Here is a 113,344-nt window from a genome sequence, read left to right as displayed (position 1 = left end):
CGGGACAGCACGCCCGCGAACGCGGCCAGCAGGACCATGAACGGCGTGGCCCGCTCCTCCTTGGCGAGCGCGCGCACATCCCGCAGCAACGCGTCCGGCACGGCGAGCGGCAGTTCCGCGCAGCGCCAGCTCTGGACGCCGTCCCGCGCTGGACGCGAGGGCGTCTGCAGCGGGGACGCCCCGCGCAACTGTTCGCGCCAGTGGGCGAGGTGCCCGGCGGTCTCCGAGCCGGTCTGCTGCCGCTGCCAGGCGGCCCAGTCGCCGTACTGCACGGGAAGCCCGGGAAGGTCCGGCGGCGTGCCGTCCCGCACGGCGACGTAGCAGGCGGCCAGCTCGGGGATGAGAATCCCCAGCGACCACCCGTCGCACACGATGTGATGCACGCCGACCCCGAGCACCCACTCGTCGTCCGCGAGCCGTACGGCCACCGCCCGTAGCAGCGCTCCCTTCATCAGGTCGAAGGGAGCGTCGAGCGTCTCCTGGACGATCGACCGGGCCGCCGCATCCCGATCACCGCACTCGGGCCGGTCCCGCGCGTCGTGCACGGACACGGACACGGGCATGCCCGTCCCAGGATGGATCGCCTGGAGCAGGCTGCCGTTCGGGTCGAACTCGAAGGTGGTACGCAGGACCTCGTGCCTGGCCACCACCATCCGCAGCGCGGCTTCGAGCAGCGTCGGGTCCAGCGTGCCGCGCAGCCGCAGGGCGCCGCACATGTTGTAGGCCGACCCCGCGCCCGCCTGGTCGGCCCACCAGAGGCGTTCCTGCCCGAACGAGGCCGGCAGCACATAAACGTCCTCGTCACCACCGCTCCCGGGCTCCGGCATCGTGGACCTCCCATCCGGACGAACTCCGGCTCGGAGGCGGACCACCGCCGCTGCCGGGCGACACGACCTCCATTCACCCTCACATCCCGCCGATCGGGCGAGAAGTCGGGGAGATGCCCGACAGCCGCGCCGGACCTGCCGCGCTCGCACAACCTGTCCGTCGCTCACCCGACTGGTGGTCACGTCCGGCGGCGAGCAACCTGCACTGTCAGGAGGCGCGGAAAAGGACGGGCTCGGGGAGGCCGCGTGGCGAATCTGCTCGGCGAGCGGCGGTTCCGGCGCCTGTTCACCGCCGCGACCACCTCAGGGCTGGGCGACGGGCTGCGGATCACCGCGTTCGCGGTCTTCGCCGCGACCCTCACCCGGGACCCGTTCCAGGTGACGTTGGTCGCGGTCGCCGCGCACCTGCCCTGGGTGCTGGTCGGCCCCTTCATCGGCGCCCTGGTCGACCATCTCGACCACACGAGGGCCCTGAGAGCCTGTTACCTCGTCCAAGCCGTCGTGATGACGGCGTTCGTGGCCCTCATCCTGACCCATCGGGCCTCGATCCCGGTGCTCATCGTGGTCGCGTTCGTCATGACCTCCGTCGAGACGATGGCGTACAACCTCATCCAGGCCGCCACTCCAGAGCTGAGCGGGTCCGCGGACCTCAACGCGGCCAACAGCTGGCTCCAGGGCGGGCAGTTCATCGCCACAGAGTTCCTCGGCGCCCCGCTCGGGGCCGCGCTCTTCGTCGTGGGCTGGCAACTGCCTTTCCTGATCGACGCCATGACCTTCGGCGTGGCCGCGATCTTGCTGCTCGGGCTCAAAGGGAAAGGTCCGCCCACACCCCGCGTCGACTTCCGCAGCCTGTTCCGGGAGACGGCCGACGGATGCGCCTGGCTGTTCCGCCACCGCCTGCTGCGCACCGTCTGCCTGCTCGTGGGCATAGCGAACCTGACGACGGTCGGCGCCATCTCGATCTCCGTGCTTTACGCCCTGGAGATCCTCCACATCAGCCGCACCGGCTACGGCCTGCTCATGCTGATCATCGCAGTCGGCGGTCTGCTGGGCCTGATCGCCGTCCGGAAGATCGCGGCTCTGCTGGGCAACGAGCGCACGCTCGGGGCGGCACTCGCCGTGCTTCCCCTCGCCTTCCTCGCGGGCAGCCTGACGTCGGAACCCATCGTCGCCGCGCTGGCGTTCGCGCTGGTCGGAGCCGGCATCTCCGCCGGCAGGGTGGTGACGACGACGATGCGGCAGATCATGGTGCCCCAGCACATGTTCGGCAAGGTCACTGGCGCGTTCGCGCTCTTCATCAGCGGCACGGCGCCGATAGGCGCGCTGCTTGCCGGCGTCATCGCCGACCGGTACGGGTTGCGCGCCCCCTTCTTCGCCGGCACCTTCGTGCTCGCGCTGACAGCGCTGGCCGCGTTCCGGGAGCTGTTCAGGGCGGCGAAGGACCAGTAAGGATCGCACTGCCCAGTGGCTACGTAGGCCGAACTCGTCACGGAGGTCCGCTCGTACTCGCTCGTGGAGGACTGGCCGACCGGTATCCGCAGCGCCGGGTGATGGTCGCGGCGGACCTCGCACGGGCGGCGCTCGTCCTCGTCATGGCGCTCCCCGGCATGTCGCTGCCGGGAATCGCCGGCCGTGGTGACGCTTAACGCCCCTTTCACGCCGCACTGTCGGCGACCCTGGTGGATGTCCTCCCCGAGGCCCGTTGTCCGCTCGGGCTGGGCATCACCAATACGACGCAGCAGGCCGTGCAACTGCTGGGGTTTGGCGGAGGCGGTCTCATCGTGGCCGCTCTCGGGCCGAACATCTCTGGTGCTGAACGCGGCCAGCTTCGTGATCCGGTCGTCCGTACATTTACGCCCGCGCTCGCAGTTCCGTAGACCGCTCAGATCGGGCAAGGCGCTGCGTCCGCCGGCCGGCTCATGGCCGTCGATCCTGCCTGTTCGGCGATCGGAACCCTCCTGATCATGCGCTTGGTCCCGCCTCGGCCTGCGGCGTCGTCCTCATTAGGCAGGGCGGAACGAAACCGTCCGCTGGGCAGTCCCGCGGCTATCTCCGCCCGGTCGACAACCTCGCCGTCCAAGCCCCTGCTGGCCGCCTACGCCGACAACAAGACCATCGTCAACGAGGTCAGCATCCGAATCGCTGTCGAAGAGGTGCCGGCAGACTGGCGAGGGACCCCGAGACCGAACGGCGTCTCCTGCGCGAGGCGCTCGGCCTGTGGCGCGGCCCCGTGTGCGTCGGCATCGCGTCCGAGACGCTCCAGCAGCTCGATGTCCCGCCCCTCGCCGAGCTGCGCCTGAACGCCCTCGAACTCCGCATCGCCATCGACGCAGACCTCGGCGAGGATGCCACGCTGATCGCGGAGCTGCGGGCGCTGACCGCCGAACATCCCTTCAGGGAGCGGCTCTGGGCCCAGCTCATGACCGCCCTCTTCCGCGTCGGTCGGCAGGCCGAGGACCTCGAGACCTACCGGACCGTCTCCTGGATGATGCGGGACGAGCGCGGCCAGGCGCATGAGCCGGCTGTGCCGGACTGCGGGGAACGCAAACCGGCCGTATCAGACGGCGGAGCGGGCGCTGGTGATCGCCACGATCGACGGCATGGCGGGCGTCGGCAAGACCGCCCTGGCCGTGCACGCCGTCCACGTGCTGGCCCCGCGCTTCCGCGACGGGCAGGTGTTCGTGGACCTCCACGGGCACAGCCAGGACACCGCCCCGCTCGACCCCGCCGATGCCCTCGATCGCCTGCTGCCAGCCTTGGGCCCGACCGGCGAACGGATCCCCGCGCACCTCGACGACCGCGCCGGCCTGTACCGCAGCCTGCTGGCCGGCCAGCGCGTGCTGATCGTCCTGGACGACGCGGCGAGCGAGGCCCAGATACGGCCTCTGCTTCCCGGAGGCGCAAGATGCCACGTGCTGATCACCAGCCGGCGCCGCCTGACAGGCTTGGACACCACCCAGACGCTGTCGCTGGACGTCCTGCCCGCGACCGACGCGATCACCTTGTTCATCCGCACCGTCGGGGAGAGACGCCTGACGAGCGCGTCGCGTGATCGAAACGACGATGGGAACGGACGACCTGCGTGACTTCCGCGGCGACACCGTGCACGCCTCGACCGTCCGGCTGATGGACGAACTGGTGCTCGGGGACGCCTTCTGCGCCATCCCCCAGAGCAAGCTCGGCACCCTCGGCATGCCCGCCCCCCGACGGGGGCCGAGTCGAGCTGAGCGACTTCGAAAGCCTGCCCGCCCCTACAACCACGTGGCGATGATCCCGCAGCGAGAGTTCCTGGACTTCCTCGCCAACACTTCCAGACACGAGCCGACCTTCACGATCCGCATGAGCACCGAGGTCACCGGTCTGATCAAGGAGAGCGGGCAGGTCGTCGGCGTGCGTACGCGCGAGCAGGACGGCGTCGCGCAAGAGATCAGAGCCGACCTCACCGTGGCCGGCGACGGCCGCTACTCGATCGTATGCCGCCAGTCCGGGCCGGGAACCCAGAGTGGTCTGGCTTCCAGAGCCAGACCACTTCAAGGCTCCCCCCGCAACGTGCCGATGACCGCGCCGTCCACCTCGCCTTCGGCAAGGAGCCCGGCCTTCATCCTCTCACTGAGCAGGCAGCAGGACGGTGATCTGCGAGGATCCCTCGATGACTCCGCCCCGTTCGTGCGCGTCTTCGAGAGCATCCGACGTGTAGTGCTTGGCTACTTCCGCCGCATTCGCGCATTCGATAAGCACGACGGCTTCATTTCGGATTGTCGGCATTCCGGGTGATCAGCACAGTACGCATGCCGCCGACGCGGGGGTCCTCCAGGCAGATGAGTGTAGGCACCGACCTGTTTCGGGACCTGGTCCTGAGAGTGCTCACCCAGCATCGTCTTTCACCTTCATCCTCGTGGCCTTCGATCGAGGGGTGGGCGATCACGACACTATGACACCCGCTGGAGCCGAGGACAGCGTGGCGGCCCAGAGCCCTGCCTCCGAAAAGGGCCGCCGTCAAGCCACGGGCACGCGGCTCCGCGCGAGAGCCGGGACGCTCTCCTGCCATGCCGTGGAGAAATAGCCGTTCTCGCATAAGGCGGGACGGGACGCGGCGGCTCTGCGACAGTCGCGGCGTGGAGACCGCCGAGGAGATGGACGCCGGCACCCTGATGCGGCTACGGCGCGACGAGGTGTTGCGGTGGAGCTACGCGGCCGCGCTGCGCCACGTCCCGCAGTTGGCGACGCCCTCGGCGCTGGTGCTCCTGCCGATCGGCGTGGTCGCGCTGCTGTGCGTGATCCCGCCGGCCGGTGACTCTCTGGTGGTGGTCGACGGGCGGCCGGAGCTGGTCGGCCCCGCGTCCGCGCCGCTGCTGGTCTGGGGCGCCGCGGTGCTGGTGGCCTGGACAGCCGGGCAGGTCGTGGTGTTCCCCGCCACGGTGCTCCTCGCCGCGGGCGCCCTCACCGGCCGGCCGGTGTCCGTCGCCGCCGCGATGCGGGCCGCGGCACGGCGGCTGCCCGCCACGCTCGTCCTCGTCGGAGTGGCCGTGGTCATGCTGGCGGCGATCCTGGCCGCGGGCTTCGGCATACTCACGGTGAAGGCGGAGGCGTTCCCGTCGATCGTCGTGATGGCCGCCCTGGCGCTGCTCGCGGTGCCCGCCGTGCTGGCCGTGCCGGTCGTCGTACTGGAGGGCCGGTCCGCCGTACGGGGAGTCGGCCGAGCCTACCGGTTGGCAGCGCGGCGCTTCTCGAAGAGCGTGCTGACGGCGGTGCTCGGCGCATGGGCCATTCCCGGGCTGGCCTCGTGGGTCGCGGACGCGGCGATCACCTCGATTCCCGGCCCCGCCATGCCGATCCTGCTGGGGCTGGCCGGCTCCGTGCTCGCTCTGGTCGTCACGCCTTTGCAGGCGACGGTGATCACTGGCGTGTTCCTGCATCTCACGGCGTTACGCTGCAACGAAGAGACCGGCCCGGAGATCACGCGTGTGCTGCGGAGCCTGCCCGCCGCCCCCGAACGCCCGCGTCGGCTGGTGCCGATGCTGGTCGCGTCCCTCGTTCCTGCCCTCCTGTACGGCGCCACCGTGCTGGTCAACCCGCTCGGCTGGCCGGAGGTCCGCAAGACGGTCGTGACGTGGTCGTGGAGACCCGGTCTCGTGGACGACGGCCGTGTCCGTCCGCACATGGGTGCCCTGCGCTCCGAGATCCTCTGGGGCCTGCACGCCTGGCCCGGATCGCACGTGACGGTGCTGATCCACGACCTGGACGCGCCGGCACTGCTCACGTGCGCCGATCCCGCATGTGAGAGTCCCACGTACGAGTACGCCGAGCCGAAAGCCCACACCTTCCTGGCCCCCGCCACGGCGGGCGCCTGGCTGAGCGACGGGCGCTTGGCCATGACGCTGTGGCGGCGGATCGGCGCGCAGGAGCCGCCGTCGCTACAGCTCGAACTGCTGATCTGCGACGCTCGGGGATGCGCGCCCGCTTCAGACGGCACTGCCCTGGCGCGGCCGACCGGCCCTTTCCTCGACGGCGCGCTCATGGCGCTGGCCCCGCGCCCCGGCGGCGGCCTGGTCCTGGCCACGGCGGAAGAGGAGCCCGAGGACGAGGACTCGGACCGGCACCTGATCCGCCTCGTCTTCTGCCCGGACCTGACGTGCGCGCGCCCCTCCGCGAAGGAGATCGCGCGCATCGGCACGCATGGCGGCCGCGGCCGGCTGAACGACTTCACCGTCGACGTACGACCGGACGGCCGGCCGATCGTCGCGCTGCTCGACGGCGCGACCGGCGCCCTCGACCTGCTGTCGTGTGAGGATCCCTCCTGCGACCGGCTGCGTTCGGCCCAGCCCGTGGCCCCGGGCCCAGAACGGAACATGGGCCAGTTCGACCGGCGGCCGGGTCTGACCATGGTGGTACGCCCGGACGGCCGGCCGTTGATCGCCTACCAGGACGGGGACGGCACCGTCAGGCTGCTCGACTGCCTCACCTGGGACTGCACGCGGACCGAAGAGACCGCTCTGAGCGGGGCGGTCGAGCAGCTGGCCACGCCGGCGCTGGTGCTGGACCGGTCGGGCCGGGCACTGGTGGCCTTCCACGACCGGGTCCACGACCGGATCATGCTCGCGACGTGCGAGGGCGTCCGGTGCGTGAGCGCGCCGGTGAGCAGGACGCGGGAGGACACGTGGACCCGGCTGGCGATCACGCTCGACTCGCGGGGACGACCGGTGATCGCCTGGGGAGACGGCAAGGGTGACCTCCATGAGGGCGACTGGCAGTTGATGCTCGCCACGGTGACCGCCCCTGCCGCTGCGCCCTCCCCCGGGCCGCGCCCGCCCCAGCCGAACGCGACCGACCAGCCAGGCTGAGGTGATCGCCGTGCACCGCAGAAGATCCGCCCTCACCGCCGTTCTGCTGCTCGTACTGAGCGCCGCCTGCGCCTCCGCGCCACCGCCGCCGCGGGACACGCGACCGCTGGGGGACATGACCGCGAAGCCGCTGGCCTGCGACGGCCTGATCTCCGCCCGCGTCCTGCGCATCATCGTCGGGACACTCCCCATCCTGACGACCACCACCGGGCGGCCCGACAAGCGCCTGCCCAGAGGCCGCTACTACTCCTCGTGCAACGTCAAGGTGGACGATGCCCGCGAATGGGCTCTGGACGTCGGCCTGAGCGATCCGTTCCGGGGCACCCCTGAGGAACTGGCCGACACCATGGCCTTCGACAGGGGCCGTCCCCTGCCGGAAGGGCTCGGCCCCGGATACAGCGCCACCGTGCCCGAGGGGAAGAAGCCGGCCTTCGCCTACGTGTACGGCTGGACACCCGGCCACGAACGGCTCCTGTCGATCCGGATCCTCCTGGGCGCGCCACGCGACTCCGAGGCCGACGCCATCGAGCTGTTCCGCTACCTCAAACCGATCATGCTGAACCAGGAGAAGCCCAGATGACCGGGCCCGCCCGCGTGACGTTCGCCCTGCTGCTGACGGCGTGCCTGGCCGTTCTGCCAGGTTCGTCCCCTCCGCGTCCTCCTCAGCGCCCCGTCGAGCCGCTGAACGTCCTCGGCGACGGGCCGAAGGTGTGCGACGTGATCTCGCGCCGGGCCGTCGAGCGGGTCCTGGGCCTGCGGTTCTTCGTCGTCCGCCGGGCAGCCCGGAGCATCTACGACGACGACGTGACGTTCGCCTGCGCCGTTCGCTCCCGGCCGGACAGCCCAGTCGTTCTGCGGATCGAGGTTCAGGACCCGCCCGGGCTCTCCCTGCGTGCCTTGCGGGAAATGCAGGCCGGGTACGACCCCCTGCCCGAGGACGCGCTGCCGGGCTTCAGCGAGGACGACGGATTTCTCAGCGCGAGCGCCTGGACGTGGACGCCGAACGGCGACCGGCTCCTCACCGTGTACCTGGCGGACGGCGATCCGGCAAGAGACTCCGCGGCCGACGCGGCGCAGTTCGCGCAGCAGCTCAAGCCTGTGCTCCTGCTGCGGTCACTGCGCGGCTCGCGGTGACCGGGCCTGGTGGGGCCATGGCACCGCGGCGCGTCGGGAGGCGCGCAGCATCTGGCCGGTGAAGGCGGTCTGCCGCATAGGCCCGCTATCAGCCGGTGGCCAGCCAGAGGTCAGGGCCGAAGACCTCGTAGTGGATGTCGCGGGCCGCCACACCGGCCTTCAGCAGCTGACCGCGGACGCGGCGCATGAACGGCACCGGGCCGCACAGGTAGGCGATCGCATCCACGGGGATCTCGACGCCTTCCAGGTCCATCAGGCCGTCGCGGTCCGGAGTGGCTGCGCCGCTCTCGTACCAGAAGACCCGCTCGGCGGCGAGCCCGAGCATGTCCTCCCGCAACGCGTGCTCGGCCGGCGAGCGGTCGGCGTGCAGCAGCAGGACGCGGCGGCGTGCGCCGGTGGCGGCCAGGTGATCGAGCATCGCCACGATCGGCGTGCAGCCGATGCCCGCCGACACGAGCACCAGCGGCGCGTCCCCGTCCTCCAGCGTCACGTCGCCGAACGGCGCCGACAGGGTCAGCTCATCGCCAGCCCGTACGGTGGCGTGCAGCAGCGTGGACACCTCCCCGGCGGGATCACCGTCGACGCGCTTGACCGTGATCCGGCGCGACCTGTCCCCTGCGCTGGACAGCGTGTACTGGCGCAGCTGATGGACCCCGTCCGGCATGCGCACCCGGACGCTGACGTACTGGCCGGGACGGGCCGGTGGCGCCGGGCCGTCGTCCGCCGGGTGAAGCAGGAAGGACACCGCGTCCGGCGTCTCCTCTTTCCGGTCGGCCACCCGCCACTGCCGCCATGTGGCGCCGTTGCGCGCGCCGGCCTCGGCGTAGATGCGCGCTTCCTGGGCGATCAACGCCCCGGCCATCAGCCAGTACACCTCGTCCCAGGCCGCGGCGACCTCCGGGGTGACGGCGTCGCCCAGCACGTGGGCGATCGCCCCGAACAGGTACTTGTGCACGATCACGTACTGGTCGTCGGTGACGCCGACGGCGGTGTGCTTGTGGACGATGCGGGCGAGCAGCTCGTCGGGGCGCTCGTCCGGATGGTCGAGGAGCCTCGTGGCGAACGCGGCGATGGAGCCGGCCAGTGCCCGGCGCTGCTCACCGTTGGCCTGGTTGCCGCGGTTGAACAGACCGTCGAGCAACTCGGGCCGCTCGGCGAACATCGTCTCGTAGAAACGCGCGGTGATGGCGTCGAGCGAGGCGCCGACGACCGGCAGCGTGGCACGGACGATCGCGGCTGAATCCGCGGACAACATGGAGGACCCCCTGGACAGGCGATGGACATGAAGCCCACGGATTAGGCGGGCCGTGAATCAGGCTAGGAGCCCGAGCGCGTCCGTTCAGCAGGCCGAACGTCAGTAACTGCAGGGCCGAAAGTCCCTTATCGGACGTGTCCCCTATCGGCGCGGCATGGCCGCTCCGCTGAACGGCGAGGCATGAGGCAGGGTCCGGCGCAGGGGACGGACGGCCATGCCATGGGGAACCTTCGGCCCTGATCCCCCGCCGCCGGCTCGGCGAAGGTGAGGACAGGACAAAGGGGTGTGCCCGCCTGCCTCGTCTTCGAACGGTGATCGCCTTCGCGAAGGACCGCACCATGTGCAACTACTGCGGCTGCCGGGAGTTCCCGCTGATCGGCCGACTGTCCCACGAGCACTGGGACATCGCCGAGCGTTCGGGAGCGCTGCGCCGGGCCATCGGCGAGGAGCGGCACGACCGCGCCATGGTCCTTCTCGACGAACTGCTCGCCCGGTTGATCCCGCACACCGCGATCGAGGAGAGCGGGCTCTTCGCCGAGCTCCGCGCCGACGGCATCACGCCCGACCGGTCGGCGTCACCGTTGTGGGGTTCAGGTTGCTGGGAGAGCGGTGGCCAGCAGGACGACGCCGAGCGAGCCCACCAGTGAGGTCACCGCCATGGCCCGCGCCAGCCGGGAACGGCCCGATCCCGTGGCCCAGCCGTGCGCCCCTGCCGCGGCCATGACCGCGCAGAACAGCAGCAGCTTGGCGGCCAGGATCCGGCCGTAGCCGGGCTCGGCGAGCGAGGCCCACGTGACTCCCTTGTGCCAGGCGATGGCCACCCCGGTGACCAGCTGCACCGGGAGGAACACCGCGACGGTGAGGGTGCCGAAGCGGCGGCCCACGGCGGTCAGCACCTGGCCGCGCCGCTGGTCGTCCAGCAGGCGCCGGGCCGGCGGCAGCACCACCAGCGACACCGTGAGCTGTCCGCCGACCCACAACGCCGCCCCGATGACGTGCAGAAACCGCACCACCGACCACCACGTCATGGCGCGCTCACCTGGAACTGACCGTGCGCGCCCGCCTCGGCCCGGCGCATCGTATGGTCCACGACCGGATACGTGCCCGCCTCCGGGAAGACGAGCTCGGCGAACCCGCCCTGCGCCGGAGCCAGGTCGAGCACCTGCGCCCCGCCCGGGTCGTCGGCCCGCAGCAGGTATGCGCCTTCCTTGTAGACCGTGTCGAACGGCGCCCCGACCACGTGCAGCGCCGTACCCGAACTCGGGCCGGCGGCCACCGCCCAGATGCGGACCCGCTCCCCCGGTTCGGCCCGCAGCGGGGCGTGGTCGTAGCCGGCGGCGGTGCCGTTGAACATCCAGCCGTCCGGCTCGCCCTCCCGGATCTTGGCGACCTGGGCGTCGCCGCCGGGCTCGCCGAGGTACAGCTCACCCTGCACCAAGAGGTATTCGCGATCCGCCTTCGGCAGCTTCGGCGGGTCGATGATGACCGCGCCGTACATGCCGTTGGCGATGTGCTGGGTCATCGGCATGGTCGAGCAGTGATACAGCCAGGCTCCGGCGGACTCCGCGCGGAAGCGGTAGGTCAGCCGCTCGCCCGGCTGGATCGTGCGCATCGGCCCGTCGGGCGCGGTCGCCCCGGCGTGGAAGTCGATGCCGTGGCCCATGGTGCCGGCGTTGACGAACGTGACGACGAACACGTCGCCGACCTTGCCGCGCAGCACCGGCCCGGGCAGGGTCCCGTTGAACGTCCACACGCGCTGCCGCGTCCCCGGAGCGACCTCCTGGACGACGGTGTCGTCCGCGCGGATCTCGATGTGGTGTTCCGTGCCGCCGGGCGCGGGTTTCAGGGTCGCCTCGTACGGCTTCCACCCCGGTGACATGGGGGCGGCCAGATCAAGCCGGGTGGATTCGGCGGCGTTCGTGCCGTGGCCGTTGTGGCCGCTGCTCGGCCGGGGCTGGGACGCCGCCGCGATGCCGGTCGGGACGATGCGCATGGTCATGCCCGCCGCGCGGTGCCCGGCCACGGTGCACCAGCCGTCCACCGGCTCACCGAGCGGCCGCAGGTTCAGCGTGGCGCTCTGGCCGGAGGCCAGCATCGGGGTGCGCTCGCCGGTCGCCAGGCGCAGGTCGTGGCGCTGGGCGTCGGTGTTGGTGACGCGCAACGTCAGCACGGTGCCCACGGGCGCCTCGATCACCGAGGGGCGGATGCTCATCCCGGACAGCGTCACCTCGATCGTCCGGGAACCGGTCGCGGTCACCGCGGACGGGCCCGGGTCGCCGGTCGTGGCGACGACGACGGCGGCGGCGGTGAGCAGGCAGCCGACGGCCACCCCGGCGACGGCCGGCAGCGATCGTCGCCACGACGTGCGGCCATCAGCCGAGCCGTCCGCCGAGCCGTCCGCTGAGCCATTCGCTGAGCCGTCCGCGTCACCCTTCATCGTCGTAGCAGCCGTCGGCACGGCGCCGGCCGGGCGAGCGCGCGTCAGGGCGGTGACGGCCAGGGCGACGAAGGCGAGGCCTGAGCCCAGGACCAGCGCCCAGCCGAGCAACGTCATCGGCCGCGGCACCGGCAGGGCCAGGAGTGGCACCCCGAGGTTGAGCGCCGCCAGCCGCACCGGCCACCTGCGCTCCAGCAGCGCCGCGTTCCGTTTGAACCGGGCCGGGCCACCGCCCAGCACCGCGGGCAGCAGATGCAGCAGCGAGCCCAGCAGCACCTGGGCGACGAACCCGACGAGCACCAACGGCAGCAGCGGCTCCAGCGCCGCGGCGACCTCGGCAGCCGGGCGGGTGGCGACGACCACCAGGTCGGCGATCAGCGCTACCTCGAACCAGACGATCGCCGCCCCCAGCATCCACGAGGCCCCGGTGTGCGGGCGTTTGCGCCGCAGCGCGTCGGCCAGCGGCGCGAGCACCGCCAGCCCTCCCGCCGCGTACGCCGCCAGCCCGGCCAGGGCCACCCACCGCCAGTCCGCCAGCAGCCCTGCGACGGCCACCGCCAGCCCGGGCGCGGCCAGCCGGAGCCCCACCCGGGACGCCCGCCGGGTCGCGTCCGACATGCGGGTGCGCAGGACCGTCGGCCAGAGCGTGAACAGGGTGCCGAGCACCGTCAGGCCGACCCAGCCGAACACGTTCACCTCGGCGTGCGCGGCGTGCAACCGCTCGTGCACCGCCCCGTGCCAGACGTGCGCGGCCAGCAGCCCGCCCAGGACGCCACCGGCGGCGAGTGCGCCGGCGGCGGACACGTACCAGCCGATGACGTGCCCGAACCGGCCGGGTAGCGCCTGCCGCACCAGCCGGACCAGGACGGCGGCGTGCCACAGCACCACCCCTGCCACCAGCGCCGCCCCGGCGGCGGCCACCTGCCACGGTCCCGCGGAGACCCCGGCCAGCACCGCCACCGTCGCCGCGTTGAGCACGCCGAGCCTGGCCAGGCTGCCGCGCTGCGGCGGGGTGCGGACGCGCAGGAGGGCCACCGTGAAGTGCTCACTCCAGATCAGGATGGCTGTGCTGACCGCGCCCAGCAGGAACACGTGGATCAGCAGCCAGCGCGGCGCCGGCAGCACGTCCCCCGCGAGAGCCACCACGACGGTCAGGGCGAGCCAGCCGACGACGATCGCGTTCGCCCGCAGGTGCCACGAAGCGCGGGGACGCCGCGGCGGCGCCGGCGGTGCGTCCAGCGGCGGCTTGCCCCTTTCTATACGGATGTCGACCGGGCCCATTCCGGGCGCCTCCCTCTCGTGACCGGAGCGCGTCAACCCGATCGCGGCGGTCGGTGCGTTCGTCATGCCATCCTCACGTGATCGGGCGTTCGTGGGCGGCCGCGGCACGGCCTCCGGTCGCTCGGTCATATCCGGGCTCCCAGCAGGATGTGGGCCACCACGTCGGCGGCCGAGTGGTCGTCCGGCAGGCCGGCGAGGAAGCCGGTGTCCTGGCCGAGCGTGAGCAGCGGCGGCTCGTCGTAGCCGCCGGCGCGATGCTGCCCGAGCCCGATCGCGGCGAGCAGGCCGTTGCACAGGCAGCGGCGCTCGGCCGCCTCCTCGGCCGGGCGTCCCTTGCGCACGTAGGTGTCCACCGGCTCGGCCGGGCAGCGGTAGCCGATCGCGCCGTCCGGTTTCGTGTACGGGGTGCGCAGGTAGCCCAGGTCGCACAGCCGCGGGCGTGCCTGGTACACCTCCTGCTCCGACAGCGTCCCGGCCACGGCGGCGACCTTGAACGGGAACCCGGTGGGCGAGGCGCGCGGGTCGTTGCGCACCTGGAGGGCGCCGCTCGCAGCCTGCTCGCGCAGGCGCCGGCGCAGGCCGGGTTCGAGCCCGGACTCCCGGCACAGCGCGAACGCCGATCCCACCTGGATCCCCTCCGCGCCCGCCGCCCAGGCGCGCTCCAGCCCGCCGGGTGTGCCGTACCCGCCCGCCAGCCAGAACGGCAGCCCCAGCGCGGCCACCTTGCCCAGGTCGGTCTCGTCGCGGGGCCCGTACACCGGCTCGCCCGCCGCGTCGAGCGTCATCCGGCCTCGGGGCGGCGCGCTGTGCCCGCCCGCCACCGGCGTCTCGATCACGAACCCGTCCGGCCGGGTCACCGGGGAACGAGCCAGGTAGGCGGCCAGCACGTGAGCCGACACGATCGCCAGCAAACTGGGCCGGGCCGGCGGCGTCAGCCGGTGTCCGAGCAGCCCGGCCGGGTCGATCCCGATCGTGTGCCCGTCGCCGCCCGCCACGGCGACCGAGATCCGGGCGGGACGGTGCTCGGACAGATCGTCGAGCAGGCGCGGGATCTCCACCGGGATGCCGGCGCCGACCAGCACGTAGTCGGCGCCGGCCAGCATCGCGCCGTACACGGCCGCCGGGGCGGCGAGCTGGATCTTCTCCAGATAGTTCACCCCGACAGGGCCGTCGTGGCCCTCCTTGGCCAGGAAGACCTCGGCGAAGTTGGCCACCACGGCCAATTCGTCACGAGCCCGGTTCGGCCGCAGTCCCAGCCGGGGCACCGGCCGGAAGGGCACGTCCTCGCCGGTCCCGCCGGGCACGAAGTAGCGGCCGAGCACGCGCTCGGCGACCTCCGGAACCGGAAAGCGGGCCAGTGCGCGGCGCACGTGGCCGCCGGGGTCGCCGCGCTGCAGCCGCCGGGCGAGGGTGACGTCCAGCGCCGTGCCCGACACCACGCCGAGCTGTCCGGTTCGGGCGACCGCTCGGGCCAGCCGCCAGCCCGACACGCCGACGCCCATACCGCCTTGGATCAGGACGGGGCGTATCGGCTCAGCCACGACGTGCCTCCCATGGGCGCAGGTCGACCACATCGGGCACGCCGTCGCGGCGCGTCCGCGAGCCGGTCCAGCGGGCCGGTTCGGCACGGTAGGTCTCCTCGGCGGCCGGCGTGTCCTCGGCCATGGCGACCATGTCGAGCACGCGCCGCGCCGTACGTCCTCTCACCGGCACCAGCGTGGCACCCTCCTCGTGGGCAGCGTGCACGAGGTCGGCGAAGACGTACCCGGGCAACCGGCGGTCATCGAAGGGGAAGCGGTTGGTAGGCCGGTGCGGGATCATGTCGTACAGCAGCCGCTCGTCCTGATCGGGCGGGCTGCCCGACACGGCTGGGTGTTGGGCACCGACGGCGGCGCTGACGAGCCTGCGCACGCCGGCGTGCGTGGCGAAAGGCTTCTCCGCGTAGGCGGGCGAGCCCTCAATGGACGGGCGGGTGCGGGGGATTCCGGGCTCAGGGGTCGCGCCGATTCCCGTCATGGGGCCGTTCCCGACACAGAGCTGACAGCGTGCATGGACCCAAAATGTCGCGTTTTACCGTGTTCACGGCAGGGACCAAAGTCCCTTGCGGCGCGTCCGATGGCCCCTTCCCACCATTTCGGCCGCCAGAACCCTGTGCCGCGCCCTCCCGGCTCAGGAGAAGCTCATCTCCGCCAGGCCCTTCTCCAGGGTCACGTCGGGTGAGTAGCCCAGCTCTGTCCGCGCGGCGGTGATGTCGTAGGAACGGTCCCGGCCGGTGAAGCTCACGAGCCAGTTCGTCAGCGGGGGCGCCGACTTGCGCCGCAGCAGGCGTGCCGTGCGGTCCATCATCGCCGCCATGGGCGCCGCCATCGCCAGCGGAACGCTGCGGCTCCTGGACAGGTCCACGCCGCGGGTCGCCAGCAAGGGAGTGAGGAAGTCCCGGATGGGGATCGGCGTACCGTCCGTCACGTAGTAGACCCCGCCGTGGCGGCCCCGTGTGAGCGCGAGGATGGTGGCGCCGGCCAGGTTCTCGACGTGGACGAAGTCGACGATGTGCCGGCCGTGATCGATCCAGGCGAACCGTCCGGCCTCGGCGACCTCGGCCATTTCGTCGATCGTCGCCATTCCGCGACCCCAGATGAACGGCGGGCGGAGCACCACCAGCTCGGTGCTTCCGCCACGGGCTTCCCGGAGCGCGCGCTCGGTGGCCAGCTTGACCCGGCTGTAGGCGATGTTCGGCCGGCCTTCGGGTGTCGACTCGTCGACGACGGGAAGACGCTGACTCCCTGTGGAGACGGACGCGGCACTGATGAGCACGAAGCGTCGCACCCCGGCCGCGACGCTCGCGGCGTGCAGGGCGACCGTCGGTACGTGGTTGGCGTGTTCGAAGAGCGAGTCGGGCCCCCAGAACTCCATGTGAGCCGCGACGTGCACGACCGCGTCGGCCTCTCGCAGTTGGGCGAGCCAGCTCGGCGCCGTGGAGTCCGTCCGGCGGAGGTCGTGGAGATCGCCGGTGACGGGCTCGGCTCCCGCCGCACGTACGCGCTGGATGCTCGAGCCCGATCTGGCGAGTGCCAGGACCTCATGCCCTTCGGCGATGAGGCGATGGACGAGAACGCCGCCGACGAAACCGCTGCCGCCGGTGATGAAGATCTTCATGCTCCCACTCCTCGTGGTTGATGGCGCACCCCGCGCCAATACATCGACATCGAATAATTTGATGTCGATACATTGGCGTCAATGTAACCTCTCGTACGATGGGTACGTCAAGCAGGAGGTGGGCGATGCCGAAGAGCGTGACCGCCGCGCAGGTCGCCGACGAGTTCAGTCGTACGGCGAAGATTCTCGTACGCCACTTCAACGAGCGGCTGGGCGAGCACGGGGTGTCGACGCCCAGGTCACGCCTGGTCGTGGAGGTGGCACGTTCACAGCCTGTCCGTCTCACCGAACTCGCCCTCGCTGTCGGCATCGCCCAGGGGACCGCCTCCACCCTGGTCGACGCGCTCGTCCGCGACGGACTGCTCGAACGCCAGACCAGCGCGGGCGACCGCCGGTCCGTGCTCCTGCGCGTGACAGCGCAAGGGGCCGCACTGGCGCAGGACTGGACGGCCGGCTATGAACGCGCGGCGGAAGAACTGTTCGAGCCGCTCACCGCCGAGCAGATGTCGACACTGGTCGACATCCTGCGGACTCTCAGCGCCGACGAGACGCCGGCCACCGGCGGCTGACGAGCGAAGCCCCGCCGAGGGCGAGACGACGGGACCGATGACGCGGATGTGCTGTCTCGCGGCGGCCCGGATCGGTCATCTGTTCCCGCGGTTGCCCTCCCAGGCCGTCTGCAACCGGCAGCCGCGAGAGCTGGGCCCGCAGATGCCGGCGGCGGCCTTGTGGATGGGCCGCCAGGTCCCGGCCTGCCCTGTTCTTGCCGGGACTCCGAGCGGCTGCCATCGTGAAGCGAGGCGCACAACTGGGACCACGGGACCACGTCGGCGGCGACGCGCTCGCGCCCGCCCGGAACTCCGGGTCAAGACGCCGCCGCGTGACTGCTGCCACGACCGAACCTCTCCCGGTTCGGTCTCCAGGCCATGAGGAGAAGGCCATGACCCGGTAATGCATCGGAGAGCCGATCCGCCCTCCGGCAGCGCCGGCGCGACGATTCCGAGCGCTGGAACCCAGCCTCACGGCCGGGCCGCGTCCGCGCGAGTGATGCGGGTGACGGCGGCGGCGATGCCGTCCTCCGCTCGGATCGGTGTGGCGAGCGCGCGGGCGGCCGGTGCCAGCGCGACCGCGTTCTCGATCGCGGCGGCCAGCCGGCCAGGCGTGAGCCGGCCGGTGATGGGTGGCGGCGCGACGCCGAGGTGGTTCAGGCGTTCGGCCCAGAACGGCTGGTCGCCCAGGAAAGGACGCACCACCTGGGGGATGCCGGCGCGCAGCGCGGCGGCCACCGTGCCGATGCCGCCGTGGTGTACGGCGACGGAGACGCGCGGGAGCAGCCAGGCGTGCGGAGCCTCCTCGACCACCAGGACGTCGTCCGGCTGTGAACCCGGTCGCAGGGCGCCCCAGCCGGTGGCGAGGATCGCGCGGTGCCCGCTGAGCCGGACGCCTTCCAGCACTGCGGAGGTCAGCGCCTCCGGGTCACCGCTGAAGGAACTGCCGAACCCGGCGTAGATCGGCGGGTCCCCGGCGTCGAGGAAGCGGGCCAGTCGCTCAGGCGGTTGCCAGTCGTCGGCGGGCATCGCCCAGAAGCCGGTGGGATGCGCCTGAGCGGGCCAGTCGGCGGGTGCCGGGAGCAGGTGCGGACTCCAGGCGTGCAGCACGCCGCCCCCCTCGACCAGGTCGGCAACCGGCGGGAACCTCCGAGGCAGGCCGAGGGCCTCGGCCCGCCAGTCCCGCACCGTGCCGCGGTAGGGCGCCTCGACGGCGGAGGAGACGCGCCAGCTCGCCCGGTTGAGCGCCCGCGGCACCCGTACCGGCAGGATGGGGGAAGGGAAGGCGGCGGTGGGCAGGTAGAGCGGCAGCAGCAGACCGGCCAGCGCTGGGACACCGAGCTTCTCGGCGACGTGGGGGCCGCCGAGCGACTTGGGGTGATAGACGACCACGTCGGCCTCGTGCGCGGTGAGCGCGGCCTGGTCGTCGAGCAGGCGACGCAGCATCGGCCTGACCGTGCGGGCGGCGGTGATGGCTGCCCGTACGCCCTGCCCCTGGACCTTGTCCTGCAGCGCGAGCATCTCGTCGTTCAGCGGCGCGAAGTCCACCCCGCGGGCGGCGGCGAGCGGCTCGAAGCGCCGGGGCGCCGCCAGGAGCGGCCGGTGCCCGGCGGCCAGCAGCCCGCAGGCCAGGGCGAGGTACGGCTGGACGTCGCCGCGACTGCCCACAGTGATCAGTAACGGTCTCATCGCTGCTCCTTGAGCTCGTCCCACTCGTCCAGCAGACGAGGGAAGCGGTCCATCATGAACGCGTACATGTCGCGCATGAGCTCCAGCCGCCGCCGGCGCTCCGGGTCGTCGCCCACCGCGCGCAGCCCCTGCTCGGCCAGAGCCAGGAAGCCCTCGAACTCGGCCATCTTCGCGCGGAAGGCACGGGCGAAGACGTCCTCGGCCAGCCGGTAGCGGTCGCGCCGCTCGCCGCGCACCCGGAACCGCTCGATGAGGCCCGCCTGTTCGAGTTGCCGCAGCGCGACGCTCATGCTGCTCTTGGCCACGGCCAGCGCCTCGGTCAGCGCGGGCGCGTCGGCGCCGGAGGTGTCGGCGGTCAGCAACCAGCCCATGACGCGGCCCGACGTGCGGCTCAGCCCGAGCCGCTCGTAGAAGAGCCCGGCGTTCTCTACAAACTCGTCAACGCTCACCAGCCGAGCATATCGATTTGTTCGGATAGTTCCGAACAAATCGTGCAATCATTGGGTCCAGTACTCCGGCCGAACTGTCCTCTGGTCACCCTCATGGAGTGACGAGCACCACCGTGATGGCAGCCCCTGCTAGGGTGGGGGCGGAGCGCCGGGAAGTCTGGTCGGCAAGATCGTGTGAGTCAACCGACTGGAAAGGCCGTTCCATGACGACCCCCATGTGGCACCTGTGATGGGTGTGCTGCTGACCGCGTTCGCGGGTGTGCTGCTGCTGGCGGTGCTGCTGTCCAGTCTGGCCCACCGCACCATCCTGTCCACCGCCGCGTTGTTCCTGGTGGCCGGGTTCGTGCTGGGTGACGGCGTGCTCGGTGTCATCTCGCTACGGCCCGGTGACGACCTGGTGGCGACGCTGGCCGAGCTGGCGTTGTTCACCGTGCTGTTCACCGACGGCATGCGGGTCGGCTGGGCCGAGTTGCGCAGCGCCTGGCGGCTGCCCGGCCGGGCGCTCGGCTGGGGCCTGCCGCTGACCTTGGTCATCACCGCCGCCGGGGCGCACTACCTGCTCGGGCTGGGCTGGATCGAGTCGCTGCTGATCGGCGCCATCCTCGCGCCCACCGATCCGGTCTTCGCCGCCGCCCTGGTCGGCAACGAGAAGGTGCCGCCCCGGCTGCGGCAACTGCTCAACGTCGAATCCGGCGTCAACGACGGCCTGGCGCTGCCGTTCGTCATCCTCTTCCTCGCGGTCGCGGCCGGATCCGAGGACCTGCACCTGGGAGAGCTGGGCCTGGAGCTCGGGCTCGGCATCGTCATCGGGGTCGCCGTCCCGTGGGTGGCGATCAAGCTGGAGCGGACCCGCTGGTTCGCCGCCTCCACCGCCTACGAGCCGCTCAACGCCCTGGCCATCGGCCTGCTCGTGCTGGCCGTCGGCAAGGCCACCCACGGCAACCTGTTCCTGGCCGCCTTCTCCGCCGGGATCACCGTGGCCACCTTCGGGCCCCGGCAGCGCGAGTCGTTCGAACACTTCGGCGAGCTGATCGCCGAAGTGTTCAAACTCGCTGCGCTGCTCGTGTTCGGCGCTCTCATCACCCCCGCGCTGCTCGGCTCGGTCGGCTGGCAGGGATGGCTGTTCGCGGTGCTCGCGCTGATCGTGGCCCGCCCCGTCGCGATCTGGCTGTCGTTCCTGCGCTCAGGACTGGGCGTACGCGAGCAGGCGGCGGTGGCCTGGTTCGGGCCCAAGGGATTCGCCTCCGTGGTCTACGGGCTCCTGGTGCTCGGCTCCGGCATCGCCGCCGCCGTGCCGGTGTTCCAGCTCGTCGCCGTCACCATCGTGCTGTCGATCCTGCTGCACTCCTCCACCGACATCGTGGTCGCCCGCTGGTTCGACGACGAGCGGGATCTCCCGACCTGGTACGGCACCGTCACCAGCAAGATCCGCCGGCGGGAACGCCCTCCCCACCAACCCGAGAAGACACCGTGACGGCCACTTCCCAAGCTTGTTCCGAGCGCGCCAGCGTCGTCGCCGAGCTGACGGCGGGGCCGGTGGAGTATCGCCTGGAGGGAGACGGGCCCAGGACGGTGGTGCTGTTCCACGGCGGTCACATGCGGGCGGGGCTGGCGTTGGGCGAGGAGGTCTACGCCGACGCCGGCTGCTCGGTGCTGGCCCCTTCGCGTCCCGGATACGGGCGGACGCCGCTGGCCACCGGCACCACGGCGGCCGGCTTCGCCGACGCCACCGCCCAGCTCTGCGAGGTTCTGGGGATCGACCGCCTCGCCGCGGTCGTGGGAATCTCGGCCGGTGGGCGCACCGCGCTGAGCCTGGCCGCCCGCCACCCGCACCTGGTCGAGCGGGTCATCCTGCAGAGCTCGGTCGGATTTCTGCCCTGGCCCGACCGGCTGACCCGGCTGGGCGGCCGGGCGGTCTTCGATGGGCGGGTGGAGGCCGGCACCTGGGCGATCCTGCGCCTCCTGCTCCGCGTGGCGCCCTCCTTGGGACTGCGTCTGCTTCTCCGCGACCTGTCGGTCCTGCCCGTGGGTCAGGTGCTGAGGAACTTGTCCGCCGCCGAGCGCAGCCTGCTCATCTGCCTGTTCGCCTCGATGCGATCGGGTCGCGGCTTCGTCGCCGACATGCTCCCCGTACCGGACTGCGCCGCGCAGGTCACCCAGCCCACACTGGTCATGGCGACCCGCCACGATCGGTCGGTGCCCTTCACCCATGCCGAGTCCCTGGTCGCGACGATACCGAGCGCCGAACTGGCGGTCAGCCAGGCCGACAGCCATATGATCTGGTTCGGCCCCGGCTATTCGCGCCTCGCCGCGAGAATCCTTGCCTTCCTCGCCTGAGGTTCCGCCGGCGCCGTCATCTGCGAGGGCTCGTCGTATCAAGCGTGTGTGGTCGGCTCCGGCAGGCGCGGTGGCCGCCACCGCCAGGTGGCGTTGCCGTCGGCCGCGATGCCGCGACGCCACACCGGTGCGGGCATGAGCCGGATCATGGCGGCCAGAGCCCGGTGCGCCGCCGCGGACGTGGTGCGGCGACCGTCCGCGCGGGCGCCCCGGGCGGTGGCCTGGGTACGGGGCCGGCGCTCAGTGTCGTAGCGGGCCAACGCGGCGTCGATGCCGGCCTCGGCGTGCAGGGCGGCGGCCAGCACGACCGCGTCCTCGATGGACTGTCCGGCGCCCTGACCGCGGTCGGGGCTCATCGCGTGGGCGGCGTCGCCCAGCAGCGCCACCCGGCCGCGGACATACGTGGGCAGCGGGTCCAGGTCGCGGATGTCGATGTGGATCACGGCCTCGTCCGGTGTGGCCGCGATCAGGCCGGGGATCGGCTGATGCCAGGCCGCCAGGCGGCCGGCCACCTCCGCCTTCTCCCGCGCGTAGCGCAGGTCCGGCCGGTCGGCGGTCGTGACGAAGGCCCAGTAGGTGCGGCCGCGGCTGATCGGGTGGATGAGGAAGTAGCCGCCTGAGCCCATGGTGACGCTGCCCGACAGTCCGTCGGGGGGCGTCGTGACGTCCTCCGCCGAGGCTCCCCAGCCGCTGGTGTCCGCGACGCCGAGCCAGGCGGTGCGGCCCAGGAAACGCGGGGCAGACGCGTCCGGCCACACCATGCGGCGTACGGCGCTGCGGATGCCGTCAGCGCCGATCACGAGGTCCGCGCCCGCCTCGCCGCCGTCCCAGGTGACCGTCACACCGCGGTCGTCCTGGCGCAGACCGGTGACCTCCGTGCCGGGATGGACCCAGCCGGCGGGCACCGCCTCCAGCAGCAGCCCGTGCAGGTCGGCGCGGTGGAAGGCGAGCAGCGGCGTCACGTCGCCCCGGCGGGCGCGCTGCAGGTAACGGCCGTCGGGCAGGCGCAGGTTGCCGGCCGAGTAGGAGGGCGCCCCCTTGGCGCGCGCCTGCTCGCCGACGCCGAACTCGTCCAGGGCTCGCATCGCGTTCGGGGACTGCGACATGCCGGCGCCGATCTCACCCGGCGCGGGGGCGCGTTCCAGTACGGTGGCCCGCCAGCCGATCCGCCGCAGCGCCAGAGCGGCGGCCAGGCCGCCGATGCCGCCGCCCACCACGATCGCGTGCCCGTTCATGTCTCCTCCCCGGGAAGTGGCGCGTTCTGGAACACCTTGGCCATCCATTCGAAGGTGGTGTGCGCCTGGCGAATGCGTTCGGCCCGCTCGTCGTCCGGCCCGACCAGATCCAGGCCGTCGCGGGTGATGTCCAGGAACGAGGTGAGACCGGCGATCTGCTTACGCACCACCACCGCCCAGGCGTCCCCGGCCATCCGGTAGTAGACGGTGCGCTCGCCCGGCCGGGTACGCCAGGCGAGGAAACCCATGCTGGACAGCAGCCGCAGGTTGGAGGTCAGCGAGGCGCGGCTGGCGCCGATGGCCTGGCTGATCTGCCCGGCGGACTGCTCCGGTGGATCGCACACCATCAGCCAGCCGAGCACCCGCCCGGCGATCGGTGGCACCCCGTCGCGAGCCAGGTACATGGCCACCCGCTCCACCCATTCCAGCAGCGGATCCTGTTCCGTCATACCGCCAAAACCCTCTCTTACAGTAATTTCAGCATAAGCTAAAATAGATGTATCACATGCAAGGGAGCCGGGAAGTCTGGTCGGCCCCCGGCGTTGGTCGCCACGGAGAAGTGGAGGATTCACCGATGACCTCTCATGCCCTTGCGGCGCTGCTCCGCGGGGCTGCTCGAACACCTCTCCCCGCTGACCGGATTCGGCTGGGTCGTCGTCGGCGTGCATCTGCCGCGTCGCCGTGCCTGGTCGCGGCGCACCCGATGGCACGCCACTTACTGGGCGATCTCGCTAAGGTGACGGAGAACCAGTGCCGGGTCGGCCGGGTGCAGGTAGTCGTCGTCAGTGGGTTGCAGGTCCTGACCAGTGGCCCGGCTCCGGATCATGACCCTGGTCACGTGCGGAGCCGGCGGATCAGCTGCTTGCGGTGCCGCCGGAAGCGTTCAGGCCGGAGAAGGCGTCACTGATCGTCGCCGCACGCTCCAGGCCGTTGACATCTGCGTCGAGAAGGCGGTGGCCGCCGGCGATGACCAGCCGCCCGCCTGCTTCGCGCGCTCGGTAGGTGGCGGTACGCAGAACGCCGAGCCCAGCCTCGTCCATCAGGGTGACCCCGTCGATGTCCATGATCACCTTTGGCGAGACGTGTGTGGCCAGCGTGCTGACGACGTACATCTGGAGCATGTCGACGGATGGGCCGGCAAGAAGGCCTTTGAGCTCGATCAGGAGGACATCGCCGCGGATGCGAACCCTGACGGAGAAGTCGTCCGAAGGGGAATCCGCGGGCTGGAGTGGGGCATCAGGCGGGCTTTCGGTCTGGCCGGAGTGCTCGTTGTCAGTCAACGATCTCACGCTCCTTCGGTGGCGAGCCGGACGGTAGTGCCAACGCCGGTATCGGCCGGTACCCGAGCGCCGGAGCCGAGGGAGCGCAGCCTCACAGGTAGCGCAGCCACAGGTACGGCACGCACAACGCAATCGTCACCACGGTCACGACCAGGCCATAGCGGGTGAACTGCCAGAAGCTGATCGGGGTGCCGTTGCGGGCGGCGATGCCCAACACGACCACGTTGGCCGCCGCGCCCACCGCTGTGGCGTTGCCGCCGAGGTCGGCGCCGAAGGCCAGAGCCCACCAGAGCACCTGGGCGTGCTCATTGCCGCCGTTGGCCTGGACGAGCTCGGCGACGATAGGGCTCATGGTGGCCACGTACGGGATGTTGTCCACGATCGCCGACAACCCGCCCGATGCCCACAGCAACAGCATCGTGGCGAAGCCCAGCTGCCCCTGGGTGGCTTCGGCCGCCGCCTTGGCGATCTGCGGGATCACCCCCGTCTCCACCAGCGACCCGACCATGACGAACAGCCCGGCGAAGAACACCAGCGTCGGCCACTCGACTTCGCGGATCGCCTCCTCAGCGGTGACCCGGGTCGCGGCCACCAGCACCCCGGCACCCAGCACGGCGACCACCGACGGCTCGTAGTGCAGCACCGGGTGCAGCACGAACGCCGCCATGACCAGCGCCAGCACGGCCAGCGACTGCCACAGCAACCGGCGGTCGGCGATGGCCTCCCGCTCGTTCAGCGCCATGATCTCCGCTGCCCGTTCCGGGTCGTAGACGAAGAACTTGCGGAACAGGAAACGGCACATACCGATATATACGATCATCAGCACGACGACCATCGGCGCCATGTGCACGAGGAAGTCGTTGAAGCTCAGCCCGCCCCGGCTGGCGATGATGATGTTCGGCGGGTCGCCGACCAGGGTGGCGGCCCCGCCGATGTTCGAGGCCATCGCCTCGGCGATGAGGAACGGCGCCGCCGGCAGCGCCAGCCGCTCGCACACCAGGAACGTCACCGGCGCGATCAGCAGCACCGTGGTGACGTTGTCCAGCAGCGCCGACGCCAAGGCGGTGATCACGACCAGCAAGACCATCAGCCGATACGGCCGCCCCCTGGCGCGCTTGGCCGCCCAGATCGCCAGATATTCGAAAACGCCGGTCTGCTTGAGCACACCGACGATGACCATCATGCCGAGCAGCAGGAAGATGACGTTCCAGTCGATGCCGGTCTCTTCGGAGAAGAACGCGGCCTCGGCGTCGGTGGCGTGGATCAGCAGCATGATCCCGGCCCCGCCGAGCGCTGCCGCGACGCGGTGGATCTTCTCGCTGGCGATCAGCGCGTAGGCGCCGAGAAAGACCGCCACCGCCGCCCAGGCAGTGACCGTCACGCGGACACCGCCCGGTCCAGCAGCGTCTGCAGGGTCACGGCGCCACGTAGCTGCCCGTCGTCCACCACGGCCACCAACGGGCTGCGCGTTCGGGCCATCAACGCAGCCATCTCGAGCAACGTGGCATCGGGATCGGTGATGGGAAGCTCACGAGGCCGTGGCGGCAACGCGTCGCGCACCGTACGGTCGGCCAACGACCGCAGGAACCGGTCGGCGTGTTCCTCGTCCACCACCCGGGCAAGCGCAGGATCTTCCTGACAGTAGTCCGGCACCGCCAGGCGCAGCACCTGTGTGCCGGGCAGGACACTCAAGGGCAGCCCTTGTTCATCGACCACGATCAGCCCGGGCAGCCGCTGCTGGGCCAGCAGCCGTGCCGCCGCCGCGATGGATGTGTCCAGGGTAACGGTCGGAAAATCGGTGATCAGATCGCGCGCACGCATCAGGAAGCCTCGCTCGGGTACGACGACAGCAACTCGCCGACCAGACTTCCCGGCACACCTTCCGACAACGTATCAACAAAGATCCGAACCGGGCTGCCCGCCCTCGCCCCTGGCGGCCCGCGATGGCGCTTCGCGCTGTTTGGCGCTTGACCATGTGACGGCCCGTCCGACGGCCGACATAGTGGTGCGGGTGACGGAGATCAGCGATGCTGAACGAGGCTCGGTCGTCATCAGGCGAGCCCGACTCATCATGATTCTCCAAGCCGCGGTACTCCTCGTGAATTTGCCCTACGTGGTCCTTTACATCCCCTCGGTCGCGAACCCTGTGGCCTGGCTGTATCTCCTGCCGGCCCCCAGTTTGATCTTGTCCGGCATCCCTTGCCCCTGGCCTGCGGCTCCCCTCTCGATGGCTGAATCCACCCGGGACGTCGATGCCGCTGCTGCGGTTTTGCCCGCTACAGCCAGCCCGCGTCGCGGGAGATGCGGATCGCGTCGATGCGGTTGCGCCCGCCGACCTTGCCGATGGCGTTGGACAGGTAGTTGCGCACGGTGGTCTGCGATAGCGAGAGCTGGGTGGCGATCTGGGCGACGCGGATGCCGCTCGCCGCCGCGCGCAGTACCTCCGTCTCACGAGCGGTCAGCGGACTGCTGCCCGTCTCGAGCGCGGCGGCGACCAGCTCGGGGTCGATCACCCGCTCCCCTGCCGCTATGCGCCTGATGCCGTCGGTGAGGGTCTGCGCCGGGGCGTCCTTCACGATGAAGCCCTTCACGTGCACCTTCAGCGCGCGCAGCAGGTTGCCCGGCTGGCTGAGCCCGGTGAGAACGAGCGTGCGGCAGTCGGGAAGCCGTGCGGACAGTTGCTCCGCCGCCGACAGCCCGTCCAGCCCCGGCATGTCGATGTCCAGCACCGCGACGTCCGGCCGCACGCGCAGGGCGGTGGCCAGGACCTCGTCGCCGCGTTCGATCTCGGCGACGACCTCCATGTCGTCCTCCAGCGACAGCAGGGCGACCAGCGCTGAGCGGATCATGTGCATGTCTTCGGCGATCAGTACGCGGATCATGCGACCTCCTCGGGGACTTCGACCGACAGCAGGAACCGACCGTCGTGCGCGGTGGTGAGCCAGGTGCCGGAGGCGGCGCGGGCCCGCTCGGCCAGCCCGGAGAGCCCGGTGCCGGGCGAGGGCGTCGAGGGCGACTGGGCGCCGTCGTTGACGATGTCCAGCCGTACCGCGCCCCGGTCGCGGGTCAGGGTGATCGTGCAGGTGCGGGCGTCGCTGTGCCGTAGCAGGTTGGTGGTGCCCTCGCGGATCGCCCAGGCCAGCGCGTCCTGGGCGGGACCGGACAGCGGCGGCAGGTCGGCCACATCCAGGCGGATGTCGACGCCGGCGGCGCCGAGCAGGGCGGCGGCGCCGTCGATCTCGGTGCGCAGCGACACCGGGTGCTCGTCGCGGGTGATCGCGCGTATGTCCCTGAGCGCTTCCCTGGCGACCTCGGTCAGGCTCTCGATCTCGGTGCGGGTGGCGGCGGTGTCCTTCGCGAGCAGGCGCAGGGCCAGGTCGCCCTTGAGGGAAATGGCCGACAGGCTCTGGCCGAGCAGGTCGTGCAGGTCGCGGGAGACACGGATGCGTTCCTCGCCGACGGCCGTGGCGGCCAGGTCGGTGCGGGTGGCCTCCAGCTCGGTCAGCAACCGGACCAGGCGGGCGCCGCCGACCAGCGTGCTGGCGTACAGGATGAGGCCGAACAGGGCGTACACGCCCAGGATGAGGGCCCGAGGGGTGGTGTAGGCACTGTCGCCCAGCATGGAGGTCACCTCCTTCACCGGGTTGAGCAGGAGCTGTAACGTGGCTGCGACCAGCATCAGCCGGCCGCGCAGCAGCATCACGATGGAGGCGAGGGAGAAGGCGGTGACGGCCTGCCAGTTCGAACCGACCCACCACAGCGGGACGTCGGCCAGCACGACGAGCGCGGCCAGGGTCCAGGGCCAGCCCGCGGGGCGTTCGCCCCTGGCGGCGGCCAGGCCGTGTCGCAGGCTCAGGAAGAGCACCAGGGCCACGGCGACGGTGGCCGCGACAGGGTTCCCCGCCGGGCCGTCCATGCCGAGGGTCGTGTAGATGGGCACCTGTACGGCGATCAGCACCTGCAGGGCGATCAGCGGCCAGAGGGGATGCCGCACCACCCACCGCGGCACGATCAGCGGGATCATGGGCGTCCCTCGGTCTGCACGTCGATGGTTTCCGCGACGCCGTCGGCGCGCACCTCAAGGCGTACGCCGTCCGTCGAGACCGCGGCCGTGATCGTGCAGGCGCTCACTCCTTCGGAGCCGAGCAGGCGGGTGACCGCCGCGCGCAGCGCCGCCCGGGGCTCCGGCGCGATCGTGTCGGGTATGCCCGTGCGGGGCAGCCGCAGCCGGGTCTCGATCCCGGCCGCGGACAGCAGCGTGGCGGCCGTGTCGAGCTCGGCCCGCAGGGACGGCCTGCGGTACCCGCGCACCCGCTGCCTGGCCTCGGCGAGCGTGCGCCGCGAATCGTCGGCCAGCCCGGACAGCTCCGCCACCAGCTCGGCCCGCCTGCCGGGCGGGCTCTGCAGCAGGTCGGCAGCGCGGGCGCCGCGCGCCGCGAGGGACTCCAGAGCGGCGCCGAGCGTCCTGCGCAGGTCGTCGTCGATGCGGCGCCGTTCCTGCGCGACCGCCCGCTGGGCGAGCACCTGCCTGGCCGACTGCAGGCGGACGAGCGCGGCCGACAGCCAGACGAGCAGCAGTACGGCGCCGCTACCGGTCAGCACCGACAGGGTGAGCCACGGCGCGGCGTTCCACGGCAGGCCGAGCAGCAGGGACGCGGGCGCGGCCGCGATCACCAGCGACAGATAGAGCACGAATGACCACGGGCCGGGAAGGACCAGGACCGCCGACGCGGCCAGGCCCGCGTAGGCGCGCGGCCATGTGTTCCCCGCGAGCGGGGTGGCGGCGATGATGACGACGGCCATCGCCGCGAGCGTCCACCCGCCTGCCGGCAGGCGTACGCCGCGGGCCGCGTACCAGACGTGACGCAGGTGCAGGGGCAGGTACACCACGGTCACCGCGAGGCTCCACAGTCCAGTGCGGACGTCGTTGTCCGGGTAGCTGAAGGCCAGCGCCACCTGCAGCAGGGGCAGCAGGCCCGCGCACGCGACCGCGCCGACCGGCGTGAGCCGGACGGCGCGGTCGGATCGCCACAGTGCCACCAGCCGGATCCCCCGTCCACGTTCCCTGGCCGACCAGGGTAGGTGACCCGGCCGCGTGGCGACCACCAGCGGGGACCGTGCCGGAGAGAGAAGCTCACGGCCGGTCAGCGCGACCGTCGGGAGGCATGATGGCGTGGCCACTTCTACGAGTCGGCGTCGATCACGCGCCCGAGGTTGTCGAGCTCGTTGGCGCGGCCCGCGGCCAGCCGCTGGGTCCACTCCTCGTCGTGCATCGCGTCCGCGGTCATCGTGACGCGGACGCCTTCCTCGACGGCTTCGAGCTCGACCACGGTGAGGAAGTCGTAGGGGTCCACGCCGGGGATGAAGTCGGCGAGCGAGGTGTAAGAGAGCCTGCCCGGCTCCGCCACCTCGACGAACCTCTTGCGGGACCGGGTACTCAGCGGCATCCCGTGACTCTCCATGAACGCGATCTGCTCCGGCGCGGTGGCGGTCATCGTGTAGATGAGCTCGCCACCCGGCCGCAGCTCGAGCTTGTCGACCTCGACGGTGAACCCGTCCGGCGACCACCACCGGGCGATCCCCTCGCCGGTGGTCCACAACTGCCAGACGCGCTCGGGGGTGGCCGGGTACGTACGCGTGATCCGCACGCTCTCTTGGGCCGGTGTCATGATGTGCTCCCTAACAAGCGGGGGTGATGAGCCCCAACCCTCCCTTCACACGCCCGCCGCGAACAGATGCGGATGTCACACAGCCTTCCGTGAATTTCGCCCGGACCAGCGAGAACACCAGGTGATGTGGGCCGAGAGGGCGGCCAGGCAGTCCGGGGCGTCGAAGATCGCTCCCGCGGAGGCGGCCCCGGGTGGTTCTGGTCCTGCCGGTGAGGATCCCGCGCGACGGCCTCGACGACGAGCGGCGCGGTGACGGCGTAGATGTCCTGGCCGGCGGCCACGGCACGCCGTTGCGAGGATCCGGAGCAGACGACGACGCGATGGTTATCTAGGGTTGGAGGACTCTTTTAGCAGCTCAGAGGATGATGATCTCTTCTTTCACGTATGGCAGATAGAACAGGTACGGGCAGGCGCATGCCGGAGATCCTTCCGTGGTCGGCCGCGTCTCCCCTGCCAGGGCGCCGCTACGCCCGACAGACCTCAACACCCTTCTCACCGCACTGTACGTCAGGATCGACGACTGGCTCGGACATCAGCCACCGCGGGGACGCAAGCCGCAGCTGACCGACGCCGAACTGCTGACCCTGGCCGTCGCCCAGGTGCTGCTCGGTATCCACTCCGAGGCCCGCTGGCTGCGCTACGTCCCCGAGCAGCTGCCCGGCGCCTTCCCCTACCTGCCCGGCCAGTCCGGCTACAACAAGCGCCCGCACAAGGCCTGCCGCTGCTCAAGCGGGCCATCCGGGTGCTGGCCCGCGACACCGACCTGTGGACCGACCCGGTCTGGGCGGCCCGACTCCACCCCGATCGAGTGCGGCCGGGTGACTTCGCCGGCGGCCTGGCCATCACGACGGCCGTCCTGCCCGGCATCTGGATCATGGTCGCCATCGCCGCGGCGGCATTCGGGTTGTTGCGGTCATTCGGGTTCCACACACACTGTGCCGGCTGCGCCGTCGATGGTGATCAACTGCCCGGTCCTGATCTCGTGTGTGGCGTCGCGGACGCAGATGACGGCGGGGATCCCGTACTCGCGGGCCACCGTAGGGCCGTGCGCCACCGGGGAACCGGTTTCGGTCACCAGGCCGGCCGCGGTCATGAACAGCGGGGTCCAGCCAGGATCGGTGGTGGGTGCGACCAGGATCTCCCCCGGTTCGATGCGCGCGCCGGCCGGGTCACGGATCACCCGCGCCCTGCCGGTCGCCTGCCCGGCGGCTCCGGACATACCGGTCAGCACGCCGTCCGGGGCCGGCTCGGCGGGCGCGAGCGCCTCCAGGTCGGTCCCGTCGGACAGAAGCGCGCCGGGTACGGTGCGCCGGCGCAGTTCCCGTACATACTCGGCGCGCCGCATCGCGGCGACTTCCCGGTGGTCCGTGTCGCGAGCGGCGGCTCGCGCCTCCTCCAGCGTCAGGAACATGATGTCGTCGGCGCGCTCCAGCCGGCCGCGGTCGGCCAGGTCCGCGCCGGCCAGGAGGAGTTGGCGCCGGCACGCCTGGATCACGGGCAGCCAGGCGAATTTCGCGATCTCCCGCAGGCCGGTGAGCTGTCGCGAGCGGCGCATGAAGAACGCCGCCAGCCGGCCGCGGATGGGGCGCCTGCGCCGCGCCCGCCGCGACAGCGTCTCGATCATCCGCTCCGCGCGGGCCGCGGCCGCCTTGAACCGGACGTCGGGCGCCTGCGCGGGGTCTTCGACGCGCAGATAGTTGGCGATGGTGGCGAACAGCGGCGCGGGGTCGTCGGCCCAGCGGGGCACGCCGACGTCGATCTCGGCCGCCGCGCGCATGCCGTACGCGGCCAGAAAGCCCGCCATCCCGATGTCGGGAAGCTCGCCGGCGAAGTACATGGCGGCGAGATCCTCCGGTGGGGTGCCGAGGAACAGGTCGCGGTGCTCGCGTGCCCGCACCGCCAGGCCCCACAGCTTGAGGTCCATCTGGGTGGTCACGTTGTACGGCATGCCGCCGAGGACCGTGTCGAGTTCCTCGTCCGTGGCGACGCCTTTGAGCAGCGCGGCCGGGAGCGTCCCGGCGATCATGCCTGCCGTCAGCGGCCACACGATCCCGTGCATGTCGATGCTCATGACCGCCTTGTGGGAGTCCTCGACGACCCAGCGCAGCCGTTCGGCGGCCGTCGCGGACTCGCCGGGCGGGACGATCATCCGCTTGATCTCCGCGACGCCGCGGTGGGCGCGGGCTCGCGCGAGAGCCGGGTTGGACAGACTCGACACCACTCCGGCCAGCCCGGCGGGCACCATCCGCGCCATGCCCTTGACCACGCTGCCGAGATGCAAGGGCAGGCCGGGCCGCGGCGCGAACCGCGGGTCGTCGAGCATGCGCAGCACAGCGCCCTGCACCCTCGGTCCGTAGACCTCCAGGGAGGTCCCGATGCGTTCGCGCATGGCCTTGCTGCGCAGGAAGTCGGTCACGTCGAAGTAGAGCCGGCCACCGATCGGCACCATTCGGGGCAGCGGGTCACGCCGGTCGACCTTGGCTCCCGCGGCCTGGAACCACACGCTTCCGCCGGTCTTGAGCAGCGACACGCCCATCGGGGTGCACGGGCGGAGCATGCCTTGAATGTGGCCGAACTCCAGGTAGAGCCGCGTGTCTCCGGTGTCGGGCGGCAGCGGGAAGAGCGTGGTGATCGGCCGCGACTGCAGCAGCCACAGCGTGCCTTCGGCGTCGATCGCCCACTCGATGTCCTGCGGCGAGCCGAGATGCTCCTGCAGCCGCTGCCCGGCCGCACGCAACCGGCCGAGTTGCTCCGCGTTCAAGCACCCGCCGTCATCCGGTACGGCCGGTATCCGCTGATCGAGCACGTAGTGGTCGGGCACGACGGTGCCCTCGACGATGGCGGTGCCCAGGCCAGGAGCCGCGTCGACGACCATCTCGGAGCGGCAGCCGGTGATCGGGTTGGCGGTGAACAGCACCCCGGCCGTGACCGGGTCGATCATCCGCTGCACCACCACGGCCATGGCCGTCTCGCCGATGCCCGCGGCGGCGCGGTAGGCGACGGCGCGCTCGGTGAACAGGGAGTCCCAGCAGCGGCGTACCGCGTCGATCAGGTCGCTGGGGCCTTCGACGTTGAGAAAGGTGTCCTGCTGACCGGCGAAGCTGGCCTCCGGCAGGTCCTCGGCGGTGGCGCTGGAGCGCACCGCCACCCGGCCCCCGCCGAGCCGCTCGTACGCCTCGACCAGCTCCTCCTCGGGCAGTTGCCCCGCCCGGTAGGCGTCGGCGGTCAGGCAGAAGCCGTCCGGGACGCGCTCCCCCGCTCTGATCATCTTCCCGAGCCCGGCGGCCTTACCGCCTACAAGGTCGAGCATGGAGCCATCTATGTCGGACAACCGGATCAGTTCCATCGCGCCTTCTCCCCCACAGCTGACATCGTTCGCGAACCATGCCGACCAGGCTTCCCGGCGCTCCATTGCGGACGCTAGCACCGCCGAGGTTCGCGCACCAGAGCAGCGCCGCCCTCCACGGCCACAGCCCGCGTTCAGGCGGCGATCCGTGACGGACGGCCCAACCGGTCACGGTGTGACCCATGCCACGCGGCGTTCCTGTCAGCAATCGTGGCGCTGTTCCGCTCAACTCACGAGCAAGTGACGCGAGAGGAGCAACACATGAAGCACCACATCGTGATCCTCGGTGCCGGTTACGCCGGGGTCTACGTGGCCGGGAACCTGGCCCGCCGGCTGTCCGCGGCGGACGTGCGGATCACCGTGGTCAACGCCGTGCCGGACTTCGTCGAGCGGATGCGGCTGCACCAGGTGGCGGCCGGCCGGGCGGCCTCGGCGCAGCGGCTGCTCGACGTCTTCGCGGGTACGGGGATCCGGCTGCGCGTGGCCCGGGTGACCGCCGTGGATCCCGAGCGCCAGGTCGTCGCCGTGACCGGCACCGAAGCCGGCGGCGAACTCGGCTACGACACGCTGGTGTACGCGCTCGGCAGCCACGGTGACGTCGGGGGCGTCCCCGGGGCGGCCGAGCACGCCTTCGACATCGCCGCCCTGTCCTCGGCGCTGCGCCTGCGCGAGCGCCTGAACGGCCTGGACAGGCGGGACGAAGGCGGGAACGTGGTGGTCGTCGGCGACGGGCTGACCGGCATCGAGACCGCCACCGAGATCGCCGAATCACGGCCCCGCCTGTCGGTGACGCTCGTCGCCCGCGGTGAGCTGGGCGCCCGGCTCTCCGCCGGAGCCCGCGGCCACCTGCGGCGGGCCTGCGACCGGCTCGGCGTCACCGTCCTGGAGCACACCACTGTCGCGGCCGTCGAAGCGACCCGCGTGCGGTGCGCCGACGGCACCGCCCTGGCGTCCGACGCGACCGTGTGGACGGCCGGGTTCGCGGTCAGCCCCATCGCCGCCGCCGGCGGGCTGGAGATCACGGACACCGGCAGGATCGTCGTCGATCGCACCATGCGGTCGGTCTCCCACCCGGACGTCTACGCCGTCGGCGACAGCGTGCACGCCATCGGCGACAACGGCAGGCCGCTGCCGATGTCCTGCGCGTCGGCCGGCTACACCGGCGGGCAGGCGTTCCACGCGATCGTGGGACGCCTGACCAGTGGCAAGGTCGCGAAGACCAGGCTGGTCTACACCTACAACCACATCAGTCTCGGACGGCGGGACGCCATTCTCCAGCTGGTGGACGGCGAAGGGCAGGCGAAGCCCGCGTACGTGGGCGGCGGGACGTCCGCCCGGGTGAAGGCGGCCCTGTTGCGGATGTCACTGTGGGCCAACGCGCACCCGACCTTCGGCCTGCCCAAGCGCAGGCGCCGGCTGGCCGCCACGCCCGATGTGCCCGCCGGGAAGGTGATGGTTTAGCCGCCTAGGGTGGTCCGCATGGACAGCATCGCCGCCGATCAGGTCGCCACTGATCGTTTCGACGCCGAGCGGTTCGAGGTCAGCAGGAACCGGCTGGCCTCGCTGGCGTACCGGCTGCTGGGTTCGGCCGCCGACGCCGAGGACGCGGTGCAGGACGCGTTCCTGCACTGGCAGGCCGCCGACCGGCGGCGGATCAGGGTGCCGGAAGCCTGGCTGACCAGGATCGTCACCAACCTGTGCCTGGATCGGCTCCGCTCGGCGCGGGCCCGCCGCGAACGCGCCGCCGGCGCCTGGCTGCCCGAGCCGCTTCTCGCCGGCGACCCGATGCTCGGCCCCGCCGACACCTTCGAACAGCGCGAATCGGTCTCCCTGGCCGTCCTGACCCTCATGGAGCGGCTGTCGCCCTTGGAACGGGCCGTCTACGTCCTGCGGGAAGCGTTCTCCTACAGCCACGCCGAGATCGCCGAGCTGCTCGGCATCACCGAATCCGCCAGCCAGCAGCACCTTCACCGGGCCAGGCGCCGCGTCACCGCGGCGCGCCGCCGGGGTGGCGAGGTCGACCCGGAATCCGCCCGCAGGATCGTCGAGGAGTTCCTCGCCGCCGCTTTCTCCGGCCGCACCGAACGGCTGGTGGCGCTGCTCACCGACGACGCGACCGCCGTCTCCGACGGCGCCGGCCTGACCGGGACGCTGCTGCGGTACGACACTCCGGAGCGGATCGCCGCCGTCGCACGGGCCGGGTTCAAACCCACACCCGCCAAGCGGCGGTTGGCCGGCGGTACGTCCGCCGTCCACTACGCGCGCGTCAACGGCGCCCCAGCCCTCGTCTTCGTGGTCGGCGACCGCGTCGTCGGCGCCGCGACGTTCGACATCGCCGGCGGCCGGATCGCGACTGTGCGAGGCATCGCCGCGCCCGCCCGGCTGACCCGCCTCGCCGAGACCTGGCAGCAGCACGAACCAGAAGGATCACCGCTCATCGCCCGATGGTGAACCGGCGCCGACCGCGCCTCTGTAACGCTCAGGTAGCGGGAGACAGCCCTGACCTCACCTGAACCGCAGGTCGAGCAGATCCTCGCGCATTTGAAAACAAATCTACTATCTGTTTTTATGGACAAAACGGAAGGGAGTACGCGGACATGCGTGCCATCATCATCGGAGCGGGAATCGCCGGACTCGCCGCGGCGCTGCGCCTGCATCAGGCGGGCTGGGACACCCTGGTGGTCGAGCGGGCCCCGGCGCGGCGCGGTGGCGGCTACGGGGTGACGTTCGGCGGCATCGGTCACGACGGGGCCGAGCGGATGGGCGTCCTGCCGGAGCTGAGGCGGCGCGCCTTCGTGACGCGCGAGCTGGTCTACCGCAGGCCCAGCGGCGAGCGCCGCTTCGCGCTCAGCGGCGAGACGATCGCGGCCACCATGGGCAGGAAGTCGTTCAACATCCTGCGCGGCGACATCGAGGGGGTGCTGTACGAGGCCGTCGCCGATCACGTGACCATCCGGTTCGGCACCACGATCACGGCCGTCGAGCAGGACGCGGACACGGTGCGAGTCTCGCTCAGCGATGGCGGCACCGAACGTGCCGACCTGCTCATCGGCGCCGACGGGCTGCACTCGGCGACGCGGGCCCTGGTGTTCGGCCCGGAGGAGGACTACCGGCTCGACCTGGGGCACCGGGTGGCGGTCTACATGCTGAAGGAGCGACCCGAGGGTCTGCCCGCCGAGACGACCGGCTCGATCAGCGCGGGCGGCCGTACGTTCGCGATGATGAGCGTCGGCGACGGCCGTACGGCCGCCTTCTTCGGCTACCGCACCGATGGCGGCCCGGCGGGAGCGTCGCTGGAGGAGCTGCGCACCATCTACGGCGACATGGGATGGCTCGTCCCCCAGGCGCTGGAAGGGCTTGAGACGGCCGAATCGGTCTACTTCGACAGCATCAGCCAGATGGTGGTGGATCGGTGGAGCAAGGGCAGGGTCGTGCTGCTCGGTGACGCGGCCTGGTGCGTGACACTGTTCGCCGGCTATGGCTCCTCGCTGGCTGTCGGCGGTGCCGACCGGCTGGGCGCGGCCCTGGCGCGGCACGGCGACGACGTCCTGGCCGCGCTGGCGGAGTGGGAGGCGGAGCTGAGGCCGGAGGCGGAGAAGAAGCAGCGGCTCGGCCGCCGGGTGAAGGGGGTCTACGCCCCGCGCAACCCGCTGCTGCTGGAGCTGACCCAGCTTCCGCTGCGGCTGTCGTCGTGGGGGCCGGTGCGCCGGCTGGTCGAGCGCAAGTTCCAGCTGGCGGGCTGAACGGAGATGGCGATGCACGTACTGGTCATGGGCGGCACCCACCACGTGGGCCGCGCGCTGGTAGAGGTGGCGCTGCGGCGCGGCGACACCGTCACCACACTCAACCGCGGACAGTCGCGCCCGCCGGCGCCGGGCGTCGAAGCGCTGGTCGCCGATCGCACCGACCCCGCTTCGGTACGGCGGGCGCTCGGCGAGCGTTCCTGGGACGCGGTGATCGACACCTGGGCGTGGGCGCCGAGCGCGGTCCGGGACAGCGCCTGGCTGCTGGCCGACCGTGCGCGGCACTACGGTTACGTCTCCAGCCGCGGCGTCCACGCCTGGCCCTGGCCGGCCGGAGCCGACGAGAGCGCACCGCTCGTGGCGGGCGATCCCGGCAGCCAGGACGGCAGCGACTACGCCGCGGCCAAGCGCGGTGCCGAGATGGCCGTGATCGAGGCGTTCGGCGAGCGTGCGCTGCTGTCCAGGGCGGGCATGATCCTCGGCCCGTACGAGGACGTCGGCCGCATCCCGTGGTGGCTGCGACGGCTCGAACGCGGCGGTCCCGTGCTCGCCCCCGGACCGGCCGGCGCGGCCCTGCAGTACATCGACGCCATCGACCTGGCGGCCTGGATGCTGGCGGCGGCAGAACGTGGCATCGGCGGGACGTTCAACGTCGCCGGGCCGGCCGGGCACACCACGATCGGCGACCTGCTCACCACGGCCTCGCAGGTGATCGGCTCCGACGCCGAGCTGGTGTGGGCGCCCGCGGAGCTGCTGGAACGGGAGGGCTTCCCGCTCGGCATGGAGTTCGGGCTGCGCTACCCCGGCAACCCCTGCCCGACGGGCATCCACGACGCCGACGTCTCCGCCGCCCTGGCGGCGGGGCTCATCCTCCGGCCGCTGCGCGAGACCCTGGCCGACACGTGGGCCTGGCTGCGGCGCGAAGGCGATCCGGCCCCTCGCTCTGACACTCCGTCCCCGGCCCAGTGGTTCGACCCGGCTCAGGAGCAGCACGTCCTGGAGCTGGTCCGTCCTCGCCGCACATCGTGAAAACATCTGATCGACATGTTTCCACCCTCGGAAGGTGAACCTCATGCCTCCCGCCTTCTCGGCCGCGGAAAAGGCGCACATCACGCGGCTGCTCCTGGACAACGGCCTGCGCCTGTTCACCACGCAAGGGCTGCGCAAGACCTCCCTGGAGGACCTGGTCGCCGGGACCGGCATCGCCAAAAGCACCTTCTACGTCTTCTTCGACTCCAAGGAGGCGCTCTATCTGGAGCTGATGCTCGCCCAGATGGCCGAGGTCAAGAGCAGGGTCATCGACGGAGCATTGCGCAAGGAGGCCGGCACCCGCGCCGGGCTGCGCGCCTTCCTGCACGCCACGCTGGCCGAGCTCGACGGCAACCCCCTCTACGGCAGACTGATGACCCACCCCGAGGAGATGGAGGCGGTGGCCAGGAAACTTGACCTCGAACGGGTCACCTCCGCCCCGGACAACCCGGTCACCGCCCTGGCGGCCTACCTGACCGAGCACAGCGACGACCTCGCCGGCGACGACCCGGAGGTGATCGTCGGCGTGTTGCAGGCCGTCCTCATGATGCCGCTGTACCGGGACCGGCTGGCCAGCCCCGAGCTGTACCCGAAGATCCTCGACCGGCTCGTCGACCTCGTCGCCACCGGCCTCACCCAGGTGAAGCAGTGACGAGGCCGTCGCCCGCCTCTGACAGAGATGATGGAGGTGAGCGTCTCCCGGCAGGGTTTGACCCAGCCTCCGACTGACCTCGGGTCCTTGAAGGGGATCTGTCGGCCCTGTCAGGAGACGCTCATGCACGCGTCACGGGCGCGCCGCACGGGTGCCCGGCGACACGTACGCCATGCGGACTCTGCGCCCAGGGGTTCCCAAGGCACTCGAAACCGCCTCGTCGTACCCCTCCCGAACCACTGCCGGTGCCACGTGCCCGATCCCCGACGTAGAGCTAACAGCCAAGCTGCTACGCGAGCGGGTGATCGATCCGTGCACGCGCTCGGCACGGGCCGGCTTGTTCCGCTCGTGCGCCGCACTGCGCTACGGTATGGCCCGGAGTGCCGGGAAGTCTGGTCGGCGACGTCTATGGCCGCGCGACCGAACGGAACCTCCGCGATGGATGACGGCGTTGTCAGCATGTCCGGCAAGCCGCAGCGCCGGGCGATCTCATGACGCGGCGCCGCCCGGCTGTGCCGGGGCGTGGCCGGCATCCGACCGTGGTCATCGCGGCCGGGTTCGGCTCGGCGGTGCTGCTCGGGACACTCCTGCTCGGCACCCCGCTGGCCACCGCGGAAGGGGACAGCTCCCACTGGCTCACCGCGTTGTTCACCGCCACCTCCGCCGTCTGCGTGACCGGCCTGGTCGTGGTCGACACCGGGACGCACTGGTCGGTGTTCGGTGAAGTGGTGATCGTCCTGCTCATCCAAGCCGGCGGGCTGGGCATCATGACGCTCGCCACGCTGATCATGGTCATCGTCGCCCACCGCGTCGGCCTGCGGGCCAGGCTGTCCGCCCAGTTAGAGACCAAGTCGGTGGTCGCCGCCGATCTGCGTCACGTGCTGCGCAGGGTCGTGACGTTCAGCCTGATCTGCGAGGCGGCCATCGCCGCCGTTCTCGCCGTACGGTTCATCACCGGGTACGGCGAGCCGCTGGGCCGAGCCGTCTATCTCGGCATCTTCCACGGGGTATCGGCGTTCAACAATGCCGGCTTCGCGCTCTGGCCGGACAACCTGATGCGCTTCGTCACCGACCCGTGGATCTGCCTGACCATCGCCCTGGCGGTCATCGTCGGCGGCCTCGGCTATCCGGTCGTCTTCGAGCTGCTGCGCACCTGGCGACACCCGTGGCGCTGGTCTGTACTGACCCGCATCACAGTCGGACTGAGCGCCCTGCTCCTCGGCGTCGGCACCCTCGCGTTCCTGATGACCGAGTGGCGCAATCCGGGCACGATGGGCCCGCTGGACGACTCGGGCAAGCTGCTGGCCGCCTTCTTCGCCGCCGTCATGCCGCGCTCCGGCGGCTTCAACACCCTCGACATCAGCCAGATGTACCCCTCCTCCTGGCTGGTCACCGACGTGCTGATGTTCATCGGCGGGGGCAGCGCCGGAACCGCGGGCGGCATCAAGGTCACCACATTCGGCTTCCTGCTCTTCATCATCTGGTCCGAACTGCGCGGCGAGCATCAGGTCAACATCGGCCACCGGCGGCTGCCCTCCGCGACTCAACGCCAGGCACTGTCCATCGGCCTGTTAGGCATCATCCTGGTCACCCTCTCCACCTGGCTGTTGCTCATCCTGACTCCACACGGCCTCGACCAGGTGCTGTTCGAGGTCATCTCCGCCTTCGCCACCAACGGCCTGTCCACCGGCATCACCGCTGACACCTCCCTGGCCGGGCACGTGCTGCTCAGTGTGCTGATGTACATCGGCCGCATCGGCCCGCTCACGCTGGGGTCGGCACTCGCGCTGAAACAGCGCACCCGCCGTTACGAACTGCCAGAGGAAAAGGTGATCCTCGGCTGACAGCCGACAAGAGGGCGGCCGATCATCCTGCTGCCCGTGAGCCGGGGGCACAAAGGGAGACCGGTAGACCGACAAACAGGATGTTCTGTACAGAAGTGGAAATCGGGTAGATTAGGGCTCGGTGTGCCGGGAAGCCTGGTCGGCTGTTCTGTCGCCGACCCTTCCCGGAGTCCCCCTTGACCCAAGCACCGCCACGTGGTTTTCGCCTGTTCAGCCCCGGTTCCTGGAGTGAAGCCCGACGTGTCGTCGACATCCTGCGGGCAGAAACCGTCGGGGGCGCGCTGCTGCTCGCGGGCGCGCTGCTCGGCATGTTCTGGGCGAACTCGCCCTGGTCCGAAGCCTACGAAGGGCTACGCGCCGTCAAGATCGGCCCCGCCGCCCTGCACCTGGATCTGAGCCTGGCCGCCTGGGCCGCGGACGGGCTGCTGGCCGTCTTCTTCTTCGTGGCCGGCCTGGAGCTCAAGCGCGAGTTCGTCGCCGGAGACCTGCGCGATCCCCGGCGCGCCGCCATCCCGATCGCGGCCGCGGTCGCCGGAGTGCTCGTGCCCGCCGCCGTCTACCTGCTCATCACGAGCGGCGCCGAAGCGGAGGCCGCCAAGGGGTGGGCGGTGCCCACCGCCACCGACATCGCGTTCGCGCTGGCGGTGCTCGCGGTCATCGGCCGCCACCTGCCGGCCGCGCTGCGCACGTTCCTGCTCACTCTGGCCGTCGTCGACGACGTGCTCGCCATCGTGATCATCGCTCTCTTCTACACCGAGCATCTAGCGCCGCTTCCTCTGCTGGCCGCGTCGGCTCCGCTGGCCGTCTTCGCTTTCCTCGTACAGCGCGGGGTTCGTTCCTGGTGGCTCCTGCTGCCGCTGGCCGTGCTGGCGTGGGGCCTGGTTCACGCGTCCGGCGTGCACGCCACCGTCGCCGGAGTCCTGCTCGCCTTCACCGTTCCCGTCGCGGTGGGCAGGCGACCGGGTCCGGGCCTGGCCGAGCATTTCGAGCACCGGTTCCGGCCTCTGTCAGCGGGCGTGGCCGTGCCGGTGTTCGCGTTCCTGTCGGCGGGCGTGCCGCTCGGCGGGCTCGACGGCCTGGCCGAGGCGCTGACCGACCCCGTGGCCCTCGCCGTCGTGGCCGGGCTCGTCATCGGCAAGCCCGTGGGGGTGATGGCGGCCACCTGGCTGATGGCCCGCTTCACCCGGGCCGACCTCGACGAGAACCTGGCCTGGGTGGACGTGCTCGGGCTGTCGATCCTGGCCGGCATCGGCTTCACCGTCTCCCTGCTGATCGGCGAGCTGGCCTTCGGCATCGGCAGCGAACGCGACGGCCTGACCAAGATCGCGGTGCTGACCGGCTCCCTCGCCGCGGCCCTCCTCGCCGCCGCGATCCTGCGCCTGCGCAACAACGCGTACCGCCGCATCGAGCAGGCTTCCTTGGCGGAAGCGGAAGGATGACCGGGTGCGAAACCTGTCCCTCTGAGGGGCGCCGGTGGTGCCGGTGTGGTTGCGCCGCAGTCGCTGGACACTCCTGCGGTCTGCGCGTTACATTGTTTACGATGCCGTTCCGTAAATAAAATGGAGTGCACCGTGGAACCTGACGTTCTCGTCGCGGGGGCCGGGCCGGTGGGGCTCGCCCTGGCGTGCGCGCTGCTCCAGCACGGCGTCTCAGTACGGGTGGTGGACCGGGCTCAGGCGCCGGCCACCACGTCGCGAGCCAACTTCGTGCACGCACGCGGCTCGGAGGTGCTCGACCGGCTGGATGCGCTCAGTGGCCTGCCCGAGGAGTCGGTGCGGGCCATGACCATCACCAACTACGCCGGCGACCGCCCGATGATGCGCGTTCGCTTCGGCGATCCCGGCCTGCACACCGCCGCTCCCCCGATGGTGATCTCCCAGGCCCGCGTCGAGGCGCGGTTGCGCGACCGGCTGGCCGAGCTGGGCGGGCGGCCGGAATGGGGCTGCGCCCTGGTGGGCGCCGGCCAGGACGCCGACGGCGTCACCGCCGCGCTGGGCGACGGCCGCACCGTGCGAGCGCGCTGGCTGGTCGGCTGCGACGGGACCGGCAGCACCGTACGCAAGCTCGCCGGCATCGGCTTCCCCGGCGTCAAGGTCAGCGAGCGTTTCCTGATCGTGGACGCCCGCCTCGACACCACCCTCGACCGCTCCGGCACCAGCGGCTGGGTGCATCCGGAGGGCATGCTGGGCGCCATGCCGATGCCCGGCGGCCAGTGGCGGTTGCTCGCCTACGATCCCGTCTTCCGGCAGGACAAACCCACCGAGGAGCAGATCGTCGAGCGGATGCGCCACATCCTGCCCGAACGCACCCACGGCCTCGGCGGCCGGCTGCTGGACGCGTCCTGGGCGTCGTTGTTCAGCGTGCACCGCCGCCTGGCCGACACCTACCGTCAGGGCCGGATCCTCCTGGCCGGTGACTCCGCGCACGCGCACGCCCCCTTCGGCGGGCAAGGCATGCTGACCGGCATCGGCGACGCCGAGAACCTCGCCTGGAAACTGGCCCTCGTCATCGGCGGCCTGGCGGGCGAGCGGCTCCTGCAGACCTACGAGACCGAGCGCCGCCCGCTGGCCACCCAGGTTCTGCGTGGCAGCACCGCCGCCACCAGGATGAACATCGCCGCCGGGCCCGTCGGCCGGTTCCTGCGCGACCGCGTCATGGTGCCGGCGTTCAACCTGCCCGTGCTGCAGCGCTGGACCACGTACACCACCTCACAGCTCTGGGTGAGCTACCGGCGCGGCCCGCTCGGCGGGCGCGGCTCGCGGCCGCGCTCCGGCGACCGGATCGCCGATGTGGCCTGCGTGCGCGCCGACGGCATCCGTACCCGGCTGCACGCCGAACTGCGCGGACGCTGGGCCGTCCTCGGCGACGCGTCCCTGTTCGAGGCGGCCCGGCGGCGGCTCGGCGAGCACGTCGTCCACCTGCGCCCGGTGGACCCGCTGCCCGCTATGCTCGTACGCCCGGACGCCCACCTGGCCTGCACGGGCGACCCCACCCGTTGGCTGGACGGAGCACTCGCTTGACGGACCGCCGAGGACGCGGACGCCCCCGCGACCCCGAGACCGACGTCGCAATCCTGCGCGCCGCCCTCGACCTGTTCATCGAACGCGGCGTCGAAGGCACCAGCATGGAGCAGATCGCCAAACGGGCCGGCGTCGGCAAGCTCACCGTCTACCGCCGCTGGAGCACCAAGGAGGAGCTGATCGCTCAGGCGGTCGAGCAGACGGTCAGCGCCGACCTGGTCCCCTCCCCCGACGACATCCAGGCACTCGACCCGCAGCAGATCATCGAAGGCGTCATCGAGGCGGCGGCGGAGATGACCGCGAGCCCGGCGTTCCGCGCGCTGACCGCCCGGATGATGGGCTCGGCCGTCAGCCACCCCGAGCTGATGGCCGTCTACTGGAAGCACCACGTCCTGCCGCGCCGCGAGCTGGCCGCCGCCATGCTGCGACGCGCCCAGCAGGACGGCACCGTGGCCGCCGACGCCGACCTCGACGTGCTGATCGACATGATGGCCGGCGCGGTGACCTGGCGCGTTCTCCAGCCCGACCCGCCGGACGCCGCCGGCATGCTCGACTTCCTCAAGGCCGTCTACCGGCAGGCGGGGCTCTACCGGCCCTCACCGTAACGGCGTGCGCGACCGCTCGCGGCGAGCTCGGGAAGCGGCCGCCATGGCGCCTTCTCGCGTCACTGGAGAAGGTCGTTCTCGGCAGCGGATCCTGCAGGTGACGGTGCCGTACCAGGCCCACCTCTCACATCAGCGATCTAGCCGGTGCGCGGGGTGATCACCCGGGGTCCGGGGCGAGGAATTCTGTGCCGGTGTCGTATCCGGGCTTCCGCCGATCGTCTGTTATGTGAGGGCCGAGCCGTCAGCGGGCATGTCGCAGTGGCGGCTCGTGGTCAGGCGAGGTGAGCCCGAACGGGGGAATCTCGCGGGACCGCCTGGCTCTCACCTCAACGACCGAGCCCGAAGGAACGCCTCATGCATCCCACCCTGAACACCATCGACATCGTGGTGTCCGACCTGGACGCCTCGATCGCCTTCTACGCCCGCCTGGGCATGGAGTTCAAGCTCGACGAGCACTCGCCCGAGCACGCCGGCTGTGATCTGCCGAACGGGCTGCACGTCATGCTGGACACCGAGGGCTTCCGCACGCCGTTCCTGCCCGGGTGGAGCGCGCCGACCGGCGGGCCGCGTACCCTGCTGTGCTTCGAGTTCGACACCCCGGCCGGGGTGGAGGCCACCTACGCCGAGCTCGTCGCGGCGGGCTACCGCGGGATCGCCGAGCCGTTCGACGCGTTCTGGGGCATGCGGTACGCCACGGTGGCCGACCCGGACGGCAACGGCGTCGATCTGTACGCCACCCTCCCGGCGAGCTGAGACGGAAAGGCAGGCAGCGACCGTGAAGTACGTGCTGATGTTCATCGAGACCGAACAGTTCGCCGCGCAGCTGGAGGCGATGGACGAGCTGGAGCAGCAGGCCGCCTACGCGGCCGTCGCGCAGTGGTTCGCCGACCACGCGGGCAAGATCACGCACCATACGCATCTGGCGCCCGTGCACACCGCCACCACAGTGCGCCTGGGCCAGGGCGAGCCCGTCATCACTGATGGGCCGTTCGTGGAGGGTAAGGAGGTTGTCAGCGGGTTCGCCGAGGTGGAGGTGGCCGACCTGGACGAGGCGCTGAAGATCGCTCGCTCCTGGCCGGCCTGCCCGATCGTGGAGATCCGCCCGGCCTCATGAACGAGCCGGTGCACGGGCAGGTGAGCCAGGAGGTGCTGGCCCGCGTGGTGCGTGAGCACGCGGGCCGGCTGGCCGCGTCCCTGGTGTCGCTGCTGGGCGACTTCGCCGCCGCCGAGGACCTGGTGCAGGACGCCGTGGAGGTCGCGCTGCGGCGCTGGCCGGCCGAAGGGATCCCCGAGCGGCCGGAGGCATGGTTGTTCACCGTGGCCCGGCGGCACGGGCTGGACGTGCTGCGCCGGGAGTCGAACTACAGGGCCAAGCTCGCCCGGCTCACCTCGCCTGCTCCCGCGCCGCGTGATGACCGGCTGCGGCTGATCTTCACCTGCTGCCACCCGGCGCTGTCGCGGACCGCGCAGATCGCGCTCACCCTGCGGGTTGTGTGCGGGCTGTCGGCCGCGCAGATCGCCGCCGCCTTCCTGGTACCGGAGTCCACGGTGGCGCAGCGCATCACCCGCGCCAAACGCAAGATCGGCGAGGCCGGGATCCCGTACCGCATTCCCGCTGCGGAGGAGTTGCCGCAGCGCGTGGAGGAGGTGCTGGCGGTCATCTACCTGCTGTTCAACGAGGGCTACCTGTCCAGTACGGCGGAGCGGGCACAAGCGCGTGACCTGGTCGAGGACGCCGAGTGGCTGGCCACGCTGCTGGCGAACCTGCTGCCGAAGCAGCCCGAGGCGGCTGGGCTGCTGGCGCTGATCCGGCTGCACCGGGCCCGCGGCGCGGCCCGCTTCGACGGCCAGGGCCGTCTGGTTCTGCTGGCCGACCAGGACCGCTCGCTGTGGGATCGCCAGGCCATCGAGCAGGCCACCGCCCTGCTGACGCGCGCGGCCCGCGCCCACCGGCGGCCGGGGCCCTACCAGCTGCAGGCGGCGATCGTGGCCTGCCACGCCGAGGCCGAGACCTTCGCCGCCACCGACTGGGCGCAGATTCTGGTGCTGTACGACATGCTGCTGCACCTGGCGCCCTCACCGGTCACGCGGCTGCACCGGGCCATCGCCGTGCGGCACGTCCACGGCCCCGCGCAGGCCCTGACCGAGCTTGAAGACCTGGGCGCCGTGCTGGAGCGCTACCCGCTCTTCCACGCCACCCGCGCCGAGCTGCTGCGTGATCTGGGCCGCCGTGAACAGGCGCGAACCGCCGATGAGCGGGCCCTGGAGCTGACCGCCAACCCGGCTCAGCAAGCACTGCTGGAGCAACGTCTGGCCTGGCACTGAGGTGCCCCCTCATCGCTTCAGCCAGCGCTCATAGCGGTCACCAGGTGACCGGCCGCGCGGTCAGACCGCCAGTCAGCACATGGGCGTTTTCCGCTACGCAGCCCGCGAGGTCGTCGCAGGAAATCCACGTAGTGGTGGGCGTCGTGCGCCACGTCTCGCCACAGCGCGAGAGTCGCCGTGTCGCTCTGCCGGGCCGGGAAGGCGACCCATTCCCGCATGGTCCGCGTTCCTAAGGTCACAGGGGCGGCGGTTCCCGCGTCGATCTCCTCGAGCAGGTGTGACGTGCCTCGACCGTCAGCCATCGGCGGGGCCTCTGTTCGGGAGAAGGCGGTCGAGTGCCGCCGCGGAGCCCTCGACGATCAGCCCTTCGGTCTTGGCCGTCGCAGGGGTCATCAGTCCGGTGAAGAGCGCGACGAGTACCTGCGGTGGCGCGGTGATCGTGGCGTCGGGTCGGCGCTCGGTCGAGCAGGGACGTACGTCGATGCGGCCGTGGTCGGCGGTGATGTCGCAGCCGTCGTGCAGGTCGCCCAGGCGTACGGTGACGGCCGGGTCCTCGGGTGAGCCGTCGCGGCACAGGTGGCGCAGCGGCAGCGTGAACCAGTGCACCCTGAATGCGTCGCCGGCCGGCGGGGCGAGCATCAGGGGTGCGCCCCAGCGCGTCAGTTCGCGCACGACGCCGTCCAGGTCCTGGCCGCGACTGGTGAGCCCGATCAGCGAAGCGGCGACCGGTGGCGGCTCATCGTGGCGAGCGATCAGCCCGGCCGACTCCATCTCACGCAGGCGATCGGCGAGGAGGTTGCTGGCGATGCCGGGCAGGCCGCGTCGCAGGTCGGAGAACCGGCAGGGCCCTTGGGTGAGCAGTTCGCGGACGATGAGCAGCGTCCAGCGGTCGCCAACCAGGTCCAGCGCACGGGCCATCGAGCAGTACTGGTTGTACGAGCGCATTGCCCCACTCTATCCCGCCATGGTTGCCCTTCTCAACTTCATGGTTTATTTTCTCAACCACCAAGCGACGATCGAGGGAGACCGCATGACCGTCATCACCGGCACCGCCCCTCCCCTGCTCAAGGCCTACTACCAGGTCCTTACGGGCGGGATCGAGAACTACGACGAGGGCCGGGAACTCGCGCCCCTGCTGGCCGACGACCTCGCGTTCGAGGGCCCCCTCGCCGGACACGTCACCGGGGCGGCCCGCTTCCTGCAGGGCGTCAAAGGATTCATCGCCAACGTCGGCGAGATCGAGATGATCCAGGAGGTCCACGGGCCGGGAGGCAGCGCCGTTCTCTACGACGCCCACCTGCCCAAGGGCATCGTCAGGTTCGCCGAATTCTTCACCTTCGCCGACGGCAAGATCCAGCGGCTTCGCCTCCAGTACGACCCCGCCGCCTACATCGCCGGCGGAGGGGGCTGACCACGCCCAACCCCGGCGCCCGCCGGCCTTGTCGCTCATCGCCGACCCGGGGCCGGGCGGCCGTCCAGGGCGCCAGCCGTCGTGCGCGGCGAGGTCGTTGAACGCCCGAGATGGTGGACGCGGCGATCGCCGTCCGACAGGTCGGCGCCACGCTCGGCGTCGCCACGTGGGGCGCCGTCATGAGCCTGGGCACCGGCGACCGCACTGCTGCCGGCGGCGACAGGCTGTCAGCGGGCACGATCGCGGCGACGTGCCGTGCGTACGACCAGCGTCACCAGGGCGAGCAAGAGGAGAAGCACGAGCGTGAGCCATCCCGGGCCGAGCCCGGCCACCCAGCCGGCGACGGTCGACTGCACGGCGGTCACCGCGCCCACGATCGGATCGTCCGCCTCCTGGCCCGCGAAGACGCGCAGCTCGTACCAGCCGTAGTACAGGACGTACAGGCCCGCGAGGGTGAGCAGGCCGCCGCTGGCCCTGGACACATACGGCAGCAGCCGCCGCAACCGGGCCACCACGGCGGCGCGGGCGAGCGCCACCGCCAGCGACAGAACGGCGACGATCAAGCCCATGCCCAGCGCGTAGGCGGTGAAGGCCGCCACCCCACCGCTCACTCCGCCGCCGGACAGCGCGGCGGAGGTGACCGCCAGGAACGGCCCCGCCGTGCACGACAAGGAGGCCACCGCGTACGACAGGCCATAGCCGTACAGCGACAGCGGTGAGGTCGTGGGACGGCCGGTGGCCAGACCCGGCAAGCGCAGCACGAGCTCGCGGCCGGACAGCAACCACAGACCCAGCCCCACCAGAACCGCCCCGATGACCAGGGTCGCCCACGGCAGGTGGCCGCCCACCGACACGGCCAGCACGGTCACGACCAGCCCGAACAGACCGAAGACGGTGACGAATCCGGCGGTCATCGCCGCCGCCAGGACCAGTGCCCGGCGAACGGGGCCGGCTCCCCGGTCGTTGATCAGCAGGGTGAGATAGGCCGGCAGCATGGCGAAGCCGCACGGATTGAACGCGGCCACCATCCCGGCGGTGAGCGCCAGGGCCAGCGGCGCTTCCGACACACCGGTACCGAAGGAGGACATCGATTCGGCTACCGGGCGACCAGAGCGCGCAGGTGCTCCTCCAGCTTGTCCCGGCCGAGTGGACCGGATACCTTCTCCGCCGAGCCGTCCGGTTTCATGAACACGAAGGTGGACTGCTCGCTGACGCCGAGCTTCGTCCATACCGCGCCTTTGGCGTCGGCCAGGTGCACGAGATCGCCGGTCCCGGTGCGCTTGACGAACGCCCGCATCGCCGCCTGGGTGTCCAGTCCGGCGACTCCGACGAACGCGACATCGCCCTGCCGGGCGGCCGCCGCCTTGACGGCGGGCGCGTCCGACAGGCACTTGGGACACCACGGCGCCCAGAACCAGAAGACGACAGGCCTGCCCGCCAGGCTCTGCCCCTGAAAGGCCTTGCCGTCCAGCGTCTGGGCGGTGAACCGCAGTGCGGCGGGCACCGGAGCCTCGCCCGCCGACCGTTCCGGACCCCGCGGGGAGACCGGCGGGGAGACCGGCGGGGAGACCGGCGGGGACGCCGCCGACGCCGAGGTGTCCCCGGCCGCGGGTCCTGGTTCGTCGCGCGCCGCGGTGCCGCAGGCGGCGGCCAGCAGGGCGAGCATCGCCATCGCGGCGGCCGTCGTTCGCCTGTTGCTCATGCCGGTCACCCTAGAAGCGCATCGCCGCGTCACTTCTTACAAGGCGATGACGGCCACGGCGCACCCACCACGCGAGATGGCGCCGAACACGCCGTCACCCATCAAGGCGGCGCTGCTTGCGGCGTTCCCAGGCGTTGCGGTGCCGGATGACCACTCCTCCGGCACCGCCGGTGCCCGAGAGGCGGATCAGTGGTGTCCTGGGGAGGCGCTGCGATGTCGTCTTGTCCTTGAACCCACCGAGGCCCCCGTCCATCCGGGAGGTGTCCGCGGCCCAGCCGTCAGGGATGATGATGGTAATGCCGCCCATCTGGCCTTCCGCCTCGATCCTGATCTCGGGCAGCCGGCATTCGACCTGGGTGAAGTCGAGCTTGGCGGCGCCCATCCCGCCGTGGATGATGATGTGCCCGGGCACCTCCCAGCGCCCGGAGCGGGTCACGCCGTGCATGCCGCCCTTGAGGACCAGCGGCTCCTGGTTCACCGGGACGTCCGGCGGCAGATCGGCGGTGAGCCGGGCCAGGTCGGCGTACGTCTTGGCGTTCAGCGCCAGGTCGAGCCGCGCGTCCAGCTCGTCGAGGTCGATGCGGCCCTCGACCGCCGCCGTGTTCAGCCGTTCCACCACCGCTTCCCGCTCGTCATGGGAGACGCGCCACTCGTCACGGCCGACAGGTTGAGGAGGGCCAGCAGTCATATCCCAATAATAGGGACAGGTGCCGCCCATCGCGGTGAAGCGGTGAAGACGCCAGTGACCCGTGACACTTCGGCTGATGGCGAAATATCACGATCTTAGGCTGCGCTGCATGAACGCCGCACCCTTCCACGCCCTGCCCGCGCAGGCAGCCGCAGCCCACGTAGTGATCGAGCCGAGCATCCTGTACTTCGGGACGCCGGTGGTGCTCCTCTCGACGGAGAACGAGGACGGCTCGTTCAACCTCGCCCCGATGTCCTCCGCCTGGGCGCTCGGGCAGACGGTCGTCCTCGGCCTGGGCCGCGAGGGGCAGACCGCGCGCAATCTCGGCGAGCGACCCGACCTGGTGATCAACCTGCCCGGCCCCGCTCTGTGGCCGGCCGTGGAACGGCTGGCGCCGCTGACCGGCCGGAATCCGGTGCCCTCCACCAAGGCGAAGGGCTGCCGCTTCGAGCCGGACAAGTTCGGCGCGGCGGGCCTGGACGGTGAGCCTTCCCACGTGGTCCGGCCGCCGCGCGTCGCCGAATGCCCCATCCAGCTGGAGGCCCGCGCCGAGCGGGTACGGCCGGACGTCCACGGCACCTTCGTCATCGTCGAGGCCCTCGTCCGGAAGGTGCACGCCGATCCCCGGCTGCTCGTTCTCGGCACCGACCACGTCGACCCCGCCGCCTGGAGCCCGCTCGTCTACAACTTCCGCCACTACTTCGGGCTCGGCCCGGAGCTCGGCCATTCCTACCGCACCGAGACCCCCCGCAGGTCCGCGGCAGAACAGTGAGCCAGGGCGCGTCCTGTGGCTGAGGACGAAGAGTACGGTCGCCTCCTGTACCGCAGCCCGAGGCGCTACGCGACGTCGTCCGCTATACGTGGGAGGACACCCACCCGCCGCCGACGTCTGACACGGCGGCGTTTCGAGTGGTCAGCGCCCTGCGGCAGAGGCCGAGTAACGATCCCGAAACCGGCCATTTACGCCACGGCCCCCTCTTGACGCCACCTGACCCGCAGGGCAGCATGGCGTTTACATCTATTGCACAATTTGTCCCATTATCGGACAAAGTCCTGTGGATCGAAGTAGTGCGAACTTCGTTCCGCCCATGGTGGACGGAGGTGACGGTGAGCCCACGCATGATCATTCGCCGGCTCGGCGGCAGTCTGCTGGTCTTGTGGCTTGTGTCGATACTCACCTTCCTGCTGGTACAACTGATCCCCGGCGATCCGGCCGAGGTGATCGCGGGTGAGAACGCCACCGTGGCGGAGGTGGCCCGGATCCGCACCGAGCTCGGCCTGGACAAGCCGGTGCTGGAGCAGTACTTCAACTGGTTCACCGGCGTCCTGCACGGAGACCTCGGCCACTCGCTGTCCACCAACCGATCCGTCGTCTCGACGATCGCGGAGGCGGCGCCGGCGACGCTGGTCATCACCACGATGGCGCTCCTGGTCGCGGTCGTGATCGGCGTCTCGGCCGGGGTGGCCGCGGGGCTGACGCAGGGAAGCTGGGTGGACCGCGCGGTGTCGACGCTCGCCACGCTCGGCATCGCGATGCCGAGCTTCTGGCTGGCGATGGTGCTCGTCTCGCTGTTCGCGCTGACCAATCCCTGGCTGCCGGCGACCGGATACGTCGACATCAGGGAGGGGTTCGGGGTCTGGCTCTCGCACGTCGTCCTCCCGGCCACGGCGCTCGGGCTCGCCACCGCCGCCGAGCTCGCCAGGCACACCAGAGGGTGCGTCGCCGACGTGCTCACCCGCCCGTACGTACGCACGGCGCGAGCGCGGGGAGCCTCCGGCGCCTGGCTGGTGCGCAAGCACATCCTGCGCAACTCGGCCATCCCCGTCGTGACCGTGCTCGGCCTGCAGGCCGGACGGCTGTTCGGCGGCGTGATCGTGGTGGAGGCGGTGTTCGGGATCTCCGGCCTCGGCTCCCTGGCCATCAACTCGGTGCTGCAACGGAACTATCCGATGATCCAAGGATATGTCCTGCTCAGCGCCGTGATCGTGGTGTTGATCAACCTCATCGTGGACCTGGCCTACGGCTGGATCAACCCGAAGGTGCGTACCGCATGACCACGGCCACGCGGCGCTCCCGCCCGCTCAACGTCATCAGCGTGATCGTGCGCCGCCCGGCCAGCGCGGTCGCCGTCGGATTCGTCCTCCTCCTCGTCTTCCTCGCGGTCGCCGGGCCGCTCGTCTCGCCGCACGACCCGGAGGTCCAGGACCTGGGCAACCGGTTCGCCGGCCTCAGCTCGACGCACCTGCTGGGGACCGACGAGTTCGGCCGGGACGTGACCAGCCGGATCATCCAGGCCGCCCGCATCGCCGTCACCGCGCCGCTCATCTCGGTGGGCGTCGCGTTGCTCATCGGACTGCCGCTGGGGCTGTGGGCGGGGCTGCGCCGCGGCGTCGTGGACGCCGTCGCGGGGCGGCTGGCCGACACGATCCTGAGCCTGCCCGCGCTGGTCGGGGCGCTGGCCATCGTCGCCGTGCTCGGCCCGGGGCTGGTCAACGCCATGCTCGCGGTGGGCATCATCTTCGCGCCCGGCCTGTTCCGCGTCGTGCGCGGCGCGACGCTGGCGGTCGCGGAGGAGACCTTCGTGGAGTCGGCGGTGGCGATCGGCTCCTCCACCCGGCGCACCCTCTGGGTGCACATCCTGCCCAACATCGCCGCTCCGCTGCTGGTCCAGGTCACGATCCTGATGGGGGTCGCGCTGCTGGCCGAGGCGAGCCTGAGCTTCATCGGCCTCGGGGTCCAGCCGCCGGACGCGAGCTGGGGCTCGATGCTGAAGGCCGCGTACACCAACCAGTTCGACTCCCCCTTCTCGGTGGTGCCATCCGGGGTCGCGATGGTGCTGACCGTCCTCGCGTTCAACACGATCGGCGACTCGATCCGTGACGCCGTCGGCCTCAGGAGGCGCACATGACCCCGGGACCGGGACAGCAGAACGGCACCGGACAGCCGTCAGGCGGCGAGCCGCTGCTCTCCGTCAGAGGGCTCACCATCGACCTGCCCGGCGGCGCCGTGCAGCCGGGGCTCGTCGAGGACGTCACGTTCGACGTGCACCGGGGCCGCGCGGTCGCGCTGATCGGCGAGTCGGGCTGCGGCAAGTCGCTGACCTCCATGGCCATCCTGGGGCTGCTGCCCGCCGCCGTGCGCGTCGTCGCCGGTTCGGTCCTCTTCGACGGCGTGGACCTGCTCACCTGCACCAGGCGCCAGCTCCGCCGGGTCCGCGGCGGGCCGGTCGGCATGGTGTTCCAGGAGCCGATGAGCAGCCTCGACCCGACGATGACCGTCGGCGACCAGATCGCCGAGGTACGGCGGCTGCACCTGGGCGAGCGGCGCTCGGTGGCGCTCAAGCGGGCGGGTGAGCTGCTGGAGCGGGTCGGCATCCCGAAGGCGGACAAGAGGCTGCGTTCCTACCCGCACGAGATGAGCGGCGGCATGCAGCAGCGCGTCATGATCGCCGCCGCCATCGCCTGCGAGCCGAAGCTGCTGATCGCCGACGAGCCGACCACGGCGCTCGACGTCACGATCCAGGCCGAGATCCTCGAACTGCTGCGTGACCTGCGCCGCGACCTCGACCTGGCCGTCGTGCTGGTCACCCATGACCTCGGCGTGGTCGCGGACTTCTGCGACGACGTGGTCGTCATGTACGCCGGCCACATCGCCGAACGGACCCCCGTGGACGGACTCTTCTACGAGCCGAAGCACCCGTACTCCAGCGCTCTGCTCAGCGCCGTGCCGCAGTCGGGCCGGGCGCGGACCAACCTGACCGTCATCAAGGGGCGGGTCCCGTCGGCGGGGCACTTCCCGGCGGGCTGCCGGTTCGAGCCCCGCTGTGAGCACAGCGTCGACTCCTTCTGCGGACGGCCACAGGCCGACACCGCGCTGAGCGACGACCATCGGACGCGATGCGGCCGGGTGGCCGGCGGGGAGCTGATTCTGAAAGGGGCCGTCCGTGGCTGAGGATCAGGTGGTCGTGCGGGTGAGCGGCCTGACCAAGTCGTTCCCGCTGCGCCGCAGCCTGCTGGGCCGGACGCTGGAGAGCGTACGGGCCGTGGACGGCGTCGATCTGGAGGTCAAGGCCGGCACCACGGTCGGCATCGTCGGCGAGTCCGGGTCGGGCAAGACGACGGTCGGCCGCCTGATGGCCAGGCTGCTCACGCCGGACGGCGGAACGGTCGAGGTGGAGGGCAAGGACGTCACCCGGGCGCGCGGCCGGGAGCTGAAGGAGATGCGCGGCAGGCTCCAGGTCATCTTCCAGGACCCGTACGGCGCGCTCGACCCGACCAAGACGGTCGGCCACGCCGTCGCCGAGCCGCTGCTGGTCCACGGCCGGATCGGCCGGGGCGAGATGCGTGAGCGGGCCGCGCAGCTGCTCGGCCGGGTCACGCTGGATCCGGCGTTCGCGGACAGGTATCCGGACGAGCTGTCCGGCGGGCAGCGCCAGCGGGCCTGCATCGCCCGCGCGCTGGCGCTCTCGCCGAGTGTGCTGGTCGCCGACGAGCCGACCTCCGCGCTGGACCTGTCCACCCGCTCGGAGATCCTCAACCTGCTGCTGTCGATCCAGGAGGAGACCGGGCAGGCGCTGGTGCTGGTGTCGCACGACTTCGCCACCGTACGGCACCTGTCGCACCGGATCGCGGTGATGTACCTGGGCCGGATCGTCGAGGAGGGGCCCGCGGCGCAGATCGCGGAGAACCCGCGCCACCCGTACACCAAGGCGTTGCTGTCGGCGGTGCCCGTGCCCGATCCGGACGCGCAGCGGTCGCGGCGGCGCATCGTGCTCCACGGTGACCTGCCCGATCCGGCGAGCCCGCCGTCGGGGTGCCGTTTCCGTACGCGCTGCCCGGTCGCGCAGGACGAGTGCGCGGACCTGGACCCGCCGCTGCTGCGGATCGACGGGGAGCACAGCGTCGCGTGCGTGCTGCACCGGCCGGCACCCGCCGCGCCTTCGCCGCCGGTGCAGGACGGCGCGATGTTCGGCGAGTACTCGCCGGACCCCCGGGAGACGGCACGATGACCGGCTCCGAGGGGGTCCTGCACGGGATCAGGGTCGTCGACCTCGGCCATCACGTGGCCGGGCCGCTGGCCGCGATGCTGCTCGCCGACCAGCGGGCCGACGTCGTGCGCGTCGATCGCCCGGGGGCCGAGCCGCCGGTCGAGGACGCGTTCTTCAACCGCGGCAAACGGCGCATCACCCTCGATCTGAAGAACGGGCGGGATCTGGAGATCGCGCGTGACCTCGTCCGGCGGGCCGACGTCCTGGTCGAGAACTTCCGGCCGGGGGTGATGGACCGGCTCGGCCTGGGCTGGGCGGAGACGAGCGCGGCCAACCCGCGGCTGGTCTTCTGCTCGATGCCGGGTTTCGCCGCCGACGACCCGCGGGCCGGGGTGCCGGGCTGGGAGGGCGTCATCGCGGCCGCGACCGGCAACTGCCGGATCCGGGCGGGGCACGCGCCCGACGGCTGGGACGCCACCCGCCCGACCTATACCGCCCTTCCCGTCGCGTCGAACTTCGCCGCGTTCTGCGGGGCCTTCGCGATCGTGGCGAGCCTGACCGCCCGGCACCGGAGCGGGCGTGGTGATCGCATCGAGGTGCCGCTGTTCGACGCCATGTTCGAGGCCATCGGCGGGAGCGGCGCGTACCCGGTCGAGCGCGGGCTGCCGCCGGAGCGGGCGATCAGCAGCAACGGGAGCGGCACCTACCGCTGCGCGGACGGCCGATATGTGCAGTTCAACCCGATCGGGGCGACGACCCGTTTCCTCACCTGGTTCCTCGACGCGGCGGGGGTGACGGCCTGGGCGGGCGAAGGGCTCACCGACCGGCCCCGGCTGGATCGGGATCCTGAGCTGCGGCTGCTGCTCCAGGAGCGGCTCACCGCGCTGTTCGGCACCAGGACCGCGCGGGAGTGGGAGGACCTGGCGAACGCGGCCGGCGTGCCGCTCGCCGCGGTGCTGACCACGGACGAGTGGCTGGACAACGTCCACGCCCGTGCCGCCGGGCAGGTCGTCGAGGTCGAGGATCCGCTGCTCGGGACGACGGTGCTGCCGGGCTCGGCGGTGTGCCTGTCCGCGGCTCCCCCGCTCCGGGCACGGCCGCGCCACCTGCCCGACGCCGACCGCGCCGGCATCCTGGCGGACCTCGGCACGCCACTCCCCCAAGCGCCTCCTGCCGAGGCGGGCGACGGGCTTCCGTACGAGGGTCTGCGGGTGGTGGACCTCACCCAGATCCTGGCCGGGCCGAGCGCGGGCCGCATCCTGGCCGAGTTCGGCGCCGACGTCGTCAAGATCAACGCACCGCAGCGGCGCGTCGGCGCGCACGGCTTCGTCAACCGCGGCAAGCGGACGGCCCTCGTGGACGTGAAGTCCGGCGCGGGCCAGCGGGTCCTGTGGCGCCTCATCGACCAGGCCGACGTCCTGACCTGCAACTTCCCCGAGCGGACCGCCGAACGTTACGGCCTCGGCTACGAGCACGTACGGGCCCGCCGCCCCGGCATCGTCTACGTCTCGGTGAGCTGCTACGGGCCGGGCGGCCCGTGGACCGGCCGCAGAGGGTACGAGACCCAGGGCCAGGCCGCGACCGGCATCATGACCAGGACCGGCGGTGACGGCCGCCCGGCCGTCCTCGGCCCCTACAACCTGCTCGACTACGGCACCGGCACCCTGGCCGCCTTCGCCACCGCGCTGGGCCTCTACCACCGCGCGGTCACCGGCGAGGGCCGGCACGTGCGCACCTCCCTCACCCAGACGGGCCTCTACCAGCAGGCGAGGTACGCGATCCGCGCGGGAACCGCGACGAGCGCCGAGCCGCGCGGCCCAGAAGCACTCGGGACGGACCCGTGGCACCGCTTCTACCGGGCCGCCGACCGCTGGTTCTTCCTCGGGGCGACCCGCGCACAGCTCTCGGCGCTGCCCGCGCTCAAGCACGCCTTGGCGGCGGACGACGCGGAAGCGGCCCTGGAGGCCGTCTTCCGCGCCGGCGACGCGGCCGGGTGGGTCGAGCGTCTGACCGCGGCCGGGATGGGCGCGCACGCCGTCACGCCGCTCGCGGAGCTGATGACCGACCCGTACGTCCGCTCCCGAGGGCTGGCCGTCAGCCAGGTCTCCGAGGAGGCCGGCGAGGTGGTGATGCCCGGGATCGCCATCCGGGTCCGGCACAACCCGCCCCGCCTGGGACATCCGGTGCGCCGGCCGGGCGCCGACGGGCGGGAGGTGCTGGCCGGGATCGGGCTGGCCGACTCGGCCGACGCGCTCGAACAGGCCTGGGCCGTGCAGTTGACCGCCCTGCCAGGGGGCTGGGACCCCTTCTGACCGCGAGACGAGCAAACCGACACCACCCCCGGCTCGCCGAGCGGGACCCCGACAGGAGGACTGATGGACGACGCCCCGGCCATCCGGTGCGATCTGCTGATCGAAGGCGGACGGGTGCTCGACCCCGGCCAAGGACTCGACGGCGTCATGGACGTCGCCGTCACCGCCGGGCGGATCAGCGCGATCGGCGCGGACCTGCCGGTCGCCGAGGCGCGCCGGGTGATCGACGCGAGCGGCCCCGGCCGTTACGTCGTCCCCGGGCTGATCGACCTGCACACGCACGTCGCGCACGGCGCGATCACCCCGGGCGTGGGCATGGAGGGCTGCGACCCGGACGTCATCGGGGTCGGGTCGGGAGTGACGACGCTGGTGGACGCCGGGTCCGTCGGAGTGGCGAGCATCGGGGTCTTCTCCGCCTACATCCAGCCGAACGCCCGCACCCGCGTCATCCCGTTCCTGAACATCGGCAGCTACGCCCACACCATGCCGACCATGGTCGATGTCGGCAGCATGGACGAGATCGACCCGGTCGCCATCGCCAGATGCGTCGCCGCCAACCCCGGCCTGGTCCAGGGCATCAAGCTGCGGCTGGTCGGGCCGCTGATCGCGGAGAAGGGCAAGGACGTCGTGGCCGCGGCCAAGGCGGTGGCCCGCGAGCACGGGATGCCGCTCATGGTGCACATCGGCGACCTGTCCGCGCGCCGCCGCCCCGACCCGCACCTGCTGGAGCCGGCCACCCGGTTCGCCGTCGAGCAACTCGACGCCGGGGACATCCTCACCCACCTGTGCACCCCGAACCACGGCGGCGTGACCGACGCCGCGGACCGCATGATGCCCGCCCTGCTCGCCGCCCGCGAGCGCGGCGTCGTCCTCGACTCGGCCCTCGGCCGGGGCAACTTCGGCTACCGGGTCGCCCGCGAGCAGCGTGCGCTCGGCCTGGCCCCCGACACCATCAGCAGCGACCTGACCCTGGCCGGGCAGAGCTTCCACTCCCTGCTGGAGTGCATGGCCAAGTTCATGGCCGTCGGCTACGACCTGCCCGACGTGATCAGGATGACCACGGTGAACGCCGCCCGCGCGATCGGCGCCGCGGCCGAACTCGGCGCCGTCGCGATCGGCCGGGAGGCCGACCTGACCGTGATCGACCTGGTCGAGGGCGACTTCGCGTTCACCGACACCACGCAGGAGGTCTTCCACGGCGGCTTCGGCCTGCGGCCGGTGCACACCGTGCGGGCCGGCGCCCTGGTCCCGCCAGGGTGGGGGACGCATCCGTGGGGCTGGCTGCCCGCGCCGCGCTCCGGGGCGGCGTCATGACGGCGATCACGCGCGGGCGCGAGCGGCGCTTCGAGGTGGACGCCGGCTGGGAGCGGCTGCCCGGCGGCCTGGCCCACGCGGACGTGGCCGCGGTGGACGTGGACGCCGGCGACCGCGTCTACCTGTTCACCCGCTTCGACGGGCAGGTCATCGTGTACGAGCGCGCCGGCACGTACGTACGAAGCTGGGGAAAGGGCCTCTTCACCACCCCGCACGGCCTGACCGTCGGCCCGGACGGAAGCGTCTACTGCGTGGACGCGGGCGACCACACCGTGCGCAGGTTCACTCCCGACGGCGAACTGCTGATGACGCTGGGCACGCCAGGAGCGGCCTCGGACACCGGCTTCGTCTCCGGGCGGCCCGCGCGCGTGCACAGCGTGGAGGGCGTCCGGTACGGCGGGCCGCCGTTCAACCGGTGCACCGCTCTCGCCGTCGCGCCCGGCGGCGACCTCTACGTGACCGACGGGTACGGCAACTCCCGCGTCCACCGGTTCACCTCCGACGGCGAGCTGATCGCCTCGTGGGGCGAGCCCGGCACCGGCCCCGGCGAGTTCCACCTGCCGCACTGCCTGGACATCGCCCCGGACGGGCGGGTGTTCGTCGGCGACCGCGAGAACGACCGGATCCAGATCTTCACCCCGGACGGCACGTTCCTCGAGGAGTGGACCGACGTGCGCCGGCCGTGCGACCTCACCATCGCCCCGGACGGCTCGGTGTACGTCGTCGAACTGTGGCGGCCGGAGGACGGCAGCTCCTTCACCCGCGGGAGGGCGGAGCGGGACCAGCCCGCCCGGCTGACCGTGCTCAACCCGTACGGCGAGGTGGTCGAGCGGTGGGGCGACTCCTCGGAGCACCGCACGGAACCGGGCAACTTCATCGCCCCGCACGGGATCGCGCTGGACTCCCACGGCGACCTGTACGTCGCGGAGGTCACCTACAGCTTCGCCATCAGACCCGGCCGGGTCGCGCCCTCGTGCGGCCGGCACCAACTGCAGAAGTTCCTGCGCGTCGGCGCGGGAGCAGACACCTCGGCTAGGAGACACGCATGAGGCGCGGAAACCGGCGGATCCTCACCACACACGGCGGCAACCTGCCGCGCCCCTCCGATCTCGACCGGCTGATCGCCGGAGGGGACCGGGAGGCGATCGACGCACGCCTGCCCAGCGCCGTGGGCGAGGTGGTGGACCGGCAGCTCGCGTGCGGCCTGGACACGGTCAACGACGGCGAGTACGTCAAGGCCGCGAACATGGCCGGCTACAGCGGCTACATCCACGCCCGCGTGACCGGCTGGGAGAGGCTGCCCATCGACCCTGACCTCCCACCCAAGCGCGAGTACGTCGCGGCGCGCGACAAGGCCGACTTCCCCGGCACGTACGCCTCCGGCCTGTGGCTGGCCGGCTCCGGAGGGCCGGTCAGGCCGGGCTTCTCGACCCCCGGCGCCGTGCCCAAACTGCCGACGACCGGCCGCGTGTGCACCTCCGCGATCACCTACATCGGCCAGGACGCCATCGCGCGCGACATCGCCGCGCTCAAGAAGGCGGTGGCGGACAAAGAGGCGGCAGGCCAGGAGACAGACGGCTTCATCGCCGCGCTCGGCCCGCTCAGCCTGGGCGCGGGAGCCAGGAACGCTCATTACCCGAGCGAGGAAGAGTACATGTTCGCCGTCGCCGAGGCGCTGCGCGTGGAGTACAAGGCGATCACCGACGCCGGGCTGATCCTGCAGATCGACGAGCCGGAGTTCGCCACCACCTGGCAGTTCCACCCCACGTGGACGGTCGAGGACCTGCGGCGCTACCTGGAGTCCGCCGTCGAGATCATCAACCACAGCATCGACGGGCTGCCCGCCGAGCAGATCCGGATGCACACCTGCTGGGGCAGCGGCCACCGCCCGCACACGCAGGACATCGGGCTGGAGCACATCGCGGACCTGCTGATCAAGGTCAACGCGCAGGGCTACGCCATCGAGTCCGGAAATGTCCGGCACGCGCACGAGTGGCGGGTGTGGGAGGACGTGAAGCTGCCCGAGGGCAAGATCCTCATCCCCGGCGTGGTCAGCCACGCCACGGACCTGGTCGAGCATCCCGAGCTCATCGCCGAGAGGCTGTCCAACTTCGCCAGTGTCGTCGGGAAGGAGAACCTCCAGGCGGGGACCGACTGCGGGATCGGATCCCGGGTGGGCCACGAGGAGATCGTCTGGGCGAAGCTCTCCGCTCTCGCCGAGGGCGCCCGGCTCGCCGGTAACCGTTTGTGGGCCGGCTGACCCGCACCACCGCACCACTTACCCACCGCACCACGACCTGACGGGGCACAGTTCAGCGGCACGGCTGAAGCCAGGTCACCAACGACATCAGCTCGCTTCTGAAACATGGAGGCTAAGCCGTGAAACGAGCAGCAGTCAGATCGGCCGGCGCGATCCTCGCCACCGGCCTCGCCCTCGCCGGGTGTGGCGGCGGGACGTCCGCCCCGCAGCAGGGCGGCGGAACCGGCACCCCCGACGGCTCGGCCGTCCTGAAATGGGCCGTGCCGGGAATGCCGACCTCCTTCGACCCGCGCAAGGCGGCGCCGCTGGACCCGGTCTTCCTCGACGTGGTCTACGAGAGCCTGGTCGCCAGGAGCGCCGCCGGTGAGATCAAGCCGGGCCTGGCCACCGAGTGGAAGCTCTCGGACGGCAACAAGGTCATCACCTTCAAGCTGCGGGAGGGGGTGAAGTTCCACAACGGCGAGGAGTTCGGCGCCGACGCGGTCAAGGCGTCGCTGGAGGCGTACAAGAAGAGCGGCGCGCTGGTGACGACGCTGGCCACGCTGGACAAGGTCGATGTGGTCAGCCCGACCGAGGTGAAGCTGACCTTCACCGAGCCCGCCGGCTACATGATCAACGTACTGGCCGGCGAACCCGGCATCGTGGTCGCGCCCGGCGCGCTGGACGACCCGGACCTCGGCACCAAGCCGGTCGGCACCGGGCCGTTCCAGCTCGCCTCGTTCGCTCAGGACAAGGTCACCTTCAAGAAGTTCGACGGCTACCGGGACGCCGCCAAGACCGGCATCGGCGGCCTGGAGATGGCGGTCTACTCCGACGAGGCGACCCGGCTGCGGGCCGTGAAGTCGGGACAGGCCGACGGCACCTCGATCACCCCAGGGCAGATCAAGGAGTCGCAGGCGGCCGGCATGACGGTCATCCAGGCGCCCAACACCCAGTTCAACGCGATCCTGGTGAACACGAAGATCAAGGAGCTGGCCGACCCGAAGGTCAGGCAGGCGCTGCTGTACGCCATCGACCGCGAGTCGATCAGCAAGAGCCTGTACGCGGGCGCCTGCGCGCCGGCGGTGCAGCCGTTCCAGAACGGCTTCTGGGCGAACGTGCCCGAGCTGAACGACGTCAAGCCCTACTACGACCCGGAGAAGGCCAAGCAGCTCCTGGCCGAGGCCGGGCTGCCGAACGGCCTGGATCTGCAGGTCGAGGTCGGGCCCAACACCCAGTTCCAGACGCTGGCCCAGGCGCTGCAGGCGCAGCTGCAGAAGGTGGGGATCAGGGTCAAGATCAAGGTCCTCGAGTTCCAGCAGATGATCACCGCCCGCAGGACCGGCAACTTCTCCGCCACGGTGGCGCTGCTGCAGGCGGGACGGCCCGACCCGACCCAGTTCGTCAAGGACTTCTACACCAAGGGCGGCGCGTACAACCCCGGCGGCTACACCCTGCCGGGCGTTCCCGAGCTGCTGGCCAAGGCGCGGGTCAGTGACGTGAACGAGAAGCGGGCCGCGCCCATGCGGGAGATCATCACCAAGGTGTTCGAGGCGGGGCCGCCGGTGATCCCGGTCTGCGGCGTGACGTACGTGGCGGCCTTCCGCAAGGGCGTGACCGGGATGGAGCCGCCGGTGATGGGCGACTACGACTTCGCCTCGATCAAGATCAGCACGTGAGGGACCTGAGTAGATGAGGGAGAGGAAACCAGTGCGGCTGGACGGCAAGGTGGCGATCGTCACCGGATCAGGACGAGGGCTCGGGCACGCGTACGCGCTGGCGCTGGCCGCGGCGGGCGCCGCCGTGGTGGTCAACGACCTCGACGCGGACGTCGCCGAGAAGACCGCCGAGGAGATCAGGGGCGCGGGCGGGCAGGCCGTCGCCGAGGTGTGCGCGGTCGGCTCGGCCGAGTCGGCCGACGCGCTGGTGGGACGGGCCGTCTCCGAGTTCGGTCGGCTGGACGTGATGTGCACCAACGCCGGCGCACTGCGTGACCGGACGCTGGTCAAGGTCACGGACGAGGAGTTCGACCTCGTCGTGGACAGCCACGTGCGCGGCACCTTCACCTGCGGGCGGGCTGCGGTGCGCCGCTTCCGTGAGCAGGGCGGCGGCGGCCGGCTGATCCTGGTCGGCTCGCCGGCCGGCCAGTACGGCGGCTTCGGGCAGACCGCGTACGCCGCGTCCAAGGCGGCCATCATCGCGATGGTCCGGGTGTGGTCGGTCGAGACGGCGAAGCTGGGCGTGACCGTGAACGCGATCGTGCCCACCGCCCTGACCAGGATGGCCGCGACGATCCCGTCGCTGACCGAGGCCGTGGCCGCGGTCGAGGCCGGCGGCCCCGTCCCGGCCGACCTGCGGCGGCGCGGGATCGGCACGGTGGAGGACGTGGCGCCCCTGGTGGTCTACCTTTCCTCGGACGAGGCGGCCGGGGTCACCGGGCAGTACCTCGGCTTCGGCGGCGACAAGTTCGCGATCTGGGCGCATCCGAAGGAGGCGTTCGTGACGCATCGGGACGGCGGGTGGAGCGCGGACCAACTGGCGGAGGACTTCGCCGGGTTCGCGGAGCACCTGCAGAGCCACACGCCGCCCGGACGGTGACCACACGCTGAGGCCCACCCCGGCGCTGACGGGCCGGGGTGGGCTCAGGCGTGTCCGCGAAGTGAAGCACGCGGGCCCGGAGCGAGCCCGGCGTGGGCTCGCGCGGGATCAGCGGTGACGGCGACCGGCGCCGGTCAGTCGAAGTAGAACGCGTTCGCGGCTTGGGAGATGCGCCGGCGCAGGGCCGGGTCCGGGACGATCCGGGCGAACGACTCCACGGCGTCGCGGTAGGTGACCGGCTGCCGCGCGCCGACGAACGGCGCGTCGCTGCCCCAGAACAGGTGCTCGGGCCCGGCGGCGGCGAGCAGTGTCGCCGCGTACCCGGCCAGCGTGTCCGTGCCGACGCCGAAGCGGTAGCCCGCCGACAGCTTCACCCACACCCGGCCGGTCTCCAGGGCACGCAGCAGCGCCGCCCCCGGCTCCCCCGCGTACCCGGCGCGGCGGTCGGGGTCGCCGAAGTGGTCGACGACGATCTTCACCCCGGAGCGGACGAGCCGGTCGAGCACCGGCGGCAGCCGTTCGCCCTCGATGTTCAGCTCGACGTGCCAGCCGAGGTCCGCGACCCGGAACAGCAGCCTGCGGTAGGCCGGATCGCCGAGGTCGGGCAGCTCCGCGAGGCGCCGCCACTGGAACCGGATGCCGCGCACGCCGTCGGAGCGCATGCGTTCGAGCACGTACCGGTCCACGCCGGGCTCGACGATGACGGTGCCGCGCAGCCGGTCGTGCTCGCGCAGGGCGTCGATCGTGTAGTCGTTCAGGTCGCCGAGCAGGCTCATCGCCGAGATCACGGCGCGCCCGACGCCGTGCTCGTCCATCGTCGTCAGGAACTTCTCCACGGGCAGGTCCACGTCGGGGCGGGTCCAGGCGCGCGCCGCGAGCGGCAGCGCGCTGGTGAATAGGTGCACGTGGGCGTCCACCAGCGGCACCTCGTCATCCGGCATGTTCACCGGCCTCCGCGCCACCCTCACCGGCCTGCGGGCCGGGTTCAGCGGCCTGCGGGCCGGGTTCGCCGGTCTGCGGGAGTGGCGGGAAGCCGTAGAGTGCGGCCGCCGTCCCGCCGAGGACCAGGGCGGCGTCCCGCGCGGGCAGGCCGGCGACCGACTCCCGGGCGATCCGCGCCATGTCCGCGTACGTGCCGGCGGTCTGCGTGACGTCGGACCCCCACAGCACCCGCTCGGCGCCGAACCGGGACACCAGCCACTCCACGATCACCGGCGGCGCGACGCCGGCGGCGCTGATCCGGGCGAAGTTGAGCGTGGTCACCTTGACGTGCACCTGCGGCAGGTCGGCCAGCGCGAGCAGCCCGGCGGCGCCGGGGACGGGCTCGGCGCGGTGGGCCTCGACACTGGCGACGTGGTCGAGGACGACCGGCGTGCCGGGGAACGCGCGGGCGACCGCGGGCAGGGCGCGCAGGCTCTCGTCGCGGTTCCAGCGGTAGAGGTGCAGGCACATCGACAGGCCGAGCTCGCTCACCTGCCGCCACACCTCCAGCGCCGCCGGCCCGGCGAACCAGCCGGCGCCCGGCGTGCCGCCGTGCTGGTCGCCGCCGGGCGAGGTCAGGCGCATGGCCACGGCGCCGCGCTCGGCCCAGCGCCGCACGGTCTTCGCGGCGTCAGAAGCCCGCGCGTCGATGACGCACATGGCGCGCAGCCGGTCGGGGTGGCGGGCCGCCGCGTCCACGACGTAGCTGTTGTCGTAGCCGTACACGTGCGCGCGCTGGACCGCGACGGCGGCCGACAGCCCGTTGGCGTCCAGCGCGGCCAGCAGCCGCTCCGCGGTCATCGGGTCGTGGCGGACGGCGTCGCTGACCGTGCCGCCGGGCGGGTCGTAGGGGTAGGCCGGGTCGTCGGTCACCAGATGCGCGTGTGAGTCGATCACCGGATGCGCTCCCAGAGCAGGACGGGGGTGGGCGGCTGGCCGTCCGTCCGGTCGGCGCGCAGGGTCAGCCGGTCGCCCGCCACGACGGCCAGGCGGACCAGCTCGGTGCCGATCCAGTTGGGATAGATGCCGGCCTCCACCTGGTGCACGATGCGGTCGCCGAGCCAGGTGTAGCGTCCCGCGTACCCGCCGAAGGTCCGGACGGCGGCGAGCTTCTCCTCGTCGGTGGTCCAGCGCCAGTTCTCCGACGACAGGGGCGGGCGGTCGCCGGCCATGTACTGGACCGACATGTAGCCGTCGGGGCCGTAGATGAGCAGGCCGAGCGGGGTGTCCCCGAGCGGGCGGGCGCCCTCGCCGGGCGCCCCTTCCATGTAGTAGTCCGCCAGCCGCCAGGTGCCGACGATCACGCCGTCGCCTGCTTCCTGAACGCCTCCGTCATCGTGTGGGCCGTACGGGCGAGCATGGTCGCGTCGTTGCCCATGATCAGGAACTGGTGCCCGAGGGCCGCGGCCCGATGGGCCGACGCCGCGTCCACGCAGGCCGCCCCGCAGGGTTTGCCCGCCGCGGCGGCCGCCGTACGGGCCCGGTCGAGCGAGCTCCGCACCGTGGGGTCGTTCATGCCGACGCCCAGCGCGAGCGACAGGTCGCCGGCCCCGAGGAAGACCGCGTCCACCCCGGCCACGGCCAGGATGTCGGCGGCGGCGTCGATGGCGGCCGGGCTCTCCAGCTGCGGGATGCAGACGACGTCCTCGTTGCCGGTCCTGACGTACTCGGCGCGCGGGGTCAGCCCCCACCGGCCGGCCCGGCTGGTGCCGCCCGCCCCCCGCTGGCCGAGGGGCGGGAAGCGGGTGGCCGCGACGACGCGTTCGGCGTCGGCGGTCGAGTCCACGCGGGGCACCAGGATGCCCCTGGCTCCGGCGTCCAGGATCCGCCCGATCGTCGAGCCCTGGTGATCCGGCACGCGGACCAGCGGGTCGACGCCGTACGCCGAGGCCGCGCTGATCATCCGCGCCGTCATGGACAGGTCGAGCGGCGAGTGCTCCAGGTCGATGACCACGAAGTCGAACCCGGCGCCGGCCATGATGTCGACGCTCTCGACGGTCGCCAGTTTGATCCAGGTGCCGAGGCGCGGCGTGCGCGCCGTGGCGGTGTCGAAGAAGCCCATGCTCAGCCGACCGTGACGTGCTCGGAGGCGGGGTACTCGTCGGCGTTGAGCACCCATCCCTGCTTGGCGGAGAAGTCCGCGCGCGGCGGGCTGAAGATGTCGATGAGCAGGTGGGCGCCCTCGCCGAGGGCCTGGCTGGTGTGCACGGTGGGCGGCGGGATGATCGCGACGGCGGGGCTGGCGACGCGCACGTGGTCGTCGTCGCGCCACTGCGACAGCTTGGAGGTCCAGGGTGTGCGGACGTGATGGACGTAGTCGCCGGCGACGGTCAGCGAGCACTGCTCGAAGTCGTCGTGGTGGTGCGGCGAGAGCCGGTCGGGGTTACGCGGCCCGTTCCTGGGGTCGCCGAAGTTGACCATGAAGGCGCTGGACCGGAAGATCCGGCCGAACCGGCCCGGGTCCAGGGGATGATCGGCGTTGCGGTAGACCCGCAGGCGGTGCCCGGCGGGCGGCTCGGGCCACGGCTCCAGCAAGGCGACGCGCGGGTGCGGCTCGGCGTAGTCGTCCGCGTTGACACAGCGCGGCAGCACGTCGGCGGTCCGCACGTCGAACAGCCTGACCACCTCGGCGTCGGTGTGAGCGGTGACGGCGCTGTCGCCGGGCGGCACGATGACCACGCCCGCCCCGCTCACCTTCTGGCTGTCGGCGCCGGCCGTCACCTCGACCGTGGCGCCGTCGTGGGGCAGGACGATCACGTACTCGTGGCGCTGCTCGGCCGCGCCGCGCCGGAGGGTGTCCCCGGCGGCCAGGCGGCTGAAGGCGAGCACGAAGTTCTGGCCGCGGACGTACCAGGTCCTGCTGCCCGGCTCGCTCTCCTCGCCGGGCGGCAGCGTGAGGAACTCGTAGGTGGCGAAGGCCGCCACGGGGGCGTTCGGGTCGATCGTGGTCGTGGTGGCGGTGTTGAGCGCGGAGCGGGGGTCGCTGGGGCTGTACATGCGATGCGTCCTTCTGTTGGCCGGTCCTGGGTGAACGGTCAGTCGTCCAGGCCGAGCAGGTACGAGGGGTTGACGCGGACGATCTGTTGCAGGTCCTTCTCGGGCAGTCCGAGGTCGAGCAGCGCGGACCCGACCCTGATGAAGGAGTCGACGGGGAACGGGCGGCCGGCCTGCCCGAGGTCGGAGGCGAGGACGGTGTGCTCGGGCCCCACCTGCTCGATCCAGTCCATCAGCACCTCGGGGCCCCACTTCTTCTGGGCGACCTCGGGGTCGTACATGCTGGTCTCGTGCTCGATGTAGGCGCCGAGCTCGACGAACTCGCGGCACTGGGCGGGATCGGAGCCGATCACGAAGTTCGGGTGGCCGACCACCATGCGCCGCACGCCCGCCTCGCGCGCGGTGGTGAACACCTCCCGGATGTCGTCGGGGGCCATGTGCCCGGCCGACAGCAGCGCCCCGGTCTCGGCGATGATCTCGATCACCCGGCCGACCTCGGGGATCAGCGCGCCGTCGGGGCCGCGGACGTCCACCTGGGTCATGGTCAGCGGGACCGTCGGCTTGGGGAAACCGCCACCCGCGTTGTGATGGTCGATGTGGGCGCTGGAGGAGATGGTGGGGAACCACACGCACCGGCCGCCCATGCGCAGCGACATCTCCACCGCGTACGGGTTGATGCCGCCGACCTGGGCGTTCAACGCGATGCCGCCGTACACGGCGGTGCTCACGCCGGCCAGCCGGTCGGCCATCGCGAGCAGGTCCATCACGGTGTTGTGGTGGTGGGACTTGGCGAGGAAGGCCCGCATCCCCAGGCGTTCGCCGTCGCGGGCGGCCTCGACGTGGTCGAAGCGGCGCGGCAGCGGGTTGGGCCCGGAGTGGCAGTGCAGGTCCACCAGGCCGTGCAGGACGCGCTCGATGGCGGGTCGGGTCATGGTTGTTCCTCCTGCGCGGCCACGGGTGCGGCGACCCTTGACATGGACCCCGCCGCGAGAGCATTGTTACAAATTACGGACTTACTGTACGATAATTGCGAATCGATGGTCTGACAAGAAGTAAGAGGGGGCCACGTGCCGGAGCCGAGCTACACCTGGGCCGAGATGATGGCGATCTCCATCTCGCACGAGATGCAGGACGGCGACTTCGGCTCCGTGGGCGCCGCGTCGCACATCCCCGCCGCCGCGCTGCGCCTGGCGCAGCTCACCCACGCGCCCAACCTGTCCTTCTTCTGCGGTGGCAGCGGCGCGATGAACCCCAAGATCCAGCGGCTGACCGAGTCGTCGGCCGACTACCGCAACCTGGTGACCAGTGAGTATCACTTCAGCCTCGACGACGTGGTGGACTTCGAGACCGCGATGCGCTTCGACTTCGCGTTCCTCGGCGGCATGCAGATAGACAAGCACGGCAACCTGAACATGGCCATGATCGGCGACTGGGACAAGCCGAAGGTCCGCGGGCCGGGCACGATCGGCCTGATCTTCCTCGGCGGCTTCAAGACCAGCTACATCTACACCGAGCACCACTCGCCGAAGATCTTCGTCGACAAGGTCGACTTCATCAGCGGCGCCGGCTGGCTCGACGGCGGCGACGCCCGCGGCAAGGTCTTCCGCCCGGAGTCCGACGGGCCGCGCCGGGTGTTCACCCCGCTGGGCGTCTTCGACTTCGAGCCGGAGAGCAAGCGGATGCGGCTGATCAAGGTCCATCCGTGGACGAGCGTGGCGAAGATCCAGGCGGCGACCGGGTTCGAGCTGCTGATCGCCGACGACCTGCAGATCGTCGAGGCGCCGGACGAGCACGAGCTCGACCTGCTCAGAACGCAGGTCGATCGCGAGGGCGTGCTGCGCCGCTACCCGTCCGCGGCCTGAGCGTGGGCTCCCCTCGCGGGTGGGCCGATCGGTACGTCCTCGCCGACGGCGTCACCACCCACTACCTAGAGGCCGGGGACGGGCCGCCGCTGGTCCTCCTGCACGGCGGCGAGTACGGCGCCTCGGCCCTGCTCGCCTGGGAGAACTGCATCGAGGCGCTGGCCGAGCGGCACCGGGTGCTGGCGATCGACTTCGTCGGCTTCGGCCTCAGCGACAAGCTGCGCGACTTCGGCGGCGGCCAGCGGCGGCTCATGCGGCGGCAGATCGCCGCGGTGCTGCGCACGCTCCGCGTCGAGCAGGCGGTCTTCATCGGCACGTCGCTCAGCGGCCGGATGCTGCTCGACCTCGCCAACCGGTCATCGGCGGAGTGGCCGATCCAGGCGATGGCCGTGGTCGGCACCGGCCTGGCCGCTCCCGTGGAGGCGGCCCGCCTGACGCTGGAGCGGTTCGACGGCACCCTCGACGGCCTGCGGCCCTCCATGGACGTGCTCTTCCACGACCCGCGCTGGCGGGACAGCGAGGACTACCTGCGCCGCCGCCATGAGTCCTGCATGGTCCCCGGCGCGTGGGAGACCGCCGCGGCGGCGAGCCTGCGCGCTCCCGGGCGGGACGGCGGCGAGCGGCGCTCGCACGTCCGCCCGCCCGCCCGCGACTACGGCGGCGTCGCCGTGCCCACCCTGCTCGTCCGGGGCGAGCACGACCGGCTGGTGCCCCAGCAGACGTGGCGGGAGCTGGCCGCGCAGATCCCCGGCGCGCGTACGGTGACGATCGGCGGCAGCGGCCACTACCCCCAGATCGAGCGGGCCGGCGCGTTCCTGGACGCGGTGCTGGACTTCCTCAAGGACCCGACCCCCGACGACACGACCCTCAAGGACGCGCCGCTCAAGGGCGCGGGCGGAGGCGAGGCGTGATGGGCGAGGTGCACCTCGAAGCCGGCGGCGACGGGCCCGCGGTGCTGTTCCTGCACGGTTCGGGCGCCTCGGGAGCCGTCTGGAGGCCGGTGCTGAACGAGCTGCGCGAGCGCCGCACCCGCTGCCGGTGGCTGGTGGCCGACCTGCCGGGGCACGGCCGCTCGGCCCACCGCCAGGACTACTCCCCCGGCGGTTACGCCGGCCCCGTGGCCAAGGCGCTCACCGGCCTGCTGCCGGACGGCTCCCCGCTGACCGTCGTCGGGCACTCGCTCGGCGGGCTGGTCGGGATGACCCTCGCGGACGGCACCCGCGGCGTCGCCGTCGCGTCCCTGGCCGTGGTCGCGATGAAGGTGGCCTGGACGGAGGAGGAGCTGTCCCGGCGCTCCGCACTGGCCGCCAAGCCGCCACGGATCTTCGGCGACGAGGAGCAGGCACGCGAGCTGTTCGGCCGGGTGTCGGGGGTGCGCGGGCCCGCGTTCACCGACGAGGACCGTGACAGCGGGATCATCCGCCAGAACGGCGGCCACCGGCTGTCGGCGGACCCCGCCATCACCCGCGCCGCCCCCGCCACCGGCCCCGAGCTGGCCGCCCGCATGAGCCGGGTGACCTGCCCGGCCGAGCTGGCCTGCGGCGACCAGGATCCCGGCATCGACCCGGCTGACATGGCCGAGGTCCTCGGCCGCCCGGTCACCGTGCTGCCCGGCGCGGGGCACAACGTCCACATCGAACGCCCCGGCCTGGTCGCCGACCTGGTCGAGCGGGCACTCGGCCGCTGACGAACGGAACCCTCATGCGAATCGAGAGACTGCTGCGGCAGAACGCGGTGCGCCGCGGCCCGATGACCGCCGTCATCTGCGAGCAGACCCAATTGTCCTGGGCCGAGCTGGACGTCGAGTCCAACCGCCTGGCCAACGCGCTGATCGCCCTCGGGTACCGCGCCCAGGAGCGGATCGCGCTGGTGCTGTCCAACTGCCACCACATCGTGACGGCCTTCCACGGCGCGTGGAAGGCCAACCTGGTCACCGTCGGGATCAACACCCGGCTGACCGCGCCCGAGATCGCCAGGATCCTCACCCACTCGGGCGCCTCCCTGATCGTCTGCGACACACCGGCCGCGGTCGAGGCCGCGCGCACGGTGCCCGGCGTCCGCGGCGTCTACACCGTCGGCCTGGACGGTGCATCGTTCACCGACCTGGTCGCCTCGGGCGCCCCTGACGAGGTGCCGGAGACCGGCACCGGCGACGAGCTGCGCTCGCTGCGCTACACCAGCGGCACCACCGGCGCGTCCAAGGGCTGCATGGCCACACACGACCAGCAGGTAGCCAGCACGGCCAACTACCTGTGCGAGGTGAACGTCCCGCGCGGCGGCCCCACCTGGATCTCGGTGCCGCTGACCCTCGGAGTCGGCGCGTCCTTCGTGACGACCACCGCCTACCTGGGCGTCCCGCTGCTGCTGCGCCGGCGGTTCGACGCGGCCGGCTTCGTGGACGACGTCGGCAGGTACGGGGTCGAGCACGCGTTCCTGGTGCCCACGATGCTGGTCGACCTCGTCCGGGCGCTGCCCGAGCTCGACCTGACCCGCGCGAGCCCGCTCAAGCTGGTGGGCTACGGCGGCGCGTCGGTGTCGTGGAGCCTGATCCGCTCCCTGGCCGAGGCGCTGGACCTGGAGTTCTACCACGCGTTCGGCGCGACGGAGGCGGGCGGCTTCGTCGCGCTGCTCACCCCCGACGACCACCGCAACTTCCTGCGGACCGAGACCGCCTCGATCGTCCCGGTCGGCCGTCCTGCCGCGTTCGCCGACGTCAAGATCTTCGACGCGGAGGACAAGGAGGTGGCCGTCAGGGAGACCGGCGAGATGCGGATCCGGGCGGCCAGCGTGTTCTCCGGCTACTGGAGCCAGCCCGAGGCGACCCGCGCCGTGCTCAAGGACGGCTGGCTCCGGCTCGGCGACATGGCCTGGCGCGACGAGCGCGGCTACATCTACCTCGCCGACCGGGCGCAGGGCGTCATCCGCTCGGGCGCGCAGAACGTGTACGCCGGCGAGGTCGAGGCGGTGCTGCAGGCCTGCCCGGGCGTCGAGCGCGCGGCCGTGATCGGCGTCCCGCACGAGCGGTTCGGGGAGTCGGTGAAGGCGCTGGTGCAGCGGGTGCCCGGCGCGGACCTGACCGAGCGGCAGGTCCTCGACTACTGCGCCGAGCGGCTGGCCGGGTACAAGCGGCCGCGCGAGGTGGAGTTCGTGACCGGGCTGCCGGTCGACGAGGGCGGCAAGATCAGAAGGGCCGAGCTCAAGCGCGTCACCGGTACGCGCCCGCTCGGTGAGGTGACGACCAGCGAGGGTGAGGGACTCAGGCGATGAGCGCGAGCAAGGTGACGACCCCGGAGGAGGCGGTCGCCGGCATCCCGGACGGAGCCACGATCGCGCTGGGCGGCGTGCACTCGCACAACGGCCCGATGGCGCTGGTCAACGCGCTGATCCGACGCGGGGTGAAGGACCTGGAGCTGATCCCGACGCCGAGCGCCGGCCCGCCGGTGGACATGCTCATCGCGGCCGGCTGCGTGCGGCGGCTGCACGTGTCGTACGTGGGGCTGGAGTTCCTCGGCATGGCGCCGAACTACCGGCGGGCCGCCGAGAGCAAGGCCATCGAGATCGTCGAGGCGGACGAGGCGTGGATCGTGTACGGCTTCCGCGCGGGGGCCAGCAGGCTGCCGTTCCTGCCGCTGCCCGCGCTCTACGAGGGCACCGACCTGCCCAAGGTCAACGACGGCATCAGGACCACGACCGACCCGTACACCGGGAACACCGTGACCACGATCCCCGCCCTGCGCGCGGACTACGGCCTGTTCCACGCCCAGGTCACCGATCGGAAGGGCAACGCGCAGATCTTCGGCCAGCGGCGGTTCGAGGACGTGATGGCCAAGGCGAGCGACCACGTCGTCATCAGCTCGGACGAGATCCTGGACGAGTACGCCCCGGCCCCCGATCCGCGCCTGGTGTCCATCCCCGGCGCGATCGTCGAGAGCGTCGCCCACGCGCCCTACGGCTCGCACCCGCTGTCCTCGCCGGGACACTACGGCTACGACCGGGAGCAGCTCGTGGAGTACCGGGACCTCGCGGCCCAGGACCGGACCAAGGAGTACCTGGAGAAGTACGTGTACTCGGTGGACGACCACCTGGGCTATCTGGACAAGCTGGGCGCCCGGCGGCTGCTGGGGCTCCAGCAGACGTTTCGCTGAGCCCCGGAGAGAGCTGAGCCCCAGAGAGCTGTGCCCCTGATCGGCGGCTGTGACCGGCGATCGGGGGCTCCTCCCACCAGGCGACCTACCAGGCGTAGGCCTCCGGCGCCGGTCCCGGGCCGGGGAAGACGGCGTCCAGCCGTTCCAGCGTCTTGTCGTCCAGGCTCACCTCGAAGGCGCGGGTGGCGGCGTCGAGCTGCGCCAGCGTTCGCGGCCCGATGATCGGCGCGGTCACGCCTGGCCGGCTCAGCAGCCAGGCCATGGCGACGTCCGCCGGGCTGTGGCCCAGTTCGTCGCACAGGTCCTCGTACTCCTGGATCTGGGCGCGGTGGCGGTCCAGCTTGATCAGCCGCTTGCCGCGGTGCGTGGCCACCTTCGCGCCGGGCAGCGGTGTGCCCATCGCGTTCTCCCGCTCCTTGCGCAGGATGCCGCCGAGCAGGCCGGCGTCGAGCGGCGACCACGGCATGAAGCCGACGCCGTAGTGCGCGCAGGCGGGCAGGACCTCCAGCTCGGCGGTGCGTTCGAGCAGGTTGTAGATGGTCTGCTCGCTGACCAGGCCAGTGTGGCCGCGCCGGGCGGCCCTCTCCTGCCCGCCGGCGATGTGCCAGCCGGGATGGTTGGACGAGCCCACGTAGACGATCTTGCCCTGGGTCTTGAGCACGTCCATCGCCTCCCAGATCTCCTCCCAGGGGGTCGATCTGTCGATGTGGTGCATCTGGTAGAGGTCGATGTGGTCCGTCTTCAGCCGCCGCAGCGACGCCTCGCAGGCGCGCCGGATGTGCAGCGCGGACAGGCCCGCGTCGTTCGGCCACGTGGATATGCGGCCGTAGAGCTTGGTGGCCAGCACGGTGCGCTCGCGGCGTCCTCCGCCGGTGGCCAGCCAGCGGCCGATGATCTGCTCGGTCAGGCCCTCGCCGAACTGCCAGCCGTACACGTCGGACGTGTCGATCAGGTTGATGCCCAGCTCGTGGGCGCGATCCATGATCGCGAACGCGTCCTCCTCGGTCGTCTGCGTGCCGAAGTTGTCCGTGCCGAGGACAAGCCGGCTGACCGTCAGGCCGCTGCGGCCGAGGTTCGTGAATTCCACGAGGGGTCTCCTGACGTTAGGAGTTCCATTTATCGGACGATGAGTCCTATATGTGAATACTGATGGTAGCGTTGGCGCGTAGGCGAGGTAAAGAGTGCCGGCCCTTCGCGCGGGCACTGCCAAGGAGGTCGCTCCATGAGCCCGGACCTGTCCGAACACATCGCCGTCGCCGACCTCCCGCCGGCGCACGGCTTCCTCGCCGGAGCCCTGCGCGGTGGCGGCGGGCCCGAGTTCACGACCCGCCACCCCGGTGACGGCTCGGTGCTCGCGACGGTCGAGGCCGCCACGGACGCCTTCGTGGACGAGGCCGTGGCCGGCGCCGTCGCGGCCCAGCCGGACTGGGCCCGCACCTCACCGCACGAGCGGGCGCGCATTCTGCGCGCGGCGGCCGACCTCATCGAGGCGCGGGCTGGGCGGCTGGTCCACCTCGTCGCGCTGGACAACGGCAAGACGCTCGCCGAGGCGTGCGGGGACGTCTTCGTCGCGGCGGCCCACCTGCGCGCGGCGGCCGGATGGGCGGCCACGCTCGAAGGCGTCACGCTGCCGGCCGACGGGTCCACCCTGCGGATGACCTTCCGCGAGCCGGTGGGGGTGGTGGCGGCGGTCATCCCGTTCAACACCACGTTCATGTTCGCGGCGCAGAAGGCGGGGCCGGCGCTGGCCGCGGGCAACGCGATCGTGATCAAGGCGCCCGAGCTGAGCCCGCTGGCGGCGCCCGTCTTCGCCGAGCTCCTCACGGCCGCCGAGCTGCCCGCCGGGCTGGTCCAGGTGGTGCAGGGCGCGGGCGAGGTCGGCCGCAGGCTGGTCGAGCATCCCGGGGTGAGCATGGTGTCGTTCACCGGCAGCACGGCGGTCGGCCGGCAGGTGATGGGCTCGGCGGCGTACGGGATGAAGCGCGTGCTGCTGGAGCTGGGCGGCAAGTCGGCGAACATCGTCTACGCCGACGCGGACCTCGATGCCGCCCTGCACGCCGCCGTCGGCGGCGTCTTCCGCAACGCCGGGCAGCGCTGTTTCTCCGGCTCGCGGCTGCTGGTCGAGGAGCCGGTCGCCGACGCGTTCACGGCGCGGGTCGTCGAGGTGGCGCGCTCGATCAGGGTCGGCGACCCGTTCGCGGCCGACACCCAGCTCGGCGCGCTCATCTCGGCCGAGGAGGCCGCCAGGGTGCGGGGGATGATCGACAAGGCGGTGGGCCAGGGCGCCCGGGTCCTGACCGGCGGGGACGCGCCGCCCGGCGTGCACCCCGGCGGCGCCTTCGTCGCGCCGGCCGTGCTGGAGATCCCCGCCGGGCTGCCGCGCGTGCCCGACATCGTCTACGACGAGGTCTTCGGGCCGGTGCTGACCGTGCAGCGCTTCAGCGGCGCGCGGCAGGCGGTCGAGCTGGCCAACGACTCGCCGTTCGGGCTGGTGGGCGGCTGCTGGACCCGCGACCTGGACCGGGCGCTGACCACCGCCAGAGCCGTGCGCTCCGGCTACTTCTGGATCAACTCCTACGGGGCGCTGGCGCTGGACGCCCCGATCGGCGGCGTCGGCCTGTCAGGGGTGGGCCGGGAGCTCGGCCGGGTGGGCCACGAGGCCTACACGGAGCTCAAGACGGTGATCGTGGACACCGCCGCTGCGGACGCACCCCGCTGGTACTGACCTCAACCCCGCTCCCGCCCTGGCACCGATCCGCCGACCTGAACCCCGCCTCCGCCCTCACCCGATCCGCCGACCCGCACCCCGCTTCCGCCCCCCTGACCCGCATCCCGCTTCCGTCCCCGCACCGATCTGAGGAGTGGCCCATGTCCGCGCACTACCGAGGCGCCGTCGTCCGGCGGCCGCACGGCCCGCTGAGCTTCGAGGACATCCCGCTGCGCGCGCCGGCCGGCGACGAGGTGCTGATCAGGGTGACCGCCTGCGGGCTGTGCCACAGCGACGTGCACTTCATGCACGGCACGTCGGGGACGGACTTCCCGTACCTGGTCGGGCACGAGGTGGCCGGCGTGATCGAGGCCCTGGGACCGGACGCGGCGGGCGTCGCCGTCGGGGACACCGTGGTCGTCGCGCCCATGGTGGCCTGCGGGGAGTGCCGGCACTGCCGGGCGGGACGGCCCGAGGCGTGCCCGTCGAGGCTGCCGCGCCGGCCGAAGGTCGGACTCGGCGACGGCGTCGCCGCGACCCCCGTGCTCGGCGTCGGCGGCCTGGCCGAACGGGTCATCGTGCCCGCCAGGCAGGCGATCGCCATCGACCCGAGGGTCCCGCCGAAGATCGCCGCGCTGCTCGGCTGCGGCGTGCCCAGCGGGTTCGGCGCCGCCGTCAACACCGCGCAGGTCGGCCCGGCCGACGACGTGGTGGTGATCGGGTGCGGCGGCGTGGGCGTCGCGGCCGTCGCCGGAGCCGTGTACGCGGGGGCGCGGCGGGTCATCGCCGTGGACACCAACCCGGACAAGCTCGCCGCCGCCGAGCGCTTCGGCGCCACCCACGTGATCGACGCGTTCGGCGAGGACCCGGTCGAACGGGTGCGGGAGCTGACCGGCGGCGCGGGCGCGGACGTCGTCCTGGACGCGGTCGGCGGCCCCGCCACCTTCGCCACGGCCGACGCGCTGCGGGCCCCCGGCTCGCGGCTGGTGGTCGTCGGCGCGCCCCGGCAGGGCGACACGGTCGAGCTGCCGCTGCGGCGGCTGTTCCTGAACGGGGGCTCGATCAGGGTCTCCATCTGGGGAGACTGCGTCGCCTCCAGGGACCTGCCGCTCCTGGCGGGCCTCTACCTGGACGGCCGGCTTCCGCTGGACGAGTACGTCTCCGGATCGTTCGGCATGACCGACGCGCAGGAGGGCTACGACCGGCTGCTGGCCGGAAAGGCGCTGCGCATCGTCCTGGTCATCTGAACGCCCGATCGTCCGGACAGTTGACAAGCGGACATCTACCGCCCGACAATCAACTCAAATTTCGGACTGTTTGTCCGATAATTGACACAGACAGGATCAGATGATGGCCACAGCCGATCTCCGCACTCCGCGCTCGCTCAACCACATCGCCTATCCGACCTGGAACTCCCAAGCGACGCACGACTTCTACACCGAGGTGCTGAAGTGTGAGCTGCTCACCGCGATCCAGCTCGACGAGGTCCCGTCGAACGGCGCCAAGACGCCGTACCTGCACACCTTCTTCGGCCTGGGCGACGGGAGCGCCATCGCCTTCTTCGAGGTCGACGACATGCCCGACCCGGGCCCCGACTCGGTGCCGTCGTGGGTGCGGCACATCGCGCTCAACGTCGACTCGATGGAGGAGCTGCACGAGTGGAAGGCGCACTTCGCCGCCAAGGGCGTGGAGAGCGTGGGCATCGTCGACCATGACGGCGTCTGGGAGTCGCTGTACATCTTCGACCCCAACGGCGTGCGGATCGAGCTCACGTACCAGACCCGCGAGCTGACCGCCGACGACGCGAGAGCGGGCGCCGAGACGCTGCGGAAGTGGACCTCACGCGGGTAGCGCGCGCCGCCGACCCACCACCTGCCCTTCTTGCGCTGATCAGGAGCCGCCCGTGCTGTCCCGCGAACTACTGCCCATCCCGATGTCCCAAGGCGGACGCCTGGACATCAACTCCGGTGTCGCCCGGATGAGCGGGAAGATCTGGGCCACCCTCTGGAAGGACGACCGGCGGCAGCCGACGACCGCCGTGCTGATCGTGCACCCCGCCTCCAACTTCATCGGCCACTACGCGCTGGAGGAGCTGGCCTCGCGGGGCGTGGCCGCGGTCGGCCTGGCCACCCGTTACGTCGGCAACGACTCCGCGCTGATCATGGAGAACTGCGTCCTGGACGTCGGCGCGGCGATCCGGCGCCTGCGCGAGCTGGGTTACGAACGGGTGGTCCTGGTCGGCAACTCCGGCGGCGGCGGCCTGGCCGCGCTCTACCAGGAGCAGGCCGAGCACCCCACCATCACCCACACGCCGGCCGGGGACCCCGTGGACCTGACCGGCGCCGGCCTGATCCCGGCCGACAAGATCGTGATGGCCATGGCGCACCCCGGCCGCGCGGTCGTCTACACCGAGGGGCTGGACGCGGCCATCACCGACGAGCGGCGGCCCTTCGACCGCGACCGGTCGCTCGACATGTTCGACCCGGCCAACGGGCCGGCGTACGGCGAGGAGTTCGTCGAGCGCTACCGCGACGCCCAGATCGAGCGCAACCGCCGGATCACCGGCTGGGCCGCCGAGCAGATCGAGGCGCTGCGCGAGCACACCAGGGAGTCGCCGGCCGGCCTGAAGGAGGCGCCGGACGACCTGCCCTTCGTCGTCCACGGCACCGCCGCCGACCCGCGCTTCCTGGACCTGGCCCTCGACCCGTCCGACCGCAAGGCCGGCACCCTGTGGGGCTCCCCCTGGGTGGCCAACTTCCAGCCGGCCTCGCTGGGCCACCTCACCAGCCTGCGCTCCTGGCTGAGCCAGTGGAGCTACGACCGCAGCCGGGCCAACGCCTACCTCGCCCTCCCTCACGTGCAGGCGCCGGTCATGGTCGTCCACGGGTCGGCGGACTGCGCTGCCTTCCCCAGCCACGCCCGCACCATGTACGAGGCCGTCGCCCACGACCGCCGCGAGCTGGTCGAGATCAAGGGCGCGGACCACTACTTCCAGGGCCGCCCCGACCTGGCCCAGACCATGTGCGAGCACATCGCCGAGTGGAGCCGATGATGGGCGTTCACGACGTGGCCGTGGTCGGCGCCGGCCCTGTCGGGCTCACCGCCGCGCTCGCCCTGGCCCGGCGCGGCGCGTCCGTCGTCGTCCTGGAGGAGAGCGAGCGGCTCAGCACCGAGTGGCGGGCCTCCACGTTCCATCCGCCCACCATCGAGATCGCCCGCGACCTCGGCGTCGTCGGCACGATGTTGTCGAGCGGCATCGTCGCCAGGAAGTACCAGGTGCGTGACCGGCGCGACGGGCTGATCGCGGAGTTCGACTTCGGGCTGCTGGCCGGCGAGACCGACTATCCGTTCAGGCTGCAGCTCGAACAGTACAAGTACACGCAGATCATCAAGGACGCCATCGAGGAGCGGCACGACCGGGTGGACATCCGGCTCGGGACCGGCGTCGTCGGCGTGAGCCAGGACGACGGCGAGGCCGCGCTGACCACCGCCTCCGGCGAGCGGGTCGCGGCCCGCTGGGTGCTCGGCGCCGACGGGGCGCGCAGCACCGTCCGCAAGGCGCTGGGCACGCCGTTCGAGGGACTCACCTACGATCACCGGTATCTCGTGCTGAGCATCGACTACCCGGTGGAGACCCTGCTGCCCGGCATCTGCGACGTCAACTACATCGCCGACCCCGTGGAGCACCTGCTGGTGCTGCGGGTGCCCGACCTGTGGCGGGTGGTCATCTCGGTGCCGCCGCACGTCACCAGCGAGGAGGCGGTCTCCGACCCGTACGTGGCCGAGCGGCTGCGCGGCCTGTTCGGCGACCACCCCGAGCTGCCGCTGCGCGAGCGGAAGATCTACTCGGTGCACCAGCGCGTGGCCGACGCCTTCCGTCAGGGCCGGGTGCTGCTGCTGGGCGACGCCGCGCACGTCAACAGCCCGATGGGCGGCATGGGCCTGAACGGCGGCATCCACGACGCGTTCGACCTGTCCATCCAGCTCGGCGCGGTGCTGAACGGCGAGGCCGGCCCGGACGTGCTGGACGCCTGGGCGCACCGCAGGCGCAAGGCCGCGATCGAGGCGGTCAGGGAGCTCACCCACCGCACCACCACCGCCATGGCCGAGCAGGACGAGGTCGAGCGGCGCAGGTACCAGCGTCAGATGTCGGAGATCGCCGCCGCTCCGCCACGGGCGCGTGACTGGATGATGGACGCCGCGATGATCTCCAATGTACGGACCCATGACCTCCCACCCCGTGCCGGATGAGCGGCTGGCCGCGTACCGCAGCGAAGGAGACCGGATGGCCCACGAGCCGAACGACCTGCCCGAACCCGCCGAGCTGAAGATGAGCGTCGCCACCGCCCTGCGCGCCGCGGCGCAGGCGGCGGGCGATCGGCCCGCCATGATCCAGGGCGAGCGCACCGTCGGTTACGCCGAGCTGGACGAACGCGCGGCGCGGCTGGCCGGTGCGCTGGCCGGGCACGGGGTCGGCCCCGGCTCGACCGTCGCCATCGGCCTGTACAACTCCTTCGCCTACCTGGAGACCATCGTCGCGGCGTTCAAGCTGGGCGCGCGGCCGGTCAACATCAACTACCGCTACCGCGCCCCCGAGCTGCGTTACGTGCTCGACTACACCGACGCGGCGGCCTTCGTGCACGACACGAGCCTGGCCGCCCACGTCCGCGAGGTGCCGGGCGACCGCCTGCTCCTGGAGGTCGGCGCGGAGGCCGAGCCGCTCGCGCCGGTCGTTCCGTTCGAGCGGGCCGTCGAGCACGAGCCGGTCCACCGCGACGCCGCCGCCGGCTCGCCGCACGGCATCATCCTGCTCACCGGGGGCACGACAGGCCGGCCCAAAGGCGTGATCTGGGACCGTGACGGCCTGCTGGGCATCCTGCGGGGCGTCTTCCGCCAGGCCGGGCTGGAGCCGCCGCAGACGCCGGACGAGGTGCGGACGCGGGTCCGCGAGCTGCGCGCGAAGGGCGGCCCGCCGGTCGTGCTGCCGATGTCGCCGCTCATGCACGGCACCGGCCTGTTCCACGCGCTGCGCACCCTGCTGGCCGGCGGGACGATCTGCTTCTGCACCTCCCGCTCCCTCGACGCGGAGGAGGTGTGGCGGACCGTCGAGCGGCACGCGGTCACCGAGATGGTGATCGTCGGCGACGCGTTCGGCCGGCCGCTGGTCGACGCGCTGGCCGCCGCCGAGCGGGCGGGGCGGCCGTACGACATCGGCAGCCTGCGCTCGATGACCAGCTCCGGCGTCATCTGGAGCGCCGAGGTCAAGCGGGAGCTGCTGCGGCGCGGCGGAATGACGCTGATCGACAACATCTCGGCGTCCGAGGGCGGGCCCTTCGGACAGGCGCTGGCCCGCTCGGAGGCCGACGTGGCCGACGGACGGTTCACGCTGTCCCCCGTCGCCCGGATCCTGGACGAGAACGACCAGGACATCAAGCCGGGCACCGGGCAGGTCGGGGTGCTGGCCAGCGCGGGACCGCAGCCGGTCGGCTACCTCAAGGACCCGGAGCGGACCGCCAGGGTCTGGCGGACCATCGACGGCGTCCGGTACGCGGTGCCCGGCGACCTCGCCTCGCTGGACGCGGACGGCAGGCTGATCCTGCTCGGCCGCGGCGACGGTGTGATCAACACCGGCGGCGAGAAGGTCTTCCCCGAGGAGGTCGAGGAGGCGCTGGTGACCCATCCGAACGTCTCCGAGGCGGTGGTCGTCGGCGTACCCGACCCGCGCTGGGGTCAGATCGTGGTCGCCGTCGTCGCGCCCGCGGACGCGCTGGCCGAGGTCGAGGACGAGGCGCTGAGCCGGCACGTGGGCGAGCGGCTGGCCGGGTACAAGCGCCCGCGCGCCATCGTCCGGGTCGAGGCCATCCCGCGCAGCCCGGCGGGCAAGATCAACCGGCCGTCCGCGCGGGAGCTGGCGGTCGGCCACCTGCGCCCGGCCACGAAGGAGTCGACCCTGTGACCGATGTTCCCTTTCCGATCGAGCGGGGCCACGTGCGGGCGTTCGCCCGCGCCCTGGGGGAGGACGCGGACGTCGTCCCGCCCACCTTCCCGATCGCCTTCTCCCAGTTCGACCCGGACTGGCCGTTGCGCATGAAGCCCGGCGAGCCCTGGAACGGGTCAGGAGCCGACGCGGGCCGCTCGTCCGGCGGAACCGGCGGCCTGCACGCGGAGCAGGAGTTCGAGTACTTCCGCCCGATCCGCGTCGGCGAGACGCTGACGGCCCGCAAGCGGCAGGGCCGGACGTGGCACAAGAGCGGCCGGGCCGGCGTGCTGAACTTCGCCGAGCGGCACGTCGACTTCCACGACGCCGACGGCAACCTGGTGGCCCGCTCCACCTCGGTCTCGGTGCGGATCACGAAGGAGGAGCCCTCATGACGGTGACGGCAGGCCGGCAGGTGTCCCAGGTCGTCGTGACGGACCTCAAACGCACCCAGATCGTCATGTACGCGGGCGCCTCAGGCGACTACAACCCGCTGCACACCGACGAGCCGTTCGCCACCGAGATCGCCGGGCATCCGACCGTGATGTCCCACGGGATGCTCACCATGGGCCTGGCCGGCCGGGTGCTGACCGACTGGTTCGGGCACGAGAACGTACGGCGCTACCGCGCCAGGTTCAAGGCCCCCGTCTGGCCCGGTGACACCATCACCGCGACCGCGGTCGTCACCGACGTGCTGACGGTCGACGGGCAGCGGCGTGCCGAGCTCGCCCTCACGGCGGTGAACGCCGACGGCGTGGAGGTGCTGTCCGGCACCGCCACCGCGATCATCGACGAGGAGGCGTGATGACGATCGACGTCACCTCGCTGGACGCGATCGACGTGCACACCCACGTGCACACCTCCGTCCGCGAGACCCAGGGGCCCGGCGACGGCGACGACAGGTTCGCGGCGATGGCCGGCTACTTCAAGGCCGGCGAGGTCAGGAAGTTCACCGTCCCGATGATCGCCGAGTACTACCGCGAGCGGAACATGGCGGCGATCGTCTTCGGCGTCGACTCCATGTACCTCAGCGGCCGCGAGCAGGTCCCCGGCAACCAGGAGATCGCCGAGCAGGCGGCCCTGCACGCCGACGTGCTCATCCCGTTCGCCAGCATCGACCCGCACCGGGGCGCGGCCGGCGTGCGCGAGGCGCGGCGGCTGATCGAGGAGCACGGGGTGCGCGGCTTCAAGTTCCACCCCACCACGCAGGGCTTCTTCCCGAACGACCGGATGGCCTATCCGCTGTACGAGGTCATCGCCGAGCACGGGCTCGTCGCGCTGTTCCACACCGGCCAGACCGGCGCGGGGGCGGGCACGCCGGGCGGCGGCGGGCTGCGGCTGAAGTACTCCGACCCGATGCACGTCGACGACGTGGCCGCCGAGTTCCCCGGCCTGCGGATCATCCTGGCGCACCCGTCGTTCCCCTGGCAGGACGAGGCGCTCGCGGTCGCCATGCACAAGCCGGAGGTCTACATCGACCTGTCCGGCTGGTCGCCGAAGTACTTCCCGCCGCAGCTCATCCAGTACGCCAACACGCTGCTCAAGGACAAGGTACTCTTCGGGTCGGACTTCCCGATGATCACTCCGGAGCGCTGGCTGGGCGACTTCGCCAAGATCGGCATCCGCGACGAGGTCCGGCCGAAGATCTTGAAGGAGAACGCGGCCAGGCTGTTCGGGCTCACCGGAGAGGCATGAGGCGCACGTACGGTCCAGGAGGAGGTCAGCATGCACCATACCGGTCCCTTTGACCGGACCGTCGACGTCGTCGTGCTCGGCCTGGGCGACGCCGGCGCGGTCGCCGCGGTGACCGCCCACGACGCGGGCGCCGAGGTGCTCGTCGTCGAGAAGCAGCAGGCGGCGGGGCACCGGCCCAACAGCCGTTACGCGGCCGGCTTCTTCCTCGTGCCGGAGGACCTGGAGGGCGCGGTCGCGTACCTGTCGGCCATGTACGCGGTCAACGGCGAGCTGTCCACGGTCGATCCCGCCCTGATCCGCGCCTGGGCCGAGGAGGCGGCGGCCAACCCGGCCTGGCTCGACCGGCACGGCGGCACGTACGTGAAGATGAACATCCACGGCGAGCACCCGTCGCTGCCCGGCCACGAGTCGATCCGGGTCTACAAGGCGCAGCCCTCCGGCTCGCCCGAGGGCTACACCGGCTGCCCGATGCACGGCTTCCTGCGCGGCCTGATCGCCGAGCGCGCCATCGAGGTGCGGTACGGGACCGCGGCCAGGTGGCTGCTCACCGACGCGGCGGGCGCGGTCGTCGGCGTGGAGACCGAGTGCGACGGCCAGGTGCGGCGGATCGGCGTGCGCCGCGGCGTCGTGCTGGCCGTCGGCGGCTACGAGTCCAGCGAACGGCTCAAGCGGCAGTACCTGCCGATCTCCCCCGCCCACTTCTACGGCACCGAGCACAACACCGGCGACGGCATCACCATGGCGATCGAGGCCGGCGCGGAGCTGTGGCACATGAACGTCTGGCCGGGGCACTTCGTGGCCAGGTTCCCCGGCGGCGGCTACACCGGAGGGACGGGCATCGACCTGTGGGGGTCGGGCCGGTTCGGGCCGCCGGACGACGTACGGGCGCCGGGCTCGATCTTCGTCGACGGCACGGCCCGGCGCTTCATCCGCGAGCCGGGCCGCCAGCACGCCGCCAACCTGGAGCTGCTGGCCATGGACGCCGACTCGCTCACCTATCCGAGGATCCCCACCTGGTGGATCTTCGACCAGGAGCGTTTCGAGCGGGCGACACTGGTGCCGACGTACTCGGGGCCGGCCGGGCCGGTCGGTGACTACACCTGGAGCGAGGACAACGTCGCCGAGCTGCGCGAAGGCTGGATCCAGTCGGCCGGCTCCGTCAAGGAGCTGGCCGTAGTGTGCGGGCTCGACCCCGCCGCGCTGGAGCGGACCGTCGCGCGCTACAACGAGCACTGCGCGAACGGCGTCGACGCCGACTTCGGCCGTGATCCCGTCACGCTGACCCCCCTCGGCGGCGACCGCTACTACGCGGTCCCGCTCTGGCCCGGAGGGTCCCACACCGTCGGCGGTCCACGCCGTGACGCGAACGCTCGCGTCGCCTCGATTCGGGGAGGTTCGATCAGCCATCTCTACTCCGCCGGAGAGCTAGGATCACTACACGGCCTGCTCTATCCGACCGGCGGTGGCAGCATCGCCGAGTGCCTGGCATTCGGCCGGATCGCTGGACGCAACGCGGCAGCCGACCGGGTAGGTGGAAGTTGACGCTCGAAGTGAGATCAGGCCGGCTTCATGCGGGCACAGCGGATGTCGGTGGCACCGACGGCGGTAGGGATGACGTGACGTGAGCACTGGTGATCGCGCCGGCGAGGGCGCGAGTCAGGGCAGCGGGTCCCAGACCCTGGATCGGGGCCTGCGGCTGCTGGAGCTGCTCGCCTCCGAGGACCGCGACATGACCGTCGCCGAGCTGGCCACGTCGCTGGGCATGCACCGGCAGGCCGTCTACCGGCTGCTCACCACGCTGCGCCTGCACCGCCTGGCCGCGGAGGGCAGCTCGGGGCGCTACCGGCTCGGGCTGGGCGTGATCCAGCTCGCCAGGCAGGCCAACCCGCAGCTCCGTCGCGCGGTCGTCCCCTACCTGCGTACGCTCGCCGAGGAGCTCGGCGTCACCACGCAGTGCGTCGTGGCCGAGGGGGCCGACGCCGTCGTGCTGGCGGTCGTCGAGCCGCCCGACGCGATCTTCCACCTGTCCCAGCGCAGCGGCGCCCGGCACGCCCTCGACCAGGGGGCCAGCGGTCTGGCCATCATGCTGTCCCGCCCGCCTCAGGCCGGCGACCCGCCCGCGGTGACCGAGGCGCGCGAGCTGGGCTACGCGGTGTCGCGCGGCACCCTGACCCCGGGCGCGGTGGGCGTCGCGGTGCCGCTGTACGACAGCGAGGGCCACTCGCTGGACGCCAGTCTCGGCATCGTGTCGATGGTGGACCTGGAGGTCGAGCGGACGGCCAAACGCCTGCTGGAGGCGGCGGCGCAGATCACGGCCCGCGAGCTGTAGCCCCGCTCGGGGCCGCACTCGCGATATCCGGCGCTCGGCGGGGACGCGCCGGATCGGCCTTTCATGAGCCGGTCTCGCGAGTGTCGTTCATCGCCCGAGCTGGCCGATCCGGCGAGTGGTGTTCGTCGCGCGTGAGCTAGCCGATCCGGCGGGTGTCGTTCATCGCGCGCGAGACGGCGCGCGCGGTGGCACGGACGGCGGGCACGTAGATCGCCGCGTCGAAGTCGGCGCTCGGTGCCACCACGGACACGGCGGCGACGACGCCGTCCGCGTTGCGGATCGGCGCCGCCGCCGTGGTGTGCGGCTCGGGCCCGGCCTTGCTCCCGATGGCGTAGCCGCCCCGCCTGACCTCGGCCAGCACCCGGCGCAGACTCTCGGCGGTGCGCACCCCGTCGTAGCTCTGCCCCTCCTCGAAACGCTCGAGGAAGTGCTCCTGTACGTCGGCGGGCGCGTGGGCGAGCAGCACCAGGCCGACCCCGGTCCCGGTCAGGGGCATACGGCCGCCGACCCGGTAATGCGCCGGGCTCGCGTCGTGCGCGGACAGCCGCTCCACCAGCGTGGCCGCGTCGCCGTCCCGTACCGCCAGCAGGATGTGCTGGTGGGTGACGTGGAACAGGTCCTCCAGGTACGGCATCGCCACGGCCCGCAGCCCGTGCCCGCGCGGGGCGAGCGAGGCGATCTCCAGCAGCCGCAGGCCGATGACGTAACGACCGTCGTCGAGGCGCTACAGCGCCCCGGTCTCGGTCAGCTTGCGCGCGAGGCGCAGAGCGGTGCTGCGCGGCAGCCCCGTCCGCTGAACGAGACCCGCCAGCGACAGGACGCGGTGCTCGGCGTCGAACGCGCTCAGCACCGCGAAGGCCCGGTCGATCACCGCCTCGCCCGCCTTCTGCGCCGGCACGGCCACCCCCGGCCCGAAGCCCGCCTCGGGCAGATCTGACGCCGCCACCACACATCTCCGTTCCACTGAGTGGCATCCATCGTGCCACTCAATGGCACCCTTCCTAACCTGAAGACACCGCACACCGCCACGCACCGTGGCCTGACAGGGGAACCATCCATGAACACGCCGGGCCTGATCGACGTCCACGCCCACTTCACCACGCCCCACTACATCGAGGCCGCCAAGGCAGCCGGCCATGTGCGACCCGACGGCATGCCCGAGACCTACTGGCCGAGATGGACCGCCGAAGAGCACCTGGCCTTCATGGACGAAGCCGGCATCGCCAAGGCGATGCTGTCCCTCTCCTCACCGGGAGCCCACTTCGGCGACGACCTGGCCGCCCGCCGCCTGTCCCGCGAGATCAACGAGTTCTGCGCCCAAACCGTACGAGACCACCCGGACCGATTCGGCCAGTTCGCCACCCTCCCCCTGCCCGACGTAGAGGGCGCGCTGACGGAACTCGCCTACTCCTTCGACGAACTAGGCGCCGACGGCGTGGCCCTGCTGTCCAACCACGCCGGGATCCGGCTCGCCGACGAACGGCTCATGCCGGTGCTGGCCGAACTCGACCGCCGCGCCGCCGTCGTCCTCCTGCACCCGACCACCTGCCCGGGCCACGAGGCGCTGTCGTCGGGACGCCCCCAGCCGATGATCGAGTTCCTCTTCGAAACCGCCCGCACGGTCATCGACTTCATCCTCAGCGGCGCCGCGACGAGGTTCTCCCGCCTCCGCCTGATCGTCCCCCATCTCGGCGGAGTGCTGCCCCTGCTCGCCGAACGCGTCGAAGCGTTCCGCACGATCAGCGGCGAACCGGCCGACCGGATCACGGTCACCGAAACGCTCGGCCGCTTCTCCTACGACCTGGCCGGCATGCCGTCGAACCAACAGATCACCGCACTCACCGCCATCGCCGCCCCGGACCGCCTGCTCTATGGCAGCGACTACGCCTGGACCCGACGCGACCTCGCCCTGCACCTGCTGACCTCACTCGACAAGACATTGTCCGACGAGCACGAGAACTGGCGATCCCTCACCACCCACAACGCCGAGTCGATCCTCCCCCACGCTCCCAGGAACGGGGCATGGCCTGAAGAACGGGGTGAGGCAACGGTCAAGAGTGGAAGAACGCGGTGAGCGCAGGGCCGAGGACCTTGGCGTTGACCATGTGCTCGCGCACGTCGAGAGTCCGGCGCTCGGCGTGGGGCAGGCGCGCGGCGACAGCGTCGGCGGCCTGGCCGAAGAAGCCGCCCGGAAGTCCAGCCATGTGCGGATCGACGCCCGCTCCGGTGGCCACCAGGACCGGCTGATCGATCGTGGCGAGCCGCGTGACGGGCGGAGGCCCCTCCCCCAGGCAGGCGGCGTCGTAGGCGAGGGTGTGCGCGAGGTTCAACAGCGGCGGCCACATCGGCGAGCCTTCCGCCCCGGCGATGTCCTGCTCGGACGCGCCGGCCAGCCGCATGAACAGCTTCAGCGCCTCGCCGTGCTCTCCGTCGGCGAGCGCGACGCGCAGCTGCCTGACGTACGCCTGCCAGGCCTGGACGGCGGTGTCGCCGATCGCATACGGCACGTCGAACACGGCGACCTTGCCGATGGGCAGTCCGGCCGCTGCCGCCTCCAGCACGAGCGCACCCCCGGAGGAGGCGCCGAACAGATGCGCCGGCCCGCCGACCGCGTCGATCAACGCCGCCAGGTCCTCGATCTCCCGTTCCAGCGCGTACGGCTGCACGTCGCCGCTTCCGGCGCGGCCACGGCGAGCGTAGTTGACGGCGGTGAAGTCATCTGCCAGCTCCTGGGCCAGCGGCCGGTTCTCCGCCCCGTCGTCCAGCCCACCGCCCACCAGGACGACGACGGGACCGCTGCCGACCCGCTCGTAGACGATCGACGTACCGTCCCGGGAGGTGACCTGCGGCATCGTTTCTCCTCGGTTCGTCTATACTCCTACCTCAGGAGAGGCTACTCCTAGAAGAGGAGAAACTGTAGCGTGTCCGGTTCCCGTAGTTATGGAGATCTGTGTGGCATCGCCCGGGCTCTGGATGTCGTGGGTGAGCGCTGGGCCCTGCTGATGGTGCGCGAGCTGGTGTTCGGCCCCAAACGCTTCGTGGATCTGCATCGCGGGCTGTCCGGCGTGAGTCACAACGTGCTGTCGCAGCGCCTGCGGGAGCTCGAGGACTCCGGCGTGGTCGCACGCCGCGTCCTGGGGCCGCCCGCTGGAGCACGCGTCTACGAGCTGACCCCGCGCGGCCGGGAGCTCGAGCCGGTTCTGCTGGCGCTCGGCCGGTGGGGCAGCTCCATCCTGCCTGCGAGCACGTCGGCGACCGAGTTGAGCCCGGACGCGCTGGCGTTCGCCCTCAAGACCACCTTCGCCCCCGCCGCAGCGGGCGATCTGTGCGGCCGCTACCAGCTGCGCCTCGGGAGCGACGCCTTCTCCGCGGAAGTCGCCGACGGGCGGCTGCACATCGCCCGAGGCGAGATCTCCGACGCGGCGGCCACGATCACCTGTGCCGTGCACGTCCTGCAGGACCTGGTGTTCGGCGGCCGGGACCTCGATGCCGCCGTACACGCTGCGGACGCCACGGTCACCGGCGACGCATCCACCCTGCGGCGCTTCCTGCGCTGCTTCGATGACTCACGAAAGGTCGAAGCTGAGACCGGACGTGGCGATGCCGATCTCACCGTCGTATCCGGCGGCCCCAGCGGCGGCTCGCGCGGCTGAGGCGTCCGTACCCGGTTGCAGGTGCGTCAGCACCAGGTGCCGGGCATCGGCTTCCATGGCTTGCCGGCCCGCCTGACGGGCGCTCGTCAGGTAACGCCGGGAATCCTCCGGGACCTGCTCCACATGGGTGGCCTCGGCCAGGAGCAGGTCAGCGCCACGCGCCAGTTCCACCCTGTCGGGACTCGGGCCGCTGTCGCCGGTGTACGCGAGCACCCGTCCGCCCGCCGTCAGCCGGATGCCGGCATTGGGTACGGAGTGCGGCAGCAGACGGGTCTGCACGCGGAACGGGCCGATGTCGAATCCGCTGCCGGCGGTGAACTCGTGCAGCGCATAGGCGTCGGTCAGCACCCCCGGGCGGTCCAGCGCGAGCACCGCGTCCAGAGCGCCGGGCAGCGAGTACACCGGCAACGGCGCCGGCGGGTCGTCACGCATGGTGCGCGCCCGCAGCAGCGGGTTCAGGTCGGCGCAGTGGTCGGGATGCCCGTGGCTGATGAACACCGCGTCGATCTGATCGGCGCCGACCCGTTCCAGCAGCCGCGGCACCGTCGCATGGCCGAGGTCGACGAGCAGCCTGAACCCGTCGTGCTCCACGAGGTGACCACTGCAGGCCTGGCCCGCGGCCGGCCACGCCCCGCATCCGCCCAGGATCGTCAGCAGCACCCGTGCACCTTAACGGAGGTCGCTCGTTCGCGGGAATATAATCCCAAGGTGTCTTGGGAAAATCAGGATGACCTTGTCCCCCTGCGCGCCCTGGCCAACCCGCTGCGCATCCGCATCGTGTCGCTGCTCACCGGCGCGTCGATGTCGGCCACCGAGGTCGCCGACCAACTCGGCATCGCGCACGCATCGGCCAGCTACCACCTGCGTCAGCTGGCCAAAGCGGGCTTCCTCCTGCAGACGGACGAGCGGCCGCGGGCCGGCAGGGGTCGCCCGCAACTGCGCTACCGCTACGACCCGTCCAGCGGCGAGCGCCTCGACCGTTCCGAGGGACGGCAACTCGTCCACCAGGCGATGAGCACTGACCTGGCCAGACGCCTGGCTGAGACTGATCGCGCGCGCACGTCCATGGACGCCGAGGTATGGCTGGCCAGGCCCGTCTGGGAGGAGATCGTCGGCCTGATCGACCAGGCCGTGACGCTCCTGCACGACAAGGCCGGACCACCGCACGACGGCGTCAAGGTCAGCATGACCGCACTCCTGCTCGAACTGCGTGACGAACGATGATCGCAGCGCTGCCCTGGCCCTCGTCGACCGGTTCGGCCCGGCTGAAAGCTCTGCCCTCGCTGGGGCCGGGTCCGGCGCCGGAGCGGCTGCCGTTCCTGCCCATGCGCCACAACGAACGCGAAGGAGCCACCTTGACCATTCCCCCCGCTGACCTGTCCGGCTATGCCGACGTCGTGTTCGACGTGGCCGTCCCCCTGCTGCCGGACGACCGGGTGCTGATCAACGCCGAGATCGAGCACGCCCCGCTCGCCCGCGCCCTGGCCGAGGCCGCCTACGCCAGAGGCGCCCGGTACGCCGACATCTGGTACTTCGACCCGTACGCCAAACGATCCCGCGTCCGGCACGCCGACACCGCGACCTTGGCCGAGGTGCCCTCTTGGCTCGACGCCCGCAACGACGAGCTGGAACGGCACGGCGGCATCATCGTCAACATCCGCGGCGCCGCCGCCCCCGACCTCCTGGCCGGACTGGATCCGGTACGCGTCGGCCTGGACCGCATGCCGTCGCTGACCTCACGGCAGCGGCTCCAGCTCGGCAACCTGGTCCGCTGGACGATCGTCCCCTACGCCACCCCCGAATGGGCCCGTGCCGTCTTCGGCGAACCCGACCAGGCCAGGCTGTGGCGGCACCTGCGCCGCATCCTCCGTCTCGACGAACCCGATCCGCGCGCGGCGTGGCGGCAGCGCATCGCCGAACTGCTTGATCGCGCTCGACGGCTCACCGAGATGCGCCTGGACGCCGTACGGTTCGAGGGCCCCGGCACCGACCTGACCATCGGCCTGCTCCCGGACGCCCACTGGACCGCCGCCCGCCTGGAGGACGTCAAGGGCCGCCCGTTCCAGGCCAACCTGCCGACCGAGGAGGTGTTCACCACCCCCGATCATCGGCGCGTCGACGGCATGGTCCGCTCCACCCGGCCGCTGTCGCTCGACGGCACCGTCATCCGCGACCTGGAGCTGACCTTCGCCGCCGGCGTCGTGACCGATGTCAGGGCGAGCGCCGGAGCCGACGTCGTCCGCGCGCACCAGGCCACCGACGCGGGAGCGGCCCGGCTGGGCGAACTCGCTCTGGTCGACCGTTCCTCGCGGGTGGGCGAAAGCGGCGTCACCTACCTGGAGACCCTGCTGGACGAGAACGCCACCTGCCACCTGGCCTGGGGCGCCGGGCTACCGCCTGGCGTACCCGCCCGCCTGCGCACGGACGATCCCGTACGGCTGGACGCGGCGGGCGTGAACACCTCCCGCGTACACGTCGACTTCATGGTCGGCGGCCCGGACGTCACGGTCACCGGCCTGGGCCCCGGCGGAAAGGTGGTACTCCTGCGCAACGACACCTGGGACTTCTGACGCCCCGCCACTCGGTCGGAAACAGGTTTGTCCGTCGCAGCCACCCCGCCGACGGTCTTGAACAAGTTGCTCTCAGCGGTGACAACACATGCGGGCCATCGGCCGCGATGTCTCCGGCTAGCCGGCGCCCGCACTCGGTTCAGGTCAGCGAGCGCACGTCCGCGACGTCGTACTCGGCCACCGAGGCGGCGAGGATCGCGGCGCGCTGCGGGCCGCTGGGGCCGCTGCCGCGGAACGCCTCGACGGCCGCCTGCGACTCCCAGCGCTCGAAGATGTGGATACGGCGGACATCCACCGGGTCCGCGGTGATGGCGAAGTCAAGGCAGCCGGGTGCGCGGCGGGCCAGCTCGATGATCCCCACGCAGTCCGCGAGATAGCGCTCGCGCTGCTGCGGGTCGACGACGATATGCCCCGCGACGATTACCATGTGCTGCTCCTCTGCCGAGTCCGAACCGACCGTTGCGGGCTATGACCGTCGACCGAGCAGAAACTCATCGGTACGCGCCCGACGAACACGACGATCCGCCACGCCCGAGGTGGTACAGCCGGATGAGGTTGCCGCGCAGCTCGGCGAGCGGAGCGCGCCGAAGAGGCGAATTGCGCACGGAAGGATCCAGCTCTTTTGCCTGTGCGTAGCTTTTCGCTGCTCAAGATCGGGGCACCGCTCGCTTAGCGGTCACGGACAGGGGAGGCACTGGTGGCGCTGCACCGCGTCAAATTCACCGAGGACATCGACGACTCCAGTGATCTGTTCGTCGGCCCCGTGAGCTCTCAAGCCCTGCCCAAGGACGCGATGCCCGACGCACACGCACGGCCCGACGTCGTCTACGAGGCCATCCACCAGGAGTTGTCGCTGGACGGCAACGCGGCCCAGAACCTCGCGACGTTCTGCACGACCTGGTCAGAGGACCAGGTACGGCGGCTCATGGCCGAATGCCTCGACAAGAACGTGATCGACAAGGACGAGTACCCCCAGACGGCCGCCATCGAGTCGCGCTGCGTCGCCATCCTCGCCAGGCTCTGGCACGCCCCTGGCGGGCACGACACGATGGGGTGTTCGACGACGGGATCCAGCGAGGCCGCGATGCTCGGCGGCCTGGCGCTCAAGTGGCGGTGGCGGGAACGGCGTAAGGCCGAACGCCGGCCGTACGACAGGCCGAACCTGGTGTGCGGGCCCGTCCAGGTCTGCTGGGAGAAGTTCGCCCGCTACTTCGACGTCGAACTCCGCCAGGTGCCGCTGGAGCGCGGCGCGACCGGGCTGCGCCCCCACCAGCTGGAGCAGTACGTCGACGAGAACACGATCGGGGTCGTCGCCATTCTGGGCGTCACGTTCACCTGCGACTACGAGCCGGTCAAGGCCCTGGCCGACGAGCTCGACCGTATCCAGGCGAGCACGGGCCTGGACATCCCCATCCACGTGGACGCCGCCTCCGGTGGCTTCATCGCGCCGTTCCTCCACCCGGAGCTGCCCTGGGACTTCCTCGTCGAGCGGGTCGTCTCCATCAACTCCTCCGGGCACAAGTACGGCATGGCACCGCTGGGCGTCGGCTGGATCATCTGGCGGCAGCCGGAGCTGCTGCCCAAGGACCTGATCTTCTACGTGGACTACCTCGGCGGCGTCATGCCCACGTTCGCGCTGAACTTCTCCCGGCCAGGCGGGGAGATCATCGCCCAGTACTACCTGTTCCTGCGCCTGGGCAAGCAGGGCTACCGCCAGATCGCCGAGGCGTGCGCCGCCACCGCACAGTACCTGGCCGAGGAGATCGCCGCGATGGGTCCCTTCCGGCTTCTGTACGACGGGAAGGGCGCGCTGCCGGCCGTCTCGTACACGCTCAAGGACCCGGCGAACGCCCCCTTCAGCCTCTTCGACCTCAGCGATCAGCTGCGCATGCGCGGCTGGCAGGTCCCCTCCTACCACCTGCCGGCCGACCAGCAGGACACCGTCATCCAGCGCGTCATGATCCGGCACGGCATCGGCCGCGATGAGATCTCACTGCTGGTCACCGACCTCCGGCACGCACTCGCCCGACTGACCAGCGGTCCAGCGAGCAACGCCGAGCGCACAGCGTTCCACCACTGACGCTTTTAATCTGCAGGTTCCGGGTTCGAGCCCCGGGCGCCCTACCGACGCCACGGCGAATAACGCGGATCAGCTCGCGCTATCCGCGGCATGCGCGGACGGGTTGTCCTTGCGAAAACCGTTGGTGCCCGGCTTGCTCCGATGATGGACTGACGCCCCGCCGTGAGTCTGCCGCGTGATGGAGGTAGTGGTTGTGACGGAATATGACGTGCTTGCCGAGGTGTATGAATGGCTCATCTCGGATGCGAAGTTGCCTCCAGCCGAGTTCGCTGCGTCGTTCGACGACGTCCTCAGTCTCCTGCCGTCGAACGCTCACGTCCTCGACTGTTCGTGCGGAACCGGCCAGTTGGCGGTTGGCCTCGCCGGTCGTGGCATGCAGGTTGTCGCAACTGACGCCAGCGAAGCGATGGTTCGTCGGACTGCAGAGTTGGCTGAGGAGTTCGGGGCATCCGTCCGGGCCATGCGGGCGAACTGGGAAGAGTTGCCCGACCATTTCGAGGACGACACGTTCGACATAATGTTCTGCGTTGGCAACTCGCTTCACCATGCCGCGGGCGCGACAGGCAGGGGTGCTGCTCTGGAGTCGATGTCACGGCTTCTGCGCCCTGGCGGGCGCTTGGTGCTCACATCCCGCACTTGGGAACTCGTGAGGGCCAGAGGTTCCCGGCTGGACATCAGTGACCGACTCGTCCGCCGGAACGGTCGCGATGCCGTCGTGGTCTACCGCTGGGAGATTGCGCCGCATTGGGAGGAGGAGCACCACATCGAGATTGCGATCGCGCAAGTTGATGCGACTGGGCCGGTTCTCGTCCGCTCGGAACTGCTGTCCTGCTGGCCCTACCGGTACGAGGAACTCGAAGTCGAGCTGCACCGGGTCGGACTCCGGACGGAAGTGAGCACGTTCGATCTTGAGGCCGAGAACTATATGGTGGTCGCGAGCAAGGTATAGACACCGGGCTCTCAGTCCCCGGTCGGACCGCGCTGTTACTCGCAGGACGCTTGCACCCTCTCATCGGTGCGGGTCAAGCGGTCCTACGACGCCGCCGCGACTGAGCCGCGCATTGATCGCACAGTTGGCCTCTTCCACTTCAGGCTGCTTTGAGCAGGGATGACGCGATCGCGGGTACCTGGTGACAGCTTCGTCAACGACAGGCCGAGTCCTTCGACTCGAACAGGGCCTTCGCCGGGGACGACCTCGGCACGGCGGTCGTCGAACCCGCCGCCCGGGCCGTCCTGCCGTCCTACGGCACCGCCGCGCGGGACGCCCCCGGATGCCTCACCCCGCGACGATCATCCCCAGGTCGTAGGAGCTGTCCTTCAGCGCCAGCCAGGCCAGCTCCCACGCGTTCATCGGGCGCACGTCCCGCAGCACCGCGAGCAGGTCGTCCTTCGCCAGCTCGCCCGTCACCTCCACGAGCGTGTTCCCCCGCACGGTGACCAGCGTCGAGCCCAGGTCCAGATGATCGCCCCAGATTCCCGGGGCCACTTCCTTGCACGCGCCCCGCACCCCGGAGCCGCAAGCCTGGCCGGCCGTCAGCCCATGAGGTCCCTGGACGGTGACGGCCACCTCCAGACCATCGCGCCGGCGCTCGTAGCGGAGGAAGAGGATCCCTTCCTCCTCGTTGACGGAGTCGAGACGGTAGTCCGGCTGGTCGGTGGCGATGATGGGCACTTGTTCACGCGCCATCATCTGTGCGGCGACCAGCGCCGAGAGGGGTCTGTCTCCCAGGACGACGGCGATGCCGAGGACGAGGACCGTCCCGATGGTGGCCATGCGCGTCACCACGCGCAGCGGCAGCACCGTGGCCCCGGCGAACAGGTAGCCGGCCGCTCCTATCCCCATGAAGACCAGAAGGCTGCCCCACCCGCCCATCCCCGCGATCTCGGCGGGCCGGACCGGAGCCGCGATGAAGCCCATGACGATGAAACCCGGTCCCAGGATCGAGATCAGCCACCACCAGGGCAGCCGGCCCCAGAGAGTCAGCAGCATCCCCGCGGGCAAGGGCATGGCCAGCATCGCCAGGAACACGAGGATGTCGTCATCCACTACCTGCGCCAGGGCGGCTTCCCCGATCCCGATCACGGCCCCCACCAGGGCCGCCCGGATTAAGGCGTTCATGTCCCGATCATGGACCATGATCGGGCATGGGCGTCAAGCCTTGGGCCGGGTCGCCGATCTTGGGCAGCGTCAGGACGAGGCTGGAGCGGCCCTCGGCCGTGACGTAGTAGTCGTAGACGGTCGGCAGCGCGGTGCAGCAGAAGGCCGAGATGTAGACCAGCCGGCTGACCAGGTGCGGCACGGCGCCGGCGACGCCGGTGATCGGCCCACCCTGCGTCACCGCGGCGGCGGTCTGGAGCAGGGAGCGGCGGTTCATCGGACGGCCCTCAGGTGAGTGCGGACGGCTGGACGGGTGAGGGTCCAGGCCAGGGCGATCAGGACGACGCCCTGGATCGCCTGCTCCACCCGTACCCACATCGGATAGGGCGTGTCGGGCAGCAGGGTGAGCACCCGCGATGCCGACAGAGCCCGCCACCGACACCCAGAGCAGCCGCCGGCAGGCGCCACGGTGACCCTCGTGTACCCGCGCGGTCCAGCGCAGCGCGAGCAACGACAGGGCCAGCACGCCGATGGCGCGGATCCAGACGACCGGCTTGACGAGGGACGGCGACACGAATTGCAGGACCGCCGTCGCGACGACGAGCGCGGCACTGAGGGCGGAGACTATCCGCATCAGCCGCAGCGGTGCGTTGGTCATGCTCCGACGGTAGGAAAACCGGGCGCCGGGGAACATCCGTCCAGACCCCGAGTTGGATGGGGCTGGCCCCACCGGTGAGGATGAACGGCGTGCGACGGCTGGCGGAGGTGTCGGGACGGTCGATGGCGTGGCTCGCGCTCAAGGCGTCGGCCCGGTCCCTGACGTGCTCGCGCTCAAGGTACCAGTCGCCCTGCTGGTGGCCCTGCCGGTGCTGGTCCTGCTACGGCTGAACGGCGTGGTGCTGTCCCCCGCGCTGCTCGTGCTCGTGTTCGCCGGCCGCCGCCTGGCCGACGTGGCCCGCCGGCTGCAGGGACGGTGGGCCGGTGTGGGAATCGCCCGGCCGTACCTGCCCCGCCCCGAGCTCCAGCCGACCCCACAGCGCTGGTACTGGACCGGCTACGACTACCACCGCTCCCGGCTGTGGGCGGCGGTGTCGTCGTGGTTCAACTGGGTGCTGCGCGACCCGGCGATGTGGCGGGACCTGGTCTGGATGGCGCTCGACGCGGTCCTCGGCACCGTCCTGCTCGCGCCGGCCGTCGTGGGGTGGTCGCGGCCGTTGCGGTGGCACGCCCGGTGGACCCGCGCGCTCCTGTCCCCCACCGACCAGGCGAAGCTCACGGCACGCGTGCGGGAGCTCGCCGAGACCCGTACCGAGGCCCTCGACGCCCAGGCCGTCGAGCTGGAACGCATCATTGGGACCTGCACGACGGCGCGCAGGCCCGGCTCATCGCCGTCGGCCTCAGCCTGGCCCAGCGGCAGCTGCGGGACGATCCCGACGCGGTCGAGAAACTGCTCGCCGAGGCGCGCACGACGGCGACCGACGTCCTGCACCCCCTCCGCGACCTGGTGCACGGCATCCGCCCGCTGGGCCGCGCTCACGCGGCCGGCGGGGCGTAGCCGAGCAGGCCCTCGTTGACGACGCCCTGCCCTTCGCAGTCGGCGGCGGTCGACACGAAGTGGTCGCCGAAGCCGGGGATCTGGCAGCGGTAGAGCGGGACGTACGCGCTCGACGGACGCGCTTGGTGGATCCAGCCCTCCGTCTGCACGATCGTCGTCTGCTTGCCCTCGCAGCCGGGATCGACGGAGATGAAGTAGTCGTCACCGCCCCCCTTGCAGTTGTACAACGCGCGGGTGCCGGAGCTCGGCGCCGACCACAGGGCCCAGCTCCCCTCGCGGGTGTAGCCGGCGGGCGGCGTGCCGGTGGTGACCAGGTGGTGGTGGTCCTTGACGTACCGGACGAACGACTTGCGCACGGGCGTGCGGCCGTCCGCGCAGGTCACCTTGCGGCGCATGACGCGGGCGTTGTCCCAGTTCGGCTTGAGGCTGGGCCACTGCAGGTAGTAGAGGGAGAAGTCCGTGCCCAGGTCGGCGGGGTCGGAGCCGTTGCCGACGGGCGTCACGTACGCGTTGAAGTACCCCGGATCGCGCGCCACCGGGAAGCCGGCCGACCATCCGGCGAGGCCGTCACCCGAGGTGGACAGGACGATCTCGCGCTCGGAGACGCCGGCGGCCATGACGTAGGCGTCCATGGCCTCGCTGCGGACCACCTGCGGGCCCCAGGCCATGGGCCGGCCGGGGTTGATGTCGGCGGACGATCCGCCCCACGCCGGCTCGTCCCATTTTCCGCCGCCGCTGTACTTGTGCCAGGGCACGACCGTGCCCTTCTGCGCGGCCCCGACCACGTCCATGAGGGGAGCGCGGGCCACCGACAGGCTGGCCGGCACCTGCTTGCCGTCGACGAGGCGGTGGTCGGCGAAGTAGAGGTGCAGGTACCGGACGCCGTCGCCGCCCTCGACCACGGTGAGCTGGGGGATGCCCAGGTCGGCGTTCCAGGTGGTCCGGTCGATGGGGATGTCGGGCTGCACCACCTTGCCGAGGTAGGTGGTCACGCCGGTGGCGGGGTTCAGCCGGCCGAGGTGGAGCTCGGCGTAGAACTGGTCGCCGGCGACGCGCCGCTCCAGGTGGAGGGTCTGCAGGACGATCCCGGTGCCGGGGTCCCGGTAGACCGCGCCGCCGCCGGCCCAGATGTAGCCGTCGGGCACGCCCTGGAGCTGGGTGGAGAAGGCGACGCCGTCCCGTACCGGGTTGGCCAGCGTGCCCTTGACGGTCACGTTGCGCTGCGGGCGCGAGGTGACGCCGCCGCCGAAGGCCGCCGCGATGTGGAAGTAGTACGTGCCCCCGCCGAGGGCGGTGACGCCGAACGGGCCGTCGGGCCAGCCGTTGAGGCCGAGCCGGTCGCGGGTGGCGTCCGACACGGCCACCTCCGGCTGGCCGACGACGAACGCGCCGCACCCGGCCGAGGCGGTGGCGGTCTTCTTCGCGCCGGCCGGCGCCGGTGTGCCGTGCAGGGTGATGACGGCGCCGAGGGTCAGGGCGAGCGCTCCATACCAGGCGTGCAACAGATCTCCAGATGTCCGGTCGTGTCGTTGGCGCGGGATCTTACGGACCGATCTCCGGCGTCACCGGACATATCAGCAAATGTGGAAACGTCCTGATCACTCGCTCTCACCCGCGCCGAGCAGTTCGGGCGCGGCCCGGCCGGCCGGTCGGCGGCGCGGGGCGGCCAGGTCGTGGGCGGAGCGGGCCAGCCAGATCATGACCAGGACGCTCGAGACCGCACCGAGAGCCAGGACGGTGCTGTCCGCGTCCGAGAACAGCACTGACCGCCGGCGCGGCGCCGTACAGGGCCGTGAGGAGGAGTGCGGGCAGGGCTGAGCGGTGACGACGTAACGTGCGACGCTTCCGGAGGGTCGAAGGCAAGAGGGAGCGAATGCCTCACCCTACAATCGATCATGAGGGGCGGCACCGGCCTCCTCACGTCGCCGACTTCACGGACTCGCGCGGGTTCCCAGAGATACGACCGCGCGAGTGGTCCAGCGGTACACCCACTCCGGCTCAAGGACCCGGTTCTGCTCGCCGGGACCTACGACCCGGCCGGGCCCGGACGGATGCTGTTCGCGTTCTTCGCCGCCATGGCCGAGACCGATCGGGAGGTGTCGCCGGGCCCGCCACGGCCAGATCTCCCGTTCCCGGCTCTGCACCCAGCCCGACCTGCGCACCGAGATCCGACGGCTCCGGGACACAACGCGGCAACGCTCCGACACGCCTTCCGTCCCCGGCCGGCTCGTCGAAGGGGCCAGGACCTAAGGCTGGACCGAGGCCCTCAACGGCACAGAGCTGCCGAACCTGGCGCTCAACGGTGAAAGGAGCTGCGGTAGAACCCAGGATTCGCGACCTCCGCCTCTGCGGCGCGGGCGAGGCGTTCGACCCAGTCCTGGTGATAGCGGTAGAGCGCACCGGGCTGCTTGCGCCCGAGCTCCTCCAGGAAGAAGGGGCCCTGCTGCGTTTCCTCGGTCAGCACGTGACACCCGTCATGCGTGGGCGTGATCACCCAGCCGTGGTACGCGCTCGAACCGGTGCCGTCGCCGTCGACCACCGTCTCCCACGCGAGCCTGCTGAAGGGCTCGCACTCCGTCACGTTGAGACTCATCGGGAATCCAACCGTCACCCGGCTGTACCTGGTTCCCAGCGCCAGTTCAGGCTCACCGCTCCGGATCTTGACCTGGTCTTCGGGGGGAAAGTAGCTCGACCAGTTCTCGGCGTCGACGAGCAGCTTCCACACCACTTCAGGGGGCGCCTTCACGTCAATGTCGTTGAGCGCGTAGATGGCCGACGTTTTCGGGTCGTACTGCTTGGGCCAATTCACTTTGTCGTACATAAGCCACTTCTCCTTGTTCGTCGTGTATGCCGGAAGTGTCGCGTGTGCCGGAAGTCAGGCCCAGCGCCCGCCGCCGTCGACATGGAGGGTCTCGCCGGTGATGAAGGGGTTGGTCAGCAGCGCGCGGGCTGCGCTGGAGACGTCGGAGGGCCGTCCGACGCGGCGGGCCGGTGTGGTGGCCGCGACGTGCTGGAACAGTCGTTGTTTGTCGGGTACCGCGGTGTCCCAGGCGTCGGTGGTGATCACGCCAGGGGAGATGGCGTTGACGCGGGTGGGCGCCAGCTCGACGGCGAGGGCGGAGACGAGCGTGGTGACGCTGCCGTTGGTGGCCGCCATCGCGACGCCTCCCGGTGCCGGTCGCCAGGCCCCCAGACCGGAGAAGAACAGCAGCGAACCTCCCTCGGCGATCAGCGGGGCGAAGTGCTTGGCCAGCAGGATCGGACCGACGGCCTTGGCGTCGAAGGCCGCGAGCAGCGCGCGACGTTCAAGGGAGGCGACCGGTCCGGAGGCCCGTTCCGTAGCGACGCTGACGAGATGGTCGAGCCCGCCGGCGGTCCCGGCCTGGTCCGCGGCCGCCCGGATCGACTCCTCGTCCGAGAGGTCGAGGGCGATGGCCCGGACGGTGTCACCGATGGCCTTCGCCGCGGCGGCCGTCCTCCCGGCGTCCCGGCCCGCGAGCGTGACTCGCGCACCCTCCTGGAGGAGATCGGCGGCCAGCGCGGCAGCGATGTCCGAGCCGCCACCCACGATCAGAACGTCCTTGTTCTTCAGCGAATATGTCATGCGGGAGAGCCGCCGCGCTCGGTCGCGAGCCTGGCTAGCGCTGCGAGAAGTTGCTCGTGCGTGCGCCAGAAGACGTCGGGAGCCTTCTTGGCCAATTCGATCCAGAACGGCCCCTGCATCGTCTCTTCGGTCCAGAGATGGCACCCCTTCGGCGTGGGTGTGATGATCCAAGCGTGATAAGCCTTCGATGCTTCCGCGGCCTTGGGATGGCCGCCCCAGGCGATGCGCGTCACAGGCTCGAACTCCCGCACGGACGCGAAGACGTCCTGGCCGGCCAGATTGGTCTCGAACCGCGTGCCGAGGCGCAGCGTGTCATGGCCGTCGAGCAGCCGGACATGCTCGACGCCAGGATAGAAGCGGGGCCAGGCCTGAGGATCCACCAGCAGGGACCACACCGTTTCGGGAGACGCCGCGACCTCGAGCTCGTTGGTGAAGTGGATCGGGGAGCGGCTGGGGACCATGGCCTCCGGCCAATTTACTGCTTCGAACACATCAACCTCCAGATGGTGAAGGGAACGGGCGAGCGCTCATCAGAGCTCGCCGGGCACCGCGAATCGATAGAACACACCTCCTGTCGGGGCCACACCCATGAGCAGCCAGACCGCGTTCTCGAAGTCGCGGGCACGGGAGAGGTCCCCGACGCGTACCGGGTCGTAGCCGGCGTCGCGGATGAGGCGCTCGGTGATCTCGCGGGCGGCCTCGTCGGCGACGTACCAATTGCTCGGCCGTACTCGCTGCTCGCGCACTGCGCCGAACAACGATCCGAAGTTCATGTTGAAACTCTTGGCCACCGGCCCGCCCGTGAAGGATTTCACCTCCTCGGCGTACGAAGGAAAGTCTCCGTGGCGCGCGGGCAGGATGTTCGTCGCGTCGATCGCGATCTTCCCCTCAAGCCCCGTGAGCTTGCTCAAGGCGGGCGAGATCTGGTCGCCGGGCACAGCCACTAGGACGACGTCAGCGTCCGACGCATCCCCGCCATCACGGCCGAGTTCTTCGACGTCGTGTCCTGCGGCCCGCCACAGGCCGGCCAGCCCGCCGCCGATCGTTCCTCTTCCGATTGTGACAATCTTCATTTCAGTCTCCTTCTGCTTGAATGGATGTGAAGCCTTCACACACCGCTGAGTGCCACCGAATCCCTGACAGCGTCGAGACCGGCGGCATGCGAAACAATGGGCTCGTATCCGAGCTCGGCTGCGGCCTTGTCCGTCCGCAGGATGCACGGCTGCCCGAGGAACCAGCGAACGGGAACCGGAACCTCGCGATCCGCCGTCTCCGCATCGAGGTCGGGGATCGGCGCATCGACGCCATAGACCGCGAACAAGGTCTCCATGAATTCGCGCAGGGTGACGCGGCGCCGGTCCGTGATGAAGTAGGCCTGGCCTGGCCGGCCCCGCTGCCATCCGAGCATGAGCCCCTCGACGGCGTTGTCGACGAACGTGACGTCGGTCGTGTGCCGGCCTCCGTCGATCCAGGCGAACTGCCCCGCCTTCGCCGCCGCGACCAGGCCTTCGATGAGGATGCTGCCGGGACCCCAGACGAACCTCGGACGGATCGACACCGTGGCGAAATCCGGGGCGTCCGCGTCGAGCACGATCTTCTCGGCAACGGCCTTCACCGCACAGTAGGCGGCTTCCGAGTCCGGCCGCAGCGGCGCGGTCTCGTCGATGTCCACCAGCGGGTCGCCGGCGAGGAGCGCGGCTTCGCTCCCGCAGTGGACGAACCGAGGAACCCGCGCGAAGCGGGACGCATCGACGGCGGCCTGGGTGCCGCGAACCGTCACAAGCTCATGACGCTCACGGTCGGCCGCGACGTCCGTCTCGGCAGCGAGGTGAAACACCACGTCACTGCCTGTCACCTCGTCCCGCCACGTGGCCGGGTCGGTCAACTCGCCCCGGACGGGCTCCGCGCCCAGCGCCGCCACCTTCGCAGCCGACGCCTCACTTCTGACCAGAGCACGGACCGAGTGCCCCTCGTCGAGGAGCCGGCGTACCAGCACCCGGCCGATGAACCCAGAACCCCCCGTGACGAACGCCTGCGCCATGAAACTCTCCTCCTCCTAGTGCGGTTCCCTCGCTCGCCTTGGACGAGAAGGTGTCGTGAGGTGGAGCAATCGATGACCCTGAAGGGATTCCCTCGGAAATATTCATACTTCGAGGACATGCCATAGAATTCTTGGATGGCTTCTCTTCGGGCGCTGGAGTGCCTTGTCGCGGTAGCGGACTCCGGGTCGATCACCCAGGCCGCGCGGCTGCTGCATTCGTCGCAGCCCGCCGTCTCTCATCAGCTCGCGACGCTGGAGCGCGAGACAGGAACGACCCTGCTTCGCCGCGAGCCCCGGGGGGTCCGGCTCACTCCCGCCGGGCGGGCCGCCGTAGCGGATGCCAGACGGGCGATCGAAGCGGCTGCCTCTGCGGTGAGGTCGGCTCGTGCCGCCGGTGAAGCGACCGGAGGGTCGCTGCGGCTGGCTTGTGCGCAGAGCCTGGTGTCCGTGCTCGCCCCGGTCATTCGCGAGTGGCATCGCCGCCACCCGGAGGTGGCGATCACCCTGCGTGAATCCACGTCGCCGGACGAGCTCCACGGCCTCGTCGACTCCGGCGAGGCCGACCTGGCCCTGATGCCCGCTCCCGTGCCCGGCCGCTTCACGTCCACCGCGGTCGCCGAGGAAGAGATCGTGCTGACGGCACCCACCGGCCATCCCCTGGCCGCACGGCCGGCTGTGCCCTTGGAGGATCTCGAAGGTGCGCCACTGGTTCACTTCGCACCGGAGAACGGCCTCAGCGCCTGGCTCGATCGCTCGTTCGCCCGCGCCGGGGTCCGCCCGGAGCCCGTCATGAGGACAGCGGTGACCACCGCGGCACCGCAGCTCGCCGCCGCCGGCCTGGGAATCGCCGTGTGCCCCGTGAGTGCGGTCAGCGATGGTTTTCCTGGCGCAGTGCGATCGTTCTCACCACGATGGGTCAGACAGTTGGTGGCGGTGACGTCCGCAGAACCGGATCCACTCGCCGCCCGATTCATCCGCAACCTGCGCAATCACGGCGTACATGTGCCTCGCGACGTGCTAACCCAACTCGCAGCGGACAGCCCGACGTCCGCGAAGACGCGATAGGTCGTGTGGTCACCGGCGGCGGCGCCATGAGGCCCGGCCCCGCCGTCCAGAGGCGCGTTCGAGGCGTAGTAGCAACACAGCTGATCAATTGCCGGTGACAGCCGGCATAGCGAGGTGGTCACCGCTGAGGCTGCAAAGAGATTTCTTCTGGGACGAATGCGCTCGCGCCTTCTCGGATTATCTGGAAGGGGAAGGGTCCGGTCATGTCCCCTCGTGGGCACAACTTCAGACTGGTCCTCGACAAAACCCCGGTTGACAACACGACTCAAGTCACAGTTCAGTACGACCCCGCGCAGCGACCGCAACTCCGCATCGAACCGCCTCCCGGCGCCGGCGATTGGAAGAGTCCGGACATCAACATGACCGGCCCCGCAGGCAGGAACGTCCTAGCCGCAGGCCGAAATCACACCATTGACATCACCGTGCACAACCGAGGCGATTGGCCGGCGAACAACGTCAAGATCCGCGTGGCGTGGCTGCCCATCCCCACGGCTCCGGGCCCCTGGAACCAACTCCCCGTGCAGCCCGCACCACAAAATATCCCGGCCCACGGCAAGGTCGTCTACCGCGCCTCGTGGGACGTGCCGAAGATGACCCTTGATGGCGTCGACTCGTTCGGTGGTACCGACACATCCATCTGGTGGGCGTCGATCGCGCGCAACCAGGTCAGTTTGTCGATCGCGGTCTTCACCGAGGTCGCCGAGGCGTTCCCGGGCCGGGCTGACCAGCCACTCCAGCCGGGTCATCCCCAGCCCCGCAGCCACCACCAGCATCCGCTCCAGATCGGCGCGGACCTCAGCGGTAAGCAGGCGCCCCACCGGCGGCGCGCTGGTGCGCCGGCCCGATCTGTGGGCGGCCATGGCGATCCAGGTGCCGACGGTGAACGGCACGCGGAACGAGTTCGGCGAGAGCGGACCGATCAACGTGCCGGAGTTCGGCAGCGTCACCACGGAGGCGCGCCTGCATGCCCTGCTGATCATCGACGCCTACTTGCGGTTCAGGGAGGCGTGCCGTACCCGGCGGTGCTGCTGACCACCGGCCTGCACGACGCGCGGGCGCCGCCGTGGCAGCCGGCAAAGCCGGCCGCCCGCCTTCAGGCGGCCACGGCCTCCGGCCGACGCCGCTCGATCCCGGCCTGCCGTTGACGCCCCCGAAGTGACCGCATGGTGCCGCTGTGCCGTCGCTGTACCTCGCGCCCGCCCACGACCCCGTCGCGGCTGGCATCGACGGGTCCGGTGCGCGGGGCAGCCCGAGCAGACGGTCCTTGCGAGAGCGAGGTCAAGAATGGCGGCCCAGGGTCACGGGCGCCCGGGCCACTTGAGGGAGCAGACATTGACGGTGCGGGTCGAGAACTTCGGAATCTGGATGAGCCTGGATCTCGGTGCGATGCGTCCGTTCGCGAGGCGCTTCACCCGGTAAGCGCCGGGCCGGCCCCGGAAGTAGTGCGTGCCGTTGTCGTCGCGCGCGCTGGCCGCGACGCCCGGACCCACGACCTTGACCGACACGCTCCCCACGTGGGCACACCTGAAGACCAGCTTGAGGAGTCCGTACGGCGGTGTCGCCGCGGCCGAGGGAGGTGCGAAGCCGACGGTGGCCACGGCGAGGCTCATCGCGAGCGCGCCTGCAAGGGCAGAACGCCGGACAATGCCGAGCATGGTGATCCTTTCCTGGAGAACTCGGCCACTCTAGCCTCGTCTCCCATATGCGCAGCGTGGTTCGGAAAATGGTGCAGCGCTTGCGGGGGTTTCTCGCAGCGTGCGGCGGATAAAGCGCTCTAGATCTGGCCGAAATGCCCCGGCACTCGGGCCTGGCTTCCTTTCGTGGCCACGCCGGTTCCGTGGTGGACGTGGCTCGGCCTCAGGGTTCGCGGGTGCAGAGGTAGGCGTCCAGGCCGGGACAGATGTCGCGCACCGTGAAGCCCCGAACGACGACCTTCTTCGGCTTGACGAAGTCGACGGTCCCCCGGACGGACCCGCCACCATTGTTGCCATGGGGAGGCCAACGTAGGCGGAGGCCTCCTCGACTCACGCCTGCGCCGGGCTTGCCACCAGCAGCCCGCCCCATACTGCGATTCCCAGCGCGGCTCCCAGCATGCGTGTCTTCAACAGTCCTCCAGTAAAGATGTTTCGGTTGGCCGTGGAACGTGCACTTCAGCGCTTCCGCGTGGCCGGCGGTGGGAGATGTGCGAGGTATCGCCTCGTGGCGGATTACGACAAAAAGCGGCAATGCATGGTGCGGGGGCCCTGCGTGAGCGTCAGGTCTGGAAGGTGAACGTCCCGCGCAAGGCGATTCCAGTAGCTCTCGTGGACGGCCCGGTAGGTGACCTTGCCGAAGGCGGGGAGCACCGCGCAGGTGGCGCCGGGGTGCCGGATGTTGTTGTCTCTTATGACGATGAGCTTGCCGATCAGACACGGGCGAGTCAGGGTCACCTCCACCCCGCTGTCCCTGTGGTGTCATCGGCCCGGACGCACAACTCGTTGGCAGGGTCGGCGTAGCGGACGATCCCGTCTCCGACATCCCGTTGAAAACTCGCCGCCAAGGCCGGCTGCGCGAGAAGGACGCTCGCCACCGCGACACCGACGCCGACGGTGACCGTTTTGAGCGGGTTCATCGTTCTTCCTTCTCTCGCACGAAGATCAGCCCGCCGAAGCGCCTGGGGCCAAAGGATGGAATACGGCCTCCAGGAGGCTTCTGACATGAGCGATCCCGGCGTCCCGGGGTTCACCGGAGTGATCGTTGCACGCGTCGGCAGCAGCGTGGAATACGTCGGGAATACGCCCGGTCCATCCGGCATCGAGAGATGACTTCGGGCGGAGCCCCTTTGCCGGGGCGCCTGTCTTTGCGGTGATGCTGAAGGAGTCGGGGGTAACGGCGATCAGCGGCCAGATGCGCCGGCAACCCAGCTGATCGTCAGATTGCACGATCTTCGGCCGCTGTCGCCGTCGAGTCTCCAGTGATATACAGCGTCAGGCGGTCGGATCCAGGAGGGCTGCTCAAAGGTGGACCGAGACGTCTCATGCGTCGTATGCGCGTCCGGCGCCAACCCGCCGTGGCGATGCCATCGCCACGGATCGGCCCGGAGCGGCGCCGGGCCATCTTGTTCTGGTTCCTCGATGACCACTCCAGCGCGGTGATGGCCGCCCGGTTCGGCTTCGCCGAGGACGTGGTCCGCCTGGCCACGGCGCTGCGCCCCGCGCGGGCCTGCCGTGGTGTCCCGAAGGCGGTCTATCTGGACAACGGCAGGGCGTTCATGGACTCCTGGCTCCTGCGAGCGCTCCGGTGGTGGGCGATCTGCTGCGCGCGACGGGGTTCAGTCTCCAGGGATGGCCAAGCGGCGCGCCGGCAGCCAGGTCCCCGACCGCGACGCCCAGTTCCAGCACATCAACACCACGGTCGAACAGTTCCTCGCCGACGGTTCGCCGGTGGTGAGCGTGGACGCCAAGAAGAAGGAACCGATCGGTGACTTCGCCCGAGCCGGCCGCACCTACCGGCCCCAGGGGAAGCCGATCACGGCCCCCGATCACGACTTCACCTTCGCTGATACCCCGGTCGCGATCCCGTATGGCGTCTATGACCTGGGCCAAGACGTCGGATGGGTGAACGTGGGCACCGACCGCAACACCGCGGCGTTCGCGGGGGAGTCCATCCGCCGCTGGTGGAACCAGCAAGGCCAAGGCCACTACCCCGACGCGACCCGACTACTGATCACCGCCGATTCCGGAGGAGCGAACTCCGCCGACTCCCACCTGTTCAAGAACGACTTGGCCGCCTTCGCCGACGAAAGCGGGCTGGCCGTCACCGTGCTGCACTTTCCGCCGGGGACATCAAAGTGGAACAAGGTCGAGCATCGCTTGTTCTCCCGCATCACCCACAGCCTGTGCGGACGGCCCCTGACAAGCTACGAGGTGCTGCTGCAGAGCATCTCGGCCACCCGCACCAGCACCGGGCTGACCGTCAGCGCCGTCCTGGACGACAACAACTACCCCACCGGGCGCACGCTCACCAAAGAGCAGCGCCAGGTGCTCCTGCATCGCGTCCAGCGCGACGACTTCCACGGCGAATGGAACTACACCATCGCCTCCTATGACCCCAGCACAGCACCACTGGCCGAACCCGAACAAGCGAAGGCGCCCCCGATCCCGACCGAGGCCACCTACCTGCTCACCCACCCTGCCCTGACCGGCATAATCCGCGACCAGTTCGACCGGCTCGTGACAGAACTCGAGCCCTGGCGGAGGACCCTGGCCGAAGCCGAACGCGAGAAGCGCAAGGGTATCAACCGGCGCGGATACAACCCGGCTTCGGATTTCTCGACCATCGACATCGCGTCCTGGCCGCTGCCCTGAACCACCGCAACACCGTCACGCTCACCCTGGCAGCCCGGCTACTCGGCCGAGACCGCAACACCCTCAGCTCCCATGCCCACCGGACCAGGCCTCTGCTGGGCTTCGCGGCCCCCGACCTCGCCGCAATCCTCGCCCAGCCCCGCCGCCGGACCCACCCACCCCGCTCGATCGAGGCACTCCAGAACGAGATCACCGCCTACGAAACCAACATCAAACCGGGCAGTAGTTAGTTGACGGATCCTGAACCGCTTCCAGTTCGTTGACGACCACCGGGACACCTTCGGAGCGAAGCGGTTGTGCCAGGTGATCGGTCTCAATCGGGCCAGTTACTACAAGTGGCGCGCGGCCGCCGGCCGCCGAGCTGCGCGCCAGGCCGCCGATATGGCCCTGGCGGCGCAGATCCGCGCGGTACACGCCGAGTTCGGCGGCACTTACGGCTCTCCGCGCGTCACCGCTGAACTCCGCGGCCAGGGCATGGTGATCAACACCAAACGCGTTGCGCGGGTGATGCGGGCCTTCGCCATCGCCGGCACCCGCCTGCGCTGGCGCGTGCGCACCACCATCCCCGAGCGGCCGCCACCCCGGTGCTGGACCTGTTCTCCCGCGACTTCACCGCTGCCGAGCCGGGCCGCAAGTACATGGGCGACATCACTTACCTGCCGCTCAGCGACGGGACCTTCCTCTACCTGGCCACCGTGCTGGACTGTTTCAGCCACCGGGTGGTGGGCTGGTCGATCGCCGATCACATGCGCACCGACCTGGTCGCCGACGCACTGATGATGGCCGCGGCAGCCCGGGGCGGCCTGGCCGGCTCACTGTTTCACAGCGATCATGGGGCGCAGGGCGGATTCAACTGGTCGTCGCAACACCTTGATCCCCGAGGAGGGGTGTTGTGGCGCAGGGAAGAGCACGCGCGGCGCTCCAGGCTGGTCGTCTGCCGCCTCAATCACCGGGACGGCCGCCGGTCAATCGGCGGGAGGAGCGGCAGCGTTTCTGGCGGTTGATCGCCGAGGAGCTGCAGAGCGAGGCGACCGCCGTCGCGTGCGGCGTGTCGATGCCGCTGGGACCGCGGTGGTTCCGTGAGGGTGGCGGCATGCCGCCGGTCCAGCCCGGCCGGCCTGCTCCTGCACCACCGCGCCTAGCTGGCCGGTCAGCCTGTTCGTCCGACGCTGGTAGCGCTCAAGCAGCCCGGGAACCTGCTCACGGAACGTCTGCCGAGGACATCCCCGCGCTGGGCAGACCAGCCGCCGAACCTGTAGCGACACCATCACCGGCCGCCCGTCGACCAGCACATCCCTGACCGTCCGACCGTCGTAGCTGTGCACTCGACCGGTCGGCATCCCACACGCCGGGCACGGCATCGGTTCATCGCGCGTACGGGCCATCACCCGGATGTAGTTGCCCTCGTCCTCTACACCCTCGATGACCAGGGCAGACAGTCCCGCGAACACAACATCCGAAAGATCGTCGATCTTCAGCACGGCACAGCCTGGCAGGGATCAGCCAGCGCCACCACCGATTACGGACCAGAGCCAGTCAGGAGCCACTCATGACCTCGCCGCTGGCCGCGTCTTACCGCATCGCCGAAATGCTCACCGACCCGCGCTCATCGGCAGTCCCCACCGCGGCGGCCGCCCCTGGCCACAGTCACTCGCGGGCGGCGCAGCGGGCAATCGCCCTGCTACACAGGTTGAATTCGTAGAGCCGGTCATGTGGTCACGGTGGTCTCCTCGATGATGAGTCCGGTCTGTGCCAGGCAGCCATTGATCAGCTGGGCCGGTACTGGATCTTCTTGAGCTTGCGTTTGACGATCCGGACGAGTGCGGTCAGGTCGGTGAGCACGAAGTTGGCCATGGTGCGCCGCATCAGCGACCATGCCTTCCGCCGGGTTCAGCTCGGGGGCGTAGGCCGGGAGCCGGTAGATGCGTAACCAGTCGGCGTTGGCCTCGGTGAAGCGGGCCAGTTCGGCGGCCAGGTGCACGCTCAAGTTGTCCCAGCACCACACGAGCGGCGTGCCGAGCTGCTGGTGGACGGCGACGATCAGGTCGCGGTAGTCGCTCCAGGTGAAGCTCTTGGGCTCGTCCTTACGCCCGTGGTAGATGAGCAGCTTGTACATCAGGTGCGGGCGGTGCCCGGGCCGGTAGCAGACCACGCCGGCGATGTTGACCCGGCCGCTGCCCTTGCCGCGCACTGTTACCACCGGGCGGGCGCCGCGCGGTGCCCACGTTCGTCCTTTCGGCGGCCTCAGCCCTTGACCCGCTTCATCCTCGAAGCAGATGTAGGCGCCCAGGTCCGCCGCGGTGGCTTTACGGCCGGCCACACCTCCTGCTCCCAGGTGGCGATGGCCTGCTCTTCGCGTTCCATCGCGTGCCGCGCCGGGACCTGCACCGACCAGCCGTGCCGTCGCAGCAGCTTGCCGACGCCCTCGATGGTGTAGCCGATATGGACCAGCTTGCCGATCAGCGTCTTGACCCGGCCCAGGGCCCAGCGCTGGTCATCGCCGAACCCGTGCGCCAGCGGGCCCCGCTTCAGCTCGGTCTCCAGCCGTGCCCACTGCGCCGGCGTCAGCTTCTCGCGTGAGACCGGCCCCTTGGAGCGCAGCGCCTCGATGCCGCCCTCCCGCCAGGACATGCGCCATCTGGCCACCGTCCGCTCGTGAACCCGCAGCTCACGAGCGATCTGCCTGGTGCCATGCCCGTCCTCGAACCATCCGGCCGCCTGTAACCGCAGCCGCTCCCGTCGTTCCTGCTCTGCGGGCGTGTACCCGCCTCGTTGCCCGTACCGCATACATCGGTCGTACACCAGCAACGGCGAACCGTCACGACTCTATGACTCTACGAATTCAACCTGTGTACACATCGAACGGGTGACTATCAGCGCTTGAATCCGGCTCCGGGTCAGCTCTTGTTCCGGCACCGGGATAGCTCGATGATCGCGAGTGTTTGAGCGCTTGGAATGGCCCCGGGGCTGGTCAGGTTTCCGGTTGCTCTGAGAGCGCGTTTGGTTTTAGTAGATTGCGGCTTATGTTCTAGTAAGCACCTCGCCAGGTTGGGGTGATTTCGTCCGTTATGCGCCTGGTCAGGTTATTGATTGACGCGGCATGGATCATGGCTTGGGAGCTGGCGGGTAGGGTTTCATAATCGCGGGTTAAACGGCGATACAGCATAAGCCAGCCCAGGCTGCGTTCGACGACCCATCGGCGTTTGACGACATGGAAGCCACGGGTTTCGGCTTTTTGGAGACGACTTCGACGTCGATGCCTGATGTGGCGCCGTGTTCGATTACGGCGTTCTTGAAGCCGGTGTCGACCCAGGTTTTGGATATTGTCGGGTAGGCGCTTTTGGTTTGATCGAGTAGCGCTTTGCCGATGATGTTGTCGGACAGGCCTGCGGCGGCGACGGTCACGGCGAGGATGAGGCCGAGTGTGTCGGTGACGATGCCGCGCTTGCGGCCGACGATCTTCTTTGCGGCGTCGGTTCCTTGGCTGGTGAGGGGCACGTTGGTGGAGGTCTTCACGCTCTGGGTGTCCATGACGCAGGCGGTCGGTTCGGCCGTGCGGCCTTCCTTGACGCGGGCCAGGCCGGTCAGCTCGTAGTTGAGCTGTGCGAACATTCCCTCATCGCGCCAGGCTGCGTAGCAGGCGTAGACGGTGTTGTACGACGGGAAGTCATGTGGCAGATATTTCCAGGCGATTCCCGTGCGGTTGACATACAGGATCGCGTTGAAGACGCCCCGTAGTTCGACTGAGGCTGGTTGACCGGTGGGCCGGCGGTCGAGTCTGGCCTGCCGCCAGGCGGTCAAGGTGGGTTCGATTAAGGCCCAGCGGGCGTCGGATATGTCACTGGGATACGGCTTCCGCTCGCTCATGGCGGAGCTTCTACCCGAAACAGGTGATCGGTAGTGTCCCCCGATCGGCCCGGAGCGTCTATCTCATTTCTAGACCAAACGGAATTCGGGTGTCATTTGGCAGATAAACGGGTGCTGCCATCATCGATGATGGATGCGCAATTCTGTGTCTATAGGACAAAAAGCCTAAAAGCCTGCGACCGCAAGCTAGGGCATAGGCAAACCAATCATGCCTAAATCCCCACTAAGTGGGCGTTTAGGCATGGTTGATGAGTGTATGCCCGCTCTGCACTCACGGTCCTTTGGACTGTTTGCCCGGTGGGTGTAGATCTGTCTAGTCAG

107 protein-coding genes and 7 pseudogenes (1 of these 114 cut by a window edge) are annotated in these 113,344 nt (G+C 70.9%); 65 read left to right on the top strand and 49 right to left on the bottom strand.

All coding sequences use genetic code 11. The features are described from left to right. Positions 1-827, bottom strand: partial view of a non-ribosomal peptide synthetase gene (locus B0I32_RS34875; RefSeq protein WP_106247069.1) — the beginning only. The gene continues 2,347 nt to the left of window position 1, outside the view; the window shows 827 of its 3,174 coding nt (coding positions 1-827); its start codon is at positions 825-827; its stop codon lies off the left edge, out of view. Between the two features lie 246 nt (positions 828-1,073). Here B0I32_RS34875 and B0I32_RS34870 point away from each other — a divergent pair, with 246 nt between their 5' ends. The 7 genes and pseudogenes from B0I32_RS34870 (at position 1,074) to B0I32_RS34840 (ending at position 8,302) form a co-directional block, all read left to right on the top strand. After that, positions 1,074-2,276, top strand: coding sequence for an MFS transporter (locus B0I32_RS34870; protein ID WP_181308103.1), 1,203 nt, complete (start codon positions 1,074-1,076; stop codon positions 2,274-2,276). Between the two features lie 400 nt (positions 2,277-2,676). Beyond that, a pseudogene (locus B0I32_RS61765) lies at positions 2,677-3,288 on the top strand (AfsR/SARP family transcriptional regulator); the annotation flags it as partial. A 118-nt stretch (positions 3,289-3,406) separates the two neighbouring features. Next, the gene (locus B0I32_RS34860; RefSeq protein WP_181308100.1) at positions 3,407-3,913 is read left to right on the top strand and encodes an NB-ARC domain-containing protein; all 507 of its coding nucleotides are present in this window, start codon (positions 3,407-3,409) and stop codon (positions 3,911-3,913) included. Beyond that, positions 3,876-4,601: an FAD-dependent monooxygenase gene (locus B0I32_RS34855; protein WP_146178418.1), complete on the top strand. Its 726-nt coding sequence runs from the start codon at positions 3,876-3,878 to the stop codon at positions 4,599-4,601. Before B0I32_RS34860 ends, B0I32_RS34855 begins: the two co-directional genes overlap by 38 nt. Before the next feature lie 341 nt (positions 4,602-4,942). After that, positions 4,943-7,168 carry a hypothetical protein gene (locus B0I32_RS34850; RefSeq protein ID WP_106247064.1) on the top strand — a complete coding sequence of 742 codons (2,226 nt, stop codon included), beginning with the start codon at positions 4,943-4,945 and terminating at the stop codon, positions 7,166-7,168. A 10-nt stretch (positions 7,169-7,178) separates the two neighbouring features. Then, positions 7,179-7,748, top strand: coding sequence for a hypothetical protein (locus B0I32_RS34845; protein WP_146178417.1), 570 nt, complete (start codon positions 7,179-7,181; stop codon positions 7,746-7,748). Further along, on the top strand, positions 7,745-8,302 hold the full coding sequence (locus B0I32_RS34840; RefSeq protein ID WP_106247061.1) for a hypothetical protein: 558 nt from the start codon (positions 7,745-7,747) through the stop codon (positions 8,300-8,302). Before B0I32_RS34845 ends, B0I32_RS34840 begins: the two co-directional genes overlap by 4 nt. Positions 8,303-8,390: 88 nt before the next feature. Here the strand turns inward: B0I32_RS34840 and B0I32_RS34835 are convergent, their stop codons facing one another. Continuing rightward, positions 8,391-9,557: a globin domain-containing protein gene (locus B0I32_RS34835; RefSeq protein WP_106247059.1), complete on the bottom strand. Its 1,167-nt coding sequence runs from the start codon at positions 9,555-9,557 to the stop codon at positions 8,391-8,393. 311 nt (positions 9,558-9,868) lie between these two features. Between B0I32_RS34835 and B0I32_RS60245 the strand changes: the two genes are divergently transcribed. Further along, positions 9,869-10,204 carry a hypothetical protein gene (locus B0I32_RS60245; RefSeq protein WP_245956207.1) on the top strand — a complete coding sequence of 112 codons (336 nt, stop codon included), beginning with the start codon at positions 9,869-9,871 and terminating at the stop codon, positions 10,202-10,204. Here the strand turns inward: B0I32_RS60245 and B0I32_RS34825 are convergent. The 5 genes from B0I32_RS34825 to B0I32_RS34805 all read right to left on the bottom strand — a co-directional run bounded on the left by B0I32_RS34825 (position 10,148) and on the right by B0I32_RS34805 (position 16,431). Beyond that, positions 10,148-10,585 (bottom strand): hypothetical protein, encoded by a 438-nt coding sequence (locus tag B0I32_RS34825; RefSeq protein WP_106247057.1) that lies wholly within the window; start codon positions 10,583-10,585, stop codon positions 10,148-10,150. The two genes, B0I32_RS60245 and B0I32_RS34825, sit on opposite strands and share 57 nt — an antisense overlap. Then, on the bottom strand, positions 10,582-13,341 hold the full coding sequence (locus B0I32_RS34820) for a multicopper oxidase domain-containing protein (protein ID WP_245956206.1): 2,760 nt from the start codon (positions 13,339-13,341) through the stop codon (positions 10,582-10,584). The genes B0I32_RS34825 and B0I32_RS34820 overlap by 4 nt, the downstream gene beginning before the upstream one ends. A 59-nt stretch (positions 13,342-13,400) precedes the next feature. After that, positions 13,401-14,816 (bottom strand): nitronate monooxygenase, encoded by a 1,416-nt coding sequence (locus B0I32_RS34815; protein WP_245956205.1) that lies wholly within the window; start codon positions 14,814-14,816, stop codon positions 13,401-13,403. Beyond that, on the bottom strand, positions 14,809-15,291 hold the full coding sequence (locus B0I32_RS34810) for a hypothetical protein (protein WP_106247054.1): 483 nt from the start codon (positions 15,289-15,291) through the stop codon (positions 14,809-14,811). Before B0I32_RS34810 ends, B0I32_RS34815 begins: the two co-directional genes overlap by 8 nt. Before the next feature lie 153 nt (positions 15,292-15,444). After that, positions 15,445-16,431 (bottom strand): NAD-dependent epimerase/dehydratase family protein, encoded by a 987-nt coding sequence (locus tag B0I32_RS34805; protein WP_106247052.1) that lies wholly within the window; start codon positions 16,429-16,431, stop codon positions 15,445-15,447. A gap of 125 nt (positions 16,432-16,556) precedes the next feature. Between B0I32_RS34805 and B0I32_RS34800 the strand changes: the two genes are divergently transcribed. Beyond that, a complete protein-coding gene (locus tag B0I32_RS34800) occupies positions 16,557-17,000 on the top strand; it encodes a MarR family winged helix-turn-helix transcriptional regulator (protein ID WP_106247051.1) in 444 nt (147 codons plus the stop codon). Between the two features lie 450 nt (positions 17,001-17,450). On the opposite strand, the gene B0I32_RS34795 is transcribed toward B0I32_RS34800, so the two are convergent. Together B0I32_RS34795 and B0I32_RS34790 are read right to left on the bottom strand one after the other, a co-directional pair. Continuing rightward, on the bottom strand, positions 17,451-18,668 hold the full coding sequence (locus B0I32_RS34795) for a glycosyltransferase (RefSeq protein ID WP_219912152.1): 1,218 nt from the start codon (positions 18,666-18,668) through the stop codon (positions 17,451-17,453). Further along, positions 18,665-19,117 (bottom strand): GbsR/MarR family transcriptional regulator, encoded by a 453-nt coding sequence (locus tag B0I32_RS34790; protein WP_106247049.1) that lies wholly within the window; start codon positions 19,115-19,117, stop codon positions 18,665-18,667. Before B0I32_RS34790 ends, B0I32_RS34795 begins: the two co-directional genes overlap by 4 nt. Before the next feature lie 229 nt (positions 19,118-19,346). Between B0I32_RS34790 and B0I32_RS34785 the strand changes: the two genes are divergently transcribed. Then, the gene (locus tag B0I32_RS34785; RefSeq protein ID WP_106247048.1) at positions 19,347-20,591 is read left to right on the top strand and encodes a cation:proton antiporter; all 1,245 of its coding nucleotides are present in this window, start codon (positions 19,347-19,349) and stop codon (positions 20,589-20,591) included. After that, positions 20,588-21,454, top strand: a complete 867-nt coding sequence (locus B0I32_RS34780) for an alpha/beta fold hydrolase (protein ID WP_245956204.1) — start codon at positions 20,588-20,590, stop codon at positions 21,452-21,454. The genes B0I32_RS34785 and B0I32_RS34780 overlap by 4 nt, the downstream gene beginning before the upstream one ends. Positions 21,455-21,492: 38 nt before the next feature. Here the strand turns inward: B0I32_RS34780 and B0I32_RS34775 are convergent, their stop codons facing one another. From B0I32_RS34775 to B0I32_RS34735, 9 genes are all read right to left on the bottom strand, one after another. After that, positions 21,493-22,689 (bottom strand): FAD-dependent monooxygenase, encoded by a 1,197-nt coding sequence (locus B0I32_RS34775; protein WP_106247046.1) that lies wholly within the window; start codon positions 22,687-22,689, stop codon positions 21,493-21,495. Further along, positions 22,686-23,138 carry a GbsR/MarR family transcriptional regulator gene (locus B0I32_RS34770; protein WP_106247045.1) on the bottom strand — a complete coding sequence of 151 codons (453 nt, stop codon included), beginning with the start codon at positions 23,136-23,138 and terminating at the stop codon, positions 22,686-22,688. The genes B0I32_RS34775 and B0I32_RS34770 overlap by 4 nt, the downstream gene beginning before the upstream one ends. Before the next feature lie 405 nt (positions 23,139-23,543). Continuing rightward, positions 23,544-23,969: an STAS domain-containing protein gene (locus B0I32_RS34765; protein ID WP_106247043.1), complete on the bottom strand. Its 426-nt coding sequence runs from the start codon at positions 23,967-23,969 to the stop codon at positions 23,544-23,546. A 91-nt stretch (positions 23,970-24,060) separates the two neighbouring features. Further along, on the bottom strand, positions 24,061-25,350 hold the full coding sequence (locus B0I32_RS34760) for an ArsB/NhaD family transporter (protein WP_106247041.1): 1,290 nt from the start codon (positions 25,348-25,350) through the stop codon (positions 24,061-24,063). Next, positions 25,347-25,790: a CBS domain-containing protein gene (locus tag B0I32_RS34755; RefSeq protein ID WP_106247039.1), complete on the bottom strand. Its 444-nt coding sequence runs from the start codon at positions 25,788-25,790 to the stop codon at positions 25,347-25,349. Before B0I32_RS34755 ends, B0I32_RS34760 begins: the two co-directional genes overlap by 4 nt. Positions 25,791-26,245: 455 nt before the next feature. Then, positions 26,246-26,851: a response regulator transcription factor gene (locus tag B0I32_RS34750; protein ID WP_106247037.1), complete on the bottom strand. Its 606-nt coding sequence runs from the start codon at positions 26,849-26,851 to the stop codon at positions 26,246-26,248. Continuing rightward, positions 26,848-27,993, bottom strand: coding sequence for a sensor histidine kinase (locus tag B0I32_RS34745; protein WP_106247036.1), 1,146 nt, complete (start codon positions 27,991-27,993; stop codon positions 26,848-26,850). Before B0I32_RS34745 ends, B0I32_RS34750 begins: the two co-directional genes overlap by 4 nt. Continuing rightward, positions 27,990-29,009 (bottom strand): sensor histidine kinase, encoded by a 1,020-nt coding sequence (locus B0I32_RS34740; RefSeq protein ID WP_106247034.1) that lies wholly within the window; start codon positions 29,007-29,009, stop codon positions 27,990-27,992. The genes B0I32_RS34745 and B0I32_RS34740 overlap by 4 nt, the downstream gene beginning before the upstream one ends. A 143-nt stretch (positions 29,010-29,152) precedes the next feature. After that, positions 29,153-29,638 (bottom strand): SRPBCC family protein, encoded by a 486-nt coding sequence (locus tag B0I32_RS34735; RefSeq protein ID WP_106247033.1) that lies wholly within the window; start codon positions 29,636-29,638, stop codon positions 29,153-29,155. Positions 29,639-29,829: 191 nt separating this feature from the next. Between B0I32_RS34735 and B0I32_RS58050 the strand changes: the two genes are divergently transcribed. Both B0I32_RS58050 and B0I32_RS60240 read left to right on the top strand, forming a co-directional pair. Then, entirely contained in the window at positions 29,830-29,970 is a 141-nt protein-coding gene (locus B0I32_RS58050; protein ID WP_181308098.1) for a hypothetical protein, read from the top strand. 99 nt (positions 29,971-30,069) lie between these two features. Then, positions 30,070-30,456 (top strand): annotated as a pseudogene (locus B0I32_RS60240) (hypothetical protein); the annotation flags it as partial. A 95-nt stretch (positions 30,457-30,551) separates the two neighbouring features. Here B0I32_RS60240 and B0I32_RS34720 read toward each other — a convergent pair. Beyond that, a complete protein-coding gene (locus B0I32_RS34720; RefSeq protein ID WP_106247031.1) occupies positions 30,552-32,984 on the bottom strand; it encodes a PEP/pyruvate-binding domain-containing protein in 2,433 nt (810 codons plus the stop codon). A 261-nt stretch (positions 32,985-33,245) separates the two neighbouring features. Between B0I32_RS34720 and B0I32_RS34715 the strand changes: the two genes are divergently transcribed. The 12 genes from B0I32_RS34715 to B0I32_RS34660 all read left to right on the top strand — a co-directional run bounded on the left by B0I32_RS34715 (position 33,246) and on the right by B0I32_RS34660 (position 46,202). Then, the gene (locus tag B0I32_RS34715; RefSeq protein ID WP_106247030.1) at positions 33,246-34,445 is read left to right on the top strand and encodes an NAD(P)/FAD-dependent oxidoreductase; all 1,200 of its coding nucleotides are present in this window, start codon (positions 33,246-33,248) and stop codon (positions 34,443-34,445) included. Positions 34,446-34,463: 18 nt separating this feature from the next. Then, positions 34,464-35,435, top strand: coding sequence for a sigma-70 family RNA polymerase sigma factor (locus B0I32_RS34710; RefSeq protein ID WP_106247028.1), 972 nt, complete (start codon positions 34,464-34,466; stop codon positions 35,433-35,435). A gap of 146 nt (positions 35,436-35,581) precedes the next feature. Next, positions 35,582-36,727, top strand: a complete 1,146-nt coding sequence (locus B0I32_RS34705) for an FAD-dependent oxidoreductase (RefSeq protein ID WP_106247026.1) — start codon at positions 35,582-35,584, stop codon at positions 36,725-36,727. Positions 36,728-36,739: 12 nt separating this feature from the next. Further along, positions 36,740-37,756 carry an NAD-dependent epimerase/dehydratase family protein gene (locus B0I32_RS34700; protein WP_106247262.1) on the top strand — a complete coding sequence of 339 codons (1,017 nt, stop codon included), beginning with the start codon at positions 36,740-36,742 and terminating at the stop codon, positions 37,754-37,756. 43 nt (positions 37,757-37,799) lie between these two features. Next, positions 37,800-38,408 (top strand): TetR/AcrR family transcriptional regulator, encoded by a 609-nt coding sequence (locus B0I32_RS34695; RefSeq protein WP_106247260.1) that lies wholly within the window; start codon positions 37,800-37,802, stop codon positions 38,406-38,408. Positions 38,409-38,899: 491 nt separating this feature from the next. After that, complete coding sequence (locus B0I32_RS34690; RefSeq protein WP_106247025.1) at positions 38,900-40,252, top strand: TrkH family potassium uptake protein; 1,353 nt, start codon at positions 38,900-38,902, stop codon at positions 40,250-40,252. Positions 40,253-40,428: 176 nt separating this feature from the next. Beyond that, positions 40,429-41,691 (top strand): Na+/H+ antiporter NhaA, encoded by a 1,263-nt coding sequence (nhaA, locus tag B0I32_RS34685; RefSeq protein WP_106247023.1) that lies wholly within the window; start codon positions 40,429-40,431, stop codon positions 41,689-41,691. A gap of 132 nt (positions 41,692-41,823) precedes the next feature. Then, the gene (locus B0I32_RS34680) at positions 41,824-43,272 is read left to right on the top strand and encodes an FAD-dependent monooxygenase (protein ID WP_106247258.1); all 1,449 of its coding nucleotides are present in this window, start codon (positions 41,824-41,826) and stop codon (positions 43,270-43,272) included. Beyond that, positions 43,269-43,877: a TetR/AcrR family transcriptional regulator gene (locus B0I32_RS34675; RefSeq protein ID WP_106247021.1), complete on the top strand. Its 609-nt coding sequence runs from the start codon at positions 43,269-43,271 to the stop codon at positions 43,875-43,877. The genes B0I32_RS34680 and B0I32_RS34675 overlap by 4 nt, the downstream gene beginning before the upstream one ends. A gap of 354 nt (positions 43,878-44,231) precedes the next feature. Next, positions 44,232-44,630 (top strand): VOC family protein, encoded by a 399-nt coding sequence (locus B0I32_RS34670; RefSeq protein WP_106247020.1) that lies wholly within the window; start codon positions 44,232-44,234, stop codon positions 44,628-44,630. Between the two features lie 22 nt (positions 44,631-44,652). After that, positions 44,653-44,991, top strand: a complete 339-nt coding sequence (locus B0I32_RS34665) for a YciI family protein (protein ID WP_245956203.1) — start codon at positions 44,653-44,655, stop codon at positions 44,989-44,991. Beyond that, positions 44,988-46,202, top strand: coding sequence for an RNA polymerase sigma factor (locus B0I32_RS34660; RefSeq protein ID WP_106247018.1), 1,215 nt, complete (start codon positions 44,988-44,990; stop codon positions 46,200-46,202). Before B0I32_RS34665 ends, B0I32_RS34660 begins: the two co-directional genes overlap by 4 nt. A gap of 294 nt (positions 46,203-46,496) precedes the next feature. Here the strand turns inward: B0I32_RS34660 and B0I32_RS34655 are convergent, their stop codons facing one another. Then, positions 46,497-47,147: a winged helix-turn-helix transcriptional regulator gene (locus B0I32_RS34655; protein WP_106247017.1), complete on the bottom strand. Its 651-nt coding sequence runs from the start codon at positions 47,145-47,147 to the stop codon at positions 46,497-46,499. Between the two features lie 85 nt (positions 47,148-47,232). On the opposite strand from B0I32_RS34655, the gene B0I32_RS34650 reads away from it, so the two are divergent. After that, a complete protein-coding gene (locus B0I32_RS34650; RefSeq protein ID WP_106247015.1) occupies positions 47,233-47,613 on the top strand; it encodes a nuclear transport factor 2 family protein in 381 nt (126 codons plus the stop codon). 227 nt (positions 47,614-47,840) lie between these two features. On the opposite strand, the gene B0I32_RS34645 is transcribed toward B0I32_RS34650, so the two are convergent. From B0I32_RS34645 to B0I32_RS34635, 3 genes are all read right to left on the bottom strand, one after another. After that, positions 47,841-48,680, bottom strand: coding sequence for a cytochrome c biogenesis CcdA family protein (locus B0I32_RS34645; protein WP_106247254.1), 840 nt, complete (start codon positions 48,678-48,680; stop codon positions 47,841-47,843). Positions 48,681-48,709: 29 nt separating this feature from the next. Then, positions 48,710-49,315 carry a TlpA family protein disulfide reductase gene (locus B0I32_RS34640; RefSeq protein WP_106247014.1) on the bottom strand — a complete coding sequence of 202 codons (606 nt, stop codon included), beginning with the start codon at positions 49,313-49,315 and terminating at the stop codon, positions 48,710-48,712. A gap of 94 nt (positions 49,316-49,409) precedes the next feature. Then, positions 49,410-50,003: a DUF1707 SHOCT-like domain-containing protein gene (locus tag B0I32_RS34635; protein WP_106247012.1), complete on the bottom strand. Its 594-nt coding sequence runs from the start codon at positions 50,001-50,003 to the stop codon at positions 49,410-49,412. 109 nt (positions 50,004-50,112) lie between these two features. Here B0I32_RS34635 and B0I32_RS34630 point away from each other — a divergent pair, with 109 nt between their 5' ends. The 11 genes from B0I32_RS34630 to B0I32_RS34580 all read left to right on the top strand — a co-directional run bounded on the left by B0I32_RS34630 (position 50,113) and on the right by B0I32_RS34580 (position 63,454). Continuing rightward, complete coding sequence (locus tag B0I32_RS34630; protein ID WP_106247011.1) at positions 50,113-50,775, top strand: flavin reductase family protein; 663 nt, start codon at positions 50,113-50,115, stop codon at positions 50,773-50,775. Positions 50,776-51,122: 347 nt separating this feature from the next. After that, positions 51,123-52,058, top strand: coding sequence for an ABC transporter permease (locus B0I32_RS34625; RefSeq protein WP_219912151.1), 936 nt, complete (start codon positions 51,123-51,125; stop codon positions 52,056-52,058). Next, positions 52,055-52,912, top strand: a complete 858-nt coding sequence (locus B0I32_RS34620) for an ABC transporter permease (RefSeq protein ID WP_106247008.1) — start codon at positions 52,055-52,057, stop codon at positions 52,910-52,912. The genes B0I32_RS34625 and B0I32_RS34620 overlap by 4 nt, the downstream gene beginning before the upstream one ends. Next, complete coding sequence (locus tag B0I32_RS34615) at positions 52,909-53,955, top strand: ABC transporter ATP-binding protein (RefSeq protein WP_106247006.1); 1,047 nt, start codon at positions 52,909-52,911, stop codon at positions 53,953-53,955. The genes B0I32_RS34620 and B0I32_RS34615 overlap by 4 nt, the downstream gene beginning before the upstream one ends. Next, a complete protein-coding gene (locus B0I32_RS34610; protein ID WP_106247005.1) occupies positions 53,948-55,012 on the top strand; it encodes an ABC transporter ATP-binding protein in 1,065 nt (354 codons plus the stop codon). The genes B0I32_RS34615 and B0I32_RS34610 overlap by 8 nt, the downstream gene beginning before the upstream one ends. Next, the gene (locus B0I32_RS34605; RefSeq protein WP_106247003.1) at positions 55,009-57,303 is read left to right on the top strand and encodes a CaiB/BaiF CoA transferase family protein; all 2,295 of its coding nucleotides are present in this window, start codon (positions 55,009-55,011) and stop codon (positions 57,301-57,303) included. Before B0I32_RS34610 ends, B0I32_RS34605 begins: the two co-directional genes overlap by 4 nt. A 63-nt stretch (positions 57,304-57,366) precedes the next feature. Then, positions 57,367-58,617 (top strand): amidohydrolase family protein, encoded by a 1,251-nt coding sequence (locus B0I32_RS34600; RefSeq protein ID WP_106247001.1) that lies wholly within the window; start codon positions 57,367-57,369, stop codon positions 58,615-58,617. After that, positions 58,614-59,666: a peptidyl-alpha-hydroxyglycine alpha-amidating lyase family protein gene (locus B0I32_RS34595; protein WP_146178415.1), complete on the top strand. Its 1,053-nt coding sequence runs from the start codon at positions 58,614-58,616 to the stop codon at positions 59,664-59,666. The genes B0I32_RS34600 and B0I32_RS34595 overlap by 4 nt, the downstream gene beginning before the upstream one ends. Beyond that, positions 59,663-60,877: a cobalamin-independent methionine synthase II family protein gene (locus tag B0I32_RS34590; protein WP_106246998.1), complete on the top strand. Its 1,215-nt coding sequence runs from the start codon at positions 59,663-59,665 to the stop codon at positions 60,875-60,877. The genes B0I32_RS34595 and B0I32_RS34590 overlap by 4 nt, the downstream gene beginning before the upstream one ends. A 119-nt stretch (positions 60,878-60,996) precedes the next feature. Further along, complete coding sequence (locus B0I32_RS34585; protein WP_106246997.1) at positions 60,997-62,535, top strand: ABC transporter substrate-binding protein; 1,539 nt, start codon at positions 60,997-60,999, stop codon at positions 62,533-62,535. 13 nt (positions 62,536-62,548) lie between these two features. Next, positions 62,549-63,454 (top strand): SDR family NAD(P)-dependent oxidoreductase, encoded by a 906-nt coding sequence (locus B0I32_RS34580; protein WP_106246995.1) that lies wholly within the window; start codon positions 62,549-62,551, stop codon positions 63,452-63,454. A gap of 134 nt (positions 63,455-63,588) precedes the next feature. On the opposite strand, the gene B0I32_RS34575 is transcribed toward B0I32_RS34580, so the two are convergent. From B0I32_RS34575 to B0I32_RS34550, 6 genes are read right to left on the bottom strand one after another with little or no spacing between them, the layout of a single operon-like run. After that, positions 63,589-64,395: an amidohydrolase family protein gene (locus B0I32_RS34575; protein ID WP_106247253.1), complete on the bottom strand. Its 807-nt coding sequence runs from the start codon at positions 64,393-64,395 to the stop codon at positions 63,589-63,591. After that, positions 64,385-65,332 carry an amidohydrolase family protein gene (locus B0I32_RS34570; protein ID WP_181308092.1) on the bottom strand — a complete coding sequence of 316 codons (948 nt, stop codon included), beginning with the start codon at positions 65,330-65,332 and terminating at the stop codon, positions 64,385-64,387. The genes B0I32_RS34575 and B0I32_RS34570 overlap by 11 nt, the downstream gene beginning before the upstream one ends. Continuing rightward, the gene (locus tag B0I32_RS34565) at positions 65,329-65,739 is read right to left on the bottom strand and encodes a lipocalin-like domain-containing protein (RefSeq protein WP_106246991.1); all 411 of its coding nucleotides are present in this window, start codon (positions 65,737-65,739) and stop codon (positions 65,329-65,331) included. The genes B0I32_RS34570 and B0I32_RS34565 overlap by 4 nt, the downstream gene beginning before the upstream one ends. After that, positions 65,736-66,497, bottom strand: coding sequence for an HpcH/HpaI aldolase family protein (locus B0I32_RS34560; RefSeq protein WP_106246989.1), 762 nt, complete (start codon positions 66,495-66,497; stop codon positions 65,736-65,738). The genes B0I32_RS34565 and B0I32_RS34560 overlap by 4 nt, the downstream gene beginning before the upstream one ends. A gap of 2 nt (positions 66,498-66,499) precedes the next feature. Continuing rightward, on the bottom strand, positions 66,500-67,432 hold the full coding sequence (locus tag B0I32_RS34555; RefSeq protein WP_106246988.1) for a cupin domain-containing protein: 933 nt from the start codon (positions 67,430-67,432) through the stop codon (positions 66,500-66,502). A 38-nt stretch (positions 67,433-67,470) separates the two neighbouring features. Next, the gene (locus tag B0I32_RS34550) at positions 67,471-68,361 is read right to left on the bottom strand and encodes a DUF6282 family protein (protein ID WP_106246986.1); all 891 of its coding nucleotides are present in this window, start codon (positions 68,359-68,361) and stop codon (positions 67,471-67,473) included. 135 nt (positions 68,362-68,496) lie between these two features. On the opposite strand from B0I32_RS34550, the gene B0I32_RS34545 reads away from it, so the two are divergent. The 5 genes from B0I32_RS34545 to B0I32_RS34525 are packed head-to-tail and all read left to right on the top strand — an operon-like array spanning position 68,497 to position 73,436. Then, entirely contained in the window at positions 68,497-69,291 is a 795-nt protein-coding gene (locus B0I32_RS34545) for a CoA-transferase subunit beta (RefSeq protein WP_106246984.1), read from the top strand. A gap of 2 nt (positions 69,292-69,293) precedes the next feature. Next, positions 69,294-70,202, top strand: a complete 909-nt coding sequence (locus tag B0I32_RS34540) for an alpha/beta fold hydrolase (protein WP_181308090.1) — start codon at positions 69,294-69,296, stop codon at positions 70,200-70,202. Beyond that, positions 70,202-70,978, top strand: a complete 777-nt coding sequence (locus tag B0I32_RS34535) for an alpha/beta fold hydrolase (protein WP_106246981.1) — start codon at positions 70,202-70,204, stop codon at positions 70,976-70,978. The genes B0I32_RS34540 and B0I32_RS34535 overlap by 1 nt, the downstream gene beginning before the upstream one ends. 14 nt (positions 70,979-70,992) lie before the next feature. Then, positions 70,993-72,558, top strand: coding sequence for a class I adenylate-forming enzyme family protein (locus B0I32_RS34530; RefSeq protein WP_106246979.1), 1,566 nt, complete (start codon positions 70,993-70,995; stop codon positions 72,556-72,558). Beyond that, positions 72,555-73,436, top strand: a complete 882-nt coding sequence (locus B0I32_RS34525; protein ID WP_106246977.1) for a CoA transferase subunit A — start codon at positions 72,555-72,557, stop codon at positions 73,434-73,436. Before B0I32_RS34530 ends, B0I32_RS34525 begins: the two co-directional genes overlap by 4 nt. 85 nt (positions 73,437-73,521) lie before the next feature. On the opposite strand, the gene B0I32_RS34520 is transcribed toward B0I32_RS34525, so the two are convergent. Next, positions 73,522-74,523, bottom strand: coding sequence for an aldo/keto reductase (locus B0I32_RS34520; RefSeq protein WP_106246976.1), 1,002 nt, complete (start codon positions 74,521-74,523; stop codon positions 73,522-73,524). Positions 74,524-74,658: 135 nt separating this feature from the next. Between B0I32_RS34520 and B0I32_RS34515 the strand changes: the two genes are divergently transcribed. The 11 genes from B0I32_RS34515 to B0I32_RS34465 all read left to right on the top strand — a co-directional run bounded on the left by B0I32_RS34515 (position 74,659) and on the right by B0I32_RS34465 (position 86,144). Next, on the top strand, positions 74,659-76,161 hold the full coding sequence (locus tag B0I32_RS34515) for an aldehyde dehydrogenase family protein (protein ID WP_106246974.1): 1,503 nt from the start codon (positions 74,659-74,661) through the stop codon (positions 76,159-76,161). 143 nt (positions 76,162-76,304) lie between these two features. After that, on the top strand, positions 76,305-77,390 hold the full coding sequence (locus tag B0I32_RS34510) for a zinc-binding dehydrogenase (protein WP_106246972.1): 1,086 nt from the start codon (positions 76,305-76,307) through the stop codon (positions 77,388-77,390). 100 nt (positions 77,391-77,490) lie between these two features. Continuing rightward, positions 77,491-77,994 carry a VOC family protein gene (locus tag B0I32_RS34505; RefSeq protein WP_106246971.1) on the top strand — a complete coding sequence of 168 codons (504 nt, stop codon included), beginning with the start codon at positions 77,491-77,493 and terminating at the stop codon, positions 77,992-77,994. A gap of 52 nt (positions 77,995-78,046) precedes the next feature. Next, the gene (locus tag B0I32_RS34500) at positions 78,047-79,195 is read left to right on the top strand and encodes an alpha/beta hydrolase (RefSeq protein WP_106246969.1); all 1,149 of its coding nucleotides are present in this window, start codon (positions 78,047-78,049) and stop codon (positions 79,193-79,195) included. Continuing rightward, positions 79,192-80,394: an FAD-dependent oxidoreductase gene (locus B0I32_RS34495; protein WP_106246967.1), complete on the top strand. Its 1,203-nt coding sequence runs from the start codon at positions 79,192-79,194 to the stop codon at positions 80,392-80,394. Before B0I32_RS34500 ends, B0I32_RS34495 begins: the two co-directional genes overlap by 4 nt. Further along, positions 80,369-82,099 (top strand): AMP-binding protein, encoded by a 1,731-nt coding sequence (locus B0I32_RS34490; RefSeq protein WP_181308088.1) that lies wholly within the window; start codon positions 80,369-80,371, stop codon positions 82,097-82,099. Before B0I32_RS34495 ends, B0I32_RS34490 begins: the two co-directional genes overlap by 26 nt. Next, positions 82,096-82,515: an FAS1-like dehydratase domain-containing protein gene (locus B0I32_RS34485; RefSeq protein ID WP_106246964.1), complete on the top strand. Its 420-nt coding sequence runs from the start codon at positions 82,096-82,098 to the stop codon at positions 82,513-82,515. Before B0I32_RS34490 ends, B0I32_RS34485 begins: the two co-directional genes overlap by 4 nt. Next, positions 82,512-82,925, top strand: coding sequence for a MaoC/PaaZ C-terminal domain-containing protein (locus tag B0I32_RS34480; protein WP_106246962.1), 414 nt, complete (start codon positions 82,512-82,514; stop codon positions 82,923-82,925). The genes B0I32_RS34485 and B0I32_RS34480 overlap by 4 nt, the downstream gene beginning before the upstream one ends. Then, positions 82,925-83,815, top strand: a complete 891-nt coding sequence (locus B0I32_RS34475) for an amidohydrolase family protein (RefSeq protein ID WP_106246961.1) — start codon at positions 82,925-82,927, stop codon at positions 83,813-83,815. The genes B0I32_RS34480 and B0I32_RS34475 overlap by 1 nt, the downstream gene beginning before the upstream one ends. Positions 83,816-83,845: 30 nt before the next feature. Next, on the top strand, positions 83,846-85,357 hold the full coding sequence (locus B0I32_RS34470) for an FAD-dependent oxidoreductase (RefSeq protein ID WP_106246959.1): 1,512 nt from the start codon (positions 83,846-83,848) through the stop codon (positions 85,355-85,357). 79 nt (positions 85,358-85,436) lie between these two features. Next, on the top strand, positions 85,437-86,144 hold the full coding sequence (locus tag B0I32_RS34465) for an IclR family transcriptional regulator (RefSeq protein WP_106246958.1): 708 nt from the start codon (positions 85,437-85,439) through the stop codon (positions 86,142-86,144). Positions 86,145-86,280: 136 nt separating this feature from the next. Here the strand turns inward: B0I32_RS34465 and B0I32_RS59075 are convergent, their stop codons facing one another. Beyond that, positions 86,281-86,793, bottom strand: a complete 513-nt coding sequence (locus B0I32_RS59075) for an IclR family transcriptional regulator domain-containing protein (RefSeq protein WP_425438124.1) — start codon at positions 86,791-86,793, stop codon at positions 86,281-86,283. Between the two features lie 75 nt (positions 86,794-86,868). After that, positions 86,869-87,090 carry a helix-turn-helix domain-containing protein gene (locus B0I32_RS59070; protein WP_219912148.1) on the bottom strand — a complete coding sequence of 74 codons (222 nt, stop codon included), beginning with the start codon at positions 87,088-87,090 and terminating at the stop codon, positions 86,869-86,871. A 111-nt stretch (positions 87,091-87,201) separates the two neighbouring features. On the opposite strand from B0I32_RS59070, the gene B0I32_RS34455 reads away from it, so the two are divergent. Continuing rightward, positions 87,202-88,218 (top strand): amidohydrolase family protein, encoded by a 1,017-nt coding sequence (locus B0I32_RS34455; protein WP_106246956.1) that lies wholly within the window; start codon positions 87,202-87,204, stop codon positions 88,216-88,218. On the opposite strand, the gene B0I32_RS34450 is transcribed toward B0I32_RS34455, so the two are convergent. Continuing rightward, positions 88,196-88,996: an alpha/beta fold hydrolase gene (locus B0I32_RS34450; protein ID WP_106246955.1), complete on the bottom strand. Its 801-nt coding sequence runs from the start codon at positions 88,994-88,996 to the stop codon at positions 88,196-88,198. The genes B0I32_RS34455 and B0I32_RS34450 overlap by 23 nt on opposite strands. 69 nt (positions 88,997-89,065) lie before the next feature. On the opposite strand from B0I32_RS34450, the gene B0I32_RS34445 reads away from it, so the two are divergent. Continuing rightward, positions 89,066-89,797, top strand: coding sequence for a winged helix-turn-helix transcriptional regulator (locus B0I32_RS34445; protein ID WP_106246953.1), 732 nt, complete (start codon positions 89,066-89,068; stop codon positions 89,795-89,797). Here the strand turns inward: B0I32_RS34445 and B0I32_RS34440 are convergent. Continuing rightward, the gene (locus B0I32_RS34440; RefSeq protein WP_106246951.1) at positions 89,711-90,457 is read right to left on the bottom strand and encodes an MBL fold metallo-hydrolase; all 747 of its coding nucleotides are present in this window, start codon (positions 90,455-90,457) and stop codon (positions 89,711-89,713) included. The genes B0I32_RS34445 and B0I32_RS34440 overlap by 87 nt on opposite strands. Before the next feature lie 48 nt (positions 90,458-90,505). Between B0I32_RS34440 and B0I32_RS34435 the strand changes: the two genes are divergently transcribed. Together B0I32_RS34435 and B0I32_RS34430 are read left to right on the top strand one after the other, a co-directional pair. Continuing rightward, entirely contained in the window at positions 90,506-91,021 is a 516-nt protein-coding gene (locus tag B0I32_RS34435) for an ArsR/SmtB family transcription factor (protein WP_106246949.1), read from the top strand. Positions 91,022-91,152: 131 nt separating this feature from the next. Then, positions 91,153-92,367, top strand: a complete 1,215-nt coding sequence (locus B0I32_RS34430) for an aminopeptidase (RefSeq protein ID WP_219912147.1) — start codon at positions 91,153-91,155, stop codon at positions 92,365-92,367. 139 nt (positions 92,368-92,506) lie between these two features. Here B0I32_RS34430 and B0I32_RS34425 read toward each other — a convergent pair whose 3' ends face one another. Then, complete coding sequence (locus B0I32_RS34425; protein ID WP_106246947.1) at positions 92,507-92,794, bottom strand: putative quinol monooxygenase; 288 nt, start codon at positions 92,792-92,794, stop codon at positions 92,507-92,509. 270 nt (positions 92,795-93,064) lie between these two features. On the opposite strand from B0I32_RS34425, the gene gad reads away from it, so the two are divergent. Beyond that, positions 93,065-94,447, top strand: a complete 1,383-nt coding sequence (gene gad / locus B0I32_RS34420; protein ID WP_106246946.1) for a glutamate decarboxylase — start codon at positions 93,065-93,067, stop codon at positions 94,445-94,447. 178 nt (positions 94,448-94,625) lie between these two features. Beyond that, positions 94,626-95,396: a class I SAM-dependent methyltransferase gene (locus B0I32_RS34415; protein WP_245956213.1), complete on the top strand. Its 771-nt coding sequence runs from the start codon at positions 94,626-94,628 to the stop codon at positions 95,394-95,396. Positions 95,397-95,723: 327 nt separating this feature from the next. On the opposite strand, the gene B0I32_RS34410 is transcribed toward B0I32_RS34415, so the two are convergent. Beyond that, complete coding sequence (locus tag B0I32_RS34410) at positions 95,724-96,566, bottom strand: hypothetical protein (protein WP_106246944.1); 843 nt, start codon at positions 96,564-96,566, stop codon at positions 95,724-95,726. A gap of 7 nt (positions 96,567-96,573) precedes the next feature. After that, positions 96,574-97,203, bottom strand: a complete 630-nt coding sequence (locus B0I32_RS56745) for a hypothetical protein (RefSeq protein ID WP_146178413.1) — start codon at positions 97,201-97,203, stop codon at positions 96,574-96,576. A 127-nt stretch (positions 97,204-97,330) separates the two neighbouring features. Between B0I32_RS56745 and B0I32_RS61760 the strand changes: the two are divergent. Both B0I32_RS61760 and B0I32_RS61755 read left to right on the top strand, forming a co-directional pair. Beyond that, positions 97,331-97,750 (top strand): annotated as a pseudogene (locus B0I32_RS61760) (sensor domain-containing protein); the annotation flags it as partial. After that, positions 97,642-98,100, top strand: coding sequence for a histidine kinase (locus B0I32_RS61755; protein WP_146178412.1), 459 nt, complete (start codon positions 97,642-97,644; stop codon positions 98,098-98,100). The pseudogene B0I32_RS61760 and the gene B0I32_RS61755, both read left to right, overlap by 109 nt. Here the strand turns inward: B0I32_RS61755 and B0I32_RS34395 are convergent. The 6 genes from B0I32_RS34395 to B0I32_RS34365 all read right to left on the bottom strand — a co-directional run bounded on the left by B0I32_RS34395 (position 98,079) and on the right by B0I32_RS34365 (position 103,745). Next, positions 98,079-99,602: a hypothetical protein gene (locus B0I32_RS34395; RefSeq protein WP_106246941.1), complete on the bottom strand. Its 1,524-nt coding sequence runs from the start codon at positions 99,600-99,602 to the stop codon at positions 98,079-98,081. The genes B0I32_RS61755 and B0I32_RS34395 overlap by 22 nt on opposite strands. 794 nt (positions 99,603-100,396) lie before the next feature. Then, a complete protein-coding gene (locus tag B0I32_RS34385; protein WP_106246939.1) occupies positions 100,397-100,921 on the bottom strand; it encodes an SRPBCC domain-containing protein in 525 nt (174 codons plus the stop codon). A 54-nt stretch (positions 100,922-100,975) separates the two neighbouring features. Further along, positions 100,976-101,704 carry an SDR family oxidoreductase gene (locus tag B0I32_RS34380; protein WP_106246937.1) on the bottom strand — a complete coding sequence of 243 codons (729 nt, stop codon included), beginning with the start codon at positions 101,702-101,704 and terminating at the stop codon, positions 100,976-100,978. Further along, on the bottom strand, positions 101,701-102,195 hold the full coding sequence (locus B0I32_RS34375; protein WP_106246935.1) for an SRPBCC domain-containing protein: 495 nt from the start codon (positions 102,193-102,195) through the stop codon (positions 101,701-101,703). Before B0I32_RS34375 ends, B0I32_RS34380 begins: the two co-directional genes overlap by 4 nt. Positions 102,196-102,234: 39 nt before the next feature. Beyond that, positions 102,235-102,816, bottom strand: coding sequence for an NADPH-dependent F420 reductase (locus tag B0I32_RS34370; RefSeq protein ID WP_219912145.1), 582 nt, complete (start codon positions 102,814-102,816; stop codon positions 102,235-102,237). Continuing rightward, positions 102,813-103,745 carry an NAD-dependent epimerase/dehydratase family protein gene (locus B0I32_RS34365; protein WP_106246931.1) on the bottom strand — a complete coding sequence of 311 codons (933 nt, stop codon included), beginning with the start codon at positions 103,743-103,745 and terminating at the stop codon, positions 102,813-102,815. Before B0I32_RS34365 ends, B0I32_RS34370 begins: the two co-directional genes overlap by 4 nt. A gap of 135 nt (positions 103,746-103,880) precedes the next feature. On the opposite strand from B0I32_RS34365, the gene B0I32_RS34360 reads away from it, so the two are divergent. Together B0I32_RS34360 and B0I32_RS58040 are read left to right on the top strand one after the other, a co-directional pair. Further along, complete coding sequence (locus B0I32_RS34360; protein WP_106246929.1) at positions 103,881-104,810, top strand: LysR family transcriptional regulator; 930 nt, start codon at positions 103,881-103,883, stop codon at positions 104,808-104,810. 203 nt (positions 104,811-105,013) lie between these two features. Then, a complete protein-coding gene (locus B0I32_RS58040; protein WP_181308084.1) occupies positions 105,014-105,955 on the top strand; it encodes a hypothetical protein in 942 nt (313 codons plus the stop codon). Between the two features lie 153 nt (positions 105,956-106,108). Here B0I32_RS58040 and B0I32_RS34350 read toward each other — a convergent pair whose 3' ends face one another. Both B0I32_RS34350 and B0I32_RS34345 read right to left on the bottom strand, forming a co-directional pair. Beyond that, complete coding sequence (locus tag B0I32_RS34350) at positions 106,109-106,465, bottom strand: hypothetical protein (RefSeq protein ID WP_146178410.1); 357 nt, start codon at positions 106,463-106,465, stop codon at positions 106,109-106,111. A 552-nt stretch (positions 106,466-107,017) separates the two neighbouring features. After that, a complete protein-coding gene (locus tag B0I32_RS34345; RefSeq protein ID WP_106246925.1) occupies positions 107,018-107,245 on the bottom strand; it encodes a hypothetical protein in 228 nt (75 codons plus the stop codon). An 829-nt stretch (positions 107,246-108,074) separates the two neighbouring features. On the opposite strand from B0I32_RS34345, the pseudogene B0I32_RS34335 reads away from it, so the two are divergent. Both B0I32_RS34335 and B0I32_RS34330 read left to right on the top strand, forming a co-directional pair. Then, positions 108,075-109,386, top strand: a pseudogene (locus tag B0I32_RS34335) (ISAzo13 family transposase); the annotation flags it as partial. 7 nt (positions 109,387-109,393) lie between these two features. Then, a pseudogene (locus B0I32_RS34330) lies at positions 109,394-109,998 on the top strand (IS3 family transposase); the annotation flags it as partial. 183 nt (positions 109,999-110,181) lie between these two features. On the opposite strand, the pseudogene B0I32_RS34320 reads toward B0I32_RS34330, so the two are convergent. The 4 genes and pseudogenes from B0I32_RS34320 to B0I32_RS34305 form a co-directional block, all read right to left on the bottom strand. Further along, positions 110,182-110,637: pseudogene (locus B0I32_RS34320) on the bottom strand (transposase family protein); the annotation flags it as partial. 227 nt (positions 110,638-110,864) lie between these two features. Beyond that, complete coding sequence (locus B0I32_RS34315) at positions 110,865-111,476, bottom strand: transposase (protein WP_219912143.1); 612 nt, start codon at positions 111,474-111,476, stop codon at positions 110,865-110,867. Continuing rightward, on the bottom strand, positions 111,401-111,943 hold the full coding sequence (locus B0I32_RS34310; protein ID WP_106246916.1) for a winged helix-turn-helix domain-containing protein: 543 nt from the start codon (positions 111,941-111,943) through the stop codon (positions 111,401-111,403). Before B0I32_RS34310 ends, B0I32_RS34315 begins: the two co-directional genes overlap by 76 nt. Positions 111,944-112,184: 241 nt before the next feature. Continuing rightward, positions 112,185-113,023: pseudogene (locus tag B0I32_RS34305) on the bottom strand (IS5 family transposase). Positions 113,024-113,344 lie beyond the last annotated feature (321 nt).

It is taken from the genome of Nonomuraea fuscirosea, from assembly GCF_003001935.1.
GTDB lineage: Bacteria > Actinomycetota > Actinomycetes > Streptosporangiales > Streptosporangiaceae > Nonomuraea > Nonomuraea fuscirosea.
Note: the sequence above shows the minus strand (reverse complement) of the source record. Positions and strands in the feature narration are given on the sequence as shown.

Bases quoted from the DNA above. Each gene is read 5' to 3' on its own strand.
- B0I32_RS34840 (WP_106247061.1), top strand. From the start codon at position 7,745: ATGACCGGGCCCGCCCGCGTGACGTTCGCCCTGCTGCTGACGGCGTGC.
- B0I32_RS34835 (WP_106247059.1), bottom strand. From the start codon at position 9,557: ATGTTGTCCGCGGATTCAGCCGCGATCGTCCGTGCCACGCTGCCGGTC.
- B0I32_RS34825 (WP_106247057.1), bottom strand. From the start codon at position 10,585: ATGACGTGGTGGTCGGTGGTGCGGTTTCTGCACGTCATCGGGGCGGCG.
- B0I32_RS34820 (WP_245956206.1), bottom strand. From the start codon at position 13,341: ATGACGAACGCACCGACCGCCGCGATCGGGTTGACGCGCTCCGGTCAC.
- B0I32_RS34810 (WP_106247054.1), bottom strand. From the start codon at position 15,291: ATGACGGGAATCGGCGCGACCCCTGAGCCCGGAATCCCCCGCACCCGC.
- B0I32_RS34805 (WP_106247052.1), bottom strand. From the start codon at position 16,431: ATGAAGATCTTCATCACCGGCGGCAGCGGTTTCGTCGGCGGCGTTCTC.
- B0I32_RS34800 (WP_106247051.1), top strand. From the start codon at position 16,557: ATGCCGAAGAGCGTGACCGCCGCGCAGGTCGCCGACGAGTTCAGTCGT.
- B0I32_RS34795 (WP_219912152.1), bottom strand. From the start codon at position 18,668: ATGAGACCGTTACTGATCACTGTGGGCAGTCGCGGCGACGTCCAGCCG.
- B0I32_RS34785 (WP_106247048.1), top strand. From the start codon at position 19,347: ATGGGTGTGCTGCTGACCGCGTTCGCGGGTGTGCTGCTGCTGGCGGTG.
- B0I32_RS34775 (WP_106247046.1), bottom strand. From the start codon at position 22,689: ATGAACGGGCACGCGATCGTGGTGGGCGGCGGCATCGGCGGCCTGGCC.
- B0I32_RS34770 (WP_106247045.1), bottom strand. From the start codon at position 23,138: ATGACGGAACAGGATCCGCTGCTGGAATGGGTGGAGCGGGTGGCCATG.
- B0I32_RS34755 (WP_106247039.1), bottom strand. From the start codon at position 25,790: ATGCGTGCGCGCGATCTGATCACCGATTTTCCGACCGTTACCCTGGAC.
- B0I32_RS34750 (WP_106247037.1), bottom strand. From the start codon at position 26,851: ATGATCCGCGTACTGATCGCCGAAGACATGCACATGATCCGCTCAGCG.
- B0I32_RS34745 (WP_106247036.1), bottom strand. From the start codon at position 27,993: ATGATCCCGCTGATCGTGCCGCGGTGGGTGGTGCGGCATCCCCTCTGG.
- B0I32_RS34735 (WP_106247033.1), bottom strand. From the start codon at position 29,638: ATGACACCGGCCCAAGAGAGCGTGCGGATCACGCGTACGTACCCGGCC.
- B0I32_RS34720 (WP_106247031.1), bottom strand. From the start codon at position 32,984: ATGGAACTGATCCGGTTGTCCGACATAGATGGCTCCATGCTCGACCTT.
- B0I32_RS34715 (WP_106247030.1), top strand. From the start codon at position 33,246: ATGAAGCACCACATCGTGATCCTCGGTGCCGGTTACGCCGGGGTCTAC.
- B0I32_RS34710 (WP_106247028.1), top strand. From the start codon at position 34,464: ATGGACAGCATCGCCGCCGATCAGGTCGCCACTGATCGTTTCGACGCC.
- B0I32_RS34705 (WP_106247026.1), top strand. From the start codon at position 35,582: ATGCGTGCCATCATCATCGGAGCGGGAATCGCCGGACTCGCCGCGGCG.
- B0I32_RS34700 (WP_106247262.1), top strand. From the start codon at position 36,740: ATGCACGTACTGGTCATGGGCGGCACCCACCACGTGGGCCGCGCGCTG.
- B0I32_RS34695 (WP_106247260.1), top strand. From the start codon at position 37,800: ATGCCTCCCGCCTTCTCGGCCGCGGAAAAGGCGCACATCACGCGGCTG.
- B0I32_RS34690 (WP_106247025.1), top strand. From the start codon at position 38,900: ATGACGCGGCGCCGCCCGGCTGTGCCGGGGCGTGGCCGGCATCCGACC.
- B0I32_RS34670 (WP_106247020.1), top strand. From the start codon at position 44,232: ATGCATCCCACCCTGAACACCATCGACATCGTGGTGTCCGACCTGGAC.
- B0I32_RS34660 (WP_106247018.1), top strand. From the start codon at position 44,988: ATGAACGAGCCGGTGCACGGGCAGGTGAGCCAGGAGGTGCTGGCCCGC.
- B0I32_RS34655 (WP_106247017.1), bottom strand. From the start codon at position 47,147: ATGCGCTCGTACAACCAGTACTGCTCGATGGCCCGTGCGCTGGACCTG.
- B0I32_RS34650 (WP_106247015.1), top strand. From the start codon at position 47,233: ATGACCGTCATCACCGGCACCGCCCCTCCCCTGCTCAAGGCCTACTAC.
- B0I32_RS34640 (WP_106247014.1), bottom strand. From the start codon at position 49,315: ATGAGCAACAGGCGAACGACGGCCGCCGCGATGGCGATGCTCGCCCTG.
- B0I32_RS34635 (WP_106247012.1), bottom strand. From the start codon at position 50,003: ATGACTGCTGGCCCTCCTCAACCTGTCGGCCGTGACGAGTGGCGCGTC.
- B0I32_RS34630 (WP_106247011.1), top strand. From the start codon at position 50,113: ATGAACGCCGCACCCTTCCACGCCCTGCCCGCGCAGGCAGCCGCAGCC.
- B0I32_RS34625 (WP_219912151.1), top strand. From the start codon at position 51,123: ATGATCATTCGCCGGCTCGGCGGCAGTCTGCTGGTCTTGTGGCTTGTG.
- B0I32_RS34620 (WP_106247008.1), top strand. From the start codon at position 52,055: ATGACCACGGCCACGCGGCGCTCCCGCCCGCTCAACGTCATCAGCGTG.
- B0I32_RS34615 (WP_106247006.1), top strand. From the start codon at position 52,909: ATGACCCCGGGACCGGGACAGCAGAACGGCACCGGACAGCCGTCAGGC.
- B0I32_RS34605 (WP_106247003.1), top strand. From the start codon at position 55,009: ATGACCGGCTCCGAGGGGGTCCTGCACGGGATCAGGGTCGTCGACCTC.
- B0I32_RS34600 (WP_106247001.1), top strand. From the start codon at position 57,367: ATGGACGACGCCCCGGCCATCCGGTGCGATCTGCTGATCGAAGGCGGA.
- B0I32_RS34595 (WP_146178415.1), top strand. From the start codon at position 58,614: ATGACGGCGATCACGCGCGGGCGCGAGCGGCGCTTCGAGGTGGACGCC.
- B0I32_RS34590 (WP_106246998.1), top strand. From the start codon at position 59,663: ATGAGGCGCGGAAACCGGCGGATCCTCACCACACACGGCGGCAACCTG.
- B0I32_RS34580 (WP_106246995.1), top strand. From the start codon at position 62,549: ATGAGGGAGAGGAAACCAGTGCGGCTGGACGGCAAGGTGGCGATCGTC.
- B0I32_RS34575 (WP_106247253.1), bottom strand. From the start codon at position 64,395: ATGCCGGATGACGAGGTGCCGCTGGTGGACGCCCACGTGCACCTATTC.
- B0I32_RS34560 (WP_106246989.1), bottom strand. From the start codon at position 66,497: ATGGGCTTCTTCGACACCGCCACGGCGCGCACGCCGCGCCTCGGCACC.
- B0I32_RS34555 (WP_106246988.1), bottom strand. From the start codon at position 67,432: ATGTACAGCCCCAGCGACCCCCGCTCCGCGCTCAACACCGCCACCACG.
- B0I32_RS34550 (WP_106246986.1), bottom strand. From the start codon at position 68,361: ATGACCCGACCCGCCATCGAGCGCGTCCTGCACGGCCTGGTGGACCTG.
- B0I32_RS34535 (WP_106246981.1), top strand. From the start codon at position 70,202: ATGGGCGAGGTGCACCTCGAAGCCGGCGGCGACGGGCCCGCGGTGCTG.
- B0I32_RS34530 (WP_106246979.1), top strand. From the start codon at position 70,993: ATGCGAATCGAGAGACTGCTGCGGCAGAACGCGGTGCGCCGCGGCCCG.
- B0I32_RS34525 (WP_106246977.1), top strand. From the start codon at position 72,555: ATGAGCGCGAGCAAGGTGACGACCCCGGAGGAGGCGGTCGCCGGCATC.
- B0I32_RS34515 (WP_106246974.1), top strand. From the start codon at position 74,659: ATGAGCCCGGACCTGTCCGAACACATCGCCGTCGCCGACCTCCCGCCG.
- B0I32_RS34510 (WP_106246972.1), top strand. From the start codon at position 76,305: ATGTCCGCGCACTACCGAGGCGCCGTCGTCCGGCGGCCGCACGGCCCG.
- B0I32_RS34505 (WP_106246971.1), top strand. From the start codon at position 77,491: ATGATGGCCACAGCCGATCTCCGCACTCCGCGCTCGCTCAACCACATC.
- B0I32_RS34495 (WP_106246967.1), top strand. From the start codon at position 79,192: ATGATGGGCGTTCACGACGTGGCCGTGGTCGGCGCCGGCCCTGTCGGG.
- B0I32_RS34490 (WP_181308088.1), top strand. From the start codon at position 80,369: ATGACCTCCCACCCCGTGCCGGATGAGCGGCTGGCCGCGTACCGCAGC.
- B0I32_RS34480 (WP_106246962.1), top strand. From the start codon at position 82,512: ATGACGGTGACGGCAGGCCGGCAGGTGTCCCAGGTCGTCGTGACGGAC.
- B0I32_RS34475 (WP_106246961.1), top strand. From the start codon at position 82,925: ATGACGATCGACGTCACCTCGCTGGACGCGATCGACGTGCACACCCAC.
- B0I32_RS34470 (WP_106246959.1), top strand. From the start codon at position 83,846: ATGCACCATACCGGTCCCTTTGACCGGACCGTCGACGTCGTCGTGCTC.
- B0I32_RS34455 (WP_106246956.1), top strand. From the start codon at position 87,202: ATGAACACGCCGGGCCTGATCGACGTCCACGCCCACTTCACCACGCCC.
- B0I32_RS34450 (WP_106246955.1), bottom strand. From the start codon at position 88,996: ATGCCGCAGGTCACCTCCCGGGACGGTACGTCGATCGTCTACGAGCGG.
- B0I32_RS34425 (WP_106246947.1), bottom strand. From the start codon at position 92,794: ATGGTAATCGTCGCGGGGCATATCGTCGTCGACCCGCAGCAGCGCGAG.
- B0I32_RS34415 (WP_245956213.1), top strand. From the start codon at position 94,626: ATGGAGGTAGTGGTTGTGACGGAATATGACGTGCTTGCCGAGGTGTAT.
- B0I32_RS34410 (WP_106246944.1), bottom strand. From the start codon at position 96,566: ATGAACGCCTTAATCCGGGCGGCCCTGGTGGGGGCCGTGATCGGGATC.
- B0I32_RS56745 (WP_146178413.1), bottom strand. From the start codon at position 97,203: ATGACCAACGCACCGCTGCGGCTGATGCGGATAGTCTCCGCCCTCAGT.
- B0I32_RS34385 (WP_106246939.1), bottom strand. From the start codon at position 100,921: ATGTACGACAAAGTGAATTGGCCCAAGCAGTACGACCCGAAAACGTCG.
- B0I32_RS34380 (WP_106246937.1), bottom strand. From the start codon at position 101,704: ATGACATATTCGCTGAAGAACAAGGACGTTCTGATCGTGGGTGGCGGC.
- B0I32_RS34365 (WP_106246931.1), bottom strand. From the start codon at position 103,745: ATGGCGCAGGCGTTCGTCACGGGGGGTTCTGGGTTCATCGGCCGGGTG.
- B0I32_RS34360 (WP_106246929.1), top strand. From the start codon at position 103,881: ATGGCTTCTCTTCGGGCGCTGGAGTGCCTTGTCGCGGTAGCGGACTCC.
- B0I32_RS58040 (WP_181308084.1), top strand. From the start codon at position 105,014: ATGTCCCCTCGTGGGCACAACTTCAGACTGGTCCTCGACAAAACCCCG.
- B0I32_RS34350 (WP_146178410.1), bottom strand. From the start codon at position 106,465: ATGCTCGGCATTGTCCGGCGTTCTGCCCTTGCAGGCGCGCTCGCGATG.
- B0I32_RS34310 (WP_106246916.1), bottom strand. From the start codon at position 111,943: ATGCGGTACGGGCAACGAGGCGGGTACACGCCCGCAGAGCAGGAACGA.